Source organism: Leuconostoc litchii (assembly GCF_008107645.1).
In the GTDB taxonomy this organism is placed as follows: Bacteria; Bacillota; Bacilli; order Lactobacillales; family Lactobacillaceae; genus Leuconostoc; species Leuconostoc litchii.
Genome location: NZ_SDGY01000001.1, coordinates 379298 through 494640, shown reverse-complemented (window position 1 = coordinate 494640; position 115343 = coordinate 379298). Strand labels below are relative to the sequence as shown.

The window sequence follows — 115343 nt, the reverse complement described above, 5'->3', positions numbered from 1 at the left end:
TCAGGATTATCCCAATTTAAGTCTGGCTGTTCTTTAGCAAATAGATGTAAATAATATTGACCGGAGGGTTCATCGAGAGTCCAGGCTGGACCAGAGAAGAATGATCCCCAATTATTAGGTTCGTGGCCATGGACTGGGTCGCGCCAAATATAGTAATCACGATATTTGTTAGCAGGATTTTTAGTTGCGATGCTTTTTTGAAACCATTCATGTTCAGAAGAACTATGATTAACGACTAAATCCATGATGATTTTTAAGCCTAGGGCATGAGATTTTTTTAAGAGTTCATCAAAGTCAGACATTGTACCCAGAATTGGATTAATATCTTGGTAATCAGAAATATCATAACCACCATCAATATCAGGTGTTTTGTAAATAGGATTGAGCCAAATCACGTCGACACCTAATTTTTTGATGTACTTTAAACGATTAATAATGCCACGAAGGTCACCGATACCATCATTATCGCTATCTTGAAAGCTTTTCGGATAAATTTGATAAACAACTGCTTTTTGCCACCATTTTTCTTTTTGCATCTAGATTTTCTCCTTTCGGGAATGTTTAACTTCATCGTCTCTATAGATTTAAAAAATTATAGCAAATAATGGAACGTTCCAATTAAAGTAGATTATAAGACACTGCGTTTTTAAATGCAAGCGCTTACATTTATTTGAAATAATCTTTAAGTTTTACCTTTGAGGTCGTAACGTAACAGAGACCTGAAAAAATAGACTGATTCAATTTACCGTTGCTGTAAGATAAAAACTGTTTTTGAAGATTGTCGCTTGTTATTCAAAATATTATACACACATTGTTAGTTTCAAAAAAAGTAGAAACAATTAAGTAAGCTATCTGGAAAGAAATACAGGTAATAGGTTTGTTATGTTATATGTTTAAAAGCATCAGATATTGGCGTATCACCATCACTCATTTTGATGATTTGATTTATAGTTTGATTGTAGTTAAGAAGTTCTGCAAGTGTTGCACCAACATTTTGAATAGAATTTGTAGTGTTAGCCTCGTCATTAAGGCTAATTTTATGTGTGCCGGGGATTTCGACTAGGGCAGTGGCCTGCAGGATTGTATAGTTTAATTCGGTCTGATTAACTAGGTAATTATCTGCGAAGAACTTGGCAATGTTGTAATTTAACAAGCTTGCCATTGCTGGATTATTCCACTTGTTTGGTTCTAAGGAAAAGGCTGAACTCAGCATGATAAAACGTGAAATGCGATTAATTTTGGCAACTTGCATAATTTTAACCGCACCAAACGCATCTGTTTGTAGCAAATCTTTATTGCGTGATCCAGCTACGAAATAAATCACATCAACATCTTTGATTATTTGTGATAAAATTTCGACATCATCATGTAAATTAATTCTTATAGGAGTGACATTGTTATTACTGATAATTTTCTCTGGGGATCTAGCACCTGCAACAATTTGATGATTTTGATCAACTAAATTCCTAATCAATTCTTGCCCCACACGACCAGTGGCCCCAACAACAAATATTTTCATAATGTTTCTCCTATAACTTTTTCATTACAATAAGCACGTATTCAAAGTAAGTTTAACATAATTGAATAGAGTTTCAAATAATGTAGCCTGCCTAGCATATCAAGCTAAAATTTTTAAGGGTTAATGATTGCTAGTTAACTGAATTCTTACTAGAATAGCACTATCGCATCAACGCCAGTACAAATTAGGTGGGCGAGGATTGTTTTAATGATAGTGACAACAGACTAAAATTAATAATAATACTCATTATTGTGGTTATTGACCACCTGATAAGTGAAAAAACATTACTAAGTGTAGCTGTACACATATTTTCAGAGATCTAATGATTGTTCATAACTTTCAAGTGACAAGTTCTCAGTAAAACAGCTATTAATTACTTTAGCAAGTTCACTACTTAAGATATTAAAAATAAAATAGTTGACAATTTAATCTTCTCAACTTACTATTTACTTATAAATAATAAGTTGAGGAAAAGAATATGTTCAATGAGAAGGCAAGATCATTTTCTTTTCGTCTTTGTCTGTCTATTATAGGCACAATTATCATTGCTTTTGGCATTGTTTTATTCCGTTTGGCTCATATAGGTATTGATCCAGCGACAGCAGCTGATGTTGGTATATCAAATACATTTCATTGGAATTTGGGAAATTATCAACTCACGTTTAACGCATTGTTATTTCTTAGCATACTGTTATTTGATCGAACGCAGTTTGGTGTTGGTACGCTAATTAATATGTCGTTACCAGGGTATATCATTGCTTATTTTACACCCAAATTGGAACCGATAACGGCACGATTGTTTGAAAATTTTTCTTATTTTGAAAATATATTTTTATTTGTTGTAGGAATGCTCTTATTTTCATTAGGCATTGGTATTTACACAAGTGTGCATCTTGGGGTTTCTCCATATGATGCGGTTGCACCATTATTTAATAAAAAACAATGGGCTAGTTACCGTTTGACTCGATCAGTTCAGGATTTGATATTTTTCATAATTGCTATTATATTTGGCGGACCACTTGGTTTGGGCACATTTTTAATTGCTACGCTAACTGGCTTTATTGTACAATGTTGGCGTCAATTGTTTAAAAATTAAAACGGTAGTTATAAAAGTTGCGCATAGATATTGTCATTAATTGTAAAATATAATTGCGTAGGTTTAATATAAAGGCTTTATGATTAATCAACCATAAAAATTAGTATAATACAAAAGTCACAACTATTGCTGTTGTGACTTTTGTATTTTTAAATTTGAAGTACTTATTTGACTATTTGGTCAAATAAATATATACTCTTCTTATGGGAAAGAATAAAAGTTTTGACACCGATGAAGTGCTCATCAAAATTGCACAATTATTTGTAAAACGAGGATACAATGGCTCGTCACTAGATGACATTGTTGAACATACTGGCCTTCTGAGAGGAAGCTTGTATGGAACCTTTGGAAGTAAACTTGGAATGTTTGTCGCTGCTTTGGAACTATGTCTAAGGAAAGAAGAAAATGATTTAAAATGGGGCTTACTTATAGTAGCCATGTTAGAAGTAACAGCTCGTAATGAAAAAGTATTTAATATAGTTCAGGAGTGGTATTTAGAAAATCAGCATGAAGAGATTGCCAAACAATTGGGGTTAATGTTGTTACAAAATAGCGGAATAATGAAGCGAGGTCAATAAGATGGAAAATAAAGTTGAAATAAGCAATGAAAAATTAATTATCATTCCTCAGGGACTAGATAAAATAGCCTCCTTTAAATCGAAGATTGAAATTCCTATTACTAATGTTGTAGGGGCTTCAATAGATTTTGGTATTCTGAATGAAAATAAAGGATTGAGAACTCAAGGAACTTCCTTGCCCAGTTACTGGGCAGGAAACTACCATAAAGATGGCGAAAAAAGTTTTTTTAACATCAAAAAAGATAGCAAACCTATTGTTATACAACTACGTCACAACGAATATACTCGTCTTATCATAGGGGCTGACAATCCAGAAACTATTGTTGACGAAATTAACAATAAGATAAAATAATCATTGTTCTGTCTAACAATATAAAGGAGGTATAGTTTAAAAAAATTAAGGAAAATATTAATAATTATTATCTATAAAATCTGAATGCTAGCTGTGGTATATGATTAATAAAATAAAATAGTTACTGATTTTACCAAATAAAACACAAAAAAGAACTAGAAATCGTGATGATCTAGGTCTTTTTATTAAATTCAATTATAATCTGATTCAAGCCTCGCAAATAAAAAATTAAAAATGGAAATCCGTCATTTTACAATTTTCATTAGATAATTCAGATGACTATTAAACTCATATTATTAGTACTCCTTGATATATTATATCGCACACGATATAATAACCAAGAAGGAATTTATAATCATAGAAGTAATTTGAAAATCTACATTGTAAGTACCTATTGAAAGGGTTCACATTGTCAGGAACCACATTACATCAACTGCTTAGCTTAGGAGAAAACAATATGAAAGCTGCTATTATTAAAAAATACGGTGACGTCAATGAGCTTGAAGTGACTGATATAGATAAACCTGCCATCAAAGCTGATGAAGTATTGGTTGAAAACAAATCAACGAGTATTAATCCGATTGATTATAAGGCTCGTCAAGGTTTGTTACAATCAATGTTCCCATGGCAATTTCCAGTGGTATTGGGTTGGGATTTAGCTGGTAAAATCGTTGCTACAGGTGATCAAGTTATTGATTTTAAAGTAGGAGATGAGGTGTTTGCCCGTCCTGATATTGATGTTAAAGGTATCAACGGGGCTTATGCTGAATATACGGCAGTTAAAGCAGATAAATTAGCACTAAAACCGGAGAATATTAGCTTTGAAGAAGCGGCTGCAGTTCCCTTAGCCGGATTAACCGCCTTACAGATGTTGAGACAACTAAATTTAGTGGCAGGACAAAAAATACTCATTCAAGCTGGTGCGGGTGGTGTTGGCATATATGCGATTCAACTAGCTAAAAAGATGGGTGCCTTTGTTGCAACTACTGCTAGCCCCAATAACCATGAGCTTGTTAAATCATTGGGCGCTGACCTAGTGATAGATTATCATAAAACACCTATTCAAAAAATATTGTCTAACTATGATGCAGTTTTAGACACTGTGGGCGATATTGAACATGGTATTGATGTGCTTAAATCTGGCGGACACTTTGTCACAATTTCCAGCACATTAACTGATGCACAAAAGCAAATCACTGATAAACATGTCATGACAGGTTGGCTAAAACCTAATGGTCAAGATTTAGCAATTTTAGCAGACGCAATTTCATCTAATCAATTAAAAATTGTGATTGATAGTGTTTATCCATTCACAACAAAGGGGATTCGTTCAGCTCATGAGCGTAGTGAAACACATCATTCGCGAGGAAAAGTAATTGTTAAAATTAAAGATTAGAAAAGGATTTTGGTGATTCACGGTAAAATAACTGTATCAAAAGAAATCTTTCAGAATACTTGGGCACATTAATTTTTGTTAATTAATTTGATTTACTATACTACCGGATAGATATGCTCTTATGTTTGAAACAGTGACTGACAGTAGCCTTTCGCGTGTTTCTAATGGTGCCCAAGCAATGTGGGGTGTGATATAACAATTGATAGCCTTAAGTAAAGGATTAGTTTCTCGTATGGGTTCTTTGCTAACCACATCGGTAGCTAAAGCGTATAATTTGTGATTGTTCAGTGCCTCTGCCACATCGTTTTCGTTAATCAATTTTCCCCTTGACGTATTTAGTAAAATAGCATTTCGTTTCATTTTAGCGAGTGTTGTTTTATTTATTAAATTAAGTGTTTGAGGAGTTTGAATGATGTGCAAACTAACAACGTCAGAAATTTTCAATAGTTCGTCTAAAGAGACTTGTTTAAGCCAATTTTCCTGTACTTCCTTTGGAAGATGATTATAAAACACGACATTCATTTCAAAGGCATGAGCTAATTTTGCTACTTTTTGAGCGATGTGGCCAAATCCTATAATACCTAGCGTTTTACCTTTTAGCTCAAATAGAGGTTTCTCCCAAAAAGTAAAATCTGGACCTTGTGACCATCTATTTTGATGAACTAATTGATTATGTAGTCCAACTTGACCTGTGACCTCTAGTAAAAGAGAAAAAGTAAATTGGGCCACTGCATCACTAGCATAGGTTGGAATGTTCGTTACCACAATATTCTTCTTTCGAGTACTATCTATGTCAACAACGTCATAACCTGTGCCCATTATACCAATATATTTTAAATTAGGTGATTGACTAATGACATACTTATTAATTGGTGTCTTATGAGTGATAACAATTGCTGCATTGTCAATTCGGCTTATTATTTCGTTATCATCGGATGTTTTTGTACGGTCATAAAATACACAATCACCAAGTGAACGTAGTGTTTCCCAATTCAAATCATTATTAAGATCATAACCATCTAAAAGAACAATTTTTACCATAAGATATTACCTCATTTTTGATAATCATATCATGAATCTTATCGAGCAAATCATCATTTGCATGGATCTATTAAAGATAGACAAAGTTTTCAATTGAGAGTTAATATGTCAATTGAAAACAACGTAAATAATTAGTATTTAGGGTTCAAGATTTGCTTATAAAATTTGATGTAGCGTCAGTTTGCATACATAATAGTAGTTAGTTATGTAAATAATAATTGATATAGAATTATTATTACGGGTTGTACCACGAATAGCTCATCGGTTAGAATGTTAATATGCTATTAATTGGTTTGAATAATTTTTAATAAGGAACATGCATGACAATCGAATACGAGAAGCCGAATAAGGTTTTTAAAAGTAATTTTGGCTATATTAAGTATAATGTGGTAGGTTCTGGGGAACCGTTGATATTAGTACATGGAACACCATGGTCGTCTTTTAATTGGCGTAAAATAATACCTGCTTTAAGTGAGTGGTTTACAGTCTATTATTATGATTTACTGGGCTATGGTGAATCGGAAAAAAATGTAGCTGATGTATCGTTGGGTGTTCAAAATGAGATTTTATCTGCTTTAATTAATTATTGGAATCTTAGTAATCCTAAAATTGTAGGACATGATTTTGGTGGTGCAACTGTACTAAGAACATTTTTGCTTAATAAAATTGATTTCGAGCAAATACTATTAATTGACCCTGTTGCTGTTGCACCATGGGGTTCACCATTTTTTTCTCATGTTGCTTTGCACGAACCTGCTTTTAGCGGTTTACCAAATTATATCCATGAAGCTGTGTTAGAAAAGTACGTGAATGGCGCTACTTTTCATGAGATGAATTCAGATACTTTAGAGGGTATTAAGAAACCTTGGTTGAATAATGTTGGGCAAAAAGCTTTTTATCAACAAATAGCGCAATCAAGTCAAAAATATACAGATGAAATTGAACCACTGTACTCTATTATAGAAAAACCAATAATTTTATTATGGGGACGAGACGATAGATGGATACCAATAGAACAAGGAGAAAAGCTTCATAAATTGATGACCAACTCTTGCTTGATTCCGATTAAAAATGCAGGCCATTTGGTTCAAGAAGACCAGCCAGCTTTAGTCTTATCTTATATTCTTAAGTATTTAAAGAACTGACGCTAGTAATATTAGAGTTTATTTATAATACATTGGGTAGAACGACACAACTAATTCGTTATGTCGTTTTTATTTTGGAAAGTTGGCTTTACATATAAAAGATAAAGTATTATAATTTATGGAAAGTAAACTTTACATCAAGAAAGGTGACTTATTTTGTTAAATAATTTAGAGAAATTGCGCAAAAAACACAAAGTTAGCCAACAAGATTTTGCCCAATATTTAGGAGTGACTAGACAAACAATTAGTTCACTAGAAAATGGGCGTTACAATCCTTCTATTTTGTTAGCAATGAAGATTGCCAGATATTTTGGAAAGAGCGTTGAGGATGTTTTTATTTATACGGAGGAAGACGATAATGATGAAAAATAAAGAAAATACAATTAATTATAAGGAAATCGGTATTTTTATTTTAGTATTGCTAGCGATTATATTCGTATTGCTAAAAGTAGTTCCAACTAATTTTAGATATGGTATTTTGATAGCACTTGGTATTTCTATGATTGTTATTCCTTTGACAAAGAAAACAATTATTGACCGTGATGAGAGAAATTATCAAATTGATCTTCAAGCTAAAGCATTTGCCTTTAATATACTTGAGGTAGTGTTTGGTTTTCTTTTACTCAGTTTTAGTATTATGCATGTCTCATTCGTTGCTTTAGTTTTAACTTTGACTGCTTACTTAATTATAAAAATGGTTAACCTGTTGGCTTTTTCTTACTACCATAAAAATAATTAACTAAAAACTTATGGGGATTTTTAACGGTAAGCATTACTATAAGCCTATTGCTGAAGCGATAGGTTTTTGATCTATAGTCAATATTGACGAAAGAATACATCATGACACAAAAAATATGGTTAAAGTTAGAACAGTTAAAAACAATAATAAAATGCATGTAATGCCAATGAGAATTGCCTCACAAGGTACGGATTCAGTTATATTATTTAATAAAGAATATAACACGGTGCCAAAGCTGTCGCCTATTTTATAAATTGAGTTTGAAATTGGTATAATTAATTCATGACAATTAATAAAAACGATTTACGCTATAAACAAACCGATGAAAAAATAAGGAAAGAATTTATAAAATTACTTCAAACTATTGGATATCATAAAATTACAATTAGTAAACTGATTTCCAAAACTCAAATAAATCGTTCTACTTTTTATGACCACTTTCTGGATAAAGAGGATTTAATGAAACAATTACAGATAGACTTAATAGTTAAGTTGACTGATAATTTACCTGAGATAAATGTATATAACCTTGATAACAAGAGCATTGTTGATGAAAGAATTGAAACGATTATTAACCGTGTCTATGTTAACAAAGAATTTTTTAAACTATATTTCAGTGAAAAATCTGATGGATTGTTTTTTAATCGATTTTCTAATTTTTCCGAAAAATTGCTCATTCAAACTGATTTAATAGAAAATATAGTCATTCCTGAAGTATATGTTTTTTCGATGATAGAGAGTGTGATGATTAATTTAATTCAAAGTTGGATTAAACGGAATTTTATGGAGACCCCAGAAGAATTTTCAAAGATAATCAGTAAAATATTACCAGATATATTTAAAAGTTTAATTAGATAAATTTATCCAACAGTTATTGATTATTGTTGGTTTTTTTAATGTAAAGCCTTTGTTATTATTTGTTTATCAGCAAAAACAAAGGGAGAAATAAACAATATGAAATCTACATGGAAATTTATTTTGACGCTAACAATCGGTTTAACAGCCATTTTAGCGATTATGATGACTGCTTTTTCACTTCCAGCAGTAAACTCAGGAATTAATCAAGTACCTATTGGTATTATTACGACTAGTGATGAAGCTTATGAAAAACTGGCTAAACCTTTAAAACAAAAGGGCTTTAAAGTTAGTGAGTATAATTCAGCTAAGCAAGTTAAGAAAAATATCAATCAACGTAAAATATATGGTGCGATATCTGTTGATGTTTCAGGTAATTTAACTGTATTCGAAGCAACGGCTGCTTCAGCTGCGGTTGCACAAACATTGACACAATTAGGTAATAATGTAGTTGCTCAACAAAAAATAGTTGGAACAAAACAAATTAATCAGTTAATTGCTCAAACTAATGATGTTAATACTATTAAGGCATTAAATCAAAAAGCTGCTCAGTTGAATGTAAAAACAGCAAAAATTGTAGAAGTTAAAGCCTTTCCAAAAGCTGATTCTAAAGGAACAGGATTAGCTGCTGGGGCTTTACCTATAGCACTTGGCGGCTGGATTGGTGCTGTAGCTATCGCTAACATGGTTAAAGGAAAGAAAGAGAAATTCTGGGCTATAGTTAGTTTTGCCATCATTGGTGGTTTAGGATTAGTCGGAGTTATTCAATATGGTATTGGTACATTTGACGGCAATTATTTCTTAACTTCATTAGGCGCAATGTTGGGCATTGCAGCTACGGGATTCTTTGTTCTAGGTTTATTAGAAATTATTGGTACCCCAGGACTAGGTATTGCAGCTGTATTATTGATCCTATTAGGTAATCCACTTTCTGGCTTGTCATCGGCACCAGAAATGTTGCCAGCTGGATGGGGTGCATTTGGTCAATTGTTGCCACCAGGGGCAACTGGCACACTCCTTAGAAACGTCGCTTTCTTTGATGGTAATGCTATTGCACAACCATTGACAGTACTAATAGCTTACATATTGCTTGGTATAGTGCTGTTTAAAATCGGTAAAAAATCTGAACTATAGGAAAGGGATTAAAATGGAAAACTATCATATTACTTTTAAAGTAGATGGGGAAATTATTACAGAAGATGAAATTCGTTCGGTTGAACTAGAACGTTATCATCATGTATTTAATGTTTTTAATCAAAAAAATATTCCGGTTAAATTAGATGGTCAATTGTATGGTTTGGAATCATTACTAAACTTGTCCTTAGAAGAAGCTAAAGAGGCTTTAGCTCAAACTCGTGAAGAAATTGGTAAAGAAGAAACCTTAAAGCGATTCCAACCAGAAATAGCAAAAAGTAATGACATGTGGCGATATATTGCTGATGAATCACCTGATCCACAAGAATTTCAAGTAGGTATTGTGGAAGTTGAGACAGAAAACATATCATTACCTCAATTTATGATGTTTAATCAGTTACTTGCTAAAAAAAATAATTTATATTTACCTTCAACCATACACCCAGAACACTATTATTTTAATGCTAATAAAAAAGGTGAACAAACTATCATCGAAACATTTGGTATGTATAAGGAACCTTCGTATTTGGATTTGCGTCCAGCCAAAAATATTGATTATCCGATTGAACCAGATCCTGGTGTGAGTTCAGTCATGGCAGGACAGACATTTCTAAAATCGTTAAATATTGATACTAAGCTTATTGGGATGCACCAGCTAACTAGAACAGAAAGCGGAATGAAAGTTAAATTAGGTGTGTTTTTACCTAAGGCAGCACCAAAGGAAATTGTTGAGGGGCATAAATGGCATTTGATGGTAGAATTTAATAATGGCCTTCACATTGCTGCACAGCAGCACCCAAATGCAATACAAAAAATATTTTTAGAAACAGCTATTAAGCATATGGAAAAGAAACAAGAAAAGTAATTGACATTATTTAAACCAAAAAGCACATACATTTTTAAACAATGTTGAGCAACTACAAGAGAAAATTATACAGGCACAGGCGTAAAATTATAGCGATGTGCTTTTTTTTACAAAGAATTAGTAGCTAAGGTGCGATATTTAGTTGTGAATCGAGCTTATCAAATAAAGAGAAACTATTTTTCAGTAGGTAGTATTGTTCTATTATTCTTCTGCTTATGAATTTTACTATTTCATAAGCAGCTTTTTTACTGAAAAACGCTTATATATCGTTAATATTATTTAACGTTGTTTAACCATTGTTTTGCTTGACCATAAGGATCATTAGTCTGTATGTTTGGAACAACAGGATCATTAACATATAATTTGTTTTTAGTATCTTTAACACCTGCTGTGGTTAAATACATGGTTGTTCCTGTATATAATGAAAAAGAACGATTCACACTAGTAAAACCAGCACTATTTTGACCAAAATACTTAACTCCTGAAATTTTTTTAAGAGCTAGAGCAGTCAGTTCTCCTGAACTACCGGTTTGTTTATTGATAATTACCGCAACTGGTATTTTTGTTAGTTTTACATTATGATGCAAATCGATTGCTGATCCGCCAGCGTTAAGCGTACCATTTTTCAAGGATATTTTTTCACTGTTACCATTTGAAGAAACAAATGAAAGAATATTTCCATCTGGTATTATCGATGAAATACCTAATATCATAGGGGCCATATCCCCACCAGTATTATTACTTAAATCAATAATAATACTTTTAATTTCGTGTTTATATTTAAAGAGAAAGTCATTGATTTTATTAGCATATTCACTGGCTTGTTGCGTATTTCCTTGAAATTGTGGTTCATGAATTGTAACTAAGCCGTTTTCTTTAATTATTGTTGGTTCTGTATAACTTTCTGTTTCTGTCGTTATTTGTTTTGCAGTCACAATTTGAGAATGTTTTCCTCCTGCGACTGTTACAATTTTTTGGAGAATTGTGTCAGCTTCATTGTAATCATGGACAGATTGCATATCTACTAAAGCTTTTTTCTCAGTTTTTCGCCATGCCTCACTATTGGCGAAGTAACCATAGGTATTCATTTTCTTGATTGCGATTTTTCCATATCTTTCAGGTGAAGGTGGCAACAGGTAAAAATTAATATTAGGGCCATAAATGTAAATCACCATCATAAATGCCAGAATGAAACAAGCAAAAATACTTGCGATTATTGTTAACCGTTTTCTCATGTATAAATTCTCTCTTTTTTAGATGTAAGTACTTTAAAAGCACTGAAATTTAAGTTCAACATTAAAATAATTGGCATACATAAAATACTTTACTATTTATTTTTTTAGTTACTAGAAATCTAAGTTGTTGATGTTTTAAATTTTGACTAAGGCGCTGATAAAAGCATTATGTAAACAACTATTGGTCTAGTATTGATTATTTTTGAACTTGATGGTAAGGGTCAATAACGTAGCTAAAGCTAAAATTATAGCGACAAAAGTGTAGGGTAGGTTGCTATTGAGATCTAGAAGAACGCCACCAAGCACTGGTCCAAAAATATTGCCAATACTTGTTAACGACATATTTAAGCCATTAATAAACCCTTGCTGTGAATCACTGATATGGGATAGCAATGTCGTTATCGCAGGACGTAAAATATCAAACCCAACGAATACTATTAATGTTGCCACAAATACTTCCCACTTGTGTTGTGCAAATAAAATCCAAATAATTGAAAGGAATCCAAAGAGAAAACTGAGGCGAATAATCATCAGTTCGCCAATGTATTGTACTAATTTTTCAAAGAAAGCAACTTGGAAAATTAACGATAAGAATCCATTAACAATTAAAAAGATTGCAATTTCATTGAGGTTAAAACCTCGCACATCATGAAAGTATAAACTGAACATATTTTCAAATGCAGCTAGGCCAAATGATGAAACTAAAATCATGATGAGTAACATAAATAAAGATAAACTCCAAAAATGTTTTTCTTTATTTTTAGTCTGGTCGGTTTTCGTCTCTATTTGTCTACTACGCAAATAATCTTCGTTTGGCATGAAAATAATGAAAATTAGAAAGGCTACTGCACCTAAAATAGCAGAACCAAAGAAGGGTAGTTTGTGATCAATATTTGCTAACACACCGCCCACACCTGGTCCTAAAATAATACCACCACTGAAAGCTGCTGATAACCAGCCAATGACTTTTGCACGGTTTGAACTTGTAGTCATATCAGACGCCAAGGCAGTTATGGACGGAATTGACAGCGCCGCTGCTAAACCACCTAAAGCTCGTGCAACATTCAAGTGCCAGAGAGCATGCCCTATACCCAAAGCAAATAGGCCTTCAGATATAGAGAAAAGTAGGAGTCCAATAGCGATTAATGGCACACGCGCAAATTTGTCTGAGAGACGGCCAATAATAGGAGAAGCTAAAAATTGAACAGCAGCAAACAGTGCTGCCATGATGCCCATATCCGTAGCAGTAAGACCCATATCATCTTTGATATATGGTTCCACAGGAATAATTAGTCCAATTCCTAACATTATTAAAAGTTGTGAGCCAACAAGAAGTGCCAACGCTCGTTTTTGGAAAGATGTCATAAAAGTACCATTCATTTCTAATATTTCTAATTTCAGTAAAAAGTGCATAAAAAAGAGGGCATCGCATTGACAATGTCCAATCTATGCCACTTATGTAGGGCTAACACAGATGTCATTTAAACATCAATATTTACTTACCTAAAAATCTAACATCAATTATAAGATTTGTCAATGAAAATACCCTGTAAACAGGGTATTTTAGTTAATATAGAAGAGATAAATAGTGATTAAATATCACGCAAGAACTCTAACAATTAGTATGCTTGTTTGACCTTGTTATTAATTGGTATTTATTGTGTATAAAAGAAAATATACAAAAAAGCCTCTTGCTGTTACATAATTTAATAGATATTAGAAAAATATTGACCTTTCCGTAAATCAAACAGTTAGAAAGGTATAGCGACTTATTTATATAGTCTCAACTAGACCAAGTATTAAGAAAGCGATAGACAGGTTTTTCAATTTACTGCTGGTTTACTAAAATTTCAAACAACTTTGAAGGTGTCAATGCAATTACAGGAACAGGTGCATACTTATGGCGATGTATTTTTTAACAAGAAATTAGTATCTAAGGCTCAATATTAATTGAATCGACTTTTGCTTATCATGATTTAGATTTGCTGATTAAAGTAACTGATCGTAATAATGGAAGTGGGCTAAACAAGATTGATGAACAATTTTATCAAGTTAAAAAACAATTGAAAAAACATTTAACTATTCATTGATTACATTTATAAATTATTGTCAGTCACAATTTGCCTACTGTTCTGGGTTATGATATATTATAATATCAATAAAAAAATGATTGCTGGAAGGCTTAAAATGAGTAAAGTAATTAAATTAAAAATACCTGATTGGCGTGCGGGAAATCGCCCAGAATACTATGCTGGAGCGGAAATTATCGCAACATTATTAAATGACAGTCAGATAAAAACAGTTGAGGTGCCAGTTATATCTCCAGATAATTCAGATGACAATAGTGAAGTTAATGGTGTAAATGGTAAAAATGAATTAGTCGAAGAAATTCGTCAAGTTAGGGCAACGTTGAGGGAAGAAGCTCCTGACAAGGTTATTACTGTTGGTGGAAACTGCTTTGTGTCTCAGGGACCATTTGATTATTTGCATGAAAAATATGGTGATGATCTAGGAATTATTTGGATTGATGCTCACCCAGATATATCGAAACCGGAATTTTATAATAATGAACATGCAATGGTTTTAGGTAACTTATTGGGGCATGGCGACCCAATTTTGGCTAAAGAAGTTCATGCTAAGTTTTCTCCAAAATCTGTTCTGTTTCTGGGATTGCAGCCATTAACAGATGATGAACCAGCTGAGTTAGATAAAATTGGTCTCACCTATCAAATACAAGATGAAAATCCAATCACAACTGCCGCAGTACAAAAATGGATAGTTGATAACAATTTTTCAAAAATAGCCATTCATTTTGATTTAGATTCTTTGAGTCCAGACGATTTTCGTTTGCAATATTTTGCTGAACCACATCAAACAGCCTTTCCATCAAGTCATGGTAAATTGACGTTAACCCAAGTAACAGATTATTTTTCAAGTATACAAAAAGTGAGTGATATTGTTGGTATTACGATTGCCGAATTTTTACCTTGGGACATCATCAAATTAAAGCAAACTATAAATACATTAAACTTATTCAACAATGATAAACAATGAAACTTACGAACTACAGACTGCCCCAAAAACCTAATTAAAAGTAGCACAACGTAATCAAGTTAAAATCAAGCACACACTGTTAATAGTGTGCTTTTTTTATAAAGAGTTTGTACTTCGAGTACAATATTGATAAACAAGCAGATTGACAATTTGAGATATAGTGTTATTAATCTTTTATGAGAACGAATGCGTTTAAATACAGAATGGTTAATTTAAGTAACAATTATTCGGTACAATATAGCCATTAAAAAAATTGCAGTTAAATGGTTGTGGTGTCAGGTTTACAGCTTAATTAAGAAGTAGTGTCTGAAACTGGGGTTAATGTTGAGTTCATCTTTACAAGTTTTAATATTTAAACTTGCTCAGTAATTGTTTCTTGTGTTTACAAAAAATAAATGTTATAGTATTCATGAAATTATATATGTATGTCTGGGGTGCCCGCGAGGGCTGAGAAATACCCATTGAACCTGATCAGATTAAAATCTGCGTAGGAAGATGTGATTAATAGATTTTTTATTAAGCTGTTTTTTTGCGTACCCATTTGCGCAAAAAAACAGCTTTTTTATTTAAAAAATTAAAAAAGGTTCAGTGTATTGAAAAATTTCAAAAATATATTATCAGGAGGTTTACGAAAAAGAGCCCATGGATGTAAATATAACTAAGGTGCTAAAGCTATATTTAGTCACAAATCGATACGATTATTCTGACGAAGAGTTTTTAAGTCGAATAGAACAAGCATGTCAGAATGGTGTCACGCTCGTTCAGCTAAGAGAAAAGGAGGTTACCACGCATAAGTATTTTGAACTGGCAACGAAAGTGAAAGAAATTACTGACAGATTCAAAGTTCCATTGATTATTGATGACAGAATAGATATCTGTCAAGCAGTTGATGCCGCTGGTGTTCATATTGGCGATAGTGACTTACCAATATCAGTAGCAAGACGCTTAATTGGTCCAGAAAAAATTTTGGGTGTTTCTGCTAAAAGTGTCATGAGAGCCACACAAGCTGAAATAGAGGGGGCAAATTATTTAGGAGTTGGTGCTATTTATCCAACTAAGACCAAGGTAATCACAAAACCTACGTCAATCGAAACTTTAAAGGAGATTACACGAACTGTCTCCATACCAGTCATTGCAATTGGTGGTATCAAGGAACATACAATTCACAACTTTAAAAATACTGAAATCAATGGTGTGGCGATGGTTAGCGAAATTATGTGTGCCGAAAATATAGCGGACAAAGTATCCGACACGATTAAAGCACTTGACCAAGTACTTTAAAAACTAGAGAAAGGTGGTCCTAGGTAATGCTTAAGATAAATGGTTCTGTAGAGAATCAGTACGTTGGAAAGACAATTGCACAACTGCTCAATGACAAAAATGCTGCTTTAGAAAACATTGTAGTTGAACACAACGGTAAGATTTTACAACGTGAATGTTTTGTAGATACTTTTATTCATAATGATGATCAAATTGAAATTATTTCATTTGTAGGTGGAGGTTAAAGGAAGTCTTATGCACAAAATTAATATTGATGGTTACAGCGTTCAAGAAGTATATGAAGATATGAAACAACGCAATGTGCCAGAAACGTCAGAAAAACTTGCACAGGCCCATGTGACTATTGCAGGTGCCGGTGGACTTGGCTCTAATATTGCCATAGCATTAGCGCGTGCAGGAGTAGGGCATTTGACTTTGATTGATTTTGATGCTGTTGAGTTGAGTAACCTGAATCGACAGCAATTTAAATTGAGTCAAATTAATGTACCAAAGGTGATTGCGCTAAAACAAAATATATTAGAGTTCAATCCATTTATTACAATTTCAACAATTCAAGAAAGAGTCACGTCGCAAAATGTTGAAACTCTATTTGGTGATAGTGATATCATATGTGAGGCATTTGATGACCCGCATAGTAAAGCAGTCCTATTAGGTAGTTCTCGTGAAATTTTTCCAAATAAACCGCTTGTTATGGGCAACGGGTTAGCTGGAATTCATAGTCCAAATAATATTAAAACGAGACAACAGAGCGAAAATGTATACATCTGTGGGGATAACATTAGTGCTGGAGTGGAAGGATTGATGGCACCAAGAGTGCTTGTGTGCGCTGGTCATCAAGCAAATGTCATTTTACAGCTAATACTCGGTAAAGTTGCTTTATAAATTTAGGAGAAACTGATAGTAATGAAAGAAAATACTGATACCTTGACCATTGGTGGTCATACATTCACTTCAAGATTCATTTTAGGATCCGGTAAATATTCCTATGAATTAATTGATTCAGCAGTAAAAAATGCTGATGCTCAGATAATAACAATGGCATTGAGACGTTCCAATGACGTCAAGGAAAATATTTTAAACTATATTCCTAAGAATGTCACTATTTTACCTAATACTTCAGGCTGCACAAATGCTGAAGAAACTATCCGAATTGCCCGTATTGCCCGTGAATTAAGTGGTAGTGATTTTATTAAATTAGAAGTAATTCCTGATAAAAAATACTTAATGCCTGATAATTATGAAACATTAAAAGCAACAGAAGTTCTGGCCAAAGAAGGCTTTATTGTAATGCCTTATATGTTGCCCGACTTAAACATAGCCAAACAATTAACCGATGCGGGAGCGGCGGCAATTATGCCACTAGGAGCACCAATTGGAACCAACAAGGGCCTGTCCAATAAAGATTTGATTCAGATTCTTATTAATGAGATTGACTTGCCAATTATAATTGATGCGGGTATCGGAAAACCTAGTCAAGCTGCTGAAGCTATGGAGATGGGGGCAGATGCCATTATGGCCAACACAGCAATAGCAACTGCTGGAAATATTCCTTTGATGGCTGAAGCATTCAAACTAGCAATCAATGCCGGGCGTAAAGCTTATTTAGCAAAACCTGGCCGGGTATTAGATGGATCTGCTTCACCGTCTTCAACACTAACAGGAATAAGTAATCCTGCTTAGGATGAATTCAAAAAGGAAGTCACATGGAAAATACGATAGACCCAATAAATAAAAGGCATAGGCATAATAGTTGGGTCACTATTATTTTATTAAATTTTTTTGGTTGGATATTCATATATGCAGACCGTACAATCTTAAATCCTGTTATGCCAGCTATTCAGTCAGAATTTGGTTTGAATCATAGTCAACTGGGTTTGATTTCGTCCTTGTTTTTCTTAACGTATACCATCGTACAAATGCCTTTTTCTACCTTAGCAGACTACTTTAGTAAAAAATGGATTATTGGACTTGGTTTCATATTTTTTGGTGTGATGACCTTATTTTCTGGATTAGTCACAACTATTGGACTATTCTTAATTACTAGAGCAATGGTGGGTATTGGTGAAGGAAGCTTCTATGGCGCATCGTATGGATTATCCTCGCAAGTATTACCGAAAAACAAGTTAACTTTTGGAACCGCTTTAATTAATTCTGGACAGGCTTTTGGGCAAATTCTTGGCACATTATTATCCAGTATTCTTGTGTTACAGCTTCATTTTCATTGGTCTATCCCATTTATCACTATCAGCGTACCCACTGTAATCGTTGGACTTCTGTATATATTGGTTATACGAGACAAGCCGTTTAATGCATCAGCTAAACCAAATCATTCTAAGACTGCAATTAAGTCAATCGACATCAAAGCGCTATTTACACGTAATTTGTCATGTACGTACTTGATGCTTTTTGCTTCAATTTATGGGCAGATTGTAATGATTACTTGGTTACCGTTATACTTGATAGATTATCGGCATATTTCAGGAATAAATGTAGGGTGGGTAGCATCCATTGTGCCGTTTATCGCAATTCCAAGTGCATTATTGTTTGCTAGAATAAATGATCATTTGAAAAATACTAAGACATTGATATGTATTTTAGTTCCTTTGTCGGCAATTTCACTGATTTTCGGCGTAACGATTAACAATGATATGGTCTTGTTACTGTCTTTGCTAGTCTATGGAGTAACAGGGAAAATGGCATTAGATCCTTTGTTATTGTATACCATTAAGATTAATGCTAAGAATTCGCAGCTGGCAATGACATTTGGGATTTATAATTTTTTGGGGATGATTGCATCAATAATTGCACCAATCATGACTGGCTTCTTAATTGATATTATGAAAGGTATGAGCATTGGTTTTTATGTTGCCGCATTATTATTGATAGTGTCGTTAGTTTGCTTTAATTTTGTGAAATATGAAGCTGAACGAGAATGAGCGCTTATGAAAACTATAGTATCTTTACTAAACGAATTCAAAAAAATTGGTTTAACTCGCTTTGATGGCGTGACGCGCTGTGTATACGATGAAAATTGGTTGGCGGCGCAAAAAAAGTATATACAGATTGCTAGTGACTACGGTCTTTACACTTTTGTTGATGATATTGGCAATGTCTATGCAACAACAGAAAAAAAACTAGGCCGAAAAGCATTCATATTATCAGGATCACACATGGACACTGTAATTAATGGTGGGCCGTTAGATGGTGTTTATGGGACTTTAGCAAGTTTGATATCAATTGGCACATTAATGAAAAAATTTGGTCATCCCAAAATACCATTGGTCGCTGTTTCATTTTCGGAAGAAGAGGGGTCACGTTTTAATACAGCTTTTACAGGTTCACGATATCTCATGAACAATTTAGCAGACACAGTATACGGCCTGAAAGATCATGAAGGCTTATCTTTTAATCATGCACGTAAAAATGCTGTGGCTCAATTAAAAAAACTAGCGTCTGAATTAAAAGTAACTGGTTCGATCCACGCTTTTATTGAGTTACATATTGAACAAGGGCCGATATTAGAGAAAAAAGGGCAAGATATCGGGATAGTGACTGATATTGTTGGTCAGAAAAAGCTATTAATCAAATGTTATGGTGTTGCTAATCATGCGGGGACAACACCAATGAATATGAGATGTGATGCAATGAAAAAAGCAGTCACATTGATTCATCAACTTTATGAAGTTTTAGATGGATTAGTAGCGTTGAGATACACAATTGGACAAATACGAGTTCAACCAAATGCTACAAATGTTATTCCTAGTGAAGTTGATTTTTCATTAGATTTAAGACATAAAAGCCAAAAAATTTTAGATGATGCATTCACAGTTGTAAAAGAGCTGACGGAATTGAATGATAGTATTCTGACAATTATGACGGATGTGAATGCCATTAAATTAAGTGATCAATTGGCAAATAACAGTGTTTTGGCAGCGCAATATCATAATTCAGCATATCAGTTGCTTATTTCTGGTGCTGGACATGATGCTCAAATTATCGCAAAATATATACCTACCACAATGATTTTTGTCCCTAGTATTAAAGGCATTAGTCATTCTCCTTCGGAAAATACACAATCTGATCATTTGCTAAATGGACAATCAGTACTGCAACAAGCATTATACCAATTAGCCTATAAGTAAATAAAAATTAAATAAAAAATACAGATACTTAGCAAATTATACTGAGTATCTGTATTTTTTTAGAAACTTAATTGTGGAATCTAGATATTAAATGACCTTAAAATAAGCTTCAAAAACATTTCCGGAATTTTACTAACTACTGATTAAACATCTGGTAAATGTACTAAGCCTGTAGAATAACAATCATAAAGTTTGATATAGGAGTTGGAATTCTTCTGTAACATTAACGTTATTAATGAGAATCAGTATATAAAATTACTTATAGTGGCATATAAGTTGCGCCTAAGGCTTATGTCCTAAAACATCAGATGTGAAATATTAATTAAATGCTGCGAGTTAATTTATAGTTATGTTGCAACATAAGCCATTATAATGTCAATCTTAGTTTTGATATTATATTGTCTTTATGAAAAATTTTGTAGAAAATTATTCTACAACGGATCAATAATAGATTATTTATCTTACCACAAAATTGTAGTTATATTCTCTTGTATAAAAATAAATAGATTGTCAATAAAATTGAAAGTATAATAATACCAATCCATGAGTTATTCACAGTCGATGAATTTGCGATTGATAAGAAAATAAGTTGTCCTACTGGGACACTAAGTGTTACTAATGTATTCATAAATCCTGTAATTTGACCTAATTGTTTCTCTGCAACGCTTGTCATAACGTAGGTGCTTACACGTGGGCTGATCTTTCCAAGAATATAACCAATACCAAAGAAACTAATAATTATTACGTAGATGTTCGGCAAGTAAATAATATCAAAACAAAGAACCATTAAAAATAGTAGTAATCCAATGATTAATGTATTTAATTTGAATTTTTTAAAAAAATCATTGGTTAAAAATGAACCCAATATAAGTCCAGCTGCTAATGCTGTGTTAGCTAATGATAGTGAAAAGCCGTAACTTTGAATATATATTGTCGGATATTGTAATAATGATAAACTAATAAGCCCTTCAATTGAACCCACAAGTAAATTTAAAAGTGTAAACAAAAATAAAATATTCATTAGACTTTTATTAGCTGCAACCATATGCATACTGATTTTTATAGATGTAACAAAACTGCTTTTTGATATAGAATCAGTTGTCTGACTTGTGATTTGCAGTTTTTTGTTAAATGTTTTTTTAGAAATCAATAGTACTAGTCCACTAATTAAAAAAAGCAGTGCATTTAGTGCTGAAAAGGATGAAAAATTATTATTTAAGAACATTAGAAAGGTGACCCCGATGACTTGTCCAATAACATTGACCAATGACATAACTGAAACTTGTAAAGAACGGGCATCCAACATAATTTTTGCTGGTACAATGTGCTTTATAACAGGGAGTGTGGCAAGTGATGTAATGCCACTCAATATGTCACTTGATACATTAATCGTAATAATAAATGAAAATAACAGCCAGTTATTCATTGATAATCCAAATAAGATCGTTAGAAGGAAATAGAGAGTTGCTTGGATTATTCGAGTTGAAATCATTAAATATAGTTTATCATTTGCTTTGTCAGCAAAGTAGCCTAATCCAATCTGCAAAATGCTAGGAATTGTATTGGCAATTACAACAACCGTTGTAGCAATTTTGGGATTACTGGTTTGTGAAGCATAAACTAATAATGCAATATTAAAAAATGCTGCACCAAGTAACTCGATAAATTGCGAAAGTGTTAATATGCGCAACAGTTTGTTAGTTCGTAATAGTAGCAAAAGTTTTTACCTTCTTTCTATGTTGTTATATATTGCTTCTATTAGAGTTTAAGTGCTATAGTTAATAAACACTCCCAAAACGGCATATATGACAAATAGAAAAACAACCAATGACAATTGAAAAAACATTCTATCGACTAAGAAAAAACAAAAAAATAACACTCACGGCTTTATCAGATCAAAATGCATCTGCGTCTTTTATTGGAAAATTTGAAAAAGGACAATCAAACATGTCTGTTTCACGTTTTTTTAAACTGTTAGAGAAGATGCATGTAAGCCAGGCTGAATTTGAATTCTTACTTCTGGAAAATAATGAGAACTATTTATCAAAGCGTATTAAATTAATTGATAATCAAGCTATTACTAAAAAATTGATTCAAGATTTTTATAAAACAGTAAAAAAAGACCAAACAGAAAAAAATGGAGATAATACGCCTGAATTTCTATTAATCTTAGCGAACGGTCTACTTTTACTGTTAAATCAGGAGGTTAAGGAATGGCCTAGCAATGAACTATATGTGTTAGCTAAACCCGTGCAGGATTATTTACTTGGTGTTGAAACATGGGGGATTTATGAATTACAAATATTCACATTAACATCATTTATGTTACCAGCTGATATTTTATATTTATTAACAAAGTTAGCAATTAAACGGGTACAACTTTATGAACACTCATTATTAAACATTCAGACACAATTAATGCATGTCGTTTGGACATCATTTTCGACTTTGGTGTATGAGCAGCCCGAATCTGCATATAAATTACTCAACATTGCCGAAAACTATTTAATGAATCATATAAATGTAACTGAAAAAATTACATTAATTTTCAATAAAGGTTGGTATGACATAGAGACTGGAAATATCACAAAGGGCGTTCGCCAATCTAACATAGCTATAGATATTTATGATTCATTGGGTTATAACGAAAAGGCTGACAGTTTACGTACGCAGCTAGAACATCATATAAAAAGACAAGAAGATAAAAAACAAGGGCATAAACCTGATGGGTCGCGTGTAATTTCAATATACATTTAAAATATATTTTTTTATGTTCCAAACTAATCTATCAAAAAAGAGAAAAATAATGGTCAACAATTTGATAAATTATCACTACAAGGCAAGGTGCTTAGGAAAATTGTCATTATGTATGTTGCAACAAAATTGGTTCAAACGGTGATGCTTTTGATAGCTACGATTTGACTTTATTTAGTGTTTCGCTAAACTATCAAACTGATAACTAAATCAAATTCGCACACTTGACTTTTCCATGAAGTAATTTCCTTTTTAGGTAATACATACATTACCTAAAAAGGAAATTTATTATGCTTACAAATAATGTAAAAAAATTTAGAGTCGAAGCTGGAATGTCTCAGAAAGATCTCTCCTATATTGCTGGTGTTACTCGTCAAACGATGAGTTTAATTGAAAAAGGTGAGTACAATCCAACAATCAGTCTATGCTTGAGAATTTGTTGTGGACTTAACAAGACGCTTGATGAAGTTTTTTGGTTAAAACAGGGGGGCTGAAAATGAAAAAAGTCATGGATGAACGTTTAAAGATACAATTAATAAAAAATTTTAAACTAGCCTTTCTCGTTGAGAATTCTGTTATCCAATTTAATAATTTTATTAAAACACTAAAAAAATACCTTTGAACAACTATATGTTTAAAGTATTTTTATTTGCGCTCAATTTAATTGAAATAGATAAATAAATCATGACAAACGTATTTTACTATTTTGTTTTACAAACTAGTCATTTGTGTTACACTACTAGTATGCAATGCATAATAGAAGAGGTGATAACTTGTCGCAAAATGATATTTCTAGTCAAATGCTTAAAGGTATTCTGCAAGGTTGTTTGTTGATTTTAATTAATCAGCAGCCTTATTATGGCTATGCAATCAGCCAAGAACTTTCAAAGTATGGGTTTGCTGATGTTCCAAAGGGTACAATTTATCCATTGCTGATGAGTATGGAAAAAAAAGGTTTAATCGTTGGTAAAACGCAACCATCGAAAGACGGCCCACAACGCAAATATTACCACATAACAACTACTGGTAAACAAGCTCGACAAACATTTCTAAATAAATGGGATATGCTGTCACTCAACGTCAATGATTTAATAAATGAAAGAAGGAATGACACGTGAATAACGATAATTTGATTAATAAAAACAATCAGTTACGGGAAAAATTAAATTTAGAAAACAAACGATATTATGAAGATTTGTTAATCTATATCCGTGGTAAATCAACATTTAATAGAGAAAACGATGTAGAACAAATTCTATTAGACATGTTACATGACTTAATTGATGCTCAAAATAATGGACAATCCGCCGAAAGCTATTTTGGTAGAGATCCACAATTGTTGGCAGATGAGATACTCAAAACATTACCTAAGTCTTTTTTTGAAACATTAAAGTTAGCTTGTTACATCATGTTTGGATATGTCCTTTTCTTTACAATTCCCAACATAGTAGTGCCTTCAACCCAATTAGACCTTGGTAATTTAATCATATTTGGAACGCTTGGTTTTATATTTTCACTTGGTATTTTATGGTTAACCGGACAAGAAACATATCAAACAAATAAGTTCAAAAAATACACTAGTTATGCTGTGGGCGTTGTGATTTTCTTAAGCCTAATCATAGGTAGTGTTTTCCTGAAAACACCACTTTCCTTTAGTTTACCGGGTTGGTGGGGTATTGGTACTATCCTAATTTTATTTTTTATCACAACAACAATTTTCATAGTAGAGCGTAAACGAATGCCTTTTCTAATTACTATTTATGTTTTAATTGTACTTGATACGCTACTTGGAATTGGTAGTCGAATTCCAAGTTTCGCTGTATTACTAACCCAACCGATTTCCAAATCTACCGCATTATGGATTATATTAATTGTGGGACCAATCGTTGCACTTGTATGTGGCTTCGGAACTTACCGTTATATAATGAAAAATGAGTTGAATTAAATTTTTAAAAAATAATTTCTTCACACTTGCCCTAATGAAATTGTTTTTGCAAACCCATATTCATAAAAAGAACGTGGTAGGAATGTTTGGTTGTCGCTAAAAGTGATGAATACAGTTTAGCCTATACCATCATTTATGATACTGATAAAAAACAAGTCAATATCAAACAGCCATCAGTAATTTAGATAATCAAACAATTGAGACCCTAACCACTGTTATTATTCACACCAGCGGTACAGGTCAAAATGTAATTAACCAAACCGTTCTATTACCTAGCGATTTTGATATTAAGACACAAAAAATTAGTTTCTATCAAAATAAATACTTTAATTAATGTGTCATATATACTTGACACATTAATTAAAGTATTTTAGACTAGTGTTAGTCATATATAAATGACATTGGAGTTCAGTATGAATCATATCAAAGCGTATCGCAAAGCAAAAAAAATGTCACAATACGAATTAGCGCAAGCAATTGGGGTAGCAAGACAGACCATTAATTTGATTGAAAATGACAAATATAATCCATCACTATCGCTTTGTTTGAAGTTAGCTCATGTGCTTGAAACTGATCTGAACACACTTTTCTGGGAGGAAGAGGAAGATAATGAAGACTAAAGAAACACTGGCAACAAAACTACTCAAACGCTTTTATGGCGTTCAAGGGGTATTAGATGAATATCGACGTCAAGAACTTTATAAAATTGGTAATACCGGTTTTATGGTCATGTTTTATTATGCCTTAATTAGTAATTTTATTGTTTTATTTGTTTTTAGTCTTGATAATTACAAACATACAGAAGACATCTTAATGTGGTATATTGGCGCAAATATGATATTTTTAATTTGTGGCATTTGTGGATATATTATTTTTACGACAAAACGAAAACATTTAATTGAAAATGAAGTAGAAGTAAAAGATATTAAGAGTCAGAAAAAGCGTTTGATTTATGTCTCAATAAGACAAGGTATTATGTTCGGTATATTAACTTTTATTTTTAATGGTATAATGTCTCCTCATTTTAGTGATTTAACATCATGGCGCGCAATAGGAGCCCACATTATTGAAAGCACCTTCTTTGGTGTAGCCATGTACTTTTTTCAAAGAATGAATTTAAAGAAAGTACAGTAGATGATGATTAGGCAAACAATAAAATCAAATCAAGTAAAATATCTTAAGCTTGTCATGCTTATATTTTTGGGCGGTGCGATAGGCCATTTAATGCAAATTGCTCCTCATCTAAAGTATCAATGGAGTCAAAATATCATCGCTTTCATGGCGAGTGACTTGGGATCCTGGGCAGTCATCACACTGATAATTTGTTCGTATTCTGATAGTTGGCAAGAGTCAGCTATAAATACGGTGGCTTTTATGTGGAGCATGGTTATAACTTATTACGCTTTTAACCCCTTAACTGTTCTGTGGAATTTACACTGGATTATTCTAGCAATCTTAATGTTGCCCATTGGGGCAATAGGATATTTTTACAAAACTAAAATGAGTGTGGCACTATTATTCATCATCGGTTGTCTTTTTGCTCTTACAACACAGATTATGACGATTATTAGAATGATTACACTAAACAAAATGATTGTAAAAAATCAAGAGGGCATATCAATCATCGTTCATCAAACCTGGTTTGCTTACACAAATCGCATATTACTTGCTTTGATAACCTTATCTGGTATGTTTGCGGTGATGAACTATTGGCGAACTAAGTTGAGAAAAAATAAACAGAGTAGAGTAATCAATAATTAAAAAAAAGCACATCATGAAACAGCATATTAAGCGAATTGATAAAAATAATCATAATCAAAGTATTTCCAGTCATAGTATTTCTAATGGCTGGTTTTTTTATTGGTTCCGTAAGGGTCAATGTATTCTCAAAATAATAAAGTCACTACGATTCAGAATAAAAATGAAGCAATGCTCTTGTACAATGCCAATTGTTCACATTGTCAAAAGAACTATTATAAAATATTTTGGCACAATGTCTTGAACTTTAAAAATAAGACGAGACAAATTCAAAAAATTATTGTTCCAAATGCTAATAACAAGCATTACATAGATGACTTTGCTATTCAAGTCACACAACATTTATGAAAACAAACAATATTAATCAAAGATTTTCTGCCCATAGCCAGAAAATTAATTATTGTATTCAGACAGGAGGTTATTAGTAGTTCATAGGTAAAAAAATAAATATTAAGTATGAAAATCCCGTTGTGCAATATCAAGGTAATTTGTTATTGAGCACTATTGGGTGATGTTAATGATGAAAAGAGTAATAGGCAGTATGGCCAGATTTTTATCTTTGATAGTGCCGATGAAAGAGAACGAGAAAACATTTCTCAACACTTTGGTTTACCAGTCGCCAAAGACAATCTTGAAATGCTCAAATATTTGAAAAAGTCCAATATTAGTGACCTCTATGTTTTTCTGATTTCTTTTGTTGCGATAGTAAGTAACGTTGCTCTTTTATTTCTTGATTTCTTAATGATTTATGTTTCTTTTTCTCAAGTTTTGTAGTAGTTTGTGCTAATTTTACAGCTTCTTGTGCTTTAGTGCTAAGACCTGATTTTAAAGCCTTTTTTGCTAAGCGTTGCATTCTTTTCGGGTTGACCTTTTTTTGAATTCGCTCATTATTTGCTATATTTACTGTGTTGAAGCGAACATGATGCCAGTTTTCAATTAAAAGTTCATAAATCAAACTGTCTCGCGGTTCTGAAGTACCCAAATTTATTTTTGAAACCTCATAAATATCGCCAGTTCGCCGCTCAAAAATTCCAACATAAAAAGGTTGATCAAAAATAATGGTCAACGACAAAGAATTACTATTTTGGTGCATATCTTTTCTCCTTAATTTACCGATAGAAAGATGGACAACCAAGGAGGAGGTTTACTGAAAATTATTACATTTATGTCCGGACTACCAACCGCACAGTGTTTTTACTTTCTGGTTGTTATTATAACACTGAAGATAATTTAGTCTTATATTTTTATTAAAAAAATATTCAATAGATAAGAAGATTAGTAATGACACAAACATTTACGATACAAGACTTACTACAGTATTATCTAAAATACGAAGAGGGTATGGATTTAAACAAAAATATTGTAAGAAATATCCAGAAATGCTCTGCTGATTTTCATGCCTTATTGATGGAAAATAAAATGTTAAATCGAATGACTTGTTTGCGTGATCTAGACATTAAAAGACTTTATTTAAATGTACTTTGCTTTTTATTTTTTTGTTAATCAATGCATTATGTATTCTTATGGTGTTTAACTATTTTTCAAGCATTGTTAAAATTAAAAATTAGTTGGTGGGATATTCATTGAAGAGTCTATTGATGGTGAAAACTTGACAAATTAATTTAAATGAGGCATAGTTTGTAGTTATACTTAATAAAATATTTAGAGGAAGACAATAAGATGGGAATTTTAGACAATAAGAAAATAATCATTATGGGCGTTGCAAATAAAAGCAGTTTGGCATTTGGATGTATGCAAGCAATTCTAAATCAGGGTGGTCAAGTTATCTTGACTTATCAAAATGATCGTATGAAGCGTAGTTTAGATCGATTTGTGGACGAGTCAGTATTGAAAGTAGAATGTGATGTTTCTACGCCAGAAAACATTCAAATCGCTTTTAAAAAAATTGTTGACAAAGTAGGAAAAGTTGATGGTATTGTACACGCAATTGCCTACGCTGAAAAAAGTGATTTAGCAAATAAATTAACCGATTCAACACTTGAAAGTTTTACAACCGCTCAAAATATTAGCGTGTATTCATTCATTGCTACTGCCAAATACGGTTATGATATAATGAACAATGGCGGTTCAATTGTAACGCTGTCCTACATGGGGTCTGAAAGAGCTATTCCTAACTACAACATTATGGGAGTTGCTAAAGCCGGGCTAGAATCGTCTGTTCGTTATTTAGCACGTGATTTGGCGGAAAATAACATTCGAGTAAATGCCATCTCTGCTGGGGCGATTAAAACCTTAGCCGTTACTGGCGTTAAAAACCATAATGGTCTAATTCAAATGTCTGATGAACGTACTGTTGATGGCGTTGGTGTTACTATTGAAGAAGTTGGAAATACAGCTGCCTTTTTGTTGAGCCCTATCGCAAGTGGCGTAGTTGGAGATATAATTTACGTTGATAAGGGCACTCATCTCATATAAGATTAATTCATTTACTTTTTTATAACAATTCAAATACTCAGACAATAAACGCATTGCACTAACTATGACTTGCGTTTTTTTGTGACATAATTGAAAAATTATGAATTTAAGTTAGCATGATGAAATTGAAAGAAAGGGCGATGTGATTGGATTATATTCGGGAGAATGCATGGCAAAAAAGTGAAAATTCGATAGGATTGCCCAACCAAAAGTTTCATTAAAAAAATTATCAGATAAATGCAAACCATTTTGCATTTATCTGATAATTTTTATGTTCCTTGTTACAGACATATTTGTAACTCTGCTTTAATTATATATATTAGAGAAATAATTTTTGATGAAACCAGAGGTGCTTTTGATACAATTGTAAAACAAACAATTGTTTTTTAAGTTCTATCGAAATGGCTATCATTCGGACAATGATTATCAAATTGGTGGTAATGATTTGAAACAACAAACAGGTATTCACAGCTTGCAACCATCAGCCTTTAGTGGGCTACGACTAGTTTTACACTTGGGACAATTTACTAACCTTAGCGGTGTTATTTAGCACGGCTTTTTTGTACCACAAAGTTTAGTATTTGCTGATGGCACTGGCTTATCAAATTCCTGATGAGATTTTAGCCAAAAAACCAATTATAGCGATTGTCATGAGACCATTAAAATCTTTATCAAAACATCGTGGCGCTATTATTCATAGCAATTAAGGTTTTCATTATCAAAAACTAATATCGTACATGACAAACAAAACAACTTGTTCCATGATTTCAAAATCGTTGTTGATGACTTTATCAGTTATTGCAACAATCATCGCATTGAATATGTTAATTAATTAATTCTATTGTATCCAAAACTGTTTGAGTTTACTTTATTTTATTCGTTAGGCTTTTAATTTTTTCTAAAATAATTAATTTTATCTTTGATAATCCCCGTACCAATTTGTAATCTCAGGAACAAGTTTGAATAAGCATAATGCCTTATCCGTAAAATGATATGCAATTTGTGGAGGATTAGTTGGTACATGTTCTCTTGTAATAAGGCCGTTTGATTCGAGATCTTTTATTCTGGTTGCTAAAATTCTAGGATTAATGTCAGGGATACGATGTTTCATCATACCGTAGTGATTATGCCCGTCGTGAATAGCCTGTAAAATCTCAACGGTGAATTTTCCTTTAACGATATCTATTGTGGATTGTACGGGACAATTAGCTGTTGACATAGTATACTTTTTTTCCCTTCTTGTGGAGAGTTAATAATTGTTTATCATATTAAATATATCACAAGGGAGATAATAAGCAAATGCCAAACAATAGTATTATTACAGTACAGCAGTTGTCCAAACACTATGACAATCATAAAATTTTAGAAAATGTGGATATAGACATTTTCGAGTCAGATTTCACTGTTATTATGGGACCATCAGGTGCGGGAAAATCAACATTATTACAAAATATTTCGACCATGGATAAGCCAACTAACGGCAAAGTTCTTTTCAATCAACAAGATCTAACGCAATTTACGGATAAAAAACTATCACAATTTAGAAAAAAAGAGATTGGGTTTATTTTCCAATCATTTAACTTGATTGATCATCTAAGTGTTTTAGAAAATGTTTGTCTGCCAGGATTCCTGCTTCACTCAAAGTCTAAGCAACAAGTGGTCAAGCGTGCGCGGCAGTTACTTACTAGCTTAAGGCTTAGTGATCAAATAGATCAAGCAATTACGCACTTATCTGGTGGTCAAAAGCAGCGTGTTGCTATTGCTAGAAGTTTAATTAATCAACCTAAGCTGCTGTTTGCTGATGAACCAACAGGCGCCCTAGATTCGACCGCTGGTACTGAGGTACTTGATAGCCTGACTTTAAACAATCAGAATGGCCAAACAATCGTCATGGTTACTCATGATTTAAAAGCCGCTCTTCGTGCTGATCGTATTTTGTTTATTAAAGATGGGAAGATTTTCGGAGATAGAAAATTTTCCCCTTATGATTTCGATCAAATTGAAACAAGACGAATAGAAATTACCTCTTGGTTAGAAGAAATGGGGTGGTAATATGCGGAAAATCATCAAATCACTCATTTTAGGGCAGAAAACCTTTATGATAACTATTGCTTTATTAACTTTTCTGTCGGCGCTGACAAGTATGACCATAATAACTGCTTATCGTGCTAACATTTCTCAATATCAATCAGCTTATCGTAGAGATAAATTACCAGATGTAATCGTCAAAGTAGACAATGATCATGATATAACAGCTAGTCTAAAAAAACTTACAAACGTTAAAAGTGTTGTGTCTAATGCAGGCATTGTATCACAAGTCATGAACAAAAATAACGAAAATGTTGCGTTATTTATTTCGAATAAGAGCACAAATATTCATTTAAAAACGCCGGATAAGCATAAAATAATATTATCTTCCTATCTCAAATCAAATGGTGCTTTTAAAGTTGGTGACATTTTTTATATTGGACAACAACAGCTAACGGTACAAGGCTTTTATGATGATTATTTACTCGGCAGTCCATTGTTCAAATATAAGCAAGGGATTGTATCTCAAGAGACTTTACAAACTTTACAGCAACAAAAGGGACAACAGAAAAGTCAATTGGCGTATGTCAATGTTCTGAAAATGACTAGAAACAGTAATGCGGTATTATCAGATTATCAGGACAGATTACAAACAGATATTATTTATAATAAAATTTATATTCAAAAAGCTTATACAATGTTACCAACAATTGTAGCCCTCGTCATTATTTTAGCAGCAACGTTTTTATTTGGTATTTGTTTATTTGTTATGCGCTTTGCATTACTATCAGGCATTGAAAAAGATCGTCAAAAGATTGCAACGTTCAAGACGCTCGGGATAACTAATCAGCAAGTTAACTTGGCATATGTTTTGTCTTATTTAGGCAGTAATCTTGTTGGGCTAGTTGCCGCTACATTGGTTAGTTTTTGGACTAGCAATCTTGTATTCAGGTTTTTCTGGCAGTTAAATGGTCTGACGCGTGCACAACATGTGTCGATTAATATTGCAATTGTATTAGTCATTTCAATGATTATGATGGGATTCTCGATAGCGATTATTTTATTATCGCTCAAACCAATTAAATCAATTTCACCGACAGCAGCTTTTCATGGTGGTCAGAGTAAAAGTGTGCCAAGTAGGAGTCATTTAAGTTTGACTAAAAGTAGTATGCCACTACAAATAGTTTTAGCATTTAAAGACTATAGACAAAAAATTGGTCATTATATGACTTTCACTTTAGTGATTAGCTTATTTGTGTTTTTGAGTTTAATGATTATGACGCTCAATCAAGGGTTTAAAGGAAAAACTAATGATTTATTGGGTTTGCCGACTGTTGATTTGATGATGCGCACGCCAAACAATAGCGTGCGAAATGAAGCGTTAAAAAATATAGGTACGGTAACACCAATTAAATCCAGTGGTTATAACCAAGAAACCAAAATTCTTCTCAAAGATGAAGCCGTACCAGTACATCGATATAGTCAAATACCGCATGAAATAAAGTTATTAGCAGGACACCAGCCTAAACAACCAAATGATCTATTGATATCAAATAGTCTCATGAAAACATTACATCTCAGTATTGGTCAAACTGTTCGCGTCAAAACGGCAACCGTTAATAATAAACAGCTGACAATCGTTGGTACGTATCAAACAATTAACAACTTAGGAAAAGAAGCCTACGGGTTGATCGATACAAGCTTACCAATAACATCAACCTATATTAATTTAAAAAATACAACTAACAAAGATAAATTACTAAATCGTTTTTCACATGGTAATGTACAGTTGATTGATACAAGCGCAAGCACACAAAATTTAACAACGAGTGTTCAACGTGCAGTAGAAGTGTTGGCTAATGTCATTTTATTGCTAACATTTATTGTTTCTGGTTTGTTTGTTTATCTTGTCAGTTATCTGACGATTGAAACAGAAAAACGTCAATTAGCGTTGAAAAAAATGTTAGGCTTCACCAACAAGGAATTAAGGACTCAGTATTTACTCAGAGCAGGATTTGCATTGACTTTAGGTATTGTTCTGAGCCTTATGCTTAATAAATTTATTGGGTCTACCTCATTAAACAATTTAGTGAGCTTAGGTGGGCTAACAAAACTCAACGTACAATTACCATTATCATATAATTTATTCATTATTGCATTGTTGATTTTTGAAAGTAGTTTGATTGTTTTAATCGCAAGCCGACGAATAACAAAGATTAAAATTGGAGATTTTTTATGAAATTATTACACAGTATTCTTTTGAAAATTGCTCTTAGTATGGGAGTTATCATGTATTTGGCTTATGCGATTCCAACGAGTCAGTACACCAATCGTTATTTAATCGGCATTAGCATATTTACAGCGCTATTTTTACCTATATTTACATTTGTTAGTACCTATTTGGAACAACAAACGTTCAGACTTACTACCTCGATGTTTGCTAGTAAGTTTGCTAAATTTTTATGGCAAAGCCTTTATAATCTTTTTGCTCGTAGACTGCTTATCAAAGGGCATGTCATCGATGATACTAATTTACGAATGGTTGGTGGTTTAGTAGGCGCAGTGTGTTTAACTTCTTTTGCTTCACAAGGTTTACAATATCTTGCCATCATGATGAGCAACCATGCTAAAGGTAATCGATTTGCTAATATTTTTTTGCTTTGAGTTTTAATGTGATTATTAGTGCGTTAGCTGCAATAGGTTATAAAGAAATTCAGATGATTTTTATCGTATTGGGACTATTACTTGGTATTATTGGTATATTTATAAGTTTAATAACAGATATTTGGGGCCTCATACCTTCTAAAGGTGGTGTCGGTTTATTTCTTGGTACATTTAATCCTGTGCACAAATCACATATTACCATATTAAAACAATTTATAAATGAACGTCAGTTAGATAAGGTATACATTCATCCGACCGTTATTCCAAAAATGCATCAATATCTTTTAGATAAAGGTATGATTGAAATTGTTAAAGAGGAAGCGGGTAAGCGCTATTATGAAAAGTCTGCATCAGCTGACCCATTAGTTAATTTTTTTCCTACTGGCAAAGTTTTTTACGAAGCTGAAAATCGCGTATATATGCTAAAAACGGCGATTGAAGAGGCTGGTCTAGCGAAAAAAGTAAAAACACCCAACTGGAAATTAATCTGTTGGGTGCTTTTTTTAACTATTTGCGGCATATTAGTAGAAAATATGATGGATTTCCACCATACTATAAAAATAGGACAAACTAGGCATAGGCATTGCTAACAATTTGGCCGTCTTGATGATATGAATACCGGCTACAAATATAATTAACGGTATAAGTTATTCAGTGGAAATGATGCTGTGTTGACCAAGTTACATTGGTTTCACCATTATCAATTGCTTTCTCATAGTAGGAAAGCTTTTTTTGTAAAATATCACGTTGCTTAATACTATCTCTGACTTTTTCTTCGGCATTATTTAGCTCATTTTTAATAATATTTAGTCGTTCACTAATACTTTGGTCGCCTAATGCACAAAGATCAATATAGTTCTTAATAGACGGTAAACTCATTCCAGTGTGTCGGAGAGCTAGAACCATTTCAACGTATTCCAAATCTTTGTCAGAAAAAAGGCGGGCGTTTTGCTTATTTCGGAGAATATTGGGAAATAACTCTTTCTTAGCATAAAATCTTAAAGTATATGGTGAAACTGAAAAAAATTGAGCTACATCATTAATGGTATACATTTTTTTCTCCTTGACTGATAGTTACTATCATGCGGTATATTTAAAATACTAATGGATTATAGGAGAAAATACAATGACAAAAGACGTATGGTTTATTACTGGCGCATCAACAGGACTAGGTAAATCCTTGGTGCAATTTTTGTTAACTCAAAAATGCAAGGTGGTTGCCACAGCTAGAAATCCTGAAGTTATCAGAAAGTATACTCAACAATATACCAATCACGATGACTTAATGATTTTGCCAGTCGACGTCACTGACAAACAACAAATAGCAACCGCTATTGAAACTGTTGTCAAAACCTGGAATCAGATTGACGTGTTGCTTAATAATGCTGGATATGCCTATTTTTCGTCAGTAGAATTTGCTGATGATAATAAAGCTAAAAGCATGTTTGATGTAAATTTTTGGGGTGTCAAAAACATGTTAGACGCTGTCTTACCCATCATGAGAAAACAGAAAAGTGGTCATATTATGAACGTCTCTTCACTAGGCGGATTGAGGGCTTTTGCTGGTTTTGGTTATTATCACGCGACAAAATTTGCATTAGAGGGACTAACCGAAAGTTTATCTCAAGAAGTTGCGCCACTTGGAATTGATGTGACATTGCTTGAGCCAGGTGACTTCAAAACAGATTTTGCTGATAGGTCCTCAGTTGTTAATACGTCGATTAGTTCGGTATACGATGCTACGGCCGGTAATAATATAAAAGGACTGCAAAAACTTTCCGGTCATCAACCTGGTAATCCGTCTTTATTTGCGAAAGTAGTTTTTGACACACACCAAATAGAAGACAAACCATTTCGTCTATTATTGGGTTCTGATGCCTATGAAAGAGCGACCGAAAAATACAAAGATCTTTTAAACAAGTTTGAACACAATCGTGAGATAACCTTAGCAACGGATTTTCATAAAAAGGGTAAATGATTTACTAAAATTAAAAGAATGGACTAGAGACTGATTAAACAATCAGTCTCTTTTTAGAATAAAATGTTACAAGAATTGCTTTGTTTTAACTGTACAGTCGGGCGTGGGAAATTTTTTTAATTGTGTGATTTTTTTGTATTTTGACTAATGACTATGTCTAACTAGGAGAGAAAACAAGTCAATAGTCACACGAACTTAATCACTAACAAAAATATAATTCTTTCTGAATTGACATTAGAGTAGCTCGATAGTTTAGAATAAACTTATCAATTGATATTGCTGTTACTTTCGAAAGTAGTTTCACATAAAAAATTGGAGGAATTTTGGTTTGAAAATTGATGAGTTTTCTAAAATTAGTGATATATCTGTGTATACACTAAGATACTATGATCGATTAAATATTCTAAAACCATTTAGCGTCAATAAGACTAATGGATACCGAGAATATAGTTCTGAACAACTTTTGCGTGTAGCCGAAATAAATTCTTTGAAGGAGTTAGGTTTAACAATCAAAGAAATGGCATACTTTTTTGCTAATGATGCAAATGACGCACAAAAAATTCGAGAAATTGCTGATAAGCAAGTCAAAGAACTACAAAAAGTGATTAATCAAACTGAACAACAAATAAAACATATTCAAACCAATTTATTTCTATATAATAACGGAGGAATTAATTTTATGAACGGCATTACTATTAAAACCACTCGGCCATTTTTAGCAGCTGCATTACGAAAAACATATCAAAAGAGTTCTAAGACTTACGATGAGTTTTCTGAAAATATATGGGCTACTCTAGAAAACGAAATAAAAAACAGTGGTGGAATTCTATCCACACCTTGTTTAACAATGTATTATTCAGGTTTATATTTAAGTCAAGATGCTGAATCCGTTGATCAAGAAATTGTTGAGCCAATTACTAGTACGCTCAATATTGAAAAATTATCTAGTGTTAAAATTAGAGAAATACCAGCGGCAAAGGTAGCTTCAATCATTCATAATGAAGGGTTAGAAAATATTGGGGACAGCGGCAATCAGTTACTCAAATGGGTCACGGAAAATAATTATCATATTTCTGGTCCTATGAGAGAAATTTATCATACGGATCCAAATGATTCTGAAAAAATACTCACGGTTGAACTACAACTGCCGGTAAATCAGTAACCATTGAATAGTTCACAAAAAAATACGAGAGGCTAAAGACTGATTAAACAATCGGTCTTTTTTAGTTGTTACAATGGCGCAAAAATTAATATATTTTAGCTTTATGGTCGGGGTTGGGTTTATGTTTCCGATATTTTTAATCTTTATGCGTTCGAGTGAATCACTACATGTTGCTATGATAATTGCCAGTGTGCTGACTTTTTTTATTTATCGTTGTTCAAAGAACCTTTAAGATTTGCATTTAATCAATCAATTACATTATTTTCCTCAATAATTGTAAAAGTTGCTCTTTTTCTTGGTTATTAAGTTTTTGTAGTAACGTTTCTGAACTGGATTGTTCAAAAAAATGAAGTTCTGTATAAATTTCGGAAGCGAGGTTTGTAGGATAAATTCTCCTTAATCGCTTATCTTTACTATCTTCAACTGTATTAAGATAACCTAATTTTTCTAAGTTTTTAATTGTCCGAAAAGCTGTTGTTCTGTCAATACTGAGTTGGTCAGCTATCTCGCCTAAAAACATTCCTGGATTCTCACAAATACGAATAATATAAATAAATCGATTATTTCCCAAATTTAACGAATTAAATTTTTGATTACTTTGAATTTGTAATTTTCGGGTGATAGAACCTATATTTCTAATAATTTCAAACATTATTTCTCCTTTATTTTGGCTTTTGAAGCGCTGTAATTGAAATTAGTATAACATATATTTCAAAACCCATTGCAAACGCAATGATATGTTGATATAATTTTCTTAAAATTCATTGCATATGCAATGGAAAAGAGAGGATAATTCATGACGTCATTTATTTTATTTATATTTATCATGTCATTCACACCTGGTCCGAACACCATTATGGCTATGCTATCGGGGCAAAACATGGGATTTAAAAAAAGCTTACCTTTGAACTTAGGCATGGCAATCGGGTTTTCAGTTATCGGAATAATAATCATGTTTTTTGCTACACAAGTTCAGGGAAATCAGATAATTCTATTTTTAATGAAGATAATTGGAAGCTTGTATCTGGGTTATTTAACTTATCATGTTTACAATAGCAAGCCATCAAAAAATGAAATGATGATTTTGGGATTTAAAAATGGTTTAGCTGTTCAATTAACTAACGTCAAGGTATATTTATATTTTATAACTGGTCTTTCAGCTTATAGTTTAACTGGGCAACTTGGAAGTATGCTTTCTCGATTGCTATTAATGATTATAATGGGTTCATTGGGGACATTGTCTTGGACGCTATTTGGACAACTTATTGAAAATACGTACAAAAAGCATTACAAAATTTTTAATACAGTCATTGCTATACTTTTGATTATTTCAATTATAGATTTATGGAGATGAAAACGCATGTCAGAAAAATTGATATATTTACAGCAAAGTGATTTAACCGAATTAGAAACCAAAATTAAAAAAGTTGAAGGAAATGTAGTTGAGTTTGAAAAAACAATTATATATCCAGGCGGTGGTGGACAACCAATGGATATTGCCCACATCATACAAAACAGCAAAGAATTTACCGTGCTTGATGCACAGCAAAAAGATGACACGATTATTTATACTCTTGACGATGAATTAAATTCAAAACAACCAGTACGGCAACTAGTTAATAAAACTGATAGAGAACAAAAATGTCAATATCATACTTTGTTACACTTAATCGCAGCGGTAGCAGGGAGTGAATATGAGTGCAGAGTTTCAAGTAGTGAAATATTTGATGATCACGCTCGTATTGAACTATTGTTTCCAACTAATACAAAAAAGAGTGCGTTTGATCAACATACATTTTGGGATGCTGTTCTCACAACTTTATCTAATAATCATTCGGTCACTACAAAAGTAATTAATCGAAAAAATATTAAAGATGAAAGTTCAAAAGTTAGAACAGTTGTTAGTCTCATTCCTAAAGAAATTAGCAAGATTAGACTTGTTACAATTGACAATTTGGACACAGAGGCGTGTGCTGGAACTCATGTTTCCAACACAAACAAAATCTCAAAGAATTTGATTTTTACTGCTAAAAGCAAAGGAAGTAAAAAAATAAGAGCAAAAGTAGAAATAATAAGTTAACGATAGTACAGAGCAGAAACCATGCTTAGGCTATGTTATTTTAAGTTTATTCATTTGGTATCGGAAATTAGACAGTTGTAAGCGACAGACAAGGATTTTAATTCAAAGCGGGTGTGCCAAACTTCCAAACAACCTTGAGTGTATCAACGCAATTACAAGCTAAAATTCAGACAAGCACACTCTCAAATATACGGAGATGTGCTTTTTTAACAAAGAATTAGCATCCAAGGTACAAGATTTGATCTCAAAATCAATTGAGTTAACCTTTGCTTACCGTGATTTAGATTTGCTGATTAAGGGAGCTGATCGCAATACAGAAAGTGGTTCGAATAAGATTGAAGAACAATTATATCAAGCCAAATGACAGTTTATAAAACAGTTAATGTCATCACAAGAACTATTGCGGCATCAGGAAATATTGAGAGGCGTTGGTGGATTTAAAAAAGAAATTGTTGAGACAGCGCCTGAAAATCTATTAAATGATCGTCATGCTAAAGCCATCAAATAAATTTATGATGCCTTACCTCGAGACATGAAAGGGCGGTGGCAGGTTGGTAACGCTCATTTAACAGTTGGAAAAGGAAACATTTAGCGCAGATTGAAGATACCTCACTGAATGATATTGACCAACACTGTAAATCCAAATTTAAAGTTTTAAAGTAGGAATTTTTAGTTGTTTCAAGGTCCATCTGGATGGCTTTGTTAGAATTACCATTTGAATCATTAAAAATAGCTACCAAATCATTTCCGGCATAATGATTAAAACCAGTCCTTTCTAGTCCATCTAAATTGAAACTGATTGTCTCACCCATACTACCAGTGAACTTAGACTGAGAAATAGAATGATCATCAGTGGTAGTTTCCTAAATTGTTGAAGTGTTTTTATCAATTAAGTATTCAATGGCATAATCATTGAACTTTACCTCACAAGTCTTGACATTTTTTTATACTTATTTTTTGCAGTTTCTAAATCTTTACTTTTTTGTTCACTGGTCTTTTTCCCGCCAGTGCCTTTTTGGCTGAATCACAAGGTTCTAAGTATAGTTCAACGGATACAGCTTTGTTTGTTTCACATTGACATCTGTGACTATATCAGAGTCAGAAACTTCTGTAAATTCATTATCGTTTGATTTCGAAGTCACAATAATTGAGGAAGATATCCCTTGAATTGAATTTTTTGCTTCTGCGAAGGATTTGGTTTTTTAATGACGATTTTTTTACTGCTTCTGCTTCTTTTTTGTATTGTTCAATCTGCTTGTTTTGTTTTTCAATTGCTTGCAGTTTCTTAGCACTAGGTACTACTGTTACTATTTTGCTGATATGTATATTATTGTGTTTTGTCGTGATTTTGATGTTTGTGTTTTCTTGAATATTATCGTCATAGGTTAACTTAAAGTAGCCATTAGCATCGGCTGTTGTGGTATCACCAAAAATTCTAAAACCAATTTTCACATGTGATTTGGATGCTGTTTGTCTCTTTATATATACGATATGATTGATATTTTCATCAGCTTTCTCTGGAAGTTCAGGAAAAAGTGTACCGTTTTTCTTGTATTCCAACATTTGCAGACTTAGTTTACTATTGTCGATATTAGTTTTAACAATTGATCCAATAATTGCCATCACTATTATAAACAGTGTAATACCACTCGTCAGCAATTTTTTATTAGCTGATAAATTATGCCAAAAATCGTTGATTTTACTCCAAAATTGTTTTGCATTCTTTTTTAAATCCATCTTTTTCTCCTAAAAAAATGATATAAATATATATTAGTAAATTAATCATTGACATAGGCAACTAATTTGTGTGACAGAAAGTAACTGTTAATGTCAAAACTTGCTTTACTAGTACGAGTGGTTGAGGGTACAATTTAAATACTTAGTGCAAATAGTTTAACAAATGAGGAGTTACTTTTATTATGACTAATAACGATGTTTATTTCGTCGGGACGATGATGGGAGAAAAAGATTTTTCAGATGAATTTATTGCAAACGGTCAATGGCAACTGGGTTGGGTTGGTCAAGAAGATAATGAACAGTACCAAAAAATGTTAGCACTTTTGAATGAAATTAAGATAGGCGATGCCGTCATTTTAAAATCGACGTACACGCGTACTCATGAACTACCATTTGAAAACTATAATGATAAATCTGTTTCTGTCATGAAATTGAAAAAATTAGGCCATGTAAAACAAAATCCTCATGATGGTCATAATTTATTCATAAATTGGGAAACTGATTTTAAATCCAGAGAGTGGTATTTTTATACCAATCGACAGACCATTTGGAAAGTTTCAGATTCAGATAAAATAGCTGATACCAGTCAGTTAATTCAATTTGCCCTTAACAATGTCAAGCAAGACTATAATTATTTTTTGAACAAGTCAGGATTAATCTCTAATAATCACAGAACTATTCCGACAGAACTACAAAATAGAAAACAAGACTTTTTGGATTTTTATGACCAGGGGAAATGGACAGCAGCGATTCCTAAAGCAAACTGGTTATCTGGATATTGGGATGATAAAGAAAATTATCAAAGGATAAAGTTAGTATCTATCAGGCAGTTACTTTCATACATTAAGAGTCTTACAGAAACTGATAAAGAAGCAATAAAATTAATCCCAGATAACTTGTTTGCTATTGCAACGAGTGATGAATTTTTGAAAATATCTGATTTGATAAATGGCATCATTTTGAACCACCATCAAGAAATGAATGCAATTATTGATGATTTAAACATTGTCAAAGGTAATGGTCGACATGGGTGGAATTATTCTAATTTCAAAATACGTAACTGGTATCAAGATTATCAAAAATATTTATCTCAACATGACAGAAAAGGTGATAAAGACATGCACATGAAGGAATCAGAACTACTACTTAATTCTAAAAATATGATTCTTCGAGGCGCACCAGGTACTGGCAAAACATTTTTGGCAAAATCAATGGCAGCAGATATTATCAGTAACGGAGAAACAACAGATGTAAACAACTTATCAGAAGAACAACAAAAACAAATCGGTTTTGTTCAATTCCACCCTAGTTATGATTACACCGACTTTGTAGAAGGATTAAGGCCATTAGCAGATGCAGATGGTAATATGGGATTTGAACTTAAGAACGGTGTTTTTACAGAGTTTATAAGAAAAGCACGACAGAATTTGGAACTGTCACAAAAGTCAGATGAAGAACAGACACTTGAAAATGATACGAAAATTTTGCTGAATGCCTATATTGAAACTATTACGATTGGTGAATCTAAATTGAAACTCCAGGAGGGTAGTGAATTTTATTTTGATACTATTGATAATGATAAAATTAATTTAATTGCACCAAGAAGTAATATATCTCACAAGGTTGTTTTAAAAACGAATTATTTGTTGAAAATGTTGGCGTCTTTCGATTCTGATTTTTCTCGTCCTAAAGATGTATCAGACTTTTTCAAAAAATACAATATCATACAGCGGCAGGAAAATTCCTATTATTTTTCAATATACAAAGACATTCGAGAGAACCAACAGAAACTTAAAAATCATGAACGAAAAAGTCCAGTAAATAAAAAACCATTTGTTTTCATTATTGACGAAATTAATCGGGGTGAAATTTCAAAGATATTTGGTGAATTGTTTTACAGTATCGATCCCGGTTATCGTGGAGAAACCGGTGCTGTGTCAACACAATATGCTAACTTGCATGATGATCCTAGCGAAATGTTTTTTGTACCAGAAAATGTTTATATCATTGGTACTATGAACGATATTGATCGTTCTGTCGATAGCTTTGATTTTGCTATGAGGCGTCGATTCCGTTTTGTAGAAATAAAAGCATCAGACCAATTGAAAATGTTGGATACGCTCGAGGACAGTGTTAGAGAGCAAGCTATTAAAAAATTAACTGATCTAAATAATGAAATTTCTGCAACAGAAGAGTTGAATGAAAACTATCAAATTGGCCCATCATATTTTTTGAAACTTGAACAGATTGACTTTGATGAACTTTGGAATGATTATCTGCAACCTCTTTTAGAAGAGTACATACGTGGCATGTATAATGAAAGTGAAATCATGGATCGGTTCCAAGCGGCATATTATCAAAAGAGTACTCAAGATGAAAACGATACTAATTACTGATAATACAATGAACGATAAGTCGATATTGAATTCGATATCTTCATTAACGAACCAGATTTTGGATAAAACATTGAACCAGTTAGAGGAAGAAGACTTATTTGTTTTCCCAAATATCACAGATAACTCTGATGATCTAAGTGGCGACCAAATGGTTTTACAAAGTGTGAATAATAGTTATCGTTCAAGTAACGTTATGGGATTTCTGGGTTTTGACGACGAAGAATTGATTATTCAATCACGTTTTTCACTTGTTCAAGGTGATGAGCAGCAAAGGAACGATTATTTTTTTCAATATTTGTTGGAAAAAGTTCTTGATCTACCAAATGTAACTGATTTTGATACTTCTTTTAGTCAATCAGAACGAATTTTTAATCTTTATATTTTTTTATTTCCATTGTATTTGAAGAAAGCTATGCGCAAAGGGCTTTATAAAACCTATGTCTGGCGAAGCTACAATAATTCGAACGTGAAGGGCATCATAGACGTAAAAAAACACGTTCAAGTCAATACACCATTTGTTGGTAATGTTGCTTTTAAACAGCGAGAATTTTCATTTGACAATGCTATGAATCAGCTCGTTCGGCATACTATTGAATTTGTTAAAACTAAGGAATTTGGAAAGGTAATCCTCGCAAAATGTAAAGATCAATCGGATAAAATCATTGAATCTACACCAAATTATCAATATTTTGACCGAAATAGAGTTATGACAAATAACAAACACAATCCTATTAGACATGCCTATTATCATGAGTATCGTTTATTACAGCGTTTATGCTTAAAAATCTTGCAACATCAAAAACACAACATAGGCTTTGGTCCAAATCATATTAATGGTATCTTATTTGATGGGGCATGGCTTTGGGAAGAATACATCAATAAGTTGATTGGGACAAATTTTTATCATCCAAAAAACAAGTTAGGTATAGATGCGCAACAATTATTTTCAAAAAGCAAAAATTATTTCCAAATTGGCCGAATTTATCCTGATTTTATTAGTAAAAATAGTAACAAAAGAATAATTGCAGACGCTAAATATAAACCCATTAAGAACATTGCAAATAAAGACTATTTACAAGTTTTGGCATATATGTTTCGATTTAAAGCCAAAATGGGGTTTTACATTTATCCAGCAAACAACAACGAATCAGATTCTGAATCGAAAATGTATTTGAACGAAGGAACCACTTTTGAAAATAATGTGAAGCATCAAGAAGATATTATTATTACAAAATTGGGTTTGATGATACCGGACAATAAGGATTTAACATATTCTGAGTTTTCTCAAGAAATGAAATTGAATGAAACCCAACTTGTAAAATCGATAATTAATGATCAAGATGTTGGCTACTAATTACTTTTATTCTGATCTAAAGTAAAGTCTAGATATCCTACTACGCACTTGGTAAAATATCAGTATTTCACTAACTACAATTCGCATATTTTCTGGTGCGTGAACAGTTTCTTTTTTATGAACACAAGCCATGAAAGGATACAAGTTTAAAAGACGTCTAACATTTTCGGTGTTAGACGTCTTTTAAATTAGTTATTATGTAGCATTATTCTATTACTCAAAATTAACTTTCACACTTGTTTCTTTGCCAGTCGACTTGAACAGTGTGGTGTAATAATCCTTAGCCGAATCCTGAATCATGTCTTTGTATGTTTTTAAGTAATGCTTTTGTTTACTACTTGAAAGTGCTTGAGAAACAAGTTGCCCCGTATCTACGTTTTTTGTTGATGCACTCAAAATATTGCCACTGTCATCATAAAGTTGGTAAGGGTTTTTCTTATCTAATTCAACACCAATAACGTCGAATTTAGGTACTGTAATATCAACTTGGTTCTTATCATTATATTTAATCTTGACAGGATTTTTGATTCCCAACTTAGCATCATAGTTTAAAATAATTATCGCTTTTTTCTCTGTTAGTGGTACCCCTATGTGAGTCCATGGTATTTTAAGATTATTTTGTCTTGTTTCGATATCTTGTATACCGACATTCAAAAAAACATGTTCATCAACTTTTTCAAGGTTTTTAACCATTGTAGCTGTAGTTGACTGACTGGTTTGAATTCCGGCATCTTGATTATTGAAAAGACTATTTAATTTAAAACCAGCAATCAAACCGACAATTAAAATCACGACTAACAAGACAAGGATAAGCCATGTCTTAGCTCTACTACTTCTTCGCCTAAACTTCATTATAGTTGTACCCGCTGTATATATTATTTTTTGTTAACGAATTTCATAACTAATCCAAAAATTACCAATCCAACAAAAGCCAGGGTAGGATTTAAAAATAGTAATCCAAACAATACCAAAACTAAAATAAAAGTTATCGCTTTTTTCATCTCACACTCCAGTAAATTCTCTCAATTACTCATTACTATATCATATTATAGGACCTCACTAAAAACAATAACTTGAGTTTTCCTATCTACTCATTCTCTTCGTATTGACGCCTCAAAATGCTTATTTCTGGCTTCAGTTTCTCATTGGCAATTGGCAACGAGAAGGGACGAAGGTGGGGTAGTTGATTACCAAAAATCTCATAATAATGATCAAGCTCACCACTGCCAAATGCCTCTATATAATCATGTAATCCAGAGTTGCCGCCGATATTTTCGATTAGTCCATAGCCCGATCCTCCAGTGACCCTAGGAATGTCATGCAACAATATTTCTTTTGTTTCCATTGATTCAACGTTTAAAGAAATCTTCCAATTATCTCCGAAGTCGTACTGAAATGTAAATTGATTGCTGAGATTTGAAGACGAAAAAAATTGACTCAAATTTGTTTCCATGACACTATGATGCTTACCGGGTGCTACGAATTCTGGTAAATCCATTTCTGGTAATAAATAATAGTAAGATTGCTGATGATTAAAAAGTTCAAAACTCTTTTGAAAACCAAATAGGTGGGAGCCTTCTAATCCAAAAGCAGATATTAAGGTATACCCCAAATATGCAAGTGAGCGTTCCGCATTAATCAAAATCGTTCGACCAATGACTGGTTGGAAATCATCAAGTTTAGCTTCAATTTGATAGATAGTATGAGTGGCCATTGTTTATTTCTTTCAAGTTATTTTTGTTTGTTAAAAATAAGTTTAGCATATCAGCCTTAAGGCTAGTATAAATTTATAATACTGAGATTATTGCTACACTATACTGGGGTTTATTGCAGTTAATGTTTGCTAAATAATTTTGCTTGAGAAATGCCTTGACATTAGCAAAGAAATATTATAAATTTAATTCAACAAATAAATCACGTGTTATATCAAGAGCTAGTGAGTGGTTACACACTTTGACCTAGCAGCAACCTGCCGGCCGGTAAGGTGCTCCACTGTAAACGGATATACGTCACTTAACCGTGTTCGTATATCGAGCGCGGTTTTTTTGTGACAAAGTCCCAGTGACGTGAAACAGGAGAAATAGATGTCAAGTATACTAGATGATCAACTACGATTCATGGCTTTAAAGCAATACGGGTTAATTGAATCAATTAAAACACCCGACATTTCTGAAGCAGATTTAGCATTAATACTGAAAAATACAGAAAATGAAACTATTGAACAATTAGCAACTGAACAGCTGCAACATCTTAATAGTCAGGCCATCCAAAATAATTTGAATTTGTATCACAAATTCTATGATTTGAAAGGTATGGCAGCTTACAGGGCGAGAACACAAATTGTTATCGAACTGAAAAACAGATATAAGAAAGCTAATCCTGATGAAAAAGTTAAAATTCTGGATATTTTATATAATGCTAATTAATGTGATGGAACACTCAAACCAGGATTTTTTGTGTCTGCCGTGATATCAAGTGCTGTTTAAAAGCTCAATTAGATTATTGATTTGATAGAACGCAATCTTGTTCAATTAGTATGGTCAATTTACGTTGATTAGTGGCATAATATAAATATGAATTATAGATATAATTAGTGTGCTCTTATGCTAGATTTACGGACAGATTTTCTTCTGCCCTGTAAACTAATAGCATAGGAGCATTTTTTAATATGATTCGATACAAAAAAGAATTTAAGCCGTCTCTTGTTGAGATGCACAATCAAGGCCGCTCATATACTGATCTATCCGCTGAATACGGATCTTCGGTCGACTCAATCCGTAACTGGGTCAAGTTGTACGCGGTCCACGAAGTGGACGGCGAAAAATGGACGCAAGCTGATGTAAACGCATTACAAAAGGAAAACGACAAACTTCGCGAAGAACTTGAGATTTTAAAACGAGCCGCGGTGTTACTTCCGAGGTACAACTAACGCAAAATCCCGAGTTAGGACTGGAAATCATTGACAGTTCGCTCGTAATGGGACACCGCATAACAAGCGTTTTATCAGCTTTGAATATAGCTCGAAGCACTTATTATCAATGGGAAAATTGGCATCCCAGCCAACAAGAGACGCATCGCCGCATTTTTACGGTTCATTTTGAACACTGAAGTTGGTGATCGTTTGGTTTGGGAGCTCATGAATGAGATGAGCCTTAAATCTCGCATGGTCAGGAAGTCATATAAGAAGCCGACGACGACCACTGACACACCACAAAAGCCCAATCTCATGAAGAATTTGGAAGATTTGAGTGGCGTTCTAACGACTGACATCACGTACATCCAGCTGATGAATAGAGACTGGGTTTACCTGGCGACGGTCTATGACCCAGAAAAACGCCGTGTTGTCTCATATGGACTGAGTTCAGAGATGACCAAAGAATTCGCAACGACTGTTGTCGTGAAGGCTCTAAGAGCCAACGGTAAACCAAAGATGATTCACAGCGACATGGGAAGCCAGTACACTTCAAGTCTGTTCGAAGGAACGTTGCAAAACGCTGGGATAGATCATTCTTACTCGCGTAAGGGGCATCCTTACGACAACGCACGTATCGAGAGCTTTCATTCGCTCATCAAGCGTGAGCTGATTTATCACGAAGAATACAGAACATTGATGATGTCAGGGCATCTGTCGAATCGTATGTGAACTGGTACAACAACGAACGTATTAATTCACGCATTGAATGGCTTCAAGCCTCCTAGACCAATGTTTGGTTGACTCAATCTCGGTTATCGGCACTAGCCGATACGACGCCGTTTATAAGCCGTCACTTGTGAATTTCAAAAATTCGCTTTGTGAAGGCTTATTTGTTGCACGATACACCTTGTGAAATCCGGCTGGTTCACAATCTATACCACCCGTTTTCTCTCACGGGCAGGGCTCGGCCCTGTTCCACCTACAAAAAACACCCAGAATTCACGCCGTTTTAAGCTGAAATCCGGGTTTTGAAAAATTTTCGGAGGCCGGCAACTCTCGGTGCCGAAAAAACCTGTCCATAATCTTGACATCAGCGCCATGCGTATAAGGGAAGTAAGGAAAGGGAGCGGGTATGGCAATGCCAGAAAAGGACGGCCTGCGGGACGCCCCATGTTTATGATGAACTGCTAGAAATGGTACTGGATGCAGCAGTGAGGAATTTTCTGGACAAGCGACAGGATATAATTGAGATGCTAGGGAATATCTTAGGAGTTCAAGTTAGTCAGCACATCGGGGATGCCGTTTCTGATCGAAATGATATGGGAATGATTGTTGAGAAAATTATTGTTAGGAAGGATAGGCGGTTGGATTTTACTTTCATTGATGGTAGCAAGTTTAAATACGAACTAGGCGATTGGACACCAAAAGGCTCTCCTGCCGGTAGACGCAAGAAAGCCGAAAAGTAATTATCATTACATAAAAATTCCAATTAAAGTTGAAGGTACAATGAGAAAATATTTGCATATCATGATATAATATAACTTATGGAACTTATATTATCAAGTTAGAAAAGCCGAGGTGAGAACGTGCCGATTACCTATAAAAAACTATGGAAATTATTGATTGATAAAGAAATGAATAAAACCCAACTGCGGGATGCTGCTGGGATTAGTGGTAATGTCATCGCTAAGCTTGGTAAGAATGAACCGGTGGCTTTGGAATCACTGGTGAAAATTGCTGAAACATTGGGCGTCGATATTGGAGATATCATCAGTATAGAACAAAGCACTATCAAGAAATGAAAGGTGGAGGTTGTTTGCCTGTGTTAGAAAAAGAAACAGAATTAACTAACAATCGTGATGACATGATTGAAAATATCAGTGCAGCAAATATTCAAGAGAATTTGCTGCGCGAAACAATGCCCGCCATTCTTGATACTCTGTTGATTGACCGCACTACATCAACGACAAGGACAAAAAAGAATATCATCTGGGCGAATGAAAACTACATTCAGTATGACTTTAAGGAATATGCTGCTACTTCACAAATGAAGCCTAACTTGGTTACCGGCAATCGCGGACAATTGATTATGCCACGTGCTTTGAAATCTCGTGAATTACAAAAGGAACGGACTAAGTCAAAGGCAGAAGTGTTCACACCGACTTGGATTGTAAAGAAACAAAATGATGAGGTAGATAAGGATTATCAAGATGACGACTTGGAAACCTATGTGAATCGTACTTGGCTTGAAATAACTTGTGGTGAAGCCCCATATATGGCATCACGCTATGATATGGAGACCGGTGAAATCATTCCGTTTACTGAACGTGTAGGTTTCGTTGACCGCAAGCTAAAGCGCATTAATGCTGAAGTTGAAGATAAAGCAGAATGGCAACGTCTAGTTGAAGAAGCCTTCAAATCAAGTTATGGCTTTGAATGGAGTGGGGACTCCTTGCTACTTGCCCGTGAAAACTTGTTGTATACGTATCGGGATTATTATTACGCCAAGTGGTTAGAAGAACCGTTGTATGGCTTGTTTGAAGATATTGCTGAAATCATCAGTTACAACGTCTTCCAAATGGATGGACTGAAATACATTATTCCACTGAGTGAGAAAAAAGAAAAAGTAATTAACCAACAATTGTCACTTTGGGACTATATGGATCAAAAAGAGCCAGAAGAAGAATGGATTATCAAACCTGGTAAACGTGTCAAAATCATGAATTGGAAAACAAATAAAATGGAATTCTTCGATAAGGGGGTCAAATAAGTATGAGCGATAACACTCAGATAAAAACGACAAAAACTATCTATCCACAAATTTATGCCTATACCTTACCAACAATGCCAGAAGATGCTGGTTGGATTAAGATTGGTTATACGGAACGACGCAACGTTGATGACCGCATTTTGGAACAAACAAAAACGGCAGCAGTGAATTTACCTTATGACAAACTGTGGTCTGAACCTGCTAAGTTCAATAGCGTCGATAAATGGTTTACGGATAAGCAACTTCATGCTTATTTGAGAAAATTTAAAGACGTTGAGCAGCGTCCAAAATCAGAATGGTTCTACTATAACGGGACACCTGAAAAGGCTCATGCCGATTTTGATGATTTTCGTAACAACGAGTATAGTCAAGCAAAGGAACAATTAGATTATACTTTGCGGACTGAACAAGAAGAAGCTGTTACCATGACCCTTTCTTATGCCCAAACGCATGAAGGTGGAGAGTTCTTGTGGAATGCGAAGCCACGGTTTGGTAAGACTTTGACGACTTACGATTTGGCTCGTAAGCTTGATGCAGTTAACGTTTTAGTAGTAACGAACCGTCCTGCTATCGCTAACTCATGGTTTGATGATTTCCAGAAATTTATTGCTTGGCAAACAGACTATCTTTTTGTTTCAACATCCGATTCACTAAAAGACCGTCCTGTTTTAACTCGTGATGACTTTTTAGATGCAGTTAATGAAAATGAAAATGTTCGTCAAATTGCTTTTATTTCATTACAAGACCTGAAGGGAGCAGTCTCTTTTGGTGGTGGTTACGATAAATTAAAATGGGTTAAAGACCTTAATTGGGATCTTTTAGTCGTAGATGAAAGCCATGAAGGTCGCGACACATTTAAGACTGACATTGCTTTTGACCAGATTAAGCGTAAGTTTACTTTGAACCTGTCTGGTACGCCATTTAAAGCATTGGCAGCGGATAAATTTTCTGACGAACAAATCTATAACTGGACTTATGCTGATGAACAAGAAGCTAAGCAAGATTGGCCGGTTGACGCTGAAGAAAACAATCCTTATGAAAAACTGCCACGTTTGAGTATGTTTTCATATCAGATGAGTCAGATGATAACTGACGAGGTGAATAAAGGTGCCGAGATTGATGGTGAAAATATTGATTATGCCTTCGATCTGAATGAGTTCTTTGAAACTAATGATGCTGGTAAATTTGTGCATGAAGCAGATATCAAGAAGTGTCTTAACTCGTTAACCCACAACGAAAAATATCCGTTCTCGACACCAGAATTACGTAACGAACTTAAGCATACTTTCTGGTTGTTGAATCGTGTTGCTAGCGCTAAGGCTTTAGAAAAATTGTTGAAGAATGACCCTGTTTTTGAAAACTATGAAATTATTTTGGCAGCAGGGGATGGTAAGTCAAGTGATGATGACCAAACAGTCAATCAGAAATCTTTAGACCGTGTGCGTGATGCAATTAAAAATCATGATAAAACCATTACTCTGTCAGTCGGTCAATTGACAACAGGTGTAACAGTTCCTGAATGGACTGCCGTGCTGATGCTTTCAAATATGAAGTCACCAAGCTTGTATATGCAGGCAGCCTTCCGTGCTCAAAATCCATGGGACTATGAAGTTGATGGTCAAATGCATCAAAAAGAGACGGCTTATGTTTTTGACTTTGCGCCAGAACGTACGTTGACGGTTTATGATGACTTTGCTAACAATCTAAGTCCAAAGACGGCCAATGGTGGTGGTACATCTGAAGACCGTAAAGACAACATTCGGACTTTATTGAACTTCTTCCCAGTTATTGCTGAAGATAATGAAGGCAAGATGGTTGAGCTTGATGTTAACCAAGTGTTGACGATTCCTAAGACTGTGAAAGCTCAAGAAGTTGTTCGTCGTGGATTTATGTCAAACCTACTTTTTCAAAATATTTCAGGCATCTTTGCTTCAGCAGGTGCACGAGAAATCTTGGAACAATTGAACCCGGTAGACCAAGGTAAGACAACACCACGTAAGACTGAAGAACCAATTGATACTAAGAATGTTCAAGTTGATGATAATGGGGATGCTACGGTAGAACAGCAAAAAGTGGTTGAAACTACAAATGCGCACTTTGGTCCAAAAGTTTATGGGACAATGGAAGAAGTTGCAAATACAGCGGATGACCCTGAAGATGCAAAACTATCCGCTAAGATTGCAAATGAATTCAAATTAAGCACTCAGAGTATCCTAGAAAACTTAGCCAAGGAAAATGGTTTGACTAAAAAAGCCGGTGAGCAAGTAGCACAACAAACGGCTAATGTTATTGCGCGTGAAGTTGAAAAAGTTCAGACACAAGCAGAAATCAAGAAAAAAGAGGCTGATGTTGAGTATAAAAAGGTTGTTGCTGTTGCCGAATCTCATAATGATACTGAAAAGCTTGCAGAAGCAAAAGCTACGTATGAAGCTAAAAAGCAAGAAATCGACAAGGATTTCAAAAAAGATGTAGCAACAACAGTTGAAACGAAAACTCAAGAATTAGCTCAACAATCAACTGAAACTATCTTGAAGAAAGCCGAAGATAAGAAAAAGAATACCGTTGAAGATGATGTTCGTGCACGTCTACGTGGTTTTGCTCGTACTATTCCATCATTCTTGATGGCGTATGGTGAACCAAGTACTACTTTGAGTAGCTTTGATACTACTATCAAAGATGCTGTGTTTAAGGAAGTGACTGGAATCACCTTAGACCAATTCCGGGCTTTACGTGATACTTATAATTTCTTTGACCAGGTTGTCTTTGATGAATCGGTGCAAGAATTCTTGCGTAAACGTCAGGAGTTGGCGAATTACTTTGATGAAAGCCAAGAAGAGGATATTTTTGATTACATTCCGCCACAACAAACCAATCAAATCTTTACTCCTAAAAATGTGGTTAAGATGATGATTGATAAATTGCAGGCTGAAAGTCCTGAAGATTTCACTGACCCTAACAAGACATTCGTTGACTTGTACATGAAATCGGGGCTATATATAACTGAGATTGTAAAACGTTTGTACGTAGGATTGAAAGACAAAATACCTGATGACGAGCAACGTTTGGAGCATATCTTGGAGCATCAAGTATATGGTTTTGCACCAAGTGAAATCATCTACAACATTGCTCGTAATTTCATCTTTGGATTTGATGAAAAAGCTAAGAATATTAATGATTCACATATCGTATTCCTTGATACCACGCCTTTTGCTCGTGGTGAAGGTGATTTTGAAGCAAAATGCGATGAATTATTTGGAGGTAAGAACTAATGAAATTTGATGTAGTGGTGGGGAATCCGCCATATCAAGAGTCACGAGAAGATACTCGTGATGATGCTGTTTATAATTATTTCTATGATTTAGCTGAAAAGGTCGGAAACGAATATGCCTTAATTACTCCGGCTCGTTTCCTATTTAATGCAGGAAGCACTGATAAAAAATGGAACAAAAAGATGTTATCAGATAAACACTTGAAGGTAGAATACTATGAACAAAGTTCATCTAAGGTGTTTCCTAATACAGATATAAAGGGTGGAGTTGCAATTTTATATCGCAACGCTAATAAGGATTTTGGAGAAGTTGGTACGTTTACAAGCTTTGAGGAACTGAACTCAATTATTCATAAAGTAGCCCCACTTACAGGGACTACTTTAGATTCAATCATGTCAGGACAAGGTATTTATAAATTTACCCCTAAAATGCATAACGATCATCCAGAAGTTCGTGGGATTCTTTCAAAAAGCCATCCCAACGATGTGGGTACTGGTGTTTTAGAAACGCTCCACAACATTTTGTTTTACGAGGTAAAACCAGATGATGGATATGAGTATGTACAGGTTTTAGGACGATATCAAAATGAACGAGTATATCATTGGATAAGAGCAGACTATATAAATCAACCATTTGCATTCGATAAATATAGGGTAGTTTTGCCAAAAGCTAACGGTACTGGGGCAATGGGGGAGACTCTATCCTCTCCACTTGTCGTTAACCCATTTATTGGTTTTACCCAGACATTTATATCAATTGGTTCGTTTGAAGATGTGATTGAAGCTGAGAATGTCCTTAAATATATACGAACAAAATTTGCCCGCACAATGTTGGGTGTTCTTAAAATTACACAAGATAATCCTAGAGATAAGTGGAAGAAAGTACCTATGCAAGATTTCACCACCGAGTCAGATATTGATTGGTCAAAATCCATTTCGGAAATTGATGCACAATTCTATAAAAAATATAAATTGGATAATAATGAAATCAAATTTATTGAAGATAAAGTGAAATCGATGTAGCGATAAGAAATAGTTAATGGAGGAGTGTTATGGTTAGATATACTGGGAACGCCATATATGATTACGTTACTGCAAACAAACTAGACTATCTCTATATGATGGAACATCATTGGCTGCTCCTATATGGCGATTCAAATTGTGTTCCTAAATTACTTGTGATTGCATCAAAGACTAATGATATTGAGTCGCCTTATTCTGTCGAAGATAGTAAGGATGCAAATAATAGTTATTTGGTCTCAAAAAGCTTGAAATTACCTTTTTTGTTTATTAGATTCTCAGAAACAAGTGAAAATGTTTCAGTATGGGATTCTGGTAATCGTGATTGGAAAGTTATGCACTTTGATGATTTGCGGAATATTTTTGAAGGTTATGAAGTAGTTCAACCTGGGACGCCTAAAAAAGCAATTAATCAATATTCATCCAGTATCTATCAAGATTGGCAGAGAGATAGTCTGGGTAACATAACGGTTACAGATTTAGATTTAGTTAAGTTAAATGATAAAAAAGTATCTACTATTTACGAATTAAAACGATCTAAAGTCCCATTGGAACGATGGAATCCTTATTCGGACGACTATCCTAATTTTGCCTTAATTATCAATGCAATTGTGAACGCTGGAAACGATATTAGATTTAAACTCATTTATAATTTAATGTTTGATGGTGTAGCGGAAAAACGAACAGAGAACTTGTCCCGGGTGAAATTTTATGAATTTGATATTCCAAATCAGATGATAAAAAGTAAGGAAGTCAAATATCATCAAATGCAAGGTGACGATTTATCTATTGAAATAAATTAAAGGGGAGAATAGAAGCAATGCCGATTGCTTAGAATTCAATAAATTGGATTATTTTTATTCAGTTAATTAGGCGACATTTGACATGCGATTCCGATTATAAAAATTAATATACGACAGCTTTCGAGAATTAACCGGATAAATTTAAATTATGGCAGATTGATAAATACGAAATATTGAAAAAGTCATCAAATTTTACAGAAATTCCGTACTATTTTGACACTTTAGAGTCAAAACACTTAAACAGTTAACTTGATTTATAGATATTTGTATTAAAAAGTGATATATACCAATTTAAGTTAACATAAGACTGACTATACAAAGTAACGCAAGGACAGGCTTTCAAGGGCCTGTTTTTTGTTTGTGAAATATCAAAATTCACAAGCTAATCTTAATGCCCGTTTTTCTATTTCACAAGCACACATGTTTGATGCATTTCACAAGCGATTATGTTTTAGACCAATTGCTAATTAGGTATGTGATATACTGGTTACAGCAAACAAGTTAAGATGGTGGCTATCCTGAGTGGAGGTGGTGCTTATGGTGTTAAAACTGTAAACCCAGATTCTAGGAAAGGAGATGCCTTGTGTCCGTATCGGATGCATTACAGCTAATGATTAGCTTTGGAATGTTTATTCTATCGTTAATTACTTTAGTTGTTGTGTTGATCAAAAACAGCGCAAAAAAATAACCATTCTTAGCTTTGGATGAGCGAATGGTTATTAGTTTAACTTAAAGCTTAGCCACCGTCGAAACGGGTTTGCTAGGAGTCGTAGTTAGCGCTACGGCTCTTTTCTATGTCTTTATTATAGCATAGCTTTTGATTTTGTCACAAATTTAATGTTTTGTTCGCTTGCTTAAACGAACGCCTGTTCGTATAATGAATTATACACAAATGTTTTTGGAGGTTGCTGATGGAAAACGCAATCATAACTGAATATGATTATAGCAAAGAAAACCGTGGCGTGTTCTTCCTAATTGATTCAAAAAGTTTCTACGCCAGTGTTGAAAATGTTGAGCGGGGCTTTAATCCATTAAAAAGTGATTTAGTCGTGATGTCTGAACAAGCAAACACGAATGGTGGTTTAGTCCTAGCGGCCTCACCAACAGCTAAGAAGGACTTAGGCATTAGTAATGTGATGCGCCAGCGTGATTTACCTGATGTGCATGGCTTGTTTATCGCACACCCTAGGATGAATAATTATATTGCTGAAAACCTGAAAATCAATAATATTTATCGTCAATACACCGATGATATTAACTTGCTGCCGTACTCGATTGATGAGTCTATTTTAGACGTAACCCACTCTTGGCGGTTGTTTGGTAAAACTCCTGAGGAAGTAGCTTTTAAAATTCAAAAGCAAGTTAGAGCGGAAACGGGTGTCTATTTAACAGTCGGCATTGGTGACACGCCTGTGCTCGCAAAAATAGCCTTAGACATTGAAGCAAAACACACAAAAAACCTGACGGGTATTTGGCACTATGAGGATGTGCCGACAAAATTGTGGCCAATTACGAAACTGGATGATGTCTGGAGTATTGGTTCCCGCACAGCACATAAGCTTGAAGTGATGGGTATCCATTCAATGTACGATTTAGCGCATCAGGACCCTTATCAATTTAGAGCAAAGATGGGATTAGTTGGTGAGCAATTGTTTGCCTTATCTTGGGGCATTGATCGTACTGATATGACAGAGGTGGTCGTGCCTAAAAGCAAATCATACAGTAATTCCCAGGTATTACCGCGTGATTATAAACGAAAAGAAGAGATTGAGATTGTTGTTCGTGAAATGGCTGATCAAGTGGCTACCAGGATTAGAGCACACAAAAAACAAACTTGTTTAGTCAGTCTTTTTATTGGTTATTCCTTTGCAGAAAGCGAACGCCAGGGAAGTCATGGTTTTAGAAAACAACAAAGAATTGATCCCACTAATGATACCCGCAAACTAATGGCTATTATGGTGGCTTTGTTTGAAAAGCATTGGCATGGTGAAGTGATTCGTAATATTGGGATTGATTATGGCGGCTTAATTGAGGACATTGGCGTGCAGCTTGACCTCTTTGAGCAACCAGAAAAATCAATTAAATCCAACAAGATTGATCAAGTTGTTGATGAAATTAGAAAACGGTTTGGCACCACAGCCCTGATGCGGGCAATGTCCAAAGAAAAAGGAGGTACGGCGATTAACCGTGCCAGCCTTGTTGGTGGTCATAACGGAGGTAACAGCTATGAGTGATGCAGAATTTAGTAAGATGATTAATAATTACTTTCAAAACGACTATCGCGAGCGTGGTAAGGTGAAGTGGAATGGCTATTTCCTGTCGGACCATACCTCAGCTTTAAAACGTGAAGCACAAGCAAAAAATGTCGTACCTGTTAAATTACCAATGATGTCCTTAACGGCTTGTCAAAATATCTTGCGTCATGCGTCAGCGAATTATGAATTTGTGACTGTACAACAAAATATTGAGGACACGGATGGTCACTTAGTACCTAACCTAACAGGTTTGGTCGATGGTTTTTCTGATTTGGGTGTATATGTACAAGAGACCTATATTGCCTTTGAAAATATTAGAGCGGTGGTGAAAGAAGAATGAATCAAATTGATGCTATCATTGTAGATATTAAAAAGATGTTTGCTAAACAACCTAACACAATCTATGAGGTGAGGGTGGTTGATCAAATATATTCAAAGAAAGTCAACATTTTCTTTGAATACTATAAAATTGGCAAAGCGACCCACTCACAGCAAATAGCTCGCTTAGATAGTGAGTACAGAGAGCAGATACCTGAAATCATTGCTAAAATACGAAAAAATACAGGACTAACAGTCAACTCAAATATATAACAGTGAGTGAAGTTGAAAAATCATTTTATTTTCATTGTTAATGTATTGATGTAATAGCAATTAATTAATAAAGATATTATAATGATATAAAAAACTGTTAACGGAGAAATAATGTCAACTAGAGCTAAGGGATTAAAAAACGCATTATTGGGAGCAATAGTGAGTGTGGGTTGGACACATAAAATAAATGAAAAACAAGCTGAAAAGTATATGCAGTTAGATAATCGGTGGAAGTTTATTCAAATAACTACGGCAGGTCTTACATCCACAGGTGCGGTTTCATTGCTTTTAGTAGATTCAATATGGGCTAAGGTTATCGCTGCGGTATTGGGTTTGATTAATTTTGTAAGTTCTGGCATTTTAAAAGCTTGGGATTATCAAAAGCTATTCCAGCAATCAAAAGAATATGCTAATAAACAGTTTATCTTACGAGAAAAATTGATGGATTGTTTACGCGATTTAGCTTTCAATAATAGAGATATTGATTCCATAAACGACGAGTGGCTATCACTTGAAGAAGAAAGGCTGTCATTGTCTAAATTAGTTCCTGCCACTGATTCAAAATCTGTTCAGTTAGCGAGCAATCAGTTAAAAGAGGAAGAACATAATGTAAAGGATACCGATTATTCTTTGTTTATAGATAAAGAAATATTGGAGGCTTTGCATGACATCAAGTAATGAATTTCTACAAGAATGGTTAACAGATACATTGACGCCTAGCTCTGAGGATGATGACGATTTTGAAAATACTTTAAAATCTGTTGTAAAAAAACTCAATTCACATTATTGGGACACCGATTCGGACACTGAAAATGTTATTGTTGCAGGAAGTTACGGACGAAAGACACATACAAAACGCACAAGCGATCACGATGTTCTATTTATTCTTCCTCCAACGGTTAAAGAACAATTTGATAAAAGACAAAATAACATACAATCTCAACTGTTAACATCAGTGAAAGATGTAATTTTTGAACGTTACCCTAAGACTGCACTACATAGTGATGGACAAGTTGTTAGTATCGAAATGAAAAAAGGAACTATTGAGTTAATTCCCGTTTTTGACCGTCCCGATCAAAAGTTCGATTTTCCTAACACGAATGCAGGAGGATCGTGGGAAGTGACAAATCCGAATGATGAAATAGAAAAGGCAATAGCAGTATCAAACCAGTTCCAGTGTTACCGAGAAATTGCTCGCTTAATTCGTTCTTGGAGAAGTTTTCAAGGAATTAAACTTAAAGGCATTGTCATTGATACATTGTTATGCGAATTTTTAGAAGAAAATTCTGTTTACAGTTTTACTTATACTCTGGAGAGTGTTTTGATAGATTTTTTGACTTATCTGGGGGAACAGTCAGGCAGTGTTTATACAATGATGGGTAGCGGAGACTTGATAGACAATGATGATCAAGTTTTTGCCGATGAAGCTAAACGTTATGCCGATGAACTTAAAGATGCTGAAAACAACGAAGAGAAAAATCAATTGTATTCTCAAATGTTCGGAAAGAAGTTTCCTGGGTATAATGCTGCTGCAAGCGAAACATTCATTGAAGACAGCTACTCAATGGCTATCCAATACACAGTTGCTTTGGACGCCAGCATTAAACAAAATGGATATCGAACCTCAACACTCCAAAGGTTTTTGTTTTCTAAGAGAAAAATAGCTAAAGATTTACAATTGGCTTTTGAAGCTCAAATTAGCGACGACACTCCGCATAATGTCAAATATTTATGGAAAGTGCGTAATGTTGGCAGCTATGCAAAGTCACATTCATTAGAACGTGGTGAAATTTTACGTGACAAAAAGGTTCATGTAGAACCGTCTAGCTTTTCTGGAAATCATTTTGTTGAAATTTACGTGGTTTATCAACAAAATGTTATCGCTAGAAATTATATCAGAGTACCAATTGACGCTATAAACGGTGTTACTAACTAATAGGTTCTCTATGGAAATTTAAATAATTGCTACCGGTATGTAACCTAATGAAAATTTGACTCTGTGTGTAAACGGCTCTGATTATCAGAGCTTTTTATTTTGTTATGAATTGTGATGACGCGTCCAATATATCATTAGTGCTAATTCGAGTGACAGAATGATAATAATTAGCATCAGCATCGCTAAGACACTTTTGATGCCAAAAGCAATAGCTAGACTTATCAAAATAATAAGTGGTAAATAAAAGTACCAATATGAAATCAAATGACCAACAAATAGGATACTCAAATACAGGATGGTGCCAATGATGTGGCCGAACAGCCAAAATAGAAACATTGCTAATAAACATAAACAAAAATTTAACATGATTTGATCCTCCTATTCGGATAGTTTTGTCAGACACAGTGAAAAAAGCTCCTTTGTGACTGAGGGATAATTCAATAGATTCTTAATACCAAAATGCGTTTGGGTATAAGCACAGACCAGATAACCAAAATACCAGTCATGGCCTGATTCACTCAGACCAGCTGGGTGGTCAACAAGAAGACGTTGCAATCGCTTTAAAATACGCGGACCAAAAATAGCATCGTCAAAGATTGCTTGTGCTAAACCTGGGTAGATATATTGGCCATTGCTTCCTAAAATGACTAACCCGTTGGCATTAGAAGTTGTAGACAATGTTTTAGTTGTGAGTTTTGACATGAGTTTTCTCCTTATGGGGCAGATGTCCAATGTCGATCCAGCAACGCGTCGCTTTACAAGCGGACTGCTTAAAAGCCAAGCTAGCTAAGACATAAAGGCCAGTCAGTGTGAGTAAGACATACAACATTGTGCCATTGATGACCATGAGGATGACATCCAAACTAATAATTGTTGCGGCAATAGTAGTGATAACTTTGGTAATTCGATTCATAGTAGTTCTCCTTGATTATGTACGCACCAGGCAGAAACCATTTCCTGTCGGCCCTGCCTGTGATTGGTGTGTTATTTCGTTTTGACGAAGAACATGGGGACACAAGCAGCGCAGAATACAAGGGTGAGCGTAGCGAATTTACGAAGCCCTTTTATTTTGGGCTAGTGCTTGTTGCTGTGGTATAACCACCACAGCTTACAAGTCACTGGTTGTGGCACAATGTTTGACTCAAAGCGAAGTGGCACCCAAGATCTTGGCAGGACTAGCGTAGCGTGTTTGATCCCGCTTGCGGGTCTGGGGAACACGGTAAAAGATTTTTACCGCTCATCATCTTCACGCGCAATCATAATCACACCGACTAGGTAATATAAAATATAGACCAGCATGGCAATTAGCATGAGAAGTTTAAAAACGAATACACCCATAAACACACTCCTATCTGTGATTAAAATTCCTCGTAGTCCGTTGTCTCTTGTTTGTACTCCGCACTGATTTCTCGTAAATCTAAATCATCTGCTCCTAAAATCACTTTTTCATCAAAATAGTGACGTTTACCAATTGCAACAGCTTGGGTCAGTTTCTGCTCATCTGTGAGTGTATCAGGGACATTAACTGCCACTGTTCTAACCAATGTTTCCATATATTTAACGTTGACGATTGCCATATTATTCTCCTTAAATTGTGGTTCTCAGAGTAACGTGTTTACCCTCAGCCAATTCTTCCGTGATAAATGCACTTAATCGCAGTGCTTCATCATCTGATAAATCAATTTCGCCACTGTCGTTGCTAGTGGACTCACTGACAAGAATTTCACTCCCGCCCATAGGAAATTCATCAGACCATGAAAAGTAACGTATGGCTATGTTTTCAATCACTTCATCATTCATTGTCATCTGCCTCCTGTTGGTTTTTCGTGTAATAGGTTAGTCCATTTTCTTCAACTTGATTGAACATTTGGATAAAGTCCTTATCAAGGATATTTTTCTTTTTGTTCAATTCAAATTGTGACCAAGTAAATTCCATTGCTTGATATTGACTAGGGGTAATACTGCTAGGCTTTACTTTGGTATCAAGGCAGAGCATAGCTTGATAAAACAGTTTAGGACTTTCTTTTTGCAAGGCTTGCAAAGTGTTAAAAATGGTGTTGACTAACGACACACTAACACTGGCTTCAACCATTTCTTCAAAGCCTTTACTTAATTGGGCTTTGTAGTGGCTAGTTGGCACTTTTGTTTCATTGAACAAATACGTCATATCAGCGATTGATTGTGCCATTTTGGCGATAGGTAACTTACTAAAATCATCATAGAATTGCTTGGTCATTATTTTTCCTCCATTTCATCAACGTTGACTAATTGAATATCGTTGCCGTATTGGGTGGCTAAAAAGGCAAATGTGTCCTTCAAAATATAATCTATAGAACGATTAGCGCCATAGATTTGTAAATAAATTGGGTAGCCACGCGTGAGAACAACTTGCTTATCAATTGAGGCATAACGCACGGTATGACCGCTGTTGCGAATGAGTTGATAATAAACTTCCATAAGAAATAAACCTTTCCAAAAATTTTTCCTGTTGGCAATCGCTCCAATTGAGCTGGTTGCGTCGTGACGGGTAACAATTGGCATGATAACCAAAGCAACACAAGGATTGCGCAGCAACTTGCCACGTCCTTGTGTTTCTTTGTAGAGCCTGTTTGGCGCTTGCGCCTTACAGACTCTTTATCATGCGATTGTGAAAACGGCACAGAGCAAACAGAACAATTTGGTGCGATGCGAACGGAAGTGAGCCTTTTGAACCCCCAATTAACTTTACTGGTGTGGTATCAACCACGCCTGTCAATTTAATGATCAGGGGGACTGGGGGAAGGGCTATGACTAAAAAATAGTCATGGCTTTTTTTATTGAGATATTGACTGAACAATAGCATCAAGAATTGTATCAATTGAAACACTTGCTAGAATATCTCCATAACCTTTGAAGTAAGTCCCGTTATGTCTTGCTAGACCATTACTAGCCACGGTTATTTCATCACCATTTTTTAGGGTTGCAATCATCACACCATTGTTAGTGGTTCTTTTACTTACGATTTCAAACGGGTTAGTTTCTGTCATTTTGTTGCTCCTTATCTGATTTTGGTGAGTGATAGTCTGGGTTATTGAGCCACCAGTCATTCATGATTTTAAACAACTTTTTACGAATTGTTGCTGCACTGGCTTTTGGGTTGACACATACTAGTGCTGTCACATCTTTATCAAAGACAAGATTTGATAATGGATATTTTGCAGAACGCAGTGAGAAAGGATAGTCATAATCATCGTCCTTGTAGTCATTGCGGTACGCTTGCAAGTGAATTGGTTTGAAGGTTGACTCACAATCACGCCAACTTAATAATTCTTCTGGTCTGACAATATTTTGTTCAATCATCATATAGTCTGTTGTCAAACCTTGTTGAGGGCTATACCATGCCATAATGTCTCCTTTACATCCAATCGGGCCTTTCGTCACCATCAATACTGCCGTGAATATGATTTACTAGGCTTTCGTTTGTGACCGTGATGTTGTTGTCTGCGACGTAGCCAATTGTTAATCTGTCGTATTTCTCATTTAGATGTTGATGGTGTACCCAATTGTTGTTGACGGGATAATAAAGCCCTAGCTCGGATAACTCGTCTTCCAATCCCGACCAGACATTAGCCGTCAAATCATCTTCATCATAGCTTTTAGCCTCATAAACAAGTTCTACGGCTTGAATAGCACCGCTAGGAATGAGTACCATTGCTGGATTTTGTAAGTAGGTTTCCATTCTAATAATTCTGATATTCATTTTTATATCCTCCTGATTATTTAAACTGATTTTCTGCAAATGAGTAATAATCATCTGTGCTAACAATAAAATGGTCAGTAACTGGTACTTGTAATAGTTGACCAACTTCTCTTAGCTTTTGTGTTAAGGCAATATCTTCTTGTGACGGAATTAAATGACCACTGGGATGATTATGCGCAAGAATGATGCTACTGGCGTTATTTAAGAGCGCTATTTGAAACACTTCCCTAGGGGATACAACAATACTCGAAATTTGTCCTATGGCAATCGTGTCTGAGGCGATAACGTCCAATTGAGAATTTAAGCTCATGACAATCAACCGTTCTTGCAATTGACGCCCAATTTGATGTTTAAGGTAATTACCGACCTCAACCGCCGATTTAGCTTTAAACTCTACGCTGACATCTCTCAATTGAAAACCTGAATTTGTGACTGTGATATTAGACATCATTTTGTCCTCCTGTTGGCCTGTTTTGTGACCAATGTATTCTTATTGCGTTGTGAACGGACAAACTAAAACAAGCCAGGGCGGGTTTGCAAAGCTCGCGTAGCGACACGTAGTGCTTGGCCTTGCAAATTTAGCCCCAAATCTTTGGACTTTAGTCCTTGGATTTGTTTGGCTTGTTAGAGTTTTGGTAGTCACAAAAGCAAGAATAGTTGGTGCATAACAGCCAGCAGGAAGCAAAGCCATCACATTTAAGCGATGAAAAATCGTTTGAATGTGATGGCTTTTTGAACCCCCAATTAACTTTACTGGTGTGGTATTAACCACGCCTGTCAAGTTAATGATTAGGGGGACTGGGGGTGGTTTGTTTAGCCTCAGGAAAAACCATTTACTTTTATGAGGTTATTTAAAAGGTTGGTATATTGACCTTATATTAAACAAAAGGGAGCTACAAAATGGCTAAAAAAACAATCGACCAACAAATTAAAGAAAAGCAAACACGTTTGGATGAACTTGATTTACAAGCAAAGGCAATACAAGACGAAAAGCGTGCCATCAAAAAAGACATCAAACAACTTAATGATGCCCTTGTCGCTGAATTAGGACGGTCATTGCTGGCAAAAATGAATTTAGAAACAGATGAGATTGACCAGGCATTTGCCGAATTGAATCACTTACCAATTGACAAACAAGTTGGAGGACAAGCCCATGGCGATCAGTAAGGAAGAGCGTGCGCAACTCAAACTGTTACCAATTCGTGGCTATTGTGATTGGAAGGGTATTCCTTACACAACGGATACCCCAACTGAGTTACGCATGGTTGATCACGACAGTTTGGTGGTTCGAACAAAATTAAACCGCTTTGTCTGGAACTCAACTGGTGTTAAAGGGGACTTGGTTGATTTCATTCATTACTACGAATTAGGCAAATCAGACGGTGACAGTAAGGGTGCCGCTATTAAAAATCAACTGGCCTACGCGCGCTTTGTTAAAGGTGAAAACATTGATGTTTCTAAACTGTACGAAGACAACACACCGCGTTACAAGTTTGATTATGACAAGGTCTTCAAAACCCAGGAAACAAATGTCGCCAAAGATTACTTAGTTAATCAACGAAAACTCAATCCGCTGTTTGTTGACAATTTATTGAAAAGTGGCGCAGTGGTACAAGGTAGTCGCTACCGTGAAGGTGACAAGCTGCATCAAAACCCCGTCATCTTTCCCTGGAAGGATGTGAATGGCAAAATTGTTGGCGCTGATCGTCAGGGTACTGAACAAGACTTTGAACATTACAAAAAACGTGGCACTTCCAAAAAAATATTTGCTGGCAGTGATACCTCAACGGGTTATAACCTCTCATTTGGATCAGGCGACAAAACATTGATTTTATTTGAAAGTCCAATTGACCTGTTAAGTTACGCCCAACAAAATCACCAAGACATGGTGAAAAATAACGCCACACTGTTGTCAGTGTCTGGCACTGATGCTAAGCGTGGCTTGCAATATTTGAATGATGCGGTTGCTGCTAAGCAAGCTAAATTCAATAAGATCATTGTGGCTTTTGATAACGATGTCGCAGGGTTTAAAGCCGCTGATTACTTTGATCGTTTTAGTTTTAAAAATCCAATTACTGGTGAAGCGATTGAAGCAGAGCGTCATATTCCCTTACAAGGCAAAGATTGGAACGAACAATTGAAAGCAGGTATTACAGGGCGGCGCGTCATGAGTATGACGGATAATGCTCATCGCTTAGATGCCTTAGAAAAACTTGCAGTGCAAGAGACACAAACAGGCAAGCCAGATTATGTGGATGTCAAAATGAGCACCATTCAACCTGTTAAGCCAACCGTTGAAGACAAGACACCTAAAAAGAGTAAAGAACGTCGTTCCAAAGCTGATCGTCGTAAGGAAAATGCTTTGAAGAATAAGCAGATTATTCAAGAGGCAATGGGAAAGGTGGCCAAGTACCAACAAGATCCCGCTGAACTTAAAAAGCTCCTTGACTTTACCGCGACTGGCTTAAATTATTCGGCTCGTAATTCAATGTTGATTCAACTACAAAATCCAAAAGCCACCTTGTTGAAAGGCTACAAACAATGGTCTGCTGATGGCATTCAAGTCAATAAAGGTGAGAAGGGCATCAAAATATTTGGTGCCCCTACCAACTTAAAAACAATCATTGCTAAAAATGGTGAAAAAATACGCTGGTCTGATGCGACCCCTGAACAAAAGCAATTGGCCAATAACAAGCAATTGGAAGTCCGTAGTGTGAAACATTATCCAGTCGAAACGGTGTTTGATGTTCGGCAAACTAATGCCACTGCTGCACAATTGCCAAGCATGTTACCCAATCGACCAATTGACCTAGCTACGGATAAAAGTCCAAAACATTTGGATGCTGCTTATAAAACGTTGTTGAAGTTCGCAGACAAAATAAATGTACCTGTCATTGACCAGAGTGTAGACGACCAAATTGCCAAGCGGCCAATGACCTGGCAAGGACAAGCAAAAGGTGCCTTTGTTCAATCAAAAACCAATAAGGATGAAAAATATATCCTGTTGCGCAGTGATCTTACCCCAACTGATAAAATCCACACCTTAGCACACGAAATAGCGCACGCGCAGCTTCATTCTTTGCAGAGTCAAAATAATTGGCCCACAGCCATTAAAGAAACACAAGCAGAGTTATCCAGCTATGTGATTACTAAAAACCTAGGCATTGAGCCTGGTGAGAAAAGCGTTGATTATATTGCGGGTTGGTCAAAGAATCTAAAGGCGCTAGAGGGTCAAAATACTGGCAAAATCATTAGTCAGGCACTCAAAGCTAGTACCGATGTGACGCAGTATCTATCGGACAACTTGAGTAACGGTGAAGTCCGTCAACCAAAAACAACAAAATTGCTTAAGCCTGATAAGTTAGCGGTTGTCGAACAAAACTATCAGGCCATTAATCAAACAAGTACACGACACATGTAAAAGGAGCAAACACATGTCACAAGAAAACATTCAAGAAGTTATAGGCTTTATCACAGGCATTACAAAGTCTGCCGAAGTTAATATTTTATCCTTCCAGGAAAAGGGGCAACCAGGCGCCATTGCTTTGACAATTGAAACCAGGCGCTACCATGAATTATTCCCAGCAGGCGATCCAATTCTAGGTATTGAAATGGTGGCCGTATTACAACAAGTTGGCAAGAAATTACAAGTAGTCTCAATTTATGATCCCGAAGGTGATTTTATTGCCGCTGATGAAGTGCCAGAACTTGGCCAATTGAATCATCAATTAGATGATGTCAAAAGCACTGATGTCTACACAAATTTAATCGCCGACCGACAAAAAGCAGTCGATCACATTGATGCGAGTACAAGCGAATTAGAAGAATTAGCCAGAGAACACGATAATGCCAGTCAAGTTCCTGAAAGCAAGACGAATTATGGTGATCCCGTTACTGACCAGGGAGGAAATGAATGATTGAATTAAAACACAACAATTCCACACCTTACCTTGATCGCTATACAACCGATATTAGTGCCAAAGTGATGTCTGAACCAGACAAATATCGTGCCTACGAACGTGAAAGTATTACGCGTCGTCTCATGGTATCTCTGATGAAACAAATTCAAAATGCGCCTTTATTAGTTGGCTTACCTGGAGTTGGTAAAACAGCCATTGTAGAAGATCTAGCCAGGCAATTAATTGATACAAAGGTGGCTAGTTTACAGGGAAAACATCTGATTCAAATAAGTTTGGCCAACTTGATGAAAAGCAGCGATGGTGAGTCATTTGCGCATAAGTTCCAAGCCATCATTGATGAATTGATTGCTAATAAAGACACTGTAATTGCTTTTATTGATGAAATTCATCAAATTGTTGGCACTGGTGCTGAAACATCAGGTAGTTCATTGGATGCGGGGAACATTATCAAACCAGCTCTAAGCCGTGATGATCTCCAAATTATTGGAGCAACGACTACGAAAGAATTTCACGAATATGTGGCGCGTGATGGCGCACTGATGCGGCGATTTGATTTGATTGAAGTGCCAGAATTAAGCTTTGAACAAACGAAAAACGTTTTATCTAAAGTCGCCACAAAACTAAATAACGCTGTTGAAGTGCCAGAGATTGTTCAAGACAGAATTATGGCACTATCACAACGCTATATCACTGACCGTTACTTTCCTGAAAAGGCAATTATGTTGCTAGATGGTGCGTTAAGTGTCGCACGATTAGCCAATAAATCTAGAGTGGAAGACACAGACGTAGCTACGATTATCCATGATGATTATCATGTGCCTGAATACGTGATTAATCAGACGACTGATGAACGATTATTGAACTTGTTACCAAGACTAAAAAGCCAGGTGATTGGTCAAGACACAGCACTAGAAAAAGTTGCGATGAAACTGACTAATCGTGAGGCAGGACTAGCTGACACCTCAAAGCCTGAGTCATTTCTCTTTATGGGGCCGACTGGTGTTGGTAAGACTGAGACTGCCAAACAACTAGCGCTAAATCTATTTGGTAATAAACAGAACTTTATTCGATTTGATATGTCTGAGTTCAAGTTTGCAGGGACTAGCCTAGAAAGATTTAAAGATCAACTCACAACTAGAGTCAGGCACACACCTTACGCCGTATTATTGTTGGATGAAATTGAAAAGGCTGATCCAGAAGTCATGGATTTGCTTTTGCAGGTCTTAGATGATGGTCGTTTGAGTGATGAATATGGTCGTGTCGTTAATTTTAAAGACTTAATCATTGTCATGACAACTAACTCAGGGGCCACAGCAGTGATGAATCGTGATGCCAAATCAGATTCAGTTAAAGAAGACAAAAAGCGTCAAGCCAACTTTGAAGAACAACTCGAAATTGCCTTGCAAAGCGATGGTTACCGTCCTGAGTTTATCGCTAGAATTGGTGCCATTATTGTCTTTGATGTCTTAAAGATGGCGGATATGGTGCGAATTGTTGAATTGAAGTTGTCACGACTCAATCAAAAAGCACAAGAAAGCGGCTTCAATATTGTTTTTGACACACAAGAAGTAGCGCGTTATATTCCATCTTTTGACCTGGGCTTTGAGTATCTAAATGGTACACAGGAAGTCAGTTCACCAATTGCCAACTACATCGCAGACGTTGGTTATAAACCATCGCGTGGTGTCAGACCGATTGATGACACGATTGCCACGTATGTGAGTGACCCAGTGTCTGCCGCAATTATCCAAAAGCGGCAAGGATTAGGGCAAGACTTTGATACTTTCATCTTTAGAGCCATTGGTAATCCACCATCTTTGACAAGTCCTTATGGTGAATGGCAAGTTGTGGTTTCCACAATTAAGGAGGCAACAGACAATGAAGCTATTTAAAAAAGATTATCGTGCCGAAAGACAATTCATGCGCGAAAGTTACATTCGTTGGCGTGGTCGTCCCTGGTTCTTATGGTTGTATGGCATCATCGCTACCATTGGTGTCATCGTTGTTTCATTGTATATCACCATCATAGTTGATTTGATTATTCGCATTGTTGGGCCATACGCTCAAGCGTTTAAGTTCTACATGCAAAGTGGTGTCGCGCAATGGCCTGAATTTAATGATGTCATGAACATGACCGCCACTGTGCTCAATCCACTCAATATTTTCACTATTCTGTCGCGACTAACTTTAGTGACAAGCGTGGTACTAATCATTTGCTTGTTACTCCTACTTAAAAAATATGTCTTCCAACGCATCTATGACTGGTATCAATTGTTTAGAGACCAAACGCGTAATACCAATCGCTTTGCGGAAGTCCGTGAGGTGGATAAGGTTTATAAATTGATTCCTGATCGCAATAAGAATTTTAAGGGTCGCCCAGGACAACCAGTGCTGCACACACAAGGATACACCTTCGAATTCTTTATGATTCATCCGTTCCTGTGGGCGTGGCAATGGTTCAAGCGCCCGCTTGGAATGAATTCTTTACAATTTGGTGGTATCTACAAAAAAATACGTCCCGTTTTACTGGAACGTTTGCCAAAGCTATTTGAAAAGCAACTGAATGTTCAAGGCGGTTTTGATGGTTTTTATTGGGTGGATACCAGTAACACACATTCAAAGACCACTGGGATGACGCGTTCTTCAAAAGACCAAATGCGAGGCTATACCTTAATTGACATCATTCGTCGTGCCGAAATCAAATGGAACATTATTGATACTGATGCCAAAAACGAAGATGCCAAAATGAGTTACAAGTCATTACGCACAGCAGGTTATGACGTGAAACTACTCAATATCATGGAGCCAAGTGAGTCTGAGTCCTGGAATCCACTTGAAATTGCGATTGATTATGCCTTTGATGGTGACTGGGACAGTGCCAATACGGAATTGCGTAAGGTCGTGCAGGTTATTGGTGGTTCCAGTGGTGAAGAAAGTAGCCACAAAGATATTTGGGATAGTGCCGCTGAAAGTACCATCCAGGCAGTCATGCTCACCGTATTAGATATTGCAGTCCGTCACCGGGACAAATCAATGGTGACCATCTCAAACGTCCTGCAATTCATCAATGATATGAACAAGTTTACGGATAAGGAAGGTGATGGCTTAACTAAGTACATTACTAATATTGGTAAACTGCCGCGAACACCAGCGCGCAATATGATTATTCTAAATGCTGCTGAGTATCTATCCGCCACAGGGGATACAAAATCATCAATTTCTTTCTCAGTGATGAATCGTTTGAATTTGTTTGCCTCAGAGTCAATCACACGTTTGACAACCTTTAACACTATCAATTTGACCGATTTAGGGTTTCCAAGAATGCTAAAGATTAAGTTCTCTGACCGCTATAAAGGGGTTCATGTGAGCATTCATGTGTATGAATCAGGTAAAAAGCATGCAATAGAAAAGGACAAGCTAACGGTGTCCCAATCAGGCACGCTAACTTATCCGATTCATAACCATTTACCCGTCTCATGGCAAATTGAGTTGTCACTCGATAATGACGGCAATTCAATTGCGATGCGTAAACAAAAGTTTACGTTGACTGGTAAGATTGTACAACGAAAAGTGCTCAATGGCAAGATTAAGCGTGACTTGTTCTCTAAGCAGCCTGTCATCCAATGCCTGGTTGATCAGATTAAACCACAAGGCACAACTGAGACACCAGGTGTCACCTTGCGTTACTCAGAAAACCCAATGGCAGTCTTCATCATCACGCCACAATCTAACGATGATTTCTCCGCTTTGGCCAGCTTATTTATCTCACAAGTTTTCTCAGTCAATACCGATATTGCATCAACGATTACCCGCAGGAAAATGGACAGTTGGATACTTTATAAGCTCAATGAGTTTTCTATGTTCCCACGTATTCCAGGTTTTACCAATATTCTAACGCGTGGTTTAACCTACGGGCATTTGGTTGATTTGTATATTCAAACCTTAACACAACCTCGATTGCATTATTCTGAAATGGAAACCAATGACATCAATGGTAACACGGGTAACTGGTTCCACATCTTAACTAATGATGAGCCAACTAATGAAGCCTTATCGAAGCAATTAGGTGAGGTCGAAGTGCAAACAGAATCAGTCAATTCACAGATTGGCTTGGATCGTCAAGATCGTGGTAACCGCCATGCACAAGTTAGCAAGGTTCGCCTGTTGGATGCCAAAGAAATTAGCGAATTGAGTCCACGTGAGATGATTACCATCCGTACGATCAAACGTGCGGATAAAAAGGGAAGATCAGTTAGACCTTTGCCAATTTTCTCTACGGGTGCTTACCGAATGCCGTTTGCCTACGAATTATTGGGTAAGCAATACTCACTTGATTACTATACGGCTGATTTGAATATCAAAGCGCAGCATAATGATTTGAAATATGATGACCTCTATCATGACTTTGTGCCTTACTTTGATGAGCTAGATCAACAAGTTCAACTAGAAATTGAGGAAGAAGGCGCAGGTGGCAATCAAATTGATAATCGTCAACTCAATACGTTAGCTGATGATGAAATCAACAACATTTTGGCCAAAGCGCATCAAGGTATCGAAACAGCGACAGTGCAAACACAACAAGAACTCTCCGATGAGGAAAGTTACTTGCAGTGGAAACATGACTTTAACCCTGATGAACCATTTATGACCGAAGAACAACTAGACAATGTTGAGCTACGTCAAATTGTAGAGAAATCCATCAAAATGAGGATACCACGCTCAAATAAAACGGAAGAACAGAACAGTGCCGTTGCTTACTTAAATCGTGGCAAATATCTGACACTTTCTGGCAACAATAATAACGGTAAAGTTCTACGATTACTAAACAACGAACCCGCATACATGTGGGAAATATATAAGCAGCTTAACGCTGCAACAACTCAAGGAGAGGTCGAATGACAAATCTAATATCGGGCATCAATACATTAGCGGGTAGTTTACCAACTTTACCTAATAATGGCCCAACAGCCGATTTTTACAACCAATGGTCGCAATACCTATCACCGTTGCCACATATTTTCTTAACGCTGATCATGTTATTCATGCACAGCATTGCATTGATTTTCTATTACATTGCGAATGCAGTCTTTACGGCTTATCAGTCATTTTTCAAACTGTTAGACTTTATGAATATCTTTTTTGAGCCAAATAGCGATGTTTATCAAAATTGGAATTTAGGTAATATTCTTAAAGACTTTCTGTACCTGGGTTTTGTCATATTTGGCATCATGATGATGGTGCAGTGGATACAATATACCGCTACTTCTGGTCGCAAGGGTAGGGAATGGCCTAAGGGTATAACCATTACAGTTGCCGTTATCACGGCTTTACCCTGGGCGATTGGATTGATGAGTGGTATTGGGACAGCCACGGTCAATGATACGTCAGGTACAAAAGAAAAAAATATTGTCACACAATTATGGCAAGGTAACTCTACCAATCTACGAACATTAGCCTCAAATAACTTTGACCTGAATAAATATAAAGTCTACTTGAGTAACCATCCAATTACTGGAGAAAAAATTGAAGGTTCTGACTACCATTCAGTCATGAGTGATGCCGGATACACAGACGGTTTAAGCGACGCTCAAAAATCAGTATTCACCAAGAAAATTGGTGGCAATGGCAACATGGTTGATATTACTGGTGATTCACTTGTCCTGGGTAAGACATTTGCGGATGATTATCCAGTTATGAAAACAAACTGGTTAGGCATTATTGGTGGTGAGATCGTCTTTATTATCGTCGTAGCTGGGGCAATTGTCCGTTTGCTATCGTCTGTTTATAAAATGGCCTTCATGGCAGGCTCAATTGTGTACTTTGGCCTAAGAGATGGCACACAAGGTAAACGGGTACAGCAAGTTTTGGGAATGATTGAGGGACAAATAACAGGTATTGTCATGATGCCGATTTCATTGATTTTCTTCTTTGCCTGGGTAGAATTTGCCTTTAATACCATTAATGGTTTAGGTCTAGATATGTGGCCATTTACAATTTTGTCGATTGCCGCTCTGTTAGCTGGTGGTAAAGGACTTGCAGGTGGCTTTGAAATGATTGAGCAATGGACTGGTGTTCGCTCAGGTCATAATCCCGTTGCTTCAATGATGTTAGCCAATCAAGCTGCCCACATGGTAGGTGGTGCCACAAGGGTTGCCAAGAAAAATATTGGCAAAGGCCTCAACGCAATTTCTCCAGAACAAAAAAAGAAGAATCGTGAACTAGGTAAGAAGATTGCCAACTCGGGTGGCAATCAAGGCTTAGATAATAGTAAAGCACTGACTGATCATAGCTTAAATGATACTGGTGTCGATGCATCCGCACAAGCCACAGGGAAGGCAGCAAAGGCGGCTGAGGTAGCAGGACGTACAGTCGGAGCAATGAAACATCCAGGTAGTTTATTAAAAAACACTGGTCGTGCGGCTGGTGATAAAGTTAAAGGTAGCGTGAATAAAGCCGTTGGCAATGTCAGAGATTATGCTGGTGGTGTCGCCGACAACTTTGCAGGAGGACAACAAGCCGTTGAAGCCTTTAACAAACGTCATTCACCTGTGACACCAAAATCAAACAGCGGTGTTACACCATCTTCTTCTCAACCACGTAATGTTCATGAAGCACTTTCAAAGGCTGCCACAGATTCACCTAATTCTCATTCAAAGGATACAGCAAATAAGTCTAAATCTAACATGAGCCACGCTATGTCTGATGCACACCGTGGCTTACCTACTGGAACTAATTCACCCAAGTCTAGCGCTACTAGTTCAACCAAGCCAATTGTGAGTGGCGGGACAGTTGTTCAACCTAAGGGAGTTGGTGCAACACCAGCAACCATGTCACATCCAAACACCCCACGTTTGAGCGGTACATTGCCTGGTAGAAAGACAGTGACTCAACCACTGACACCTGTTCAACAAAAAGAAAAGGATCGCGCCTGGGCTGAGAGTGTTATTGCAAAGCAAAAAGCGAAAATGCAGAATCAACAAAACGTATCAAGTAAAGAAGACAAGTGAAACTTTTAATTTGTAGGCTAATACGGTAAAATTAACAGTAGTTGATTTTAGGGAGTGTACTGATGGAGAAAATTAAGCAAAATAAAATTTGGATTACAATTGTGGTGATTGGAATCATTGTTATCGGAATTTTGTTAGCCATGTTGCACCAACAAAAACAAAACAGTCCTGAGGCACAATCATCAAGTTACGTGTCAAGTGCTAAGGCTTCATCCGCCTCAACCTCAGTTCAGGACAAGAACAATGAAGAAGTGTATACAAAAAAAGCCGCTTCGATGAAGGGACATGTTTTGATAATGGGTGAAAATCAAGTTTATTTCACTACGTGGACAGCTAAAGAGTTTAAGAATTGGGCTAGTCATTATCTTGCGCTATCTGAGTCCGAAAGACACAAGGACGGTGTTAAAGAAAGTTTTGGCACTCCAGTGAATATTGAAAACAGTGACACTAATATGTTATATCCCCTCGATAATTGGGCCAAACAAATCGAATCTAATGGCACACCTTCTGATTACTTCTCCACAGTTAAGGCATATAACAAACAATATCCAGGTGTTAATCCTGATGATATAAAGAAATAGCTAATTTAAAAGGCAGTGATTACTTAAAAATCACTGCCTTTTGTTTTGCCCTAAATTATTTTGATTGATTTAAGACTTGTTCTAATACTAGATCTACAAAGGCACTTGATGAGCGAAATCCTTGATTGGTTGCTAATTTCTCAATGCCTTGTTTTATCTCAGGGCGAATGGTGTAAGTCGTTTGCACTTTACGACTACTATGATTTGAAGAGGGTAACTTAAACCCGTCACCTAACGATACCTCTGATTGTGGTTCGTCTCGACTAAAGGCATCAGCCATTTGTTTTTGAGCGCTGGCTTCATCAAACATACGGGGGTCTTTTTTATCGTAATCCATTATTTCACACTTTCTAATAGCTTTTGATAAGCGTCATTAATTTGCTGTAACGTTCTGGGGTTGCGTTTGGCTTGTTCTAAATCAAACACTGGGGTTTTAAGCATGGTTGAACTATTAAACACTTCACGCTCATTTAAGACAGCCACAAGGTTCTCAATCTGATCAATAATCTGGCCAAACTCATGACTTGAACGGGTATTGTGCTTCACACGATTAGCAAGGTACAAAACTTTTGCTTCAATCAGTGATTCGCGTGTTCTAATATCTACTGCATCATCACGGAACTCTTTCATCCGTAGGTCAAATTGTTGTTTTGATTGAATAAAACCATACTCTGAGGGTTCTAGTGGCACCACAACATAATCCGAAACGGCAATCATATTCTTCGTTAACGTTCCGAATTCTGGATGGGTGTCAATTAGAATATAGTCATAATCTTTGATTTCCTCAAGGTGATCTTGTAACCACATCATCATCAAAAAGTTTTTATTATTCTTTGATTGTAATGTACCTTCTAATTCGTCTAAATGAGGACTAGCAGGTAACAAACCTAATTGTGGGGTAATTTGTCTAATTTGTGCTAAACCGCCTGTAAAGACGTCATATAGCGTATTTTTATTAGTATAGCTTTCATAGGTAGAGGACAAGTTACCTTGATAGTCTGAATCAATTAACAAAACCTTGTAGCCTTGTCGAACCAGAAAACTTGCGAAGTTAAATGTCATCGTTGTTTTACCAACGCCACCTTTAGATGCTGAAAATGTAATTGTTTTACTCATGATGAAGCTCCTTAGTTATTTTATCTGTCAAAACGAAATAACGATGAAACCATCAATCCAGGCATGTAAAACTTGTTTATATATACATTATATCATACGTATAACATATATATCAATACATTAGACTTTAAATATAGGTATGTTTGTGTTATAAGAGGAACATATACACATATATCAATATCGTATATAGATTGGATACACAAAAAGATAACAAACAAATCATTGTCTCCTGTTCGTGCAGGGGGCTTTTTCTTCGCTTCAGGAAAAACCATTTACCTTTATGACATTCTTTCGATAACTTGTACACTGACCACAGATTGAACCTCAATCCAGGCAAAAATAACTTGTTAAAGGAGAAATTATATGTATGAACACTTTACCCCTGGGCGCAATATTTGGAAGAAAGTGTCTCGGTGGCTATTTTTCACAATGGAACGAATCTTTGTCTTAGTCATTGTCTTTGGTATTACTTATCTGATGATTAAGTCTTTCTATCCTTACAACATTGGCAGGTATGGACTAATCCTGATTATCAGTAATGCGCTGCTAGCTGGCTTTTTGATTTTACCAAGTCCAAGCAATCCAATGGGTCTCATGTATCAAGAAATTCTACGTGGTATATTAAAGTCCAGCAAACATGCCACAGGTGATTTAACTGCGATTACTGAAAACAAGAAACGAGAGGAAAACTAATGGGAATAAAAGCTAAACAAGCACAAAAGGGAAGGGGTTTAACAGTTGTCAAACAAGCATTAGACAACCGCAAACCAATTCCAATCTACTTTGCTTTACCTTATAAAGATATTTTGAATAAAAAAGGGCATCCAATTTTATTGGCAGATGACACGTATGCTGACATGCTGAATCTACCTGGAAAAGATTTGGACTTCCTGAATGCAGAAGGCGATAAGAGTTCTAACGCCATTATCGCTGACTTTCACCAGTTACTATCAGTTTATGTTGAAGACTTTGATATTTTTGTAAGTCAACTACCCGCTGACACCCGCATCCAACAAGCTTCATGGGGACAAGAGCTAGTGAGAGTAGAAAGTCAATTAAATAGTGGTGATCTAGATGATCGACACTACCAACAATTGCTGATGATGCGCCAAACTATTTTGCAAGAAATTAACATTGAAAAGAATGTGGTCGGTGATATTAAGCATCAAGAATACACCGCTGTGATCTATGGCAAAACCTTAGCCGCCTTAGATAAAAACCGTCGTGACTTTATGGCACACGCAGGCATGGCGTTTACACCTGAGCCAGTCTCAATTAGTCGCAAAAAAATGGTGATGTATCAAATCAATAATCCTGGGGAAACCTTAGAACTGGAGGAAAAATAATTATGCGTACAAGTTTAAATACAGCCAAACGTTCCGCTTTGAAGGCACGCGGCTATAATTTAAAACTCATTGAGGAAGTTCAAAACCCTGGTGGCATTGAATTTCACACTACTTACTTTGATGATGGTATGGCAAGTAGTGCCATTATCAATGTCTATGACTATCCTAAAAATGAACAACTACAAGGGTGGTTCAAGGAACTCATTAACCACAAGAACACTATTGTAGACATCAAGATTGGGACTGAGAATAAGTTTGAGGTGCAAAAAGCACTTGAAACAGCCACAAATACCTTACGTAGTAAGGCCCGCAGTGAGGTGACCTCACAAGGTGACGCGTTGGAAGCCGAACAAGATGCTGACATTACACTCCAAGACTTGAATGAAGCCCGCAACGGGCGTGAAATCTACAAACGTGTTTATGTCCGTCTATTAGTGAGTGATGTCTCGCCAGAAGAATTACGTCGCCGTGTCAAAGAGATCCAACAACAGCTTTCTAACTACCGCATGAAAGTCTATCCTTCTGAGCAATTAACACACTTCCAACAGTTCTTTATGCCAGCAATGTCAATTGAAAATCAAACCATTAAAGACAAAGGTTTTCCAATGAAGGCCTATGCTTTAGCTGGTTCGTATGCCTTTAATCAAACTTTTATCGCACATCCTCGTGGTTCATATATGGGTTTGACGATGCAACGTGGTGAAGTCATGTATGATCCTAGTTACAATGACCACCGTACGCAGTTAACCGCCTATAACCTAGTTGTGGGTGGTGAGCGCTCAGGTAAAAGCTCGTTTGCCAAAAAGAATTTGGGGCCATTAGTTTCTCGTGGTGATACAGTTTGGGTATTTGATAAGTCTAATGAATGGCGTGATCTCGTCAATTATTATTACGGTGTCACTCTGACACTTGATGGCAGTCAAAACATCATTAATTTGATGCAAGTGTTTGGCACTGTTTTAAATGCTGATGGCAATGTTGATGTCATTGCTAGCTTCAACCAGCACCGCACAAAGGTGATTACTTACTACGCCACACTTAATCCACAAGCCAACAAGAAAGAATTAGAAATGCTAGGGAACTTGATCACCGACTTCTATGTTGAACGACGTATGTGGTCATTGAGTCCAAAAGATAACCCACAAGATCTACGTGTGATTGGGCTACGCAACGAAGATTATCCGATTCTCGAGGATTTTCAAACCTTCCTAGAAACCCGCAACATGTTGACGCGCAACATGACACAACCTGCCGTAGAACGTTTGGATAATATTTTATCAACGATTAGCAGCCTAATTCAAAACCACGGTGACATGGTGAATGGTGTGACTACCATGCCTGATTTGTCTGGTGAGCGTTTGATTCGCTTTGATACTAGTGGTCTTTCAAGATTAGAGGATGATCTATACAACGCGCAATACTTTACTATTTTGTCTTTGATGGAAAGCTACATCACGATTAATGGCACACAACAACGTGAACGCATTAAACGTGGTGAGGTCTCCACTCAAGCCAATAACAACGGCAATCAACCAAAATACTTCTGGTGGATACAGGATGAGGCGGATGATATTTTCAACGCTAAACACTCATTAGGGATAACCTTCGGTGACAATATGATGGCACAACATGGTAAAGATTTCTTCGGTATGTTTGCTATCTTCCCAGGTCTCAAAAACGTTGTGCCAACAGGTAATGCCTCAGACACTGAGGCTAGTCGTGCCGCATCTTCGTTCTTTGGCCGATTCCCAAAGCAAACGATTGGACGTCTATCAAAAACGGATACAACCCGTTTACGTAGTGTGGTGAGTGAAACTAATATCACTGATGGTCAACTGCAAGCCCTGCAAGGTCTAGATCAGGGTGATTTCTTAATGAACTTGGTGGGTAAACAAGCAACTTTCATGCACGTTGACCTTAATGATTCAGAGATTAATTTATTTGGTGGAGGACTCTAAGATGAAATTGCCACATCCATTCAAGAAGGCGCGTGATAACCGCGACAAAATGAAACAAGAGGCGCAACAAATTGTTGAAAACTACGACAGAGGTCAAAAACCACAACCAGTGGATAATAAAATTATTTGGTATGTCATTGTTGGTTTTTTGTTTGTTTTTATTCTCAAAGGCCTCAGCCTTTTAATCGGAGGTTAGACCATGTTAGAACGTTGGATGCAAGATAAAAAACGTCGCTTGTATGTCATCATTGGCATCATTACCACAGGCATTCTATCAATATCGGTGATTGCCTTAATGTGTGTGATGGTCTTTTCTACCCAAAACGCCAATTGTTGGAATGACGACACCACTATTGATGATGGTGGCACTTCAATCGGTGGCGATTGGAAAGATCCCAACTCAGCAACGCACAAAGCCATACAACATGCAATTGACCGTTTTCATAAAGAAATTAAAATGTCAGGCGATAATATTGCTGCAGCGATTGCAATTGGTCTTAGAGAAAGTGGCTTTAATCCGAAAGCCGTCAATCCTGCTGGCTCTGTAAAAGGCATCTGGCAGTGGGGAGCTGGTGGTATTAACGGAAATCGCTATGGTGACACAGCTGATACAGTGCAAGCACAAGTTCAACTGGCAATCAATGAATTGCATAGTAGTCATAAAGCAACTCTAATTGGCTTAGCGGCCGCTAACAACATTAACAGTTCAATGGTGGCTTGGGATACAAAGTTTGAAGGAGTCGGAGAAAACGATCCACAACGAAAAGTCGCTGACACCGCAAAAACTGCCGAAGAAGTCAAAAAAGTTTTCAAACTAGATTATGCAGGTGATATTGATGTCTTTGATGGCGGCAACAACGACTCAGGTTCTAGTGATACCTCAAGCGATGCCAATTCAAGTGCTATGTCTGATGCCTCATGTGACACAGGGTTGGATACCAACACAGATGGCTTACCAGTTAAAGGGAAGTACAACATTACTGGTGGCTATCCAAATTATGCTGGCTTAACTGGTGCAGAACATTATGGCGCAGATTTTCAGACCGTCAACCACACGATGACTGGTGGTGAAAGTAATGTGTACGCTGTTCATGATGGCACGGTGGTAGCCAAAAGTTTTGATTCAGTTGGGGGTAATTGGCTAGTGATTAAAGGCACTGATGGTGTCTTTACTTATTATGGTCACGCGCCAACTCAGTCAGCCATTGTTGTCAATACAGGTGATAAAGTCTCTGCTGGTCAACACATTAGTCACGAAGGACAAACTGGTGAAGCAACAGGTATTCACGTTCACTTCGCTGTTCAAACCAAAGACCAATACAACTGGGCGCCCGAAAGTAAAGGATTGAAATCCCCTGGGTTATATCTCAAGTTACCGTCAAAGGCAGGCACTAACGTCGTTATTCCTAGTGGGCCATTTGACTCTAGTACAGGAAAATCGGATAAATAGGAGTATTTAAACATGAGTAATTTAAAGAAATGGGGCATCGCAGTGTTCTCTTTAGCTGTCATTGCGATATTGACTGCAATTGGTTGGAATTACTACAACACGGAAGTGAATGGTTATCCAGATACCAAGAACTTCGCTGACAAGATTGACCAGTTAGATGCCAGTAGCAAGCGAAAAACAGTCTTAATTTTCCATAAGCCTGGTTGCCCTGACTGTAGGCAAGCGCGTAGCACAATCAAAAAGGGCATCAAGGCGCATCAAAACTCCATTGACTATGTTGTCATCAATGTTAAAAAATCTGATGCACAAACTTACTTAGCCAAGTATGGTGTGACACAAGTGCCAACAGTGATTGCCTTAAAAGGTAATCAAGTGATTGACAGTACCAGTTCAACAAACAACAAAACGATTGCCAATGTGGTCGCAGGAGAATAACCATGACAAAGTTCAATTTAAAATGGGTTTACGCGTTTGTGTTAACGCTTGCTTGCCTGTTTTTAGTCCAGCAAGGACTTAGCTATCAACGCACGGTCAAGAGTGTGAATATCGTGCATCAAGAAATCAAGGCAACAAAAGCTAAGACAAGTCAGTACAGTGTCCAGGCTAAACAACTTGATAAGGTTAAAACCGCTGATATTCGAGATACACAAAACATTCGAAAGAATGGCAACACTTTCCTCAAAGAAATGTTTGCCATCTTACCAAAGTTAAATAAATCAGATGCTAAAAGCAGCGTAGCGACTGATAAAGTGGTGTCAGCTTTTCTAGGGGCAACGTTTGGCGGTGATGTGGATGAAGGGGTGCCGACTTTTCATTTAGAAAGTAATGATATTGTCTATTCCAAAGCAGCCGATGGTTCAGGTCTAGGATTTGGAACGGTTAAATATAAATTAGGCAAAGAGGAAACCAGTACAACACTATTGATGCACATTGAAAATGGCAAAATAACTGAACTACAAACTGGTGCTGTAAAAGATACCTCAGGAAGGAAATGACCATGACAAAAGTAAATAAAAAAATAGCCTTATTGTGGGCTATTCCAGTGTTGATGGTGGCTGCTGGACTGGGCTTTTGGTTAGCTACTCAAGTCGCAGTTAAAACACATCAAAGTGCCTCAAATGAACTTGCGGTACAACAAAGCAAACTCATCAACAAAAAGTCAAAAGTTGGCACAGTATTGGATTCAAAGCAGCCTAATGTGTCCGCAGCCTCTAACTTGCTTGATAAACTATTTACTTTAGATTGGACAATTGCCACTCAAAAGGAATTTGATGCTAAAGCTAAACAGATGACACCTTATGTCACTCAGGATGTCGTCAAAAATAGTTTAGATTTCAAGGCTGATCCCGATAAAATGATTACACAGACAGGTGTAGTAATGACTTATGATCACATGGATTTCTTACCAAACTCAGCAAGTGCCAAAGAAGTGAAGGGGAAGGTGATTGTCTTTGTCAAAAGCCACCTCAAGGACTCTTCAGATGCCACCACACGTTTTGTCTATAATGTCAGCTACAGTCCTAAAACAAATCTTGTGACACAATTAGATCGGATTGGGACTTATCAATTACAAAGTGATAGTAGCGTGCTATAAACTAGATAAAAATTGAAAAGATCAATTAAAAATTAATCTGCGTACAAAGATACTTATGGCATAGTTATAAATTGACAATGATGGATTAAACGTTTAGACTTCTCTTATAATTAATAAGTCAAAGGAGAAGAAATGCATAGGAATGATTCACGTTCACTTTTAATTCGCCTTTGTTTATCTGTTGTTGGTACAAGTATAATTGCACTAGGGATTGTATTCTTTCGCTTATCTAGTTTAGGAATTGACCCATCAACAGCCGCTGATATTGGTATATCAGATACTTTTCATTGGTATTTAGGAAACTATCAACTAATCTTTAACTTGATTTTATTTCTGACTATTTGCATTTTTGATCGCAGTCAATTTGGAATCGGCACTTTAATTAATATGTCATTGCCAGGATACATTGTTGGCTATCTTACGCCAATATTGAGTAGGGTAATTTTTCACGTGTTGAGTAAGAATTCTATCCCAGATATTACTATTTTATTTGTTTGTGGCATGGCTATTTTTTCATTAGGCATTAGTTTATACACAAGTGTCAATTTAGGGGTTTCTCCGTACGATGCTGTTGCACTTTTATTTGAAAAAAAAGGGTGGTTTAGTTATCGAATAACAAGGTCTATACAAGACTTGGTCTTCTTTACATTAGCCCTTGTGTTTAGTGGACCACTGGGAATTGGAACATTCATTATAGCATTCACGACAGGATATATCGTACAAAGTTGGCGTTTCTTTTTCAAAAATATTTTTGTCAAATGTGACTAGTTCCAATCCAAAAATATATTTTAAGCGTGAAATGGTATGAAAAAAACCTTAACCAGAAATTGCCATTGGTTAAGGTTTTTAGATTGTTTTTCCAACATAGAAACGTTTGTTGATTTCATAGAAATCAAATGTTTCTAAATCATTGTTTTCGAGATGATGAATTGCTCCTTGAGCCGGCATCAAATTAATGGGATGCTCAAAAGTATCACCGACTGTTAATACAACGACAGGTTTATGAGTTGCGTAAGCGTATCCCATTTCCCAGATTGTACCAGTATCTTGATCTTTTGCATCAAGTAAAGCAACAACAATGTCGGCATTGTCTATCGCATTAACATCATCATCAAAAGTGGCAGTAGCCCATTCCTGATCAGGATTGAATTCACCATCTACAATCGGATTTGATCCTTGGTACTGGTGAAGTAAGGGCACATGAACATGAGCTACGGTCGTATTTTTGATTAAGGAGCTGAAAGAATCTTTCAAAATTTTTTCTTGAAGTGGGTTAAACCAACCTCCGGCTAAATAGATTGTTTTACCTTCATGGTGTTCAGCTGTTTCAGCTATGTCGTGTAATTCATTAATCAGTGTCATATGAACCATTTCCTCTTATTTTTTAACTCTAAGAAATGATAACATATAATAACAATTCTGATAATATTTTTCTGCTACACAATCTCATTTTGCGTTGAATGAATGATAATCAAGATACAATAAATTCTCGTTATAATATTTTTTCCCGTCAAAAAGGGAATTAGGCTCTTCACCATAGCAGCGGAACCCCAATTTGCAATACAAATTCTGTGCATTATTATTTTCTGTCAAACATGTTAATTTGATTATCTTTAAATTCGGTAATGTGAATGCCTTACGAATTAAAAGACTCAGCAGACTGTAAGTTAATCCTTGATTGCGATATTCTTTTAGACACATTACCGAGGTAATTTCACCTTTGTGAGTTTCTTTCAGCTCGGTCTGCCTTTTAAAAACGGCAACATTTATTAGCTTTGTGCCATCATAGAAGCCCATAACAAAATGTGTAGATGAAAATTTGACTTTATTTTTAAAGTAATCATCAGACTTCATAGCTTCTTCTTCGTAAGTAGATCCAAAATAAAGTGGATCACTTTGTAAAGCTTTGAGTCGAATTTCTTTGTACAATAAATAATCCTTTTCACTTAATACTAAGCACTTCATTTTTTGGCCTCCAGTTTTTGAAAAAAGATGCTAATGTGCATCTACAAAAATAAAATAAATTAATTTTTTTACAGTGTTATAATTGAAAAAAATATTATAAAAAATTATACAACAAAAAGAGAAGAATGTTTCTAAATGAATAAGTTACTACTTACTGCTTATGGATTTTCAACGCCAAAAATTATAGATGTTGCTCAAAAAATGATCCAGGAAAATAAAATAACAAAGGCTTGTATTATTTCCACATCTTGGCCAAAAGAAAAAGAAAAGCACCCTCAGATGCAACAAATTAAAAAAGATCTCCTAAGTATGAATATACAGCAAGTAGATTTCTTAGATGTGGAATTCGAGGATGCTTACAAGCTCTTTGATTACGACCTTATTTTTTTGAACGGTGGCTATCCATTCTACCTTTTGCATTTTATCAAAAAAAGTGGTGCTGATCTAATTTTGAAGAAAATAAACCAAAGTGGGGGACTTATATTCGGTTTAAGTGCTGGTTCCATTGTTTTAGGCCCTTCCATAGCTCTGATGCAGTACCTTTATCCAGAAGATAATCAGTTTAATGACACGAATTTAGATGGCCTTAATTTAACAGCTATTCATGTCTATCCACACTTTAAAGAAATGCTAACCCGCGATCCTACAATAAAAGATAAAATTGATAAATATGAAACTGAAACCGGAATTAACATTACCAGACTTAATAACGACCAAGCCTTAGCAGTTAATAACGACACTCAAACTTTTTTGGATTGAGTGTCGTTGAATTGTTTTTTGTAAATTAACTAAAGCTCATCCTGTTGGATGGGCTTTTTTGTTTGCCTCAGGAAAAACCATTTACCTTTATGACAATTTTTTGATTCTTGTTATTCTGTGCGTGTGTTGATAACACAAAAAAGAAAAAGGAGGACTTTTTGAATGAAAAAGTCAAATGCACATAACAAGTTTCTATGGGAGCGTCGTCCGATTTCACGCTTACAACAAACATTAGCGGGATTGGTTGCTTCATTACCAATGTGGCTACCGACTGTTGCCTCAGCGGACATTGGTGATGCTGCCAAAACAAGTGGTTCAAAGGTCATCACAATTCTTTATATTGTGTTGATCGTTGTTGGCGCTGTTGCCTTACTTTGGGCGTTTATCTTGCGTTCAACAGGTAATGAACAAATGGCTCAAAAAAGTAATAGTAAGCTTATGCACGCCTTATTTGGTATTGGTGGTGGTGCCCTAACTGGATTATTGCTGACATGGATTTGGCAAACAGCCACAACTGCTGGTGGCGGAAATGTCATCAACTGGCCATTCTAAACGGGGGAATAAGATATGTTTGGAAAGAAAAAACAAACTAGTATCGGTGATCCTTTCTTTGCCCGCGTTGAACAATCAGAAATTGATCTCAATGATGAGGTGATTCAAGATTTGGCCGAAAAAAGTGGTGTGAGTGAAAGCTGGCCGAATGTATCACTGACAGGGCTACAACAATTCACTGCTGGATTAGTCAACGATGTGGTGCGTGCAGGTGATCATGACGTTCGTTTAGGCAATATCGTTTACTTTATCACTAACGAAAAAGGTCGTGCTGAGCCAACAGGTTTAAGTTGGGAAAGGGCGACTCTAACAGCGGGGTTTGAAAACATTGTTGTTAGTACCGCTGATCATATTTTCAACGACACAGAAATTCGTCAAGATGAAGACATGACTTATGACATTATCGTTGAAGCCTTACAGCCTTTAATGGATGCAGTCATTGCAGATGGCACTCTATCATCAGATGACTTGCCAGACTTACCTTCTGAGGAACAGTTTAGACAAGCGCGTGAAACAGGTGAAGTCCTAACAGTTGAGCCAAATAAGTTCCAACGTACAACGCTTGAAGTGAAGCCACCAGTCATTGAAGCTGATAAAACAAAATCAAGAGAGCAGCCAAATGATGTAACGGCACCCACTGTTTCTAAGGTAGTTGAACAGCCAAAGCAGCCTTCAAGTGCTGAACCAGTGAAGCCAACTGTTCAAGCTGTTGTTCCGACTCAAGACAACTCAGAGGGTGTCATGACCGAAAATGATCCCACACAGAAGTTAATTGATCGTGTCAATCTGGTACCAACCGCTTTTGAAATGAGTGATGTCAACGCTGATTTACCTGCGGAACATCCAGATTATGTGGTTAGTCGTTTGAACGCAGACAAAGCCAAAGCAAATGACTTTCTGAATGATACCAGCAACATTTACACGCAAAAGATACGCAAAGCCATGTCCGACTTGTTAAAGCAACAACAAGCAAAGACTAAAGCAGCAGTTGAACAGTTACGTGACACTAATGTTTCTGAGACGGTTGATGCACAAATGAAAGAAGAACGGTCAACTGAGTTTGAAGCCCGTTATGCGCAAGCACATCAAGCTCGTGAAGCAGGTTATCGCACGGCTGTGGAAGATGAGAATACGCGTCATGATAATATCCTCAAAACGCTCAAGAGTGACTTTGTAAGCGACTTAGAGGCTTTGAAAGTATCTGTTAATCAAGAGCTGGATAACTGGTTTATAGAACGTTCTAAAGAATTGCACAGCAATCTTCAAGCCACAGTGGACGATCAGGTCTCAGAAGTGACGTCACAAGCTCAAACAGAGACGTTAACCAGTCTTAAAGCTTTGCGTGATGAGTTATTAGCTCAAAACACACAATCTTTGCTAGACATGCATCAAAAGCTGGAAGAAGATATCAGTAACAAGCGGGCACAATATCAATCAGAGCATGAAAAAGCAATGATCAGTGCCACTGAGTTAGAAAGTGCTAAAACGCATGCTGGTAACCTCAGTGAACTTGAGCAACAAGTCCAAATTTTGAAGCAAACTAATCTAAACCTCGAGCAACAATTAAAAGGTAAAGATGCTGTCAATCATGATGAAGTATCACAACTACGTCAACAGTTACAAATGCTTCAAAATGCCCCCAAGACAACATCACATGATGAAACTAACCAACAATTGATGACTTTGTTAGCAGCGCAAATGAAGCAGCCTCAAGTTGAACAAAAGAAAACAAGTGCTTGGCAATCAGCGGCGATTGGTGCCTTAGCTGTTCTGGCTATTGGTGGTGCGGGCTTTGGTGGTTATGCAATGGCCCAACACAAAACAGATAGCGCCACACAGTCATCAAAAGCAGTCTCTGCGAGTAGTCACAACGAAGGGAACGCAACCGTAACCTTAGCACCTGACTCATCTGAGGCTGATTCTTCTTCAAAGGTTAGTGCTTCAAGTAGTCAATCAAGCTCATCTAGCTCACAAGCTAACAGTTCTTCTACGTTAGCTGACCGTTACCTTGTCGGTGAAGACGTTGATGACACAATCAATGGTCAAACAGTCACAGCTAAAGTCGTTTCGGTACAAGACAAAACCATTACAGTGCATCATGATGGCTACGATTATGTTGTACCATTTGACAATTAGGCGGTGAACTATGGCAATCAACATTGAACAAGTCAAGCGCCCTCGAACGACAGCGCAACCTAGACGTCCAAATTTCTATCGTTTGAAAAGGCACCATCCAATTCTAAAAACACTGTTATTAGCTTTGATTGGCATCTTAATCGTCACGGGTGCCGTAATTTATGGTAATCATACCCAGTGGCAAACCGCTCAAAGTGTCCAAAAAGCTAGTCACAAGGCGGTTACGAAAGCCAAAAAGCAACCTATTGTCAAAGCCAGTCAAGTCAAACAAGTGGCGGCACAAACAAGTGTTAAACCTGATTACTCAGGCACTGGCGGCTTGTCTAGCAAAGAAGATATGCTAAAGCTAGCGCAAAGCAATCAAGCTGAAATCCTACGTGGTCATGTGGCTGTGCCTAGTTTTAGCATTAGTGAGCCAATCTATGAAGGTACAAGTAACCACGTCTTAGCCATTGGTGCGGGTATGAATGCGCCCAATCTAAAGTTTGGCACTGGCTTAGTGCCAATATTTGCGCACAATATGGGTGATTATAACGCCGTGTGGCCATACCATCCAACCAAGTTTAGTGCTTTACAGAACATGACTGAGAAAACCATTTTAGGGAAAGATATTTATCTCTCTGATGGTCAAACAGTTTATCGTTATAAAGCCACCAAATTGGATTATGGTATCGCTGTGGGCGTGATGAATCAAGAATTAGCTGTTGAGAACACAGGCAAACCAAAGGTTAAATTGATTGCTTGTTTGGAAGATCAGGAATTTTGGCAGCAGGTTAAAGCGAGTTACTACACAAATTTCACCGCTAAAAAGCGAATCGTGCTCACGGGTGAATTAGTTGGTGAACAATCAATCAATTCCCTGGAAAGTAATTTAAAGCAACAATTGCAATAAAACCTATTAAATAGTAAGGGTAGCAAATCACCACCCTTCAAAAATCGAAAGAGAGAATATTTATTATGACACATAACATTAAAAACAAGACAAAAGTAATCGCTGTGACAGCCATGGTCGCAACCACAGCAGTTATTGGGTTAGCACATCCATTCGATACCCATAACATCTTTGCGGATGATTCTAAATCTTCTGATTCAAAGGGGACAGCCGTTAATGTCAATCACAGTGACTTAGATAAATCGGTTGCTGCGGGCACTAAAGCAGGTATGAAGATTACAAAAAATGCTACGCAAACTAAGGTGATTAAAGCCTCTGAGTATGCCAAAGAAGCCGCTAAAATCAAGTCAGGTTATGCTACTCAAAAAGCGGTTATTGATGCTAAGTTGAAAGAACAACAAGCTAAAAATGCCGCCTATGATAAGGAGATGGCGCAGTATAAAAAAGACATGGACGACTATAACAAGACCAATGCCTTAATTCCTGATCGTGATGATAGCAATAAAACAGGTCTTAACACAACAGGTGGTGTGTCATCCATTGATGGTTGGAAGTTCATGATGACTGGCTCTCGTGATAAGGTGCATGAAGCACAAGCCGTCGTTGTCACTGATGGTATCTCTGAAAAAGAAGCTAAGCATCACTACTTGAAAGATGGGACAATTCTTTCTTGGGGTTCTAAGTCAAAGCTAGTTGATAAATCTGGTTCAACAACTGATTTCAACGGCGGTTATATCTTTACTAAAGGTGGCTCAGTTAAGCTAACTAACGTTGGGACGTTAGCTGATGGCACTAATGTCAATATTGTCTATAAGAACGCCTCTGGTGACAAGAATTCTTGGGCGATTTCACCAAAAGACCCAGACCAAGATGGTGGTAAGGCAACTGGTAAAATCATCATTGGTTCACAAGATGATATCAAATTAGATTATCAATTTGTTGATGACAATGATAAGGCACTAAAGATTTGGACAGGTAACTTCTTCTCAGATATTGATGAGCCTATCGCAGGCTATATTCAAAATGATGATTTGAGTAAGATTCAAACCAATGGCATTGCTGTTGTGGCCAAAAACGTTGATGCAAATAAATATAACTTAGTTCGTAATGATGGTGTTCATGACAACACTGATTCTAACCTGAGTTCTGCTATGTCAATTACTTTTTCTACTGGTGGCACATTACATGTGTATAACTCAGGAACAACCAAGTCGACTGGATATACCGAAAATGATAACCGTATGATTAGTCCAATGTTTGGTGAAGAATTGAATTTGAAGGTGGCTAATAAGCCTGTTGAACCACCAAAGCCAGCCGCCGTTGAAGCTGACTATACACTCACTGATTTGATTGTGACACCAGAACCAACTAAAGATGTCGATACAGGTGAGAATGCTGGCGATAAGGATGGCTCTGATAATGGTAAGTCAGTCATTAAGGGTGATGAATTAACCTATTCATTGAAGGCAACCGATTTGCCAGCAGATCGTGTTGATGATATGAAGACAATCAAGTATGTTGACACCTTGCCAAAAGAAGTGGACTACAAGTCAGCTAAGGTTTACTCAAAAGATGGCAAGACGGATTTGACCAAGTATTTCAACATCACATTTGATAAAACAAAGCATCAGTTTACGGCTGAAGCAACCGCAGACTATTTGAAATTAGCTAATGCAGACAAGACAAAAGCCTTTGAAATGCCAATTGTTGATGTTTATACGATTGCTAATACCTCAAATGCCAAGTTCGATAATACGTACGAAATTTGGGAAAATGATGATCAATTTGAATCAAACACGGTTGAAAACACAACACCAGACATTAAACCTAAAAAGGATGTTGAGTCTGGTGAATCAAAGGGCGATACAGATGCCTCAATAGATGGTGATGAAATCAAAAAGGGACAAGAAATTACTTATCCATTGAGCGTTAATGATTTACCAGCCAACCGTGCAGATGATTTGAAAGTCTTCAAGTACGTTGATACCTTGGCAAAGGAAGTTGATTATAAGTCGGCGAAGGTTTATTCAAAGGATGGTAAGACTGATCTAACAAAATATTTCAAGATTAGCTATGATGAGAAGACGCGTGTCTTTACGGCAGAAGCTAACGCAGACTTTTTGAAGTTAGCCAATGCCGATAAGACGAAGGCATTTGTTTTACCTGTCGTTGATGTCTATGCGGTAGCTAATAAAGACAACGCAACCATTGATAATAAGTATGATATTTGGGAAAACGATTCAAAAACAGAATCAAATACCGTTGAAAACAAAACGCCAGGAATGACACCAACCCCAAAGCCCGATACACCCGCAACGCCTAATACAAGTTATGGTGAAGCGCCTAAGGGCTGGTTATATGGTGCGATTGCAGCGATTGCACTAGCAGGCGCTGCATTCGGATTACGCAAACCAATCAAGAAGTGGTTCCACAAATAACAAAAAAACAGTGCCTTAGGGCATTGTTTTTTTGTTTTGTCTTTATCAAGCGATAAAATAATGAACAATACACCTTGTTTTGTTCTTCACAAAGTGGTATATTTAAGAGGTTCAGAAGAGGTCTTGACATGCAATATCAGTAGTTTGCTTTCAGAATTATTACAGTTAACTTGCAAGAAATTATCATATCTCACTTCATATATTTTACTGTTGTTGTATGGCTTTTCAGAACATTTTTCTTAAGTTAAACAGTGAGTCAATCAGACCTGATTTACTGCGCAAATAAAGCCATCCACTGATGGCTTTTTTGTGTGCGATTATAAACAATCGTACTTGTCAAGTCAGATGGACATAGCAAATTGACGGCTATTAGGTAAATTAATTAACTCAATATTATGAGAAAATAAACCAATGTTTTTATTTAAAATTTAGTCTGTTATCAATGTCAATATCAGTCTAACGGCTAATATACACGTATATATAACACAAACATAATCACGTATATACTAGCCACTATATACGTAACTATATATGTGTATATATACATCATTATGTTAGCGTATATAGTGGTGTTATATACACGAACATATATACCTTACATACATCTTAAAACCTTGCTATAACAATATTTGCGCAGTTGTTCACTTTTGTTTTTCTTAACATTTTAACTATTGACCGAATGTCAATTTTATAGTCTTATTGAGAGAAGGAATAATTGCCACATGACTAAAAAAAATCCCAAATCCAAATACGCACGTTTAGAGTTTAGTGAGCGTATCACGATCAAAAATATGATTGACGCGGGTAAAACCAATGCGGAAATTGCTAGGAAACTAAACCGTCCTCGAGCTACCATTACACATGAATTGCAGCGTAATGCCCGTGTCATGACTTGGCGTGGCAAAAAGAAAATATTGCGCCATACATATGAACCTGTGCAAGCGACAAGACGGGCTGAGTATTATCAATCAAAAGGACACCATTCGCAACCAAAAATCACGCCTAAAAAACGTGAAAAGATTGATTATTATCTCAAAAAGAAACATTGGTCACCAGAACAAATTGCACACGGTGTGCCACGAATTGGTGTTTGTACACGAACGATCTATAATTGGATACTTAATCGCAACTTGAGTGCGACAATCAATGATTTACCTCTTAAAGGGAAAAGACGCAGGCATCTCAGAGCAAAGCCGTCAAATCCTGAACATAAACGGATGATGATTGAAACACGTTCAATTCACACTCGTCCCGAAGTGATCAATAATCGCTCCACGTTTGGTCATTGGGAAATTGATGGGGTGATGAGTCCTCAAGATTCCCAATCTTTTGTGATCACATTTGTAGAAAGAAAAACACGTTTTATGGTTGGTGTCAAAGCAAAAAGTAAGAATTCAGAAGATGTCAAAACAGCCATAGATACCTTTATGTCAAGGTTTGAGAATGTCTGTGACAGTATCACATGTGATCGTGGCTCAGAATTCACCAGTAGTTTATTTATTTACAGCATTGAAGATACGTACGGTAAAAAGTTATATTACGCTGATCCACAATCACCAGGTCAACGTGGTACAAACGAACGCATGAATCGTGAATTACGGCGTGTATTTCCTGCGGGCTATGACTTTACTAAGATTACACAACGTAAGCTTCAAAACGCCATTCAGGACATCAATGAGCGTCCTAGAAATGTGCTCAGGTTCAAAACACCTGAAAAAGTCTTTACTAAGCGAATCATGGCAGCTTAATCATCAATAGATGCTTAAAATCGCTACTTGTTAAGACAGTTCAAAGTTAATAGCTTTGAGCTGCATTTTTGCGTATAATAATAACCAGATAAAGACGAATTAAGTGCTTAAATAACTGTTGAAGCAGTCTAAATTGAGGACCAAAAACAACAATAAATTATTTTTGGTCAGCTTTAGAAAAGCAAAACGACAAATGGCACTAAAACAGTCTCTGTAATGAGATTGTAAAGAAATCCGCTATCACAACAGCGACAACGGATTAGCGCAAATAAAATGATTTTTTTTAGTTTATTTGTTACTTTAGGGGTTGACAAATTCATGCAATCCGCAAGTTAACATAATATATATTATCGAAAGTAAAAAAATACTATAAACTACAATATGACTTTAACCTCAATCGCCAAAACACCAAAATCTTGTTCTTGTTTTCGTGAATAAATTTCATAAGTTTGACTAACCATTTTGTCTACCGAATCATGTTCCTCACTGCCAACTTGGATACCACCAAACTTTTGATACAATTCAAGAAATGTGCTAAATCGATAAATATTAATAATATCAACCAATAATTGTTCGCCACTTTCTAAATCAGTAAAGACAACATTCTGTCCTTTTTTTAGTTGAGCCCGCTTCGAATCATTTAACCTAATTTCAATAGTCTTAGTTCCTTGTTTCATTAGCAAGAATGCTTCATGATTTAGTTTCATTAACATCAATATGTGTTCCTTTTCAGTTTCAACAATAATTATAGAGTTACTGTTTTTCTGCTGTCTTTACGATATTCTTAATGGATTTTTGTGTAAGCTTAATCCTACTAACATTGTTATTGCCAATAAATAACGGTACCGTTTCCTCCACCACATCACTTAACTCTAAACCATAAAATCCACTAGGCTTTACAGTATGGGCTTGTAACCATAGTCTACCAGCAATGATAAAACGATCCCATGGATGCATGTTTGGTAAATTAAGTAAATCTTCATAGTTTTGATTAGCTATAACGTATTTAAAATCACCAATACTACCATGTTTTTCAATTGCATATCTCGGAAACTGTGGTTCAATAACACCCTGCTTAACTAAGTTATTAGCAATTTGTTTTAAATAAAGACTAATTTGCGGTTCTACTTTGAAACCAATGTTGAATATAATGTGTACTATATTGTTAGTGCCCATCATATCAACAGAATAACTTTTTTCATAAGGGTTAACCGCCTCCCGTATTGTAACAAACCAGTATATTTCTGCTTTTTTTGGCTTTGAACCAATGAGAGAATATATAACTGATCGTTTTATCATGTAGTTTTGATGAACATTGGCTATATACGCTAAATTAGTTGCAAAAATTGGTTCTGCATCATCTCGCGATAAATTGATGAGTTGTTTTCGATAGTCTTTCAACGACAGATAATCATTTTGTTTAGCAATTTCTTCACGACGCTTGTTTCCATAATACCAAATTATCATGATACTTAAAATTACAACCATAATAACCAAGGTTGCATAGCCGCCATGTAAAAACTTGCCTAAACTAGCAATCAAGAATACAACTTCAATAGCTCCGAATAATATAGCAAAGCAGATAGCTCGCAATTTTTTATGGTTTTGATTTATAAATTGATACAACAATATGGTTGTCATTAACATTGTGATAGTTATGGATAACCCATACGCAGCTTCCATATTGTGTGAAGTTTGGAATGCCCATACAATAATTAAGCCAATTACGCAGAGCAACCAGTTAACAGCTCCAATATACATCTGTCCTCGGATTTCACTTGGATAAAAAGTGTGCAGCCGAGGAATAACTTTCAAATTAATGGCTTCACTAACTAATGTATAAGCACCAGAAATCAATGCCTGTGAAGCTATAATTGCGGCTAAAGTGGCTAATACGATGCCAACAATTCGCCAGCCACCAGGCAATATTTCAAAGAATGGATTTGAAGATTGTTGCAATAAATTACGATGTTCGACGTGTGACATAATCCATGCGCCTTGTCCCATATAATTCAAAATTAACATGGTATACACAAACGGCCAACTAATATAGATATTTTGCTTTCCAACATGCCCCATATCAGAGTACAATGCTTCAGCACCAGTAGTAGCTAAAAATACACTGCCCAAAATAAAAATACCAGTTTTATTTTCTGAACTGAATAGCACATTAATTGCATATGTTGGCGATAAAGCTTTAAGAATAGCAACATCATTAAAAATATTTATTAAACCAAAAATACCAATAAACGCAAACCATGCCAGCATGACCGGACCAAATATGTTACCAATTTTTTTAGTACCGGCTTTTTGAAATATAAATATTATTAACAAAAGAATAGACACCACAACAACTACTAGTGTTTGATTATTTGGAAATAATACGGGTCCTAGTTGTTGCCCTTTCAGGCCTTCAATCGCAGTCGTAACTGTTACCGCTGGCGTTAACGTTCCATCTGCCAACAAAGCAGATCCACCAACTAAAGCAGGAATCAGTAACCATTTCTTTTTTATATTCTTTACACGGCTATATAATGCAAAGATACCACCCTCACCATGATTATCAGCCTTCAAAGCTACGAATACATATTTAACAGTGGTAATCAACATCAATGTCCAAAACACAAGGGACACCGAACCAATGACAAAAGTATCCAAGTGTTCTGTGCTTCTTGCACTGCTTAATATAGAATTCATCGTATATAACGGTGATGTGCCAATGTCTCCATAAACAATACCAAGCGCAATTAAAGCGCCAGCAGAAGACCATTTAGTTTGCTTTTCCATTGACATTTTGCTTCCCTCGATTTGATTGATTTGTTATTATGAAGCACATTATCGCATATTTAGACGATTTAAGCATCAATTTGACTTGACTGAAAATTAATATTAACTAATTGATTTAAATTTTTTTCGTCTTGATTGACTAGAGTTTGAAATCCCACCAAAATTCATCATCTTCGTTCCTTGATACCAATTTTCTTTGCATCTCATTTCCATTATTTATTTTAAATAGAATATTGGTGACATTGAAATTGTAAATATGTAAACACACTTAAATTAGTCAAACACTCTCGAACACCTGATCTTTTCCTTGCAAGTATTTTCAATATTATTCTATAAACAGGCCTTATAAAATACCAAAAAAGAGCAACACGTTTCAAACGCGCTACTCTTTTTTTGATCCAATCATAAAATATTATCCAACTTATGACAATCCAAAGAAATCAAACGTAATTAATACCACCATCAACTAATATTGATTGTCCAGTAATATAGTTTGACTTTTCGTCAGCCAAGAATGATACTAGGTTCGCTACATCTGCTGGTTCTTCACCACGTCCAAGTGCAATACCATCGATGTACTCTTGCTTTGTTTCTCCTAGTGGACGATCATAAATTTTAGCCATGGCAGCATCAATTTGATCCCACATTGGTGTTAACACGATTCCAGGGCAATAAGCATTAACAGTAATTTTATCTTTAGCAAGCTCCTTAGCAGAAGCTTGTGTTATACCACGAACCGCAAACTTTGTGGCTGAGTAGATACCCAATAATTCAACAGCTTGATGTCCAGCAATTGAACAGGCATTAATAATTTTTCCACCTTTACCTTGCTTCTTAAATTGTTGAGCAGCAGCCTGAATCCCATAAATCGTACCGTTAACATTGATATTAAAAATTTTAGTAATATCCTCAGGCTTTGCATCAACAATAGCCGCGATTTGAGCGATTCCAGCATTATTGACAAAAACATCCAACTGCCCAAAATCATTTACTACGTCGTCAACAAGCTTAAACATTTCATCATGACTTGAAATATCGACATAATAACCCTTTGAATGATTACCGATTTCTGTAGCAACTTTCGCTGCATTATCTTTATTTAAATCTGCAACAGCGACTGTAAATCCATCTGAAGCAAGTTGCTTTGCAATTCCTGCTCCGATACCTTGACCACCGCCAGTAACAACTGCGACTTTAACCATGTGAAGTTCCTCCTTTTTAATTACAACTACATTATAAACTTGTAAGCCTTTACATTCAATAGGAAAGTTGATTTTGTGAATAACTGTATTTGACATAATGACATATTTTTTGTGATATATCAAATTTATTTATAATCCAAAATTTCAACTTTAAATGGTAAATAAACATTTAAATCAACCTCACGTAATTTTGCTGCTTCTTTTTCTGGCTTAAATGAATGCCAAGGTACTGTTTGTTCAGCATTTACACGTTGAGCCAATGCCACTAAATCCATTGGTTTTGCATGTCCACTAGCGCCCAATAACTTTAAATCTATATGTTGGATTGCTAAATAATTAGATAACGCAACGAAGCGAGCATCATACTCACCTAATGGTTCACCATTCATATGCAAGTACAAAAATTGTCCGTTAAGTTTATCTAACTCATGCAACTGATCAAATTGATTTTGAACAACATAATGACCCAGTTTTGATAAAACCTTTACCCAATCGATTTCTTGAACGTTTTTAGCGCCCATCGCTTTTAAAATAACCGCAACACGGTGATTCTAGAGAAGTTTCCGACCATTTTCATGCGCAGTATTTTGTAGTGCTAGCAATCGATCGATATTTCTCTCATATGGATTAACAACAACCAACTTTTCAGTTTGTTTTAATATATTAGCAAAATCTCTTTGTAAGGATTGTTCAGTTTGTCGAATGAGTTCATCGTCTCCATCAAAGCTAACTTCTGTGCCTTCAAGTAAAAATAAATCAATTATCTCCACTATGAACGAAATTATGTTTTCCATCACTAATACGAATGGCAGCAGCACCACGTATATCATGATCAGTTTCAAAAAAGTTACTTCAAAAGGCCCTAAAAACAATGGTTTTTCATAATCAATGATTTTAATTCTAGCATTGGGTGCGTATTCAGTTCCTAAATCAGTTAGCTTTAGCTAGTGGATTTTTTTCTAAATAGGCTTTATACGCTGATGATTTTGTAGCTTGCTTTGTAATTGGCAAATATCCCGTTGCTTCTGCTCACTTTTCTGTTTGCTTATCAGACATTAGAAACTTCATAAATGCCCATGCACCAGACTGTTGCTTTTTGGAGGCTGTAGCCGTTACAACCAAACTATTACCTGCTAATGCGGCTTTCGTGGCTGTAATTCCTGCAGAAGATGAGAAAGTTAAAGCTGTCCCGTCATTGACCATGTCCATGATTAGCTTAGCTGCTGCTATTGCCTTCTTCGAGTTCACATTAACCTTGCCATTGTTAGTGACGAGCGCTTCACCAGAAGAATGAACCATCGAGTCCCATTCCATATCAAAGGACTTATCAAATCCCATTGACCATCAGTGATATTAAAATCCATGTCATGTAGAACCTCAACTCCATTATCATATGCCAAAGTCACGTGATTAAATTTAACTTCCACTTTATTTTCCTCTTCCTGTTGCTATCAGCAGCATAAAATAAGACAAATTTCCTCCAATTCATCTGTTGAAAAGGACAACTATTGTCTATGGAATAAATATACCAATTTGGATATAAAAAAGTTAAATAGTCACAAAATATTCTTAACTCCAATAAAAAAGCAAGACCAATTAAGGTCTTGCTATTGAATAATATAAAAAACGCTACCTCCGAAGAGATAGCGGGTAGGTAGATAGATACTACCCAGTTGGTTGTATTAATTATACCATCTCATTGCCAAAAGTGCAATAGTTCATTAATGGTCAACTGACCTGGAGCACTTTGACTAGTTCCATCAAGTGTAGCGAATGTTAATTCTGATCCATATTGGTAACCCTCAATACGAGTTCGCTTCCCAATTTCTCCCATACTCATAGTAATGAGTGGTTGTTCAATAGCAGCTTCCTTTGTGGTATCTAATAAATACTGAACATCTGACATATTGTTAGGCATAACTGCTAACTTTATAACGTCAGCAGGCGTATGAGACATATTTTCAATTAATCCAGCTAGCGTGTCTGGTGTACCTTGAAAATCATGATACGACATAATCACTGGCACATTAACTTTATGCGCAGCGTCTATAATACGGTTTCGTAAAGACTCATCTAATGTATATTCAACATCGACAGCTGCAAATGGGAAGCCAGTATTTAAAGCAGATACAACAAATGTCGTATACTCAACCTCACTCATTTCACCACGACCACCCTGCTCTACTGTACGGTATGTTAAAATCACAGGGAATCCACCAATACTGTTAAAGACCGTACTAGTTAATTCTTTGATAATATGCGCATTCATTTGTGGCCAATTGGCTATAAATTCTTGTTTAGCGTTATCAATTTCAGATAACATCTTAGCTTCAGTCATGGCTGAAACATCCTTTTGCGCTAATTCCTTTTGTGCACCTGATTTAACTTGTTGCCACATGACTGCTTGACTAAAATCATCAGCAATAAAGTCCGCTCGCCACTCAACAATATCTGGGTTTTGTTGTTGCAATTTTTGCGCAAAAGGACTGAATTTATCTGTTGGTCCAAGTATTAACGGCACAGCAATAATAGGCTTATCAGTACTGCTAGGTATTTTTAATAATTCTCTTAATGTCATAAAACTCTATAGACGACCCAAACCATGTGTGGCTTTAATTGTTGCCTGATTTGGTATTTTTCGTCACTACTTTCCGGTAATTTTTTGAATTGTTCTTCAGAAATAATTGTAAACCGATTTTGATCTTTTATAAAGTCTTTCAACGCAACAACTTTACTAGGTGCAAACATAATTGATGGTCCCCAGGCATTATCCAGATTCACAGACGTTAAATATTGCCTCATTAGTCCTTCGGTAGCTGCATGAACCAATGCCACATTACGATTATATTGCACATTTTCAATGACACTCATGGTCATCAAAGGTAACGAAAAAGTCGCCTCAACCTGAAGATCAGACCAGTTTAGATAATTAAAGTCCGCCCAATTCAAAGTTGGCTCTTGATTAGATTTAAAAGCAACAGGTAAAATGATTTTATCACCACTAAAAGATTTTAGATTTAATAAAATTTCTTCAAAACTGTTGTGCAAAACCAATGTTTCATCTGTTAAATAATATTGTGCAGCACACTCAGAATCAGTGCCACTTGGACCTAGTGTATGCAGTTTCATAAATCACCTATTTAATTGTCTATTTTCTTTATCAATAGCAGCTTGCATCAAAATTGTCATAATATTATCAATCATTTCATCGGTAATATCTGTTGATTCACTAAAATCTGATTTGAGTTCCGACCGTAATTTTAACATGCGATCATGCTGTACAGTTGGTATCCCAAACTTTTCTTTATACTTAGCGACCGATTCAACAACTAAAAAGCGTTCTGAAATCGTTTGGAATATTTGACGATCAAAAGCATCAATTTGCGAACGTAACTGCAATAACGCTAATTCATCTTCATTTGCGCTAAATAAAGCAATAATTTCTGCGGCAATACGTGCTGGTGTTTTACCAACTGTTTCGACCGTAAAATTAGCAACTTCCTCATATTTAGGATCACGCTCTTGCCACAATGCAAAAAACTCTGCTGTTGATTTTTCTTGTAATAATGGACGTTGACCCTCTAAAATTAAACGTCCAATCGTACTTTCTAGGTTACCATGCAAATAAATGATAGTCGCCGGTGAGCTTCTTAAAATTTCAAGGTTCTCTTCCCTTTCAACAACACCACCACCTGTGGAAACAATACCATCAAAGGTTTGCACATCATTTAATACTTGTGTTTCCAATTCACGGAAACCTTTTTCACCACGCTCTTTAAATATATCAGCAATTGTTTTTCCGGCAACACGTTCAATTTCAGAATCAATATCAATAAATCTTGAATGATGCTGACGTGCTATTTCTTGACCGACCGTTGTTTTTCCAGCACCCATAAATCCGATGAGCATTAGTGTATCTGGTTCTTTAATCATATTTTCTCACCTTAATAAATTTTTTCTTGACTTTTGCGCTGATGATATTAATGACATTAAATTTACTGAATCGTTATTCTCAATAGCTTGAGAAAATAGCTTTAGCTGTTGCATTAATATGCTTTGACTTGATAAAATTGCCTCTTTATTGCTCAATAAAACGTCAGCCCATAATTTGGGATCGCTTTCTGCAATACGTGTTGTGTCCTTAAATCCGCCAGCTACAAAGTGTCCAAAGTTTGAAACATCCCCTAATTGATTTGTAGCAGTATTCATTAATGAAAAGGCTAAGATATGTGGTACATCGCTAATAACAGACATTAATTCATCATGTTTTTTGATTGAAATGGACATAAAGTCTGCATTAATTGGCTTAAGAACATCTTGAATATCACTGGTTTTACTGATTGAACTAGGAATTAAAAAATAGGGAACATCTTGATAAAGTGCTTCATTTGCCTGCATAATGCCACTTTGATGTGTGCCAGCCATGGCATGTCCTCCAACAAAGCGAACATTTTTTGGTGTCAAAACTTGTTCTACAACAGCCATAATGTCTCGCTTTGTTGACCCTGTATCAGTAATGACGACATCTTTTTTTAAAGGCAACGTAGCTAATTGACGAATGCTACTCTCAATATAAGTTACGGGTGTGGCTAAAATAATAATATCGGCTTCTTTAGCAACTTGCTTTAGTTCTAATGACACTTGTTTGACAATATTATTTTTTTTAGCATAAGTCAACGAATTATCATTAATATCCACACCAACAACTAGATTTTCAGATTGTCTGTTTAGGATTTTAGCTAACGAAGCACCCATTTCACCTAATCCAACAACAACTATATTTTTCATAACGTTTCCTGTTTCATAATCTTTGCAATATCTTCCACAAACCCAGGATAAGAAACACTCATAGCATCTTCACCAGTTAAAACAACATCCCCATCAGCAATCAATGAAGCAACCACGTTCATCATACCAATACGATGATCACCATGTGAGTCAAGTAAGGCCGAACCATTAATAGCATGCAAAGGTGTGCCCCCATGAATAATCATACCGTCAGGTTTCTCTTCGATATTCGCGCCTAATTTAGTCAATTCACTGATAACAGTCGCAATTCTATCTGTTTCTTTTACACGCAACTCTTCTGCACCGCTGATAACTGTATCGCCAACTGCTTGCGTTGCTGCGAGTGCTAAAATTGGTAATTCGTCCACAGCACTAGGAATATCAGCGCCAGTAATAGTAATTCCTTGTAAATCTTGTGCTCTAATTTTGATGTCTGCTAACGGTTCACCTTCAGATGAAATTTTGTTTTGAACAATATCTGCACCCATACGTTCGAGTAATTTAATCACACCGTCCCGTGTTGGATTAATGCCGACTTTATTAATGGTGATGTTAGAATTCGGAGTAATTAAACCTGCTACCATAAAGAAAGCTGCGCTAGAAATATCCGATGGCACTAATACATGTTGACCTTTTAACTGTGGTTGTTTTTTAACAGTTATAACACCATTTTTTGCTTGAATTTGACCACCAAATTGACGTAACATTCGTTCGGTATGGTCCCGTGATGGTAGCTCTTCAATGACAGTTGTCTCACCGTCAGCTTGAATACCAGCTAGTAAGATGGCGCTCTTCACCTGCGCCGAAGCAACTGGCATACGGTACGTAATACCAGTTAGCGTGTTATTAGCCTGAATAATCGCCGGTAAAAATTCTTCATCGGATAATTTAAACTTTGCTTGCATTAAAGATAATGGATCTGTCACTCTTTTTAATGGACGTTTACTCAATGACTCATCCCCGAAAATATTTAAATCAAAAGGTTGTTTGCTTAACAATCCCATTAACAAACGAGTCGATGTACCAGAGTTCCCCATATTTAACGCTTCACTAGGTTGATTAAAATTTTCCAGCCCTTTCCCCACAACTACAGCTTGCGTATCTGTATAAGTGATTTCAACACCAAGTGAACGAAAAACGCCTATCGTATGCATAACATCATCTGACATCAGAAAATTATCAATAATTGTTTTTCCTTCAGCTATCGCACCAAACATTACCGCACGATGTGATATTGACTTATCACCTGGTACTGTGATTTGACCGTGTAGTCCAAGTGTTGGTGCTTTTACAAGTTTAATCATATTTTTTATCCTCTAATCAATTATGTACTATAGCCTAAGCTATATTAAAACTTTCTAAGTTCCTCACGATAAATGGCTACTTGTTCTTTCATACGCTCAATATTATCTGCATCGAATTTGTCTAACACTGCTTTAGATAGTTCAATTGCAACCATTGCTTCAGCTATCACTGCAGCAGCTGTAACGGCTGTTGTGTCTGAACGCTCAATTGACGCACGATGATCTTCGTGTGTATCAATATCAACAGATTGCATGGGGCGATAAAGCGTTGGAATAGGTTTCACAACGCCACGCACAATAATTGCTTCACCAGTTGTCATACCCCCTTCAAAGCCACCAAGATTATCAGAGCCACGATAAAAACCACGTCCTTCATCCCAAAAAATCTCATCCATAACCTGATCGCCATATTTTTCAGAATTTTCAAAACCACCACCAAATTGAACACCCTTAAATGCATTAATACCAACAATTGCACTAGCAATTTTTGCATCTAATTTCGTGTCTGCAGATACATATGATCCTAATCCAGCAGGCATGCCTGTGGCAATAACCTGTACTTGACCACCTACTGTGTTAGCAGCACGTTTTGTTTTATCAATGACTTCTTTAATGGCTTCATCAGCTTCAGCATTCAAAGCACGTGTATCAAAACTCTCTGTTACTTTACGTAACTCTTGTAAGTTTTTGTATTTGATCAAGTCGTTCATGTTAGATTTTGCCGGCCCGACATTAACCACAAACCCGTGAACATCTACACCGATTTCGGCCAGTAGTTTTTTAGCAACAGCGCCTACAGCTACACGCATTGTTGTTTCACGAGCAGACGAACGCTCCAAAACATTTCGCAAATCATCATGGTGACGGTACTTCATACCACCAACCAAATCAGCATGCCCTGGGCGTGGTCGCATTACCTTACGAAGCGTATTCTCTGAAGTTGCGGGTTCATTAGGAGCCATAATTTTTGACCAGTTATTATGATCATCATTATGAACATTCAATGTAATTGGTGATCCAAGTGTAATTTGGTGCCGAATACCTGTCAAAAAAGTAACTGTATCGGTTTCTATTTTTTGACGATCTCCTCGACCATAACCACGTTGACGTCGAGCTAATTGCTCATTAACATCCTCTTGACTAATAGTTAATCCGGCAGGAATACCTTCAATAACAGCAATTTCTTCAGGTCCATGGCTCTCGCCAGCAGTAACATATCTCATATTAATTCTCCATAAATGCCGGCATATCGGCAATTTTTTTCTTCACAATAACTGGATTTCCAATGCTCTCTAACGCAACTAAATTCAAAACGCCCCCATGATTTTTTTTATCATTAATCAAGCGATCAAAAAAATGCGTCGTACCTATAAATTCGGATTGTGTTGGTAAGCCAACAGCTTCTAATCGACTTAATAATTCATCAGTCATCCCTTTAGGCATTATACCATTTTGTTCAAAACGGCTACTAATGGCAACCATCCCAATTGCAACAGCCTCGCCATGCCGCAACTCACCGTGAGCCAATAGTTCAATTGCGTGACCGAAAGTATGACCAAAATTCAAAAACTGTCGTTCGCCAGCTTCTTTTTCATCTGCCATAACTACTCTTGCTTTGTACGCAATGGCTCTTTGTGAGAGTTCCTGGGCGTGTTCACGTATATCTGAAATCGATTTAATTTGACCGGTAAATTCAAAAAAGTTTTGATCAGACAAAGCCGATGTTTTTACAACTTCTGCATATCCTTCGACTAAGTCGCGATCAGTCAAAGTATCCAAATATGTTACATCAACTAGATCTAAATCTGGTTGATAAAAGGAACCAGCAATGTTCTTGGTATCACCCAAATTCACAGCAGTTTTACCACCAACTGATGAATCAACTTGAGCAGTTAGAGACGTCGCAATCTGAATAAAGGCAATACCTCTCATATATAGAGATGCAACCACACCACCCAAATCACCAATTACACCTCCCCCCAAGGCAATAAGCCCATCACCACGAGTAAATCCAGCGCTGGCCATTTTACCAATCAAGTCACCTGCAACTGATAATGATTTAGATTGTTCACCCGCTGGAACTACCAGTTCCAGTACATCAAACCCTTTATCACGCAATTGTCTTGATGTGTCTTCTAAATACAAAGGCCCAACATTATTGTCGGTTAATAACACAATTTTACGTGTTGACCAAACTGCAGAAATTTCTTGACCTATACGAGTGTGTAAGGTGTTGTCAATCTTCACATCATATTTTTTTGTCGCCAAATCAACTGTAATTGTGCTCATTTTATTGCCTCACGAACCTTATTTACTTTCTCTGCTAGTTGTTTAAATTGCTCAGGTGTCAATGCCTGTGCACCATCAACAAACGCATGTGCCGGATCATCATGTATTTCAGTCATTAAACCTTGTGCGCCAGCAGCAATCGCTGCTAAAGCCAGTGGTTCAACAAACTTAGACACACCCGCCGCATGTGAAGCATCCGCAACCACTGGATAATGAGTTAGAGACTGTAATACTGGAATAGCTGATACATCAAGTGTGTTACGTGTGTACTTATTGTCGTATGTGCGAATACCACGTTCCATCAAAATAATTTGGTCATTACCACCAGCAGTAATATACTCTGCTGCATTCAGTAAGTCATCAATTGTAGCTGACATTCCTCGCTTCAACACAACGGGCTTATTTTTTTTGCCAAGTGCCTTAAGTAATGCAAAATTTTGCATGTTACGCGTACCAACTTGGAAAATATCTGTGTATGAGTCCACCAAGTCAACATCGCGTGTATCTAAGATTTCTGTTACCATATCCATTTGTAATGCGTCAGCCGCCGCACGATGAGCCTTTAATCCATCTTCACCATTTCCTTGGAACGAGTATGGGGATGTACGCGGTTTGAAAGCCCCTCCACGCAAAATCGTTGCACCAGCCATTTTAACATCTTCACCCATCTCTTTAACATGATCAGGAGATTCAATGGAGTCAGGGCCAGCCATGAAAACAAAATTACCACCACCAATTGTGCTATGTTTAGTTGTAATAATTGTATCCTCTGGATGGAATTCACGTGATGATTTAATAGCCGAATGATGGTTTGTGATTACATCAACAATCATTTGTGAAATATTTCTCAATTCGTTTTCTGGCAAACTTTTTACACCAGCTAGCGCTACACGGTTGTCATGAACAAACACTGGTTTAATAGGATTGTTTGTATTTAATTTTGCTGCAATTTGTTCTGCATCTTTATTTGTTTTTGCGATAATAATCATGTTTTATTCCTCAATTTCTTTCATCATTAGTTTTCTATCAGCTAACTTGTTAAACCAATATTCAAAGCTCAATGCGCCTTGATTTACTAACATAGGTAAACCGTTTAAAGTTAATAATCCACGTTGATTGGCAGATTTCAGCATTGTTGTTTGTTGATTACGGTAAATCATATCAACAACTAATGCATGCTGTGGTAATAATGATACTTGATAATCCGTAAGAAGTGTTCGAGAATCATTCATGCCCACAGTTGTAGCGTTGATTAACATGTCTGCCTGTTTCAACGCTTCAGTCAACTCATGGTTGTTGGCTAAATCTTCAAGATATCCCCCACCATTAGTTAATCGGCTAATTTCTTGCTGCCGTGCCCACCAATCGCTATGAACACGATTAAATACAATTAATTTTCTAACACCGTATTGCTTAGCCGTTGCAATGACAGCTCTTGCTGCACCACCGGTACCAAATATAACGACCGTTTCTTTCGGTTGTCGTGAATTAATACTTTGCCAAAAGCCATCTCCATCAGTATTAGTGCCAATAAGACGACCTTGAACATTCTTAACAGTATTTACAGCTTGCAGTTGTTCAGCTATTGGAGATATTTCATCCAGATATTTAATGATATTGTTTTTGAACGGAGTAGATACATTAAAGCCACCTACATGTAATGCCCTCAATCCTTTAACAGCATGTTCTAATTGTTCAGGTAAAACATCAAATGCATGATAATGAGCATCAATATTATATTTATCAATCATTTTATTTTGCATCAGCGGTGATCGTGAGTGTCCAGCTGGATGAGCTATTAGTCCATATAATGTCATAATAGCTCCCGTGTAATGCGATGAACTATACTTTCTGCAGTAAACCCAATTTCATCAAATATATTTGCTGCCACTGCGCTCATCCCAAATTCATCAATACCCAGAATCATCCCTTCATCACCAGCGATACCTTGCCAACCTAATGTTGTTCCTGCCTCTATTATTACATTTTTGGCTGTTTCTTGAGGAATGATTTTATGCCTCTCACTTTTTTCTAATGCACTAAATCGCGACAAATTAGGAATAGATATAATATTTGACGGTACGGATAACAATTCACTCACTTTTTGGGCCAATTGTACTTCTGACCCTGTTGCAATTAAGTTAATCTTAGCATCATTATTCTGTCTTAATTGCACTGCACCCCTTTGTATCGCTAATTCCGCTTGCGCATCATTTCCCTGAGGACCAATTGCACCTCGGCTTAATATCAAAACGGTTGGTCGATCAATCGACGTAAGCGCTTGATGCCATGCATGAGCTATTTCTTCTGCAGTTCCCGGACGTAAGACATCAATACCAGGTATCATTCGCAATCCCATTAATTGCTCAACTGGCTGATGCGTTGGTCCATCTTCTCCAACAGTAACACTATCGTGCGTAAAAACATAAATGACCGGTACGTGTTGTAATGCACTTAAACGAATAGCTGCTTTCATATAGTCTGAAAAAGCTAAAAATGTAGCGCCAAATATTGTTGTTCCACCATGTAAGGCAATACCGTTCATGACGGATCCCATACCAAACTCACGGACTCCAAAGGCAATGTTTCTACCTGAACGATCATCATTGTTGAACAAAGGTGACTGAACAATTTCTGCATTAGTTGATGCTACCAAATCCGCTGAACCACCCCATAAATTCGGTAATTGTTGTGCAAAGTTTTGCAATACATACTTTGAAATTTTTCGACCTGCTTGTGACTTAATTTCAGTCGTCAATTGTGGTATCGAAAAATCTTTTTTCCTTGTAAACTCAAAATAGTTTCCTAACTCCTCTTCCGTTGGCTGCACACGATTAGCCAATCGTGCCATTATCTTAATGCGGATATCTTCCAACACATCACTAGGTAGCTCAAAGTTCGTAACTTTAACTGCCAACATTTCTGATAAATCTACTAACTGTTGGTCAGTTAATGGCGTTCCATGAGCTTTATTTGTTCCTGCAAATGGCCCAAAGTCACCAATAATGCTTTTTACAGCAATTAATGTTGGTTCAGGAGATAACTTGGCATTTTCAATAGCATCATGAATCGCCTCTAAATTATTGCCATTTTCAACCTTACGTATATCCCAACCATAACTCGCAAATCGTGCCAGATTATCAGAAGTATCAGAACGTTCTTTTGCACCATCAAGGCTAACAGCATTATCATCATACAGCACAATTAGCTTACTGAGACGTTGCTGCCCTGCTAGAGAAGCTACTTCATGACTCACACCTTCCATCAAATCACCATCACCGACCAAAGCGTAAGTAAAATGATGTATAACTGTTGGAAATTGTTGATGTAATTTTTCTTCAGCCATAGCCATGCCCACAGCCATACCCAATCCTTGACCTAGAGGGCCGGTTGTGGCTTCAACACCGGGCGTCACACCAACTTCTGGATGTCCTGGTGTTTTTGAATGAGGTTGTCGAAATTCTGATAAATCCTTAGAAGTTAAATTAAAACCTGCAGCATATAATGTTGCATAAAGTAATGCGGCACCATGTCCGGCGGATAATACAAAACGGTCTCGATTAGGTTCATGAGGATTTTTAGGATCGACATTAAGCTGATTAGCGTATAATTCGTACAAAATCGGTGCCGCACCTAATGCGATTCCTGGATGACCAGATCCAGCATGACTGATTATCTGATTGGATAACAGTCGCAACGATTGAATTGCTTTTGTTGCTAGTGGTGTTGTCGTTATCATGAGATTCTCCTTAAATAAAAATCGTACTAAGTGAGTAAACACTTAGTACGATTTAACAGGAAATTTCATTCCGAAAAAATAAAAAGCTACTAAGTGTTTAATATTGACACTTAGTAACTCAACCTTGAAAAGCTTCTGGTCGCTAAGTGCGTCGTAACCGACGCACTTAGCGACGGTTCTACATAAACCAGAAGTAATAATAACTATTATTTTTCAAGACTTTGTTGTTCATAATTTTTCTCATTCTTATTTGATGTAATCAACTATACAATTATTTATTATAAATGTCAACAGTTTATTAAAATAAACTATATTACATCATTAAACACTCATTAATTATTTATAGCTAAACACTCGGTTAGAGCAATGAATTTTTCAATCATTGCTGTTCCCATTGGCGTACCAATTGATTCTGGGTGAAACTGAAACCCATAGATAGGCAATGACTCATGTTGCATAGCCATCACTTCGTTGTCATCTGCAGAAATTCCTGTTACTTCAAAGTTTTTAGGAAACTTTTGTTTATCCAGAATCAGTGAATGATAACGCATAATTTGCACCATATCTTCACTCAGTAATGGAGAAGAACAAACATTAACCATTTTTGAAACCTTACCATGTCGAACCACAGACGCATGCTGAACTTGTCCACCAAAAACTTCTCCGATAGCCTGATGCCCTAGACAAATACCTAACATTGGTTTCGTATAAGCAAAATGTCGAATCATATTTTCCATCTCACCAGCTTGATTAGGTTTTCCAGGACCTGGCGAAAAAATAATACCATTTGCACGGTTAGCAATTGTATAAAGTCGTTCATCATCATTTCTCAAGACAACTAATGACGTTTTGGTGCCAATAATTTGTGCTAAATTATAGGTAAAAGAATCATAATTATCCACTAATAAAATCATCTGTCTCCTCCTAATTTTAGCAATGCTTTGGCTTTATTCAATGTTTCTTGATACTCATTTTCTGCTGTAGAATCATACACGATACCCGCTCCAGCTTGTACATATCCTTTTTTATTTTTGACAATCATTGTTCGAATAGCAATTGCAAAATCCATTTGGTTGTCACGAGATAAGTAACCAATTGCCCCTGCATAAACACCCCGCTTTACTGATTCCATTTCATAAATACGTTGTAATGCCCGTAATTTTGGCGCACCACTAACTGTTCCAGCCGGTAAAGTAGCTTTTAGAGCCTCAATCGCAGGCGTGTGTTCACGTAATCGACCACTAACTTCAGAGACCAAATGCATAATGTAACGATATTTTTGAATTTCCAGCAGTGTAGTAACTTTAACACTACCATATTCAGAAATTTTTCCAAGATCATTACGACCTAAATCAACTAACATACGATGTTCAGCAAGTTCTTTTTCATTATTTTTCAATTCTTTGGCAACTGCAATGTCCTCTTTAGCTGTTTGTCCTCTTTTTCTAGTGCCAGCAATAGGGTTAGTCGTTACGGTTTTACCACGAACAGTGACCAAACTTTCAGGAGACGAACCAATTATTTGATACTCACCATAATCCATGTAGTACATGTAAGGCGATGGATTAGTTCGCCGTAATTGCCTATAAAAATCAAACGGCTTATCTTCAAAAGTAAAACTAAATCTTTGAGATGGCACCATTTGAAACATATCACCATCTTGAATTAGTTTTTTTGTGCGGTTGACCATCGTTTTGAACTGATCTGGTGTCACATTTGATTTTGGTTTTAAATCGTGTAGTTGTACAGATACAAGTTCATCAGCAACCGGTAGTTTTAACTTATTTTCAAGGATAGTAACGATTTCATCCAAGTTTTCACGCCCAGAATAAACATTATCAACGACGATTTGTATTTTTTCCTGCTGATGATCAAAAATAACAAACGTTTCATACAAAAACAGATGACTGTCTGGCATACCCAGATCATTTTCAGGCTGATTTTTTAATTTTTCATACACAGCTATCGTATCGAAGCCTACGTAACCAATAGCACCACCTTGAAAGGGCAATTCCTCTAAACATTCATCTTCTGTAACTACCAAATCTTGTAAAGACATTAATGGATCTTTGCATTCAGTAGTTTGTCCATCAATTGTTACCGAATGGCCAACTGTGCTAAACTCATGTACCGGATCGAGCGCAATAATTGAATAGCGAGATTTTTCACTATCAGTCGGTACTGACTCTAAAAGAAAGCTACGTTCTCCGCGTAATCGAAAATAGGCACTAATAACGGTTAACGTGTCCGCATCAATCGTTTTAATTTGTCGCATTGCGTGCTCCTTTCATTTTTTGAATAAATTCAGTGAGATATGTCGTAGCATCATCAGGATGTTCTTCAATTATTTTTACAAGTGCAGAGCCAACTATAATCGCATCTGCAGAGGAGAATAATTTAGCTTGATCATAAGTATTAATACCAAATCCAACCGCAACTGGAATATCTGTCAATTCTTTTATTCTAGTGACAATTTCATTTGCTTCATTAGATAATTTGTGTCGTGATCCAGTTATGCCTAAAGAACTAACTACATAAATAAATCCGGAGGCATGTGACACAATTTTAGGCAATCGATTGCCGGATTGTAATGTCACTAGTTGAATAAATGCACGCCCGTATTGTTGCGCAATATTTATAAATGCTTCTTGTTCTTCTAAAGGCATATCTGGCATAATGATTCCCTGAACATCCAAAGATTTCATTTTACTCAAAAATTTTTCATAGCCGTATTTAAAAACTGGATTGGTGTAAGTCAGAAATACTAAAGGCACATTGGTGTCCTTACGAATCTCAGTAATTAATCTAAACACATCCTCCGTTTTTGAGCCATTTTCCAGTACTTTTTGATCAGCATTCATTATTGTTGGTCCATCTGCACTAGGATCACTGAAAGCTATACCAATTTCAATTAAATCCGCACCAGCATTTGCCATATCAACTATGTATTTTGCGCTTTTTTCAAAATTAGGATATCCGGCAACAGCAAATCCAATAAAGGCATTTTTATTTTTTAATGCTTGTGTAATTTCATTCATTTATTACTCCTTGCTATACGCACTAACTCTCGCATCTTTTCTATGTTTTTTATACCATTAACTTCTGATCCTGAACTAATATCAACCGTTTTAGGATTCAACAGAGAAATTGCTCTCTGTAAATTCTGTGTTGTTAAACCACCAGCAAGAAAATCTAAGGGTTCATTAGATTTAAAACCTTGCCAATCAAACGTTTTCCCTGTGCCAGCGCCTGCGTCAATCATACGTTTTATAGCACATGTTTGATGTTGACCGTTTGGCTTCATAACCTTAATAACCGGCAAGCCAGAATTTTGAATTTCATAAACCTGTTGCTCATTTTCTTGACCATGTAATTGAGCTACTTGAATAATATTTTTGTAAGCTAGAATTTCACTGGTTTTTTGGTTAGAAAATACGCCCACTAAGGGAATGTCTATATTCAACCTATCCCGCATTTCTTTTGCTAATTCGAAAGTTACCGACCGACGCCGATTTGGAACCAAAATAATACCAGCTAAATCTGGTTTAACTTCATTTAAGTAATCAACATCTTGTAAATGAAAATTGCCACACAACTTAATTCGTGTCATTCATGACCTCTTAATTGATTAATTTTTGCTATTTTATCTGTAGCTCGCATGAAAGTTTCACCAACTAAAATACCATTCACACCATTCTGTTCCAAGGTCTCTACATCTGTCCGATTTTTTATTCCTGATTCCGAAATGAAGAGTATATCAGCAGGCACTAGCTTGCGTAAACGAATCGTATTATTAAAATCTACAGTAAAATTTTTCAAATTTCGATTATTAACACCAATAATTCGTGCCCTTGCACTCACTGCTCGTTTAATTTCCTCATCGTTATGTGCCTCAACAATGACTGAAAGTCCTAATTTATCCGCCAAAGATAAGTACTCGCCTAGTTTATCATCAGTTAGAATTGCGACAATTAACAAAATAATTTGTGCCCCTGCCACCTTAGCTTCATAAATCATATACGGATCAATTATAAAATCTTTACGAAGTGTTGGGATATCATTTCTAGCAGCAACATCTGTCAAAATACCAAGCGAACCTTTAAAGTAACTTTCCTCTGTCAAAACACTGATTGCATCAACACCAGCATTTTTGTAATCATCAGCAATTTGCTGATAATTGAACTTTTCAGGAGACACAATTTGTCCCTTTGAGGGTGAGGCTTGTTTAATTTCGGCAATTATAGAAATATTAGACTGATTCAAATTTTTTTCAAAAGAAAAAGTATTTGAACTGGGTATATTGTTAACTTCTTTTTTCAAGCTATTAAGTGATTTTTTCTCTCGTCTTTTCAACATATTTTGTTGTGTAGCATTGACCAAATCATCTAGTATCATGGTGTCACTTCCTTAGTCACTTGTTGTAATAATTCTAATTGCTTTAGTGCTTTCCCACTATCCAATATATGTTCAGCCAATTTGATAGCATCACGAATTGTTACTGATTTTTCAGCTATCAATAATGCCATTGCAGCATTTAAAATCACAATATTTTTCATCGGTCCCGTGATAACTCCTGACAAAATATTATGTGTTATTTTCGCATTTTCAACTGGCGTACCACCACGTAATGTTTGAATAGAGACAAAATCAAAACCATAATCTGTTGGGTCAAAAATTTTCTCTTTTATTTGACCATCAGTTAGTACGACTAAATCTGTTTTCGTCGTTAACGTTACTTCATCCAATCCGTCTTGACCATGAACTAATATCGCTTTTCTGACCCCTAGCTCGGAAAATACTTTTGCTAACGGCACTAATAGTTCTTTGGAATATACCCCGACCAACATTGTTTGAGGTCGTGTAGGATTTGTTAGCGGTCCTAAAATATTAAATATCGTTCGAACTCCTAAGGTCTTTCGAATTGAACCCACGTACTTCATAGCTGGATGATACGAACGTGCAAATAAAAACGTTTGACCAGCTTGAGATAAAACACTAGTAGCTTGCTCAGGTTTCAAATCAATCATAACCTCAAGTGCTTCTAGTGCATCTGCTGTGCCTGATTTAGAGCTAGCTGCACGGTTACCATGTTTAACAACTGGAACCCCAGCTGCAGCAACTATAAAACTTGCTGTTGTTGAAATATTAAAGGTGCCCGACAGATCACCACCAGTACCAACAATGTCTATTGCATCGAAAGCTGGCTCAATCTTTGTTGCATGTGCAATCATAGCTCTTGCAGAACCAACAATTTCGGAAACCGATTCTTTCTTAACCGCTAATCCCATTAAATAGGCAGAAATTTCTGGATCAGAAACTTTTCCGTCCATAATGTCGTCCATTACCTGAAACGCATTCTCAGCACTCAAATCCTGTAATTTGATTAATTTTGACAATGCTTTTTGAATATTACTCATGAATATTTACTCCTTTGTATCGAGCAATAGCAGCAACATCTTTATCACCACGTCCACTTAAATTAACCATAATTTGCTGATCTTTTCTCATTTTTGGTGCGATTTTCATAGCATATGCTACAGCATGAGAACTCTCAATTGCAGCGACAATACCTTCAGTTTTTGCAATATATTCAAATGCAGCTACTGCTTCATCATCTGTAATTGGTACATATTTTGCACGGTTAATCTCTTTTAAATAAACGTGTTCCGGTCCAATACCAGGGTAATCTAATCCTGCAGAAATACTATAAACAGGATCAATTTGTCCATCAGTAGACTGTAAGAATTGCGAT

The 115343-nt window shown here is 36.0% G+C and carries 126 protein-coding genes, 4 pseudogenes and 1 riboswitch (2 of these 131 running past the window's edge); of the genes and pseudogenes, 79 read left to right on the top strand and 51 right to left on the bottom strand.

The annotated features are described in order from the left end of the window. Together ESZ47_RS02585 and ESZ47_RS02580 are read right to left on the bottom strand one after the other, a co-directional pair. On the bottom strand, positions 1 to 536 hold the 5' portion of the coding sequence (locus ESZ47_RS02585; protein ID WP_148604464.1) for a glycoside hydrolase family 13 protein. 1195 nt of this gene lie to the left of the window's left edge; the window shows 536 of its 1731 coding nt (coding positions 1-536); the start codon lies at positions 534 to 536; its stop codon lies off the left edge, out of view. Positions 537 to 880: 344 nt separating this feature from the next. Then, positions 881 to 1519, bottom strand: a complete 639-nt coding sequence (locus tag ESZ47_RS02580; protein WP_148604462.1) for an NAD(P)H-binding protein — start codon at positions 1517 to 1519, stop codon at positions 881 to 883. 478 nt (positions 1520 to 1997) lie between these two features. On the opposite strand from ESZ47_RS02580, the gene ESZ47_RS02575 reads away from it, so the two are divergent. The 4 genes from ESZ47_RS02575 (at position 1998) to ESZ47_RS02560 (ending at position 4941) form a co-directional block, all read left to right on the top strand. Further along, positions 1998 to 2615: a YczE/YyaS/YitT family protein gene (locus ESZ47_RS02575; protein ID WP_148604461.1), complete on the top strand. Its 618-nt coding sequence runs from the start codon at positions 1998 to 2000 to the stop codon at positions 2613 to 2615. Between the two features lie 203 nt (positions 2616 to 2818). Next, on the top strand, positions 2819 to 3193 hold the full coding sequence (locus ESZ47_RS02570) for a helix-turn-helix domain-containing protein (protein ID WP_148604459.1): 375 nt from the start codon (positions 2819 to 2821) through the stop codon (positions 3191 to 3193). Position 3194: 1 nt separating this feature from the next. Next, the gene (locus tag ESZ47_RS02565) at positions 3195 to 3545 is read left to right on the top strand and encodes a hypothetical protein (protein WP_148604457.1); all 351 of its coding nucleotides are present in this window, start codon (positions 3195 to 3197) and stop codon (positions 3543 to 3545) included. Between the two features lie 457 nt (positions 3546 to 4002). Further along, positions 4003 to 4941, top strand: a complete 939-nt coding sequence (locus ESZ47_RS02560; protein ID WP_148604455.1) for an NADP-dependent oxidoreductase — start codon at positions 4003 to 4005, stop codon at positions 4939 to 4941. Positions 4942 to 5019: 78 nt separating this feature from the next. On the opposite strand, the gene ESZ47_RS02555 is transcribed toward ESZ47_RS02560, so the two are convergent. After that, a complete protein-coding gene (locus tag ESZ47_RS02555; protein WP_148604453.1) occupies positions 5020 to 5982 on the bottom strand; it encodes a D-2-hydroxyacid dehydrogenase in 963 nt (320 codons plus the stop codon). A gap of 320 nt (positions 5983 to 6302) precedes the next feature. Here ESZ47_RS02555 and ESZ47_RS02550 point away from each other — a divergent pair, with 320 nt between their 5' ends. The 6 genes from ESZ47_RS02550 (at position 6303) to ESZ47_RS02525 (ending at position 10720) form a co-directional block, all read left to right on the top strand. After that, on the top strand, positions 6303 to 7127 hold the full coding sequence (locus ESZ47_RS02550; protein ID WP_148604452.1) for an alpha/beta fold hydrolase: 825 nt from the start codon (positions 6303 to 6305) through the stop codon (positions 7125 to 7127). Positions 7128 to 7283: 156 nt separating this feature from the next. Continuing rightward, positions 7284 to 7499, top strand: a complete 216-nt coding sequence (locus tag ESZ47_RS02545) for a helix-turn-helix transcriptional regulator (RefSeq protein ID WP_148604450.1) — start codon at positions 7284 to 7286, stop codon at positions 7497 to 7499. Next, on the top strand, positions 7486 to 7866 hold the full coding sequence (locus ESZ47_RS02540; RefSeq protein ID WP_244307547.1) for a DUF2178 domain-containing protein: 381 nt from the start codon (positions 7486 to 7488) through the stop codon (positions 7864 to 7866). Before ESZ47_RS02545 ends, ESZ47_RS02540 begins: the two co-directional genes overlap by 14 nt. Before the next feature lie 282 nt (positions 7867 to 8148). Beyond that, positions 8149 to 8724 (top strand): TetR/AcrR family transcriptional regulator, encoded by a 576-nt coding sequence (locus tag ESZ47_RS02535; RefSeq protein WP_148604448.1) that lies wholly within the window; start codon positions 8149 to 8151, stop codon positions 8722 to 8724. A 96-nt stretch (positions 8725 to 8820) separates the two neighbouring features. Next, entirely contained in the window at positions 8821 to 9855 is a 1035-nt protein-coding gene (locus tag ESZ47_RS02530) for an ABC transporter permease (protein ID WP_148604446.1), read from the top strand. 13 nt (positions 9856 to 9868) lie between these two features. Next, positions 9869 to 10720 carry a hypothetical protein gene (locus tag ESZ47_RS02525; protein WP_148604444.1) on the top strand — a complete coding sequence of 284 codons (852 nt, stop codon included), beginning with the start codon at positions 9869 to 9871 and terminating at the stop codon, positions 10718 to 10720. Between the two features lie 275 nt (positions 10721 to 10995). On the opposite strand, the gene ESZ47_RS02520 is transcribed toward ESZ47_RS02525, so the two are convergent. Next, a complete protein-coding gene (locus ESZ47_RS02520; protein ID WP_244307546.1) occupies positions 10996 to 11955 on the bottom strand; it encodes a S41 family peptidase in 960 nt (319 codons plus the stop codon). A gap of 186 nt (positions 11956 to 12141) precedes the next feature. Continuing rightward, positions 12142 to 13320: an MFS transporter gene (locus ESZ47_RS02515; protein WP_148605708.1), complete on the bottom strand. Its 1179-nt coding sequence runs from the start codon at positions 13318 to 13320 to the stop codon at positions 12142 to 12144. A 377-nt stretch (positions 13321 to 13697) separates the two neighbouring features. On the opposite strand from ESZ47_RS02515, the pseudogene ESZ47_RS09495 reads away from it, so the two are divergent. The 8 genes and pseudogenes from ESZ47_RS09495 (at position 13698) to ESZ47_RS02475 (ending at position 20432) form a co-directional block, all read left to right on the top strand. Beyond that, a pseudogene (locus ESZ47_RS09495) lies at positions 13698 to 14045 on the top strand (hypothetical protein). A gap of 97 nt (positions 14046 to 14142) precedes the next feature. Continuing rightward, on the top strand, positions 14143 to 15009 hold the full coding sequence (locus tag ESZ47_RS02505) for an arginase family protein (RefSeq protein ID WP_161595277.1): 867 nt from the start codon (positions 14143 to 14145) through the stop codon (positions 15007 to 15009). Positions 15010 to 15429: 420 nt separating this feature from the next. After that, positions 15430 to 15520: riboswitch (TPP riboswitch) on the top strand. Positions 15521 to 15651: 131 nt separating this feature from the next. Continuing rightward, positions 15652 to 16290, top strand: a complete 639-nt coding sequence (gene thiE / locus ESZ47_RS02500) for a thiamine phosphate synthase (RefSeq protein WP_148604440.1) — start codon at positions 15652 to 15654, stop codon at positions 16288 to 16290. Between the two features lie 26 nt (positions 16291 to 16316). Further along, a complete protein-coding gene (gene thiS, locus ESZ47_RS02495; protein WP_148604439.1) occupies positions 16317 to 16514 on the top strand; it encodes a sulfur carrier protein ThiS in 198 nt (65 codons plus the stop codon). 10 nt (positions 16515 to 16524) lie between these two features. After that, positions 16525 to 17172: a sulfur carrier protein ThiS adenylyltransferase ThiF gene (gene thiF / locus ESZ47_RS02490; protein ID WP_148604437.1), complete on the top strand. Its 648-nt coding sequence runs from the start codon at positions 16525 to 16527 to the stop codon at positions 17170 to 17172. 21 nt (positions 17173 to 17193) lie between these two features. Continuing rightward, complete coding sequence (locus ESZ47_RS02485) at positions 17194 to 17970, top strand: thiazole synthase (RefSeq protein WP_148604435.1); 777 nt, start codon at positions 17194 to 17196, stop codon at positions 17968 to 17970. 23 nt (positions 17971 to 17993) lie between these two features. Next, a complete protein-coding gene (locus ESZ47_RS02480; RefSeq protein WP_148604433.1) occupies positions 17994 to 19226 on the top strand; it encodes an MFS transporter in 1233 nt (410 codons plus the stop codon). Between the two features lie 6 nt (positions 19227 to 19232). Continuing rightward, positions 19233 to 20432: a hydantoinase/carbamoylase family amidase gene (locus ESZ47_RS02475; protein ID WP_148604431.1), complete on the top strand. Its 1200-nt coding sequence runs from the start codon at positions 19233 to 19235 to the stop codon at positions 20430 to 20432. Between the two features lie 478 nt (positions 20433 to 20910). Here ESZ47_RS02475 and ESZ47_RS02470 read toward each other — a convergent pair whose 3' ends face one another. Beyond that, positions 20911 to 22149 carry an MFS transporter gene (locus ESZ47_RS02470; protein ID WP_148604429.1) on the bottom strand — a complete coding sequence of 413 codons (1239 nt, stop codon included), beginning with the start codon at positions 22147 to 22149 and terminating at the stop codon, positions 20911 to 20913. Between the two features lie 110 nt (positions 22150 to 22259). Between ESZ47_RS02470 and ESZ47_RS02465 the strand changes: the two genes are divergently transcribed. The 9 genes and pseudogenes from ESZ47_RS02465 to ESZ47_RS09600 all read left to right on the top strand — a co-directional run bounded on the left by ESZ47_RS02465 (position 22260) and on the right by ESZ47_RS09600 (position 27314). Further along, positions 22260 to 23189, top strand: coding sequence for an Rgg family transcriptional regulator (locus ESZ47_RS02465; protein WP_148604427.1), 930 nt, complete (start codon positions 22260 to 22262; stop codon positions 23187 to 23189). A 287-nt stretch (positions 23190 to 23476) separates the two neighbouring features. Next, positions 23477 to 23680, top strand: coding sequence for a helix-turn-helix transcriptional regulator (locus tag ESZ47_RS02460; RefSeq protein ID WP_148604425.1), 204 nt, complete (start codon positions 23477 to 23479; stop codon positions 23678 to 23680). A 255-nt stretch (positions 23681 to 23935) separates the two neighbouring features. Continuing rightward, positions 23936 to 24304, top strand: coding sequence for a PadR family transcriptional regulator (locus ESZ47_RS02455; RefSeq protein WP_425280128.1), 369 nt, complete (start codon positions 23936 to 23938; stop codon positions 24302 to 24304). Continuing rightward, positions 24301 to 25131, top strand: a complete 831-nt coding sequence (locus ESZ47_RS02450; protein WP_148604424.1) for a DUF1129 domain-containing protein — start codon at positions 24301 to 24303, stop codon at positions 25129 to 25131. The genes ESZ47_RS02455 and ESZ47_RS02450 overlap by 4 nt, the downstream gene beginning before the upstream one ends. A gap of 151 nt (positions 25132 to 25282) precedes the next feature. Continuing rightward, a pseudogene (locus ESZ47_RS09490) lies at positions 25283 to 25505 on the top strand (hypothetical protein); the annotation flags it as partial. A gap of 39 nt (positions 25506 to 25544) precedes the next feature. Continuing rightward, positions 25545 to 25751, top strand: a complete 207-nt coding sequence (locus ESZ47_RS02440) for a helix-turn-helix transcriptional regulator (RefSeq protein ID WP_148604422.1) — start codon at positions 25545 to 25547, stop codon at positions 25749 to 25751. Next, positions 25741 to 26265, top strand: coding sequence for a DUF3278 domain-containing protein (locus tag ESZ47_RS02435; protein ID WP_148604420.1), 525 nt, complete (start codon positions 25741 to 25743; stop codon positions 26263 to 26265). The genes ESZ47_RS02440 and ESZ47_RS02435 overlap by 11 nt, the downstream gene beginning before the upstream one ends. Continuing rightward, a complete protein-coding gene (locus ESZ47_RS02430) occupies positions 26266 to 26892 on the top strand; it encodes a hypothetical protein (protein WP_148604419.1) in 627 nt (208 codons plus the stop codon). Positions 26893 to 26915: 23 nt separating this feature from the next. Next, positions 26916 to 27314, top strand: a pseudogene (locus ESZ47_RS09600) (thiol-disulfide isomerase). A 239-nt stretch (positions 27315 to 27553) separates the two neighbouring features. Here the strand turns inward: ESZ47_RS09600 and ESZ47_RS02415 are convergent. Then, positions 27554 to 27982: a YjdF family protein gene (locus ESZ47_RS02415; protein WP_148604415.1), complete on the bottom strand. Its 429-nt coding sequence runs from the start codon at positions 27980 to 27982 to the stop codon at positions 27554 to 27556. A gap of 587 nt (positions 27983 to 28569) precedes the next feature. On the opposite strand from ESZ47_RS02415, the gene fabI reads away from it, so the two are divergent. Then, a complete protein-coding gene (fabI, locus tag ESZ47_RS02405) occupies positions 28570 to 29325 on the top strand; it encodes an enoyl-ACP reductase FabI (protein ID WP_148604411.1) in 756 nt (251 codons plus the stop codon). Positions 29326 to 29704: 379 nt separating this feature from the next. Next, positions 29705 to 29875, top strand: a complete 171-nt coding sequence (locus ESZ47_RS02400; protein WP_244307545.1) for a hypothetical protein — start codon at positions 29705 to 29707, stop codon at positions 29873 to 29875. A gap of 363 nt (positions 29876 to 30238) precedes the next feature. Here the strand turns inward: ESZ47_RS02400 and ESZ47_RS02395 are convergent, their stop codons facing one another. After that, entirely contained in the window at positions 30239 to 30544 is a 306-nt protein-coding gene (locus ESZ47_RS02395; RefSeq protein ID WP_148604409.1) for a winged helix-turn-helix transcriptional regulator, read from the bottom strand. A gap of 80 nt (positions 30545 to 30624) precedes the next feature. On the opposite strand from ESZ47_RS02395, the gene ESZ47_RS02390 reads away from it, so the two are divergent. The 4 genes from ESZ47_RS02390 to ESZ47_RS09475 are packed head-to-tail and all read left to right on the top strand — an operon-like array spanning position 30625 to position 34607. Further along, positions 30625 to 31377 (top strand): ABC transporter ATP-binding protein, encoded by a 753-nt coding sequence (locus ESZ47_RS02390; RefSeq protein ID WP_148604408.1) that lies wholly within the window; start codon positions 30625 to 30627, stop codon positions 31375 to 31377. 46 nt (positions 31378 to 31423) lie between these two features. Beyond that, on the top strand, positions 31424 to 33592 hold the full coding sequence (locus tag ESZ47_RS02385; RefSeq protein WP_244307544.1) for an ABC transporter permease: 2169 nt from the start codon (positions 31424 to 31426) through the stop codon (positions 33590 to 33592). Further along, positions 33589 to 34017 carry a hypothetical protein gene (locus tag ESZ47_RS09480; protein WP_244307543.1) on the top strand — a complete coding sequence of 143 codons (429 nt, stop codon included), beginning with the start codon at positions 33589 to 33591 and terminating at the stop codon, positions 34015 to 34017. The genes ESZ47_RS02385 and ESZ47_RS09480 overlap by 4 nt, the downstream gene beginning before the upstream one ends. A gap of 8 nt (positions 34018 to 34025) precedes the next feature. Then, positions 34026 to 34607, top strand: coding sequence for a hypothetical protein (locus ESZ47_RS09475; protein ID WP_244307542.1), 582 nt, complete (start codon positions 34026 to 34028; stop codon positions 34605 to 34607). Between the two features lie 61 nt (positions 34608 to 34668). Here the strand turns inward: ESZ47_RS09475 and ESZ47_RS02375 are convergent, their stop codons facing one another. Continuing rightward, entirely contained in the window at positions 34669 to 35070 is a 402-nt protein-coding gene (locus ESZ47_RS02375; RefSeq protein WP_148604404.1) for a MerR family transcriptional regulator, read from the bottom strand. 73 nt (positions 35071 to 35143) lie between these two features. Here ESZ47_RS02375 and ESZ47_RS02370 point away from each other — a divergent pair, with 73 nt between their 5' ends. Both ESZ47_RS02370 and ESZ47_RS02365 read left to right on the top strand, forming a co-directional pair. Further along, positions 35144 to 35995, top strand: coding sequence for an SDR family NAD(P)-dependent oxidoreductase (locus ESZ47_RS02370; protein ID WP_148604402.1), 852 nt, complete (start codon positions 35144 to 35146; stop codon positions 35993 to 35995). Between the two features lie 328 nt (positions 35996 to 36323). Then, positions 36324 to 37157 carry a MerR family transcriptional regulator gene (locus ESZ47_RS02365; protein ID WP_148604400.1) on the top strand — a complete coding sequence of 278 codons (834 nt, stop codon included), beginning with the start codon at positions 36324 to 36326 and terminating at the stop codon, positions 37155 to 37157. A 253-nt stretch (positions 37158 to 37410) separates the two neighbouring features. Here ESZ47_RS02365 and ESZ47_RS02360 read toward each other — a convergent pair whose 3' ends face one another. Continuing rightward, positions 37411 to 37809, bottom strand: a complete 399-nt coding sequence (locus ESZ47_RS02360) for a MarR family winged helix-turn-helix transcriptional regulator (RefSeq protein WP_148604399.1) — start codon at positions 37807 to 37809, stop codon at positions 37411 to 37413. A gap of 144 nt (positions 37810 to 37953) precedes the next feature. On the opposite strand from ESZ47_RS02360, the gene ESZ47_RS02355 reads away from it, so the two are divergent. From ESZ47_RS02355 to ESZ47_RS09560, 4 genes and pseudogenes are all read left to right on the top strand, one after another. Further along, a complete protein-coding gene (locus tag ESZ47_RS02355) occupies positions 37954 to 38511 on the top strand; it encodes a LysE family transporter (protein WP_148604397.1) in 558 nt (185 codons plus the stop codon). 6 nt (positions 38512 to 38517) lie between these two features. After that, a complete protein-coding gene (locus ESZ47_RS02350) occupies positions 38518 to 39237 on the top strand; it encodes an alanyl-tRNA editing protein (RefSeq protein WP_148604395.1) in 720 nt (239 codons plus the stop codon). A 71-nt stretch (positions 39238 to 39308) separates the two neighbouring features. Beyond that, positions 39309 to 39601: pseudogene (locus ESZ47_RS02345) on the top strand (hypothetical protein); the annotation flags it as partial. 18 nt (positions 39602 to 39619) lie between these two features. Next, entirely contained in the window at positions 39620 to 39745 is a 126-nt protein-coding gene (locus tag ESZ47_RS09560; RefSeq protein WP_280114205.1) for a hypothetical protein, read from the top strand. Positions 39746 to 40356: 611 nt separating this feature from the next. On the opposite strand, the gene ESZ47_RS02340 is transcribed toward ESZ47_RS09560, so the two are convergent. Further along, positions 40357 to 40974 (bottom strand): hypothetical protein, encoded by a 618-nt coding sequence (locus tag ESZ47_RS02340; protein ID WP_148604394.1) that lies wholly within the window; start codon positions 40972 to 40974, stop codon positions 40357 to 40359. A gap of 182 nt (positions 40975 to 41156) precedes the next feature. Here ESZ47_RS02340 and ESZ47_RS09430 point away from each other — a divergent pair, with 182 nt between their 5' ends. Both ESZ47_RS09430 and ESZ47_RS02330 read left to right on the top strand, forming a co-directional pair. Then, positions 41157 to 43370 (top strand): McrB family protein, encoded by a 2214-nt coding sequence (locus ESZ47_RS09430; protein WP_148604392.1) that lies wholly within the window; start codon positions 41157 to 41159, stop codon positions 43368 to 43370. After that, positions 43348 to 44724 (top strand): 5-methylcytosine restriction system specificity protein McrC, encoded by a 1377-nt coding sequence (locus tag ESZ47_RS02330; protein ID WP_148604390.1) that lies wholly within the window; start codon positions 43348 to 43350, stop codon positions 44722 to 44724. Before ESZ47_RS09430 ends, ESZ47_RS02330 begins: the two co-directional genes overlap by 23 nt. 213 nt (positions 44725 to 44937) lie before the next feature. Here ESZ47_RS02330 and ESZ47_RS02325 read toward each other — a convergent pair whose 3' ends face one another. After that, positions 44938 to 45576, bottom strand: a complete 639-nt coding sequence (locus ESZ47_RS02325; RefSeq protein WP_148604389.1) for a DUF4230 domain-containing protein — start codon at positions 45574 to 45576, stop codon at positions 44938 to 44940. Positions 45577 to 45811: 235 nt separating this feature from the next. Continuing rightward, the gene (locus ESZ47_RS02320) at positions 45812 to 46438 is read right to left on the bottom strand and encodes an IS1096 element passenger TnpR family protein (protein ID WP_148604387.1); all 627 of its coding nucleotides are present in this window, start codon (positions 46436 to 46438) and stop codon (positions 45812 to 45814) included. A 370-nt stretch (positions 46439 to 46808) separates the two neighbouring features. On the opposite strand from ESZ47_RS02320, the gene ESZ47_RS02315 reads away from it, so the two are divergent. From ESZ47_RS02315 to ESZ47_RS02245, 16 genes are all read left to right on the top strand, one after another. Further along, positions 46809 to 47150, top strand: coding sequence for a hypothetical protein (locus ESZ47_RS02315; RefSeq protein WP_148604385.1), 342 nt, complete (start codon positions 46809 to 46811; stop codon positions 47148 to 47150). 242 nt (positions 47151 to 47392) lie between these two features. Next, the gene (locus tag ESZ47_RS02310; RefSeq protein ID WP_244307541.1) at positions 47393 to 47653 is read left to right on the top strand and encodes a transposase; all 261 of its coding nucleotides are present in this window, start codon (positions 47393 to 47395) and stop codon (positions 47651 to 47653) included. Positions 47654 to 47860: 207 nt separating this feature from the next. Next, entirely contained in the window at positions 47861 to 48367 is a 507-nt protein-coding gene (locus tag ESZ47_RS02305) for a DDE-type integrase/transposase/recombinase (protein ID WP_244307540.1), read from the top strand. Further along, on the top strand, positions 48322 to 48423 hold the full coding sequence (locus ESZ47_RS09595; protein ID WP_348534621.1) for an IS3 family transposase: 102 nt from the start codon (positions 48322 to 48324) through the stop codon (positions 48421 to 48423). The genes ESZ47_RS02305 and ESZ47_RS09595 overlap by 46 nt, the downstream gene beginning before the upstream one ends. Positions 48424 to 48888: 465 nt before the next feature. After that, positions 48889 to 49104: a hypothetical protein gene (locus tag ESZ47_RS09470; protein WP_244307539.1), complete on the top strand. Its 216-nt coding sequence runs from the start codon at positions 48889 to 48891 to the stop codon at positions 49102 to 49104. 120 nt (positions 49105 to 49224) lie between these two features. After that, entirely contained in the window at positions 49225 to 49440 is a 216-nt protein-coding gene (locus tag ESZ47_RS02295; RefSeq protein WP_148604383.1) for a helix-turn-helix domain-containing protein, read from the top strand. Positions 49441 to 49460: 20 nt separating this feature from the next. Beyond that, on the top strand, positions 49461 to 50408 hold the full coding sequence (locus tag ESZ47_RS02290) for a restriction endonuclease (protein ID WP_244307538.1): 948 nt from the start codon (positions 49461 to 49463) through the stop codon (positions 50406 to 50408). 2 nt (positions 50409 to 50410) lie between these two features. Then, complete coding sequence (locus ESZ47_RS02285) at positions 50411 to 53677, top strand: DEAD/DEAH box helicase family protein (RefSeq protein WP_148604381.1); 3267 nt, start codon at positions 50411 to 50413, stop codon at positions 53675 to 53677. Beyond that, a complete protein-coding gene (locus ESZ47_RS02280) occupies positions 53677 to 54699 on the top strand; it encodes an Eco57I restriction-modification methylase domain-containing protein (RefSeq protein ID WP_148604379.1) in 1023 nt (340 codons plus the stop codon). The genes ESZ47_RS02285 and ESZ47_RS02280 overlap by 1 nt, the downstream gene beginning before the upstream one ends. Positions 54700 to 54728: 29 nt before the next feature. Then, the gene (locus tag ESZ47_RS02275; protein WP_148604377.1) at positions 54729 to 55499 is read left to right on the top strand and encodes a hypothetical protein; all 771 of its coding nucleotides are present in this window, start codon (positions 54729 to 54731) and stop codon (positions 55497 to 55499) included. A 610-nt stretch (positions 55500 to 56109) separates the two neighbouring features. Continuing rightward, positions 56110 to 56187 (top strand): putative holin-like toxin, encoded by a 78-nt coding sequence (locus tag ESZ47_RS09590; protein WP_350028672.1) that lies wholly within the window; start codon positions 56110 to 56112, stop codon positions 56185 to 56187. Positions 56188 to 56410: 223 nt separating this feature from the next. Next, on the top strand, positions 56411 to 57733 hold the full coding sequence (locus tag ESZ47_RS02265) for a Y-family DNA polymerase (RefSeq protein ID WP_148604375.1): 1323 nt from the start codon (positions 56411 to 56413) through the stop codon (positions 57731 to 57733). Next, positions 57726 to 58094, top strand: coding sequence for a hypothetical protein (locus ESZ47_RS02260; protein ID WP_148604373.1), 369 nt, complete (start codon positions 57726 to 57728; stop codon positions 58092 to 58094). Before ESZ47_RS02265 ends, ESZ47_RS02260 begins: the two co-directional genes overlap by 8 nt. After that, complete coding sequence (locus tag ESZ47_RS02255; protein WP_134833531.1) at positions 58091 to 58345, top strand: hypothetical protein; 255 nt, start codon at positions 58091 to 58093, stop codon at positions 58343 to 58345. Before ESZ47_RS02260 ends, ESZ47_RS02255 begins: the two co-directional genes overlap by 4 nt. 111 nt (positions 58346 to 58456) lie before the next feature. After that, entirely contained in the window at positions 58457 to 59023 is a 567-nt protein-coding gene (locus tag ESZ47_RS02250; RefSeq protein ID WP_148604371.1) for an SLATT domain-containing protein, read from the top strand. After that, positions 59010 to 60281 carry an SMODS domain-containing nucleotidyltransferase gene (locus tag ESZ47_RS02245; protein WP_148604369.1) on the top strand — a complete coding sequence of 424 codons (1272 nt, stop codon included), beginning with the start codon at positions 59010 to 59012 and terminating at the stop codon, positions 60279 to 60281. Before ESZ47_RS02250 ends, ESZ47_RS02245 begins: the two co-directional genes overlap by 14 nt. A gap of 102 nt (positions 60282 to 60383) precedes the next feature. Here ESZ47_RS02245 and ESZ47_RS02240 read toward each other — a convergent pair whose 3' ends face one another. The 11 genes from ESZ47_RS02240 to ESZ47_RS02190 all read right to left on the bottom strand — a co-directional run bounded on the left by ESZ47_RS02240 (position 60384) and on the right by ESZ47_RS02190 (position 64471). Further along, positions 60384 to 60647, bottom strand: a complete 264-nt coding sequence (locus ESZ47_RS02240) for a hypothetical protein (protein WP_148604367.1) — start codon at positions 60645 to 60647, stop codon at positions 60384 to 60386. Positions 60648 to 60659: 12 nt separating this feature from the next. Next, positions 60660 to 60983 (bottom strand): hypothetical protein, encoded by a 324-nt coding sequence (locus tag ESZ47_RS02235; RefSeq protein WP_148604365.1) that lies wholly within the window; start codon positions 60981 to 60983, stop codon positions 60660 to 60662. Continuing rightward, positions 60964 to 61194 (bottom strand): hypothetical protein, encoded by a 231-nt coding sequence (locus ESZ47_RS02230; protein ID WP_148604363.1) that lies wholly within the window; start codon positions 61192 to 61194, stop codon positions 60964 to 60966. Before ESZ47_RS02230 ends, ESZ47_RS02235 begins: the two co-directional genes overlap by 20 nt. A gap of 445 nt (positions 61195 to 61639) precedes the next feature. Next, positions 61640 to 61858, bottom strand: a complete 219-nt coding sequence (locus tag ESZ47_RS02225; protein WP_021210377.1) for a hypothetical protein — start codon at positions 61856 to 61858, stop codon at positions 61640 to 61642. A gap of 10 nt (positions 61859 to 61868) precedes the next feature. After that, positions 61869 to 62081, bottom strand: a complete 213-nt coding sequence (locus tag ESZ47_RS02220; RefSeq protein ID WP_148604361.1) for a hypothetical protein — start codon at positions 62079 to 62081, stop codon at positions 61869 to 61871. Beyond that, positions 62074 to 62517, bottom strand: coding sequence for a hypothetical protein (locus ESZ47_RS02215; protein WP_148604359.1), 444 nt, complete (start codon positions 62515 to 62517; stop codon positions 62074 to 62076). The genes ESZ47_RS02220 and ESZ47_RS02215 overlap by 8 nt, the downstream gene beginning before the upstream one ends. Continuing rightward, positions 62517 to 62855, bottom strand: coding sequence for a hypothetical protein (locus tag ESZ47_RS02210; protein WP_244307537.1), 339 nt, complete (start codon positions 62853 to 62855; stop codon positions 62517 to 62519). Before ESZ47_RS02210 ends, ESZ47_RS02215 begins: the two co-directional genes overlap by 1 nt. Before the next feature lie 239 nt (positions 62856 to 63094). Further along, the gene (locus ESZ47_RS02205) at positions 63095 to 63307 is read right to left on the bottom strand and encodes a hypothetical protein (RefSeq protein ID WP_148604358.1); all 213 of its coding nucleotides are present in this window, start codon (positions 63305 to 63307) and stop codon (positions 63095 to 63097) included. Beyond that, a complete protein-coding gene (locus ESZ47_RS02200; RefSeq protein ID WP_148604356.1) occupies positions 63294 to 63665 on the bottom strand; it encodes a hypothetical protein in 372 nt (123 codons plus the stop codon). The genes ESZ47_RS02205 and ESZ47_RS02200 overlap by 14 nt, the downstream gene beginning before the upstream one ends. 10 nt (positions 63666 to 63675) lie before the next feature. Continuing rightward, complete coding sequence (locus tag ESZ47_RS02195) at positions 63676 to 64020, bottom strand: hypothetical protein (RefSeq protein ID WP_148604354.1); 345 nt, start codon at positions 64018 to 64020, stop codon at positions 63676 to 63678. A gap of 16 nt (positions 64021 to 64036) precedes the next feature. Continuing rightward, a complete protein-coding gene (locus tag ESZ47_RS02190) occupies positions 64037 to 64471 on the bottom strand; it encodes a JAB domain-containing protein (RefSeq protein ID WP_148604352.1) in 435 nt (144 codons plus the stop codon). Between the two features lie 449 nt (positions 64472 to 64920). On the opposite strand from ESZ47_RS02190, the gene ESZ47_RS02185 reads away from it, so the two are divergent. From ESZ47_RS02185 to ESZ47_RS02155, 7 genes are all read left to right on the top strand, one after another. Further along, entirely contained in the window at positions 64921 to 65187 is a 267-nt protein-coding gene (locus tag ESZ47_RS02185) for a hypothetical protein (RefSeq protein ID WP_146955677.1), read from the top strand. After that, complete coding sequence (locus ESZ47_RS02180) at positions 65174 to 67441, top strand: ArdC-like ssDNA-binding domain-containing protein (RefSeq protein WP_148604349.1); 2268 nt, start codon at positions 65174 to 65176, stop codon at positions 67439 to 67441. Before ESZ47_RS02185 ends, ESZ47_RS02180 begins: the two co-directional genes overlap by 14 nt. Before the next feature lie 13 nt (positions 67442 to 67454). Beyond that, positions 67455 to 67937 (top strand): hypothetical protein, encoded by a 483-nt coding sequence (locus tag ESZ47_RS02175; RefSeq protein ID WP_148604347.1) that lies wholly within the window; start codon positions 67455 to 67457, stop codon positions 67935 to 67937. After that, positions 67934 to 69832 carry an AAA family ATPase gene (locus tag ESZ47_RS02170; RefSeq protein WP_148604345.1) on the top strand — a complete coding sequence of 633 codons (1899 nt, stop codon included), beginning with the start codon at positions 67934 to 67936 and terminating at the stop codon, positions 69830 to 69832. The genes ESZ47_RS02175 and ESZ47_RS02170 overlap by 4 nt, the downstream gene beginning before the upstream one ends. Then, positions 69819 to 72839: a type IV secretory system conjugative DNA transfer family protein gene (locus ESZ47_RS02165; RefSeq protein WP_148604343.1), complete on the top strand. Its 3021-nt coding sequence runs from the start codon at positions 69819 to 69821 to the stop codon at positions 72837 to 72839. Before ESZ47_RS02170 ends, ESZ47_RS02165 begins: the two co-directional genes overlap by 14 nt. Next, positions 72836 to 74947, top strand: a complete 2112-nt coding sequence (locus ESZ47_RS02160) for a pLS20_p028 family conjugation system transmembrane protein (protein WP_148604342.1) — start codon at positions 72836 to 72838, stop codon at positions 74945 to 74947. Before ESZ47_RS02165 ends, ESZ47_RS02160 begins: the two co-directional genes overlap by 4 nt. A gap of 62 nt (positions 74948 to 75009) precedes the next feature. Further along, positions 75010 to 75528, top strand: a complete 519-nt coding sequence (locus tag ESZ47_RS02155; RefSeq protein WP_148604340.1) for a hypothetical protein — start codon at positions 75010 to 75012, stop codon at positions 75526 to 75528. Between the two features lie 55 nt (positions 75529 to 75583). Here the strand turns inward: ESZ47_RS02155 and ESZ47_RS02150 are convergent, their stop codons facing one another. Continuing rightward, complete coding sequence (locus tag ESZ47_RS02150; protein WP_148604338.1) at positions 75584 to 75865, bottom strand: hypothetical protein; 282 nt, start codon at positions 75863 to 75865, stop codon at positions 75584 to 75586. Continuing rightward, on the bottom strand, positions 75865 to 76644 hold the full coding sequence (locus tag ESZ47_RS02145; RefSeq protein WP_148604337.1) for a ParA family protein: 780 nt from the start codon (positions 76642 to 76644) through the stop codon (positions 75865 to 75867). The genes ESZ47_RS02150 and ESZ47_RS02145 overlap by 1 nt, the downstream gene beginning before the upstream one ends. A gap of 363 nt (positions 76645 to 77007) precedes the next feature. On the opposite strand from ESZ47_RS02145, the gene ESZ47_RS02140 reads away from it, so the two are divergent. The 9 genes from ESZ47_RS02140 to ESZ47_RS02100 all read left to right on the top strand — a co-directional run bounded on the left by ESZ47_RS02140 (position 77008) and on the right by ESZ47_RS02100 (position 83760). Then, the gene (locus tag ESZ47_RS02140; RefSeq protein ID WP_146955686.1) at positions 77008 to 77337 is read left to right on the top strand and encodes a hypothetical protein; all 330 of its coding nucleotides are present in this window, start codon (positions 77008 to 77010) and stop codon (positions 77335 to 77337) included. Then, positions 77337 to 77990, top strand: coding sequence for a hypothetical protein (locus tag ESZ47_RS02135; protein WP_148604335.1), 654 nt, complete (start codon positions 77337 to 77339; stop codon positions 77988 to 77990). The genes ESZ47_RS02140 and ESZ47_RS02135 overlap by 1 nt, the downstream gene beginning before the upstream one ends. A 2-nt stretch (positions 77991 to 77992) precedes the next feature. Then, positions 77993 to 79948 carry a type IV secretion system protein VirB4 gene (locus tag ESZ47_RS02130; protein ID WP_148604333.1) on the top strand — a complete coding sequence of 652 codons (1956 nt, stop codon included), beginning with the start codon at positions 77993 to 77995 and terminating at the stop codon, positions 79946 to 79948. A 1-nt stretch (position 79949) separates the two neighbouring features. Next, on the top strand, positions 79950 to 80144 hold the full coding sequence (locus ESZ47_RS02125; protein WP_148604331.1) for a hypothetical protein: 195 nt from the start codon (positions 79950 to 79952) through the stop codon (positions 80142 to 80144). Positions 80145 to 80147: 3 nt separating this feature from the next. Continuing rightward, positions 80148 to 81398 (top strand): phage tail tip lysozyme, encoded by a 1251-nt coding sequence (locus ESZ47_RS02120; protein ID WP_148604329.1) that lies wholly within the window; start codon positions 80148 to 80150, stop codon positions 81396 to 81398. A gap of 12 nt (positions 81399 to 81410) precedes the next feature. After that, a complete protein-coding gene (locus ESZ47_RS02115; protein ID WP_148604327.1) occupies positions 81411 to 81833 on the top strand; it encodes a thioredoxin family protein in 423 nt (140 codons plus the stop codon). Positions 81834 to 81835: 2 nt separating this feature from the next. Further along, positions 81836 to 82393, top strand: a complete 558-nt coding sequence (locus ESZ47_RS02110) for a hypothetical protein (RefSeq protein ID WP_148604325.1) — start codon at positions 81836 to 81838, stop codon at positions 82391 to 82393. 2 nt (positions 82394 to 82395) lie between these two features. Then, a complete protein-coding gene (locus ESZ47_RS02105) occupies positions 82396 to 82992 on the top strand; it encodes a hypothetical protein (RefSeq protein ID WP_148604324.1) in 597 nt (198 codons plus the stop codon). A 132-nt stretch (positions 82993 to 83124) separates the two neighbouring features. Then, the gene (locus tag ESZ47_RS02100; protein ID WP_148604322.1) at positions 83125 to 83760 is read left to right on the top strand and encodes a YczE/YyaS/YitT family protein; all 636 of its coding nucleotides are present in this window, start codon (positions 83125 to 83127) and stop codon (positions 83758 to 83760) included. A 78-nt stretch (positions 83761 to 83838) separates the two neighbouring features. On the opposite strand, the gene ESZ47_RS02095 is transcribed toward ESZ47_RS02100, so the two are convergent. Beyond that, the gene (locus ESZ47_RS02095) at positions 83839 to 84354 is read right to left on the bottom strand and encodes a nucleoside 2-deoxyribosyltransferase (RefSeq protein WP_147651527.1); all 516 of its coding nucleotides are present in this window, start codon (positions 84352 to 84354) and stop codon (positions 83839 to 83841) included. 84 nt (positions 84355 to 84438) lie between these two features. Continuing rightward, positions 84439 to 84957, bottom strand: coding sequence for a GNAT family N-acetyltransferase (locus ESZ47_RS02090; protein WP_105302124.1), 519 nt, complete (start codon positions 84955 to 84957; stop codon positions 84439 to 84441). Between the two features lie 135 nt (positions 84958 to 85092). Between ESZ47_RS02090 and ESZ47_RS02085 the strand changes: the two genes are divergently transcribed. The 6 genes from ESZ47_RS02085 to ESZ47_RS02060 all read left to right on the top strand — a co-directional run bounded on the left by ESZ47_RS02085 (position 85093) and on the right by ESZ47_RS02060 (position 93482). Further along, positions 85093 to 85716, top strand: coding sequence for a Type 1 glutamine amidotransferase-like domain-containing protein (locus ESZ47_RS02085; RefSeq protein ID WP_148604320.1), 624 nt, complete (start codon positions 85093 to 85095; stop codon positions 85714 to 85716). A 162-nt stretch (positions 85717 to 85878) separates the two neighbouring features. Beyond that, on the top strand, positions 85879 to 86268 hold the full coding sequence (locus tag ESZ47_RS02080) for a hypothetical protein (protein ID WP_105302126.1): 390 nt from the start codon (positions 85879 to 85881) through the stop codon (positions 86266 to 86268). 15 nt (positions 86269 to 86283) lie between these two features. Next, a complete protein-coding gene (locus tag ESZ47_RS02075; protein ID WP_148604318.1) occupies positions 86284 to 88404 on the top strand; it encodes an AAA family ATPase in 2121 nt (706 codons plus the stop codon). 10 nt (positions 88405 to 88414) lie between these two features. Further along, complete coding sequence (locus ESZ47_RS02070; RefSeq protein ID WP_148604317.1) at positions 88415 to 89296, top strand: sortase family protein; 882 nt, start codon at positions 88415 to 88417, stop codon at positions 89294 to 89296. A 65-nt stretch (positions 89297 to 89361) separates the two neighbouring features. Beyond that, entirely contained in the window at positions 89362 to 91734 is a 2373-nt protein-coding gene (locus ESZ47_RS09465) for an LPXTG cell wall anchor domain-containing protein (protein ID WP_244307536.1), read from the top strand. Between the two features lie 722 nt (positions 91735 to 92456). Beyond that, positions 92457 to 93482 carry an IS30 family transposase gene (locus tag ESZ47_RS02060; RefSeq protein WP_148604315.1) on the top strand — a complete coding sequence of 342 codons (1026 nt, stop codon included), beginning with the start codon at positions 92457 to 92459 and terminating at the stop codon, positions 93480 to 93482. A gap of 374 nt (positions 93483 to 93856) precedes the next feature. Here ESZ47_RS02060 and ESZ47_RS02055 read toward each other — a convergent pair whose 3' ends face one another. From ESZ47_RS02055 to trpB, 23 genes are all read right to left on the bottom strand, one after another. Continuing rightward, on the bottom strand, positions 93857 to 94195 hold the full coding sequence (locus tag ESZ47_RS02055) for an ASCH domain-containing protein (RefSeq protein ID WP_148604313.1): 339 nt from the start codon (positions 94193 to 94195) through the stop codon (positions 93857 to 93859). A 40-nt stretch (positions 94196 to 94235) separates the two neighbouring features. Further along, on the bottom strand, positions 94236 to 96275 hold the full coding sequence (locus ESZ47_RS02050) for a KUP/HAK/KT family potassium transporter (protein WP_148604311.1): 2040 nt from the start codon (positions 96273 to 96275) through the stop codon (positions 94236 to 94238). Positions 96276 to 96709: 434 nt separating this feature from the next. Further along, positions 96710 to 97471: an acetoin reductase gene (locus tag ESZ47_RS02045; RefSeq protein WP_148604309.1), complete on the bottom strand. Its 762-nt coding sequence runs from the start codon at positions 97469 to 97471 to the stop codon at positions 96710 to 96712. A gap of 125 nt (positions 97472 to 97596) precedes the next feature. Next, positions 97597 to 97992, bottom strand: coding sequence for a hypothetical protein (locus ESZ47_RS02040; protein ID WP_148604307.1), 396 nt, complete (start codon positions 97990 to 97992; stop codon positions 97597 to 97599). A gap of 30 nt (positions 97993 to 98022) precedes the next feature. Next, the gene (locus tag ESZ47_RS02035; protein ID WP_208797466.1) at positions 98023 to 98301 is read right to left on the bottom strand and encodes a hypothetical protein; all 279 of its coding nucleotides are present in this window, start codon (positions 98299 to 98301) and stop codon (positions 98023 to 98025) included. 199 nt (positions 98302 to 98500) lie between these two features. Continuing rightward, positions 98501 to 98809, bottom strand: coding sequence for a type 2 periplasmic-binding domain-containing protein (locus ESZ47_RS09585; RefSeq protein WP_284295198.1), 309 nt, complete (start codon positions 98807 to 98809; stop codon positions 98501 to 98503). 358 nt (positions 98810 to 99167) lie between these two features. Next, positions 99168 to 100049: a type I 3-dehydroquinate dehydratase gene (aroD, locus tag ESZ47_RS02020; RefSeq protein ID WP_148604303.1), complete on the bottom strand. Its 882-nt coding sequence runs from the start codon at positions 100047 to 100049 to the stop codon at positions 99168 to 99170. After that, positions 100046 to 100600 carry a hypothetical protein gene (locus tag ESZ47_RS02015; protein WP_148604301.1) on the bottom strand — a complete coding sequence of 185 codons (555 nt, stop codon included), beginning with the start codon at positions 100598 to 100600 and terminating at the stop codon, positions 100046 to 100048. Before ESZ47_RS02015 ends, aroD begins: the two co-directional genes overlap by 4 nt. A 3-nt stretch (positions 100601 to 100603) precedes the next feature. Further along, positions 100604 to 101404, bottom strand: coding sequence for a shikimate kinase (locus ESZ47_RS02010; RefSeq protein ID WP_148604300.1), 801 nt, complete (start codon positions 101402 to 101404; stop codon positions 100604 to 100606). A gap of 6 nt (positions 101405 to 101410) precedes the next feature. Further along, on the bottom strand, positions 101411 to 102259 hold the full coding sequence (locus ESZ47_RS02005) for a prephenate dehydrogenase (protein ID WP_148604298.1): 849 nt from the start codon (positions 102257 to 102259) through the stop codon (positions 101411 to 101413). Then, entirely contained in the window at positions 102256 to 103563 is a 1308-nt protein-coding gene (gene aroA / locus ESZ47_RS02000; RefSeq protein ID WP_148604296.1) for a 3-phosphoshikimate 1-carboxyvinyltransferase, read from the bottom strand. Before aroA ends, ESZ47_RS02005 begins: the two co-directional genes overlap by 4 nt. Before the next feature lie 44 nt (positions 103564 to 103607). Further along, on the bottom strand, positions 103608 to 104786 hold the full coding sequence (aroC, locus tag ESZ47_RS01995; protein ID WP_148604294.1) for a chorismate synthase: 1179 nt from the start codon (positions 104784 to 104786) through the stop codon (positions 103608 to 103610). Position 104787: 1 nt separating this feature from the next. Then, complete coding sequence (gene aroB, locus ESZ47_RS01990; protein WP_148604292.1) at positions 104788 to 105852, bottom strand: 3-dehydroquinate synthase; 1065 nt, start codon at positions 105850 to 105852, stop codon at positions 104788 to 104790. Then, positions 105849 to 106841, bottom strand: a complete 993-nt coding sequence (aroF, locus tag ESZ47_RS01985; RefSeq protein ID WP_148604290.1) for a 3-deoxy-7-phosphoheptulonate synthase — start codon at positions 106839 to 106841, stop codon at positions 105849 to 105851. The genes aroB and aroF overlap by 4 nt, the downstream gene beginning before the upstream one ends. A 3-nt stretch (positions 106842 to 106844) precedes the next feature. Continuing rightward, positions 106845 to 107669 (bottom strand): shikimate dehydrogenase, encoded by an 825-nt coding sequence (gene aroE, locus ESZ47_RS01980; protein ID WP_148604288.1) that lies wholly within the window; start codon positions 107667 to 107669, stop codon positions 106845 to 106847. After that, positions 107666 to 109591 carry a transketolase family protein gene (locus tag ESZ47_RS01975; protein WP_148604287.1) on the bottom strand — a complete coding sequence of 642 codons (1926 nt, stop codon included), beginning with the start codon at positions 109589 to 109591 and terminating at the stop codon, positions 107666 to 107668. The genes aroE and ESZ47_RS01975 overlap by 4 nt, the downstream gene beginning before the upstream one ends. A 332-nt stretch (positions 109592 to 109923) precedes the next feature. After that, complete coding sequence (locus ESZ47_RS01970; RefSeq protein ID WP_148604285.1) at positions 109924 to 110505, bottom strand: anthranilate synthase component II; 582 nt, start codon at positions 110503 to 110505, stop codon at positions 109924 to 109926. Continuing rightward, a complete protein-coding gene (trpE, locus tag ESZ47_RS01965) occupies positions 110502 to 111866 on the bottom strand; it encodes an anthranilate synthase component I (RefSeq protein WP_148604283.1) in 1365 nt (454 codons plus the stop codon). Before trpE ends, ESZ47_RS01970 begins: the two co-directional genes overlap by 4 nt. Beyond that, the gene (gene trpA, locus ESZ47_RS01960) at positions 111853 to 112629 is read right to left on the bottom strand and encodes a tryptophan synthase subunit alpha (protein WP_148604282.1); all 777 of its coding nucleotides are present in this window, start codon (positions 112627 to 112629) and stop codon (positions 111853 to 111855) included. Before trpA ends, trpE begins: the two co-directional genes overlap by 14 nt. Further along, positions 112626 to 113201: a phosphoribosylanthranilate isomerase gene (locus ESZ47_RS01955; protein ID WP_148604280.1), complete on the bottom strand. Its 576-nt coding sequence runs from the start codon at positions 113199 to 113201 to the stop codon at positions 112626 to 112628. The genes trpA and ESZ47_RS01955 overlap by 4 nt, the downstream gene beginning before the upstream one ends. Next, a complete protein-coding gene (gene trpC / locus ESZ47_RS01950) occupies positions 113198 to 113986 on the bottom strand; it encodes an indole-3-glycerol phosphate synthase TrpC (protein ID WP_148604278.1) in 789 nt (262 codons plus the stop codon). Before trpC ends, ESZ47_RS01955 begins: the two co-directional genes overlap by 4 nt. Beyond that, positions 113983 to 115008, bottom strand: a complete 1026-nt coding sequence (trpD, locus tag ESZ47_RS01945) for an anthranilate phosphoribosyltransferase (protein WP_148604276.1) — start codon at positions 115006 to 115008, stop codon at positions 113983 to 113985. The genes trpC and trpD overlap by 4 nt, the downstream gene beginning before the upstream one ends. Further along, positions 115001 to 115343, bottom strand: the 3' portion of a protein-coding gene (gene trpB, locus ESZ47_RS01940) for a tryptophan synthase subunit beta (RefSeq protein WP_148604274.1). The gene runs 845 nt beyond the window's last position; the window shows 343 of its 1188 coding nt (coding positions 846-1188); its start codon lies beyond the right edge, outside the window — the gene reads right to left on this strand; it ends in the stop codon at positions 115001 to 115003. Before trpB ends, trpD begins: the two co-directional genes overlap by 8 nt.

Excerpts from the sequence above, each read along its gene's own strand:
- ESZ47_RS02580 (WP_148604462.1), bottom strand. The coding sequence starts at position 1,519 with ATGAAAATATTTGTTGTTGGGGCCACTGGTCGTGTGGGGCAAGAATTG.
- ESZ47_RS02575 (WP_148604461.1), top strand. The coding sequence starts at position 1,998 with ATGTTCAATGAGAAGGCAAGATCATTTTCTTTTCGTCTTTGTCTGTCT.
- ESZ47_RS02570 (WP_148604459.1), top strand. The coding sequence starts at position 2,819 with ATGGGAAAGAATAAAAGTTTTGACACCGATGAAGTGCTCATCAAAATT.
- ESZ47_RS02565 (WP_148604457.1), top strand. The coding sequence starts at position 3,195 with ATGGAAAATAAAGTTGAAATAAGCAATGAAAAATTAATTATCATTCCT.
- ESZ47_RS02560 (WP_148604455.1), top strand. The coding sequence starts at position 4,003 with ATGAAAGCTGCTATTATTAAAAAATACGGTGACGTCAATGAGCTTGAA.
- ESZ47_RS02555 (WP_148604453.1), bottom strand. The coding sequence starts at position 5,982 with ATGGTAAAAATTGTTCTTTTAGATGGTTATGATCTTAATAATGATTTG.
- ESZ47_RS02550 (WP_148604452.1), top strand. The coding sequence starts at position 6,303 with ATGACAATCGAATACGAGAAGCCGAATAAGGTTTTTAAAAGTAATTTT.
- ESZ47_RS02540 (WP_244307547.1), top strand. The coding sequence starts at position 7,486 with ATGATGAAAAATAAAGAAAATACAATTAATTATAAGGAAATCGGTATT.
- ESZ47_RS02535 (WP_148604448.1), top strand. The coding sequence starts at position 8,149 with ATGACAATTAATAAAAACGATTTACGCTATAAACAAACCGATGAAAAA.
- ESZ47_RS02530 (WP_148604446.1), top strand. The coding sequence starts at position 8,821 with ATGAAATCTACATGGAAATTTATTTTGACGCTAACAATCGGTTTAACA.
- ESZ47_RS02525 (WP_148604444.1), top strand. The coding sequence starts at position 9,869 with ATGGAAAACTATCATATTACTTTTAAAGTAGATGGGGAAATTATTACA.
- ESZ47_RS02520 (WP_244307546.1), bottom strand. The coding sequence starts at position 11,955 with ATGAGAAAACGGTTAACAATAATCGCAAGTATTTTTGCTTGTTTCATT.
- ESZ47_RS02515 (WP_148605708.1), bottom strand. The coding sequence starts at position 13,320 with ATGACATCTTTCCAAAAACGAGCGTTGGCACTTCTTGTTGGCTCACAA.
- ESZ47_RS02505 (WP_161595277.1), top strand. The coding sequence starts at position 14,143 with ATGAGTAAAGTAATTAAATTAAAAATACCTGATTGGCGTGCGGGAAAT.
- thiE (WP_148604440.1), top strand. The coding sequence starts at position 15,652 with ATGGATGTAAATATAACTAAGGTGCTAAAGCTATATTTAGTCACAAAT.
- thiS (WP_148604439.1), top strand. The coding sequence starts at position 16,317 with ATGCTTAAGATAAATGGTTCTGTAGAGAATCAGTACGTTGGAAAGACA.
- thiF (WP_148604437.1), top strand. The coding sequence starts at position 16,525 with ATGCACAAAATTAATATTGATGGTTACAGCGTTCAAGAAGTATATGAA.
- ESZ47_RS02485 (WP_148604435.1), top strand. The coding sequence starts at position 17,194 with ATGAAAGAAAATACTGATACCTTGACCATTGGTGGTCATACATTCACT.
- ESZ47_RS02480 (WP_148604433.1), top strand. The coding sequence starts at position 17,994 with ATGGAAAATACGATAGACCCAATAAATAAAAGGCATAGGCATAATAGT.
- ESZ47_RS02475 (WP_148604431.1), top strand. The coding sequence starts at position 19,233 with ATGAAAACTATAGTATCTTTACTAAACGAATTCAAAAAAATTGGTTTA.
- ESZ47_RS02465 (WP_148604427.1), top strand. The coding sequence starts at position 22,260 with ATGACAATTGAAAAAACATTCTATCGACTAAGAAAAAACAAAAAAATA.
- ESZ47_RS02460 (WP_148604425.1), top strand. The coding sequence starts at position 23,477 with ATGCTTACAAATAATGTAAAAAAATTTAGAGTCGAAGCTGGAATGTCT.
- ESZ47_RS02455 (WP_425280128.1), top strand. The coding sequence starts at position 23,936 with ATGCATAATAGAAGAGGTGATAACTTGTCGCAAAATGATATTTCTAGT.
- ESZ47_RS02440 (WP_148604422.1), top strand. The coding sequence starts at position 25,545 with ATGAATCATATCAAAGCGTATCGCAAAGCAAAAAAAATGTCACAATAC.
- ESZ47_RS02435 (WP_148604420.1), top strand. The coding sequence starts at position 25,741 with ATGAAGACTAAAGAAACACTGGCAACAAAACTACTCAAACGCTTTTAT.
- ESZ47_RS02430 (WP_148604419.1), top strand. The coding sequence starts at position 26,266 with ATGATGATTAGGCAAACAATAAAATCAAATCAAGTAAAATATCTTAAG.
- ESZ47_RS02415 (WP_148604415.1), bottom strand. The coding sequence starts at position 27,982 with ATGCACCAAAATAGTAATTCTTTGTCGTTGACCATTATTTTTGATCAA.
- fabI (WP_148604411.1), top strand. The coding sequence starts at position 28,570 with ATGGGAATTTTAGACAATAAGAAAATAATCATTATGGGCGTTGCAAAT.
- ESZ47_RS02395 (WP_148604409.1), bottom strand. The coding sequence starts at position 30,544 with ATGTCAACAGCTAATTGTCCCGTACAATCCACAATAGATATCGTTAAA.
- ESZ47_RS02390 (WP_148604408.1), top strand. The coding sequence starts at position 30,625 with ATGCCAAACAATAGTATTATTACAGTACAGCAGTTGTCCAAACACTAT.
- ESZ47_RS02385 (WP_244307544.1), top strand. The coding sequence starts at position 31,424 with ATGATAACTATTGCTTTATTAACTTTTCTGTCGGCGCTGACAAGTATG.
- ESZ47_RS09480 (WP_244307543.1), top strand. The coding sequence starts at position 33,589 with ATGAAATTATTACACAGTATTCTTTTGAAAATTGCTCTTAGTATGGGA.
- ESZ47_RS02375 (WP_148604404.1), bottom strand. The coding sequence starts at position 35,070 with ATGTATACCATTAATGATGTAGCTCAATTTTTTTCAGTTTCACCATAT.
- ESZ47_RS02370 (WP_148604402.1), top strand. The coding sequence starts at position 35,144 with ATGACAAAAGACGTATGGTTTATTACTGGCGCATCAACAGGACTAGGT.
- ESZ47_RS02360 (WP_148604399.1), bottom strand. The coding sequence starts at position 37,809 with ATGTTTGAAATTATTAGAAATATAGGTTCTATCACCCGAAAATTACAA.
- ESZ47_RS02355 (WP_148604397.1), top strand. The coding sequence starts at position 37,954 with ATGACGTCATTTATTTTATTTATATTTATCATGTCATTCACACCTGGT.
- ESZ47_RS02350 (WP_148604395.1), top strand. The coding sequence starts at position 38,518 with ATGTCAGAAAAATTGATATATTTACAGCAAAGTGATTTAACCGAATTA.
- ESZ47_RS09560 (WP_280114205.1), top strand. The coding sequence starts at position 39,620 with ATGTCATCACAAGAACTATTGCGGCATCAGGAAATATTGAGAGGCGTT.
- ESZ47_RS02340 (WP_148604394.1), bottom strand. The coding sequence starts at position 40,974 with ATGGATTTAAAAAAGAATGCAAAACAATTTTGGAGTAAAATCAACGAT.
- ESZ47_RS09430 (WP_148604392.1), top strand. The coding sequence starts at position 41,157 with ATGACTAATAACGATGTTTATTTCGTCGGGACGATGATGGGAGAAAAA.
- ESZ47_RS02330 (WP_148604390.1), top strand. The coding sequence starts at position 43,348 with ATGAAAACGATACTAATTACTGATAATACAATGAACGATAAGTCGATA.
- ESZ47_RS02325 (WP_148604389.1), bottom strand. The coding sequence starts at position 45,576 with ATGAAGTTTAGGCGAAGAAGTAGTAGAGCTAAGACATGGCTTATCCTT.
- ESZ47_RS02320 (WP_148604387.1), bottom strand. The coding sequence starts at position 46,438 with ATGGCCACTCATACTATCTATCAAATTGAAGCTAAACTTGATGATTTC.
- ESZ47_RS02315 (WP_148604385.1), top strand. The coding sequence starts at position 46,809 with ATGTCAAGTATACTAGATGATCAACTACGATTCATGGCTTTAAAGCAA.
- ESZ47_RS02310 (WP_244307541.1), top strand. The coding sequence starts at position 47,393 with ATGATTCGATACAAAAAAGAATTTAAGCCGTCTCTTGTTGAGATGCAC.
- ESZ47_RS02305 (WP_244307540.1), top strand. The coding sequence starts at position 47,861 with ATGAATGAGATGAGCCTTAAATCTCGCATGGTCAGGAAGTCATATAAG.
- ESZ47_RS09470 (WP_244307539.1), top strand. The coding sequence starts at position 48,889 with ATGCTAGGGAATATCTTAGGAGTTCAAGTTAGTCAGCACATCGGGGAT.
- ESZ47_RS02285 (WP_148604381.1), top strand. The coding sequence starts at position 50,411 with ATGAGCGATAACACTCAGATAAAAACGACAAAAACTATCTATCCACAA.
- ESZ47_RS02280 (WP_148604379.1), top strand. The coding sequence starts at position 53,677 with ATGAAATTTGATGTAGTGGTGGGGAATCCGCCATATCAAGAGTCACGA.
- ESZ47_RS02275 (WP_148604377.1), top strand. The coding sequence starts at position 54,729 with ATGGTTAGATATACTGGGAACGCCATATATGATTACGTTACTGCAAAC.
- ESZ47_RS09590 (WP_350028672.1), top strand. The coding sequence starts at position 56,110 with ATGATTAGCTTTGGAATGTTTATTCTATCGTTAATTACTTTAGTTGTT.
- ESZ47_RS02265 (WP_148604375.1), top strand. The coding sequence starts at position 56,411 with ATGGAAAACGCAATCATAACTGAATATGATTATAGCAAAGAAAACCGT.
- ESZ47_RS02260 (WP_148604373.1), top strand. The coding sequence starts at position 57,726 with ATGAGTGATGCAGAATTTAGTAAGATGATTAATAATTACTTTCAAAAC.
- ESZ47_RS02255 (WP_134833531.1), top strand. The coding sequence starts at position 58,091 with ATGAATCAAATTGATGCTATCATTGTAGATATTAAAAAGATGTTTGCT.
- ESZ47_RS02250 (WP_148604371.1), top strand. The coding sequence starts at position 58,457 with ATGTCAACTAGAGCTAAGGGATTAAAAAACGCATTATTGGGAGCAATA.
- ESZ47_RS02245 (WP_148604369.1), top strand. The coding sequence starts at position 59,010 with ATGACATCAAGTAATGAATTTCTACAAGAATGGTTAACAGATACATTG.
- ESZ47_RS02240 (WP_148604367.1), bottom strand. The coding sequence starts at position 60,647 with ATGTTAAATTTTTGTTTATGTTTATTAGCAATGTTTCTATTTTGGCTG.
- ESZ47_RS02235 (WP_148604365.1), bottom strand. The coding sequence starts at position 60,983 with ATGTCAAAACTCACAACTAAAACATTGTCTACAACTTCTAATGCCAAC.
- ESZ47_RS02230 (WP_148604363.1), bottom strand. The coding sequence starts at position 61,194 with ATGAATCGAATTACCAAAGTTATCACTACTATTGCCGCAACAATTATT.
- ESZ47_RS02225 (WP_021210377.1), bottom strand. The coding sequence starts at position 61,858 with ATGGCAATCGTCAACGTTAAATATATGGAAACATTGGTTAGAACAGTG.
- ESZ47_RS02220 (WP_148604361.1), bottom strand. The coding sequence starts at position 62,081 with ATGAATGATGAAGTGATTGAAAACATAGCCATACGTTACTTTTCATGG.
- ESZ47_RS02215 (WP_148604359.1), bottom strand. The coding sequence starts at position 62,517 with ATGACCAAGCAATTCTATGATGATTTTAGTAAGTTACCTATCGCCAAA.
- ESZ47_RS02205 (WP_148604358.1), bottom strand. The coding sequence starts at position 63,307 with ATGACAGAAACTAACCCGTTTGAAATCGTAAGTAAAAGAACCACTAAC.
- ESZ47_RS02200 (WP_148604356.1), bottom strand. The coding sequence starts at position 63,665 with ATGGCATGGTATAGCCCTCAACAAGGTTTGACAACAGACTATATGATG.
- ESZ47_RS02195 (WP_148604354.1), bottom strand. The coding sequence starts at position 64,020 with ATGAATATCAGAATTATTAGAATGGAAACCTACTTACAAAATCCAGCA.
- ESZ47_RS02190 (WP_148604352.1), bottom strand. The coding sequence starts at position 64,471 with ATGATGTCTAATATCACAGTCACAAATTCAGGTTTTCAATTGAGAGAT.
- ESZ47_RS02185 (WP_146955677.1), top strand. The coding sequence starts at position 64,921 with ATGGCTAAAAAAACAATCGACCAACAAATTAAAGAAAAGCAAACACGT.
- ESZ47_RS02180 (WP_148604349.1), top strand. The coding sequence starts at position 65,174 with ATGGCGATCAGTAAGGAAGAGCGTGCGCAACTCAAACTGTTACCAATT.
- ESZ47_RS02175 (WP_148604347.1), top strand. The coding sequence starts at position 67,455 with ATGTCACAAGAAAACATTCAAGAAGTTATAGGCTTTATCACAGGCATT.
- ESZ47_RS02170 (WP_148604345.1), top strand. The coding sequence starts at position 67,934 with ATGATTGAATTAAAACACAACAATTCCACACCTTACCTTGATCGCTAT.
- ESZ47_RS02165 (WP_148604343.1), top strand. The coding sequence starts at position 69,819 with ATGAAGCTATTTAAAAAAGATTATCGTGCCGAAAGACAATTCATGCGC.
- ESZ47_RS02160 (WP_148604342.1), top strand. The coding sequence starts at position 72,836 with ATGACAAATCTAATATCGGGCATCAATACATTAGCGGGTAGTTTACCA.
- ESZ47_RS02155 (WP_148604340.1), top strand. The coding sequence starts at position 75,010 with ATGGAGAAAATTAAGCAAAATAAAATTTGGATTACAATTGTGGTGATT.
- ESZ47_RS02150 (WP_148604338.1), bottom strand. The coding sequence starts at position 75,865 with ATGGATTACGATAAAAAAGACCCCCGTATGTTTGATGAAGCCAGCGCT.
- ESZ47_RS02145 (WP_148604337.1), bottom strand. The coding sequence starts at position 76,644 with ATGAGTAAAACAATTACATTTTCAGCATCTAAAGGTGGCGTTGGTAAA.
- ESZ47_RS02140 (WP_146955686.1), top strand. The coding sequence starts at position 77,008 with ATGTATGAACACTTTACCCCTGGGCGCAATATTTGGAAGAAAGTGTCT.
- ESZ47_RS02135 (WP_148604335.1), top strand. The coding sequence starts at position 77,337 with ATGGGAATAAAAGCTAAACAAGCACAAAAGGGAAGGGGTTTAACAGTT.
- ESZ47_RS02130 (WP_148604333.1), top strand. The coding sequence starts at position 77,993 with ATGCGTACAAGTTTAAATACAGCCAAACGTTCCGCTTTGAAGGCACGC.
- ESZ47_RS02125 (WP_148604331.1), top strand. The coding sequence starts at position 79,950 with ATGAAATTGCCACATCCATTCAAGAAGGCGCGTGATAACCGCGACAAA.
- ESZ47_RS02120 (WP_148604329.1), top strand. The coding sequence starts at position 80,148 with ATGTTAGAACGTTGGATGCAAGATAAAAAACGTCGCTTGTATGTCATC.
- ESZ47_RS02115 (WP_148604327.1), top strand. The coding sequence starts at position 81,411 with ATGAGTAATTTAAAGAAATGGGGCATCGCAGTGTTCTCTTTAGCTGTC.
- ESZ47_RS02110 (WP_148604325.1), top strand. The coding sequence starts at position 81,836 with ATGACAAAGTTCAATTTAAAATGGGTTTACGCGTTTGTGTTAACGCTT.
- ESZ47_RS02105 (WP_148604324.1), top strand. The coding sequence starts at position 82,396 with ATGACAAAAGTAAATAAAAAAATAGCCTTATTGTGGGCTATTCCAGTG.
- ESZ47_RS02100 (WP_148604322.1), top strand. The coding sequence starts at position 83,125 with ATGCATAGGAATGATTCACGTTCACTTTTAATTCGCCTTTGTTTATCT.
- ESZ47_RS02095 (WP_147651527.1), bottom strand. The coding sequence starts at position 84,354 with ATGACACTGATTAATGAATTACACGACATAGCTGAAACAGCTGAACAC.
- ESZ47_RS02090 (WP_105302124.1), bottom strand. The coding sequence starts at position 84,957 with ATGAAGTGCTTAGTATTAAGTGAAAAGGATTATTTATTGTACAAAGAA.
- ESZ47_RS02085 (WP_148604320.1), top strand. The coding sequence starts at position 85,093 with ATGAATAAGTTACTACTTACTGCTTATGGATTTTCAACGCCAAAAATT.
- ESZ47_RS02080 (WP_105302126.1), top strand. The coding sequence starts at position 85,879 with ATGAAAAAGTCAAATGCACATAACAAGTTTCTATGGGAGCGTCGTCCG.
- ESZ47_RS02075 (WP_148604318.1), top strand. The coding sequence starts at position 86,284 with ATGTTTGGAAAGAAAAAACAAACTAGTATCGGTGATCCTTTCTTTGCC.
- ESZ47_RS02070 (WP_148604317.1), top strand. The coding sequence starts at position 88,415 with ATGGCAATCAACATTGAACAAGTCAAGCGCCCTCGAACGACAGCGCAA.
- ESZ47_RS09465 (WP_244307536.1), top strand. The coding sequence starts at position 89,362 with ATGACACATAACATTAAAAACAAGACAAAAGTAATCGCTGTGACAGCC.
- ESZ47_RS02060 (WP_148604315.1), top strand. The coding sequence starts at position 92,457 with ATGACTAAAAAAAATCCCAAATCCAAATACGCACGTTTAGAGTTTAGT.
- ESZ47_RS02055 (WP_148604313.1), bottom strand. The coding sequence starts at position 94,195 with ATGTTAATGAAACTAAATCATGAAGCATTCTTGCTAATGAAACAAGGA.
- ESZ47_RS02050 (WP_148604311.1), bottom strand. The coding sequence starts at position 96,275 with ATGTCAATGGAAAAGCAAACTAAATGGTCTTCTGCTGGCGCTTTAATT.
- ESZ47_RS02045 (WP_148604309.1), bottom strand. The coding sequence starts at position 97,471 with ATGGTTAAAGTCGCAGTTGTTACTGGCGGTGGTCAAGGTATCGGAGCA.
- ESZ47_RS02040 (WP_148604307.1), bottom strand. The coding sequence starts at position 97,992 with ATGGGCGCTAAAAACGTTCAAGAAATCGATTGGGTAAAGGTTTTATCA.
- ESZ47_RS02035 (WP_208797466.1), bottom strand. The coding sequence starts at position 98,301 with ATGATATACGTGGTGCTGCTGCCATTCGTATTAGTGATGGAAAACATA.
- ESZ47_RS09585 (WP_284295198.1), bottom strand. The coding sequence starts at position 98,809 with ATGGGATTTGATAAGTCCTTTGATATGGAATGGGACTCGATGGTTCAT.
- aroD (WP_148604303.1), bottom strand. The coding sequence starts at position 100,049 with ATGACATTAAGAGAATTATTAAAAATACCTAGCAGTACTGATAAGCCT.
- ESZ47_RS02015 (WP_148604301.1), bottom strand. The coding sequence starts at position 100,600 with ATGAAACTGCATACACTAGGTCCAAGTGGCACTGATTCTGAGTGTGCT.
- ESZ47_RS02010 (WP_148604300.1), bottom strand. The coding sequence starts at position 101,404 with ATGATTAAAGAACCAGATACACTAATGCTCATCGGATTTATGGGTGCT.
- ESZ47_RS02005 (WP_148604298.1), bottom strand. The coding sequence starts at position 102,259 with ATGAAAAATATAGTTGTTGTTGGATTAGGTGAAATGGGTGCTTCGTTA.
- aroA (WP_148604296.1), bottom strand. The coding sequence starts at position 103,563 with ATGATTAAACTTGTAAAAGCACCAACACTTGGACTACACGGTCAAATC.
- aroC (WP_148604294.1), bottom strand. The coding sequence starts at position 104,786 with ATGAGATATGTTACTGCTGGCGAGAGCCATGGACCTGAAGAAATTGCT.
- aroB (WP_148604292.1), bottom strand. The coding sequence starts at position 105,852 with ATGAGCACAATTACAGTTGATTTGGCGACAAAAAAATATGATGTGAAG.
- aroF (WP_148604290.1), bottom strand. The coding sequence starts at position 106,841 with ATGATTATTATCGCAAAAACAAATAAAGATGCAGAACAAATTGCAGCA.
- aroE (WP_148604288.1), bottom strand. The coding sequence starts at position 107,669 with ATGACATTATATGGACTAATAGCTCATCCAGCTGGACACTCACGATCA.
- ESZ47_RS01975 (WP_148604287.1), bottom strand. The coding sequence starts at position 109,591 with ATGATAACGACAACACCACTAGCAACAAAAGCAATTCAATCGTTGCGA.
- ESZ47_RS01970 (WP_148604285.1), bottom strand. The coding sequence starts at position 110,505 with ATGATTTTATTAGTGGATAATTATGATTCTTTTACCTATAATTTAGCA.
- trpE (WP_148604283.1), bottom strand. The coding sequence starts at position 111,866 with ATGCGACAAATTAAAACGATTGATGCGGACACGTTAACCGTTATTAGT.
- trpA (WP_148604282.1), bottom strand. The coding sequence starts at position 112,629 with ATGAATGAAATTACACAAGCATTAAAAAATAAAAATGCCTTTATTGGA.
- ESZ47_RS01955 (WP_148604280.1), bottom strand. The coding sequence starts at position 113,201 with ATGACACGAATTAAGTTGTGTGGCAATTTTCATTTACAAGATGTTGAT.
- trpC (WP_148604278.1), bottom strand. The coding sequence starts at position 113,986 with ATGATACTAGATGATTTGGTCAATGCTACACAACAAAATATGTTGAAA.
- trpD (WP_148604276.1), bottom strand. The coding sequence starts at position 115,008 with ATGAGTAATATTCAAAAAGCATTGTCAAAATTAATCAAATTACAGGAT.